Source organism: Pseudomonas sp. SWRI81 (genome assembly GCF_014268545.1).
In the GTDB taxonomy this organism is placed as follows: Bacteria; Pseudomonadota; Gammaproteobacteria; order Pseudomonadales; family Pseudomonadaceae; genus Aquipseudomonas; species Aquipseudomonas hamedanensis.
The window spans coordinates 1-111897 of the sequence record NZ_JABWQS010000004.1 but is presented as its reverse complement, the minus strand read 5'-3'; the positions used below and the strand labels follow the sequence as shown (position 1 = coordinate 111897).

General features: G+C 59.8%; 113 protein-coding genes and 2 pseudogenes (1 of these 115 only partly in view). 58 read left to right on the top strand and 57 right to left on the bottom strand.

Annotated features, from left to right (window positions below; genetic code table 11):
• On the bottom strand, positions 1–1249 hold the 5' portion of the coding sequence (locus HU765_RS04290; protein ID WP_186547102.1) for a DEAD/DEAH box helicase. Its footprint begins 425 nt before the window's first position; 1249 of the gene's 1674 nt are visible here — the first part of the coding sequence; the start codon lies at positions 1247–1249; its stop codon lies beyond the left edge, outside the window.
• A 420-nt stretch (positions 1250–1669) separates the two neighbouring features.
• Here HU765_RS04290 and HU765_RS04285 point away from each other — a divergent pair, with 420 nt between their 5' ends.
• On the top strand, positions 1670–2461 hold the full coding sequence (locus HU765_RS04285; RefSeq protein ID WP_186619161.1) for a crotonase/enoyl-CoA hydratase family protein: 792 nt from the start codon (positions 1670–1672) through the stop codon (positions 2459–2461).
• Between the two features lie 111 nt (positions 2462–2572).
• Here HU765_RS04285 and HU765_RS04280 read toward each other — a convergent pair whose 3' ends face one another.
• Positions 2573–3328 carry a spermidine synthase gene (locus HU765_RS04280; protein WP_186619160.1) on the bottom strand — a complete coding sequence of 252 codons (756 nt, stop codon included), beginning with the start codon at positions 3326–3328 and terminating at the stop codon, positions 2573–2575.
• Between the two features lie 151 nt (positions 3329–3479).
• Here HU765_RS04280 and HU765_RS04275 point away from each other — a divergent pair, with 151 nt between their 5' ends.
• Complete coding sequence (locus tag HU765_RS04275) at positions 3480–4826, top strand: 3-deoxy-7-phosphoheptulonate synthase class II (protein ID WP_038861070.1); 1347 nt, start codon at positions 3480–3482, stop codon at positions 4824–4826.
• 89 nt (positions 4827–4915) lie between these two features.
• Here HU765_RS04275 and HU765_RS04270 read toward each other — a convergent pair whose 3' ends face one another.
• Together HU765_RS04270 and HU765_RS04265 are read right to left on the bottom strand one after the other, a co-directional pair.
• Positions 4916–6142: a winged helix-turn-helix domain-containing protein gene (locus HU765_RS04270; protein ID WP_186619159.1), complete on the bottom strand. Its 1227-nt coding sequence runs from the start codon at positions 6140–6142 to the stop codon at positions 4916–4918.
• Between the two features lie 64 nt (positions 6143–6206).
• Positions 6207–6428 carry a DUF1127 domain-containing protein gene (locus HU765_RS04265; RefSeq protein WP_186547098.1) on the bottom strand — a complete coding sequence of 74 codons (222 nt, stop codon included), beginning with the start codon at positions 6426–6428 and terminating at the stop codon, positions 6207–6209.
• A gap of 97 nt (positions 6429–6525) precedes the next feature.
• On the opposite strand from HU765_RS04265, the gene HU765_RS04260 reads away from it, so the two are divergent.
• Positions 6526–7380 (top strand): LysR substrate-binding domain-containing protein, encoded by an 855-nt coding sequence (locus HU765_RS04260; protein WP_186547174.1) that lies wholly within the window; start codon positions 6526–6528, stop codon positions 7378–7380.
• Here HU765_RS04260 and HU765_RS04255 read toward each other — a convergent pair.
• Entirely contained in the window at positions 7370–8119 is a 750-nt protein-coding gene (locus HU765_RS04255) for a TSUP family transporter (RefSeq protein ID WP_186619158.1), read from the bottom strand. The genes HU765_RS04260 and HU765_RS04255 overlap by 11 nt on opposite strands.
• 110 nt (positions 8120–8229) lie before the next feature.
• Here HU765_RS04255 and HU765_RS04250 point away from each other — a divergent pair, with 110 nt between their 5' ends.
• From HU765_RS04250 to HU765_RS04235, 4 genes are all read left to right on the top strand, one after another.
• Positions 8230–9186, top strand: a complete 957-nt coding sequence (locus tag HU765_RS04250; protein ID WP_186619157.1) for a LysR family transcriptional regulator — start codon at positions 8230–8232, stop codon at positions 9184–9186.
• Positions 9187–9259: 73 nt separating this feature from the next.
• Positions 9260–9715 carry a MarR family transcriptional regulator gene (locus HU765_RS04245; RefSeq protein WP_186619156.1) on the top strand — a complete coding sequence of 152 codons (456 nt, stop codon included), beginning with the start codon at positions 9260–9262 and terminating at the stop codon, positions 9713–9715.
• Between the two features lie 324 nt (positions 9716–10039).
• On the top strand, positions 10040–10459 hold the full coding sequence (locus tag HU765_RS04240) for an organic hydroperoxide resistance protein (protein WP_186619155.1): 420 nt from the start codon (positions 10040–10042) through the stop codon (positions 10457–10459).
• A 38-nt stretch (positions 10460–10497) separates the two neighbouring features.
• Positions 10498–11508 carry an alpha/beta hydrolase gene (locus HU765_RS04235; protein WP_186619154.1) on the top strand — a complete coding sequence of 337 codons (1011 nt, stop codon included), beginning with the start codon at positions 10498–10500 and terminating at the stop codon, positions 11506–11508.
• Between the two features lie 185 nt (positions 11509–11693).
• Here HU765_RS04235 and HU765_RS04230 read toward each other — a convergent pair whose 3' ends face one another.
• Positions 11694–12263: an elongation factor P gene (locus HU765_RS04230; RefSeq protein WP_003226785.1), complete on the bottom strand. Its 570-nt coding sequence runs from the start codon at positions 12261–12263 to the stop codon at positions 11694–11696.
• A gap of 48 nt (positions 12264–12311) precedes the next feature.
• Positions 12312–13454, bottom strand: a complete 1143-nt coding sequence (earP, locus tag HU765_RS04225; protein WP_186619153.1) for an elongation factor P maturation arginine rhamnosyltransferase EarP — start codon at positions 13452–13454, stop codon at positions 12312–12314.
• Between the two features lie 126 nt (positions 13455–13580).
• On the opposite strand from earP, the gene HU765_RS04220 reads away from it, so the two are divergent.
• Both HU765_RS04220 and HU765_RS04215 read left to right on the top strand, forming a co-directional pair.
• On the top strand, positions 13581–14003 hold the full coding sequence (locus HU765_RS04220; RefSeq protein WP_186619152.1) for a hypothetical protein: 423 nt from the start codon (positions 13581–13583) through the stop codon (positions 14001–14003).
• A gap of 2 nt (positions 14004–14005) precedes the next feature.
• Positions 14006–14488, top strand: coding sequence for a GreA/GreB family elongation factor (locus tag HU765_RS04215; RefSeq protein ID WP_186547092.1), 483 nt, complete (start codon positions 14006–14008; stop codon positions 14486–14488).
• Between the two features lie 9 nt (positions 14489–14497).
• Here HU765_RS04215 and cysB read toward each other — a convergent pair whose 3' ends face one another.
• From cysB to HU765_RS04190, 5 genes are all read right to left on the bottom strand, one after another.
• Complete coding sequence (gene cysB, locus HU765_RS04210; protein ID WP_003183769.1) at positions 14498–15472, bottom strand: HTH-type transcriptional regulator CysB; 975 nt, start codon at positions 15470–15472, stop codon at positions 14498–14500.
• Between the two features lie 112 nt (positions 15473–15584).
• Entirely contained in the window at positions 15585–16088 is a 504-nt protein-coding gene (locus HU765_RS04205; RefSeq protein ID WP_186547091.1) for a universal stress protein, read from the bottom strand.
• Positions 16089–16185: 97 nt separating this feature from the next.
• Positions 16186–17091 (bottom strand): 5'-nucleotidase, encoded by a 906-nt coding sequence (locus HU765_RS04200; RefSeq protein ID WP_186547090.1) that lies wholly within the window; start codon positions 17089–17091, stop codon positions 16186–16188.
• Between the two features lie 27 nt (positions 17092–17118).
• Entirely contained in the window at positions 17119–18075 is a 957-nt protein-coding gene (locus HU765_RS04195) for a putative 2-dehydropantoate 2-reductase (RefSeq protein ID WP_186619151.1), read from the bottom strand.
• The gene (locus HU765_RS04190; RefSeq protein ID WP_186619150.1) at positions 18072–18458 is read right to left on the bottom strand and encodes a thioredoxin family protein; all 387 of its coding nucleotides are present in this window, start codon (positions 18456–18458) and stop codon (positions 18072–18074) included. Before HU765_RS04190 ends, HU765_RS04195 begins: the two co-directional genes overlap by 4 nt.
• On the opposite strand from HU765_RS04190, the gene HU765_RS04185 reads away from it, so the two are divergent.
• Positions 18457–18900, top strand: coding sequence for a PilZ domain-containing protein (locus tag HU765_RS04185; RefSeq protein WP_186547087.1), 444 nt, complete (start codon positions 18457–18459; stop codon positions 18898–18900). The two genes, HU765_RS04190 and HU765_RS04185, sit on opposite strands and share 2 nt — an antisense overlap.
• A gap of 129 nt (positions 18901–19029) precedes the next feature.
• The gene (locus tag HU765_RS04180) at positions 19030–20106 is read left to right on the top strand and encodes a 3-deoxy-7-phosphoheptulonate synthase (RefSeq protein WP_186547086.1); all 1077 of its coding nucleotides are present in this window, start codon (positions 19030–19032) and stop codon (positions 20104–20106) included.
• A 61-nt stretch (positions 20107–20167) separates the two neighbouring features.
• Here the strand turns inward: HU765_RS04180 and HU765_RS04175 are convergent, their stop codons facing one another.
• Positions 20168–20449, bottom strand: coding sequence for a GNAT family N-acetyltransferase (locus tag HU765_RS04175; RefSeq protein WP_186547085.1), 282 nt, complete (start codon positions 20447–20449; stop codon positions 20168–20170).
• Positions 20450–21086: 637 nt separating this feature from the next.
• Between HU765_RS04175 and oprI the strand changes: the two genes are divergently transcribed.
• Positions 21087–21338, top strand: a complete 252-nt coding sequence (gene oprI / locus HU765_RS04170; RefSeq protein WP_003199355.1) for an outer membrane lipoprotei OprI — start codon at positions 21087–21089, stop codon at positions 21336–21338.
• Between the two features lie 127 nt (positions 21339–21465).
• Here the strand turns inward: oprI and HU765_RS04165 are convergent, their stop codons facing one another.
• The 3 genes from HU765_RS04165 to HU765_RS04155 all read right to left on the bottom strand — a co-directional run bounded on the left by HU765_RS04165 (position 21466) and on the right by HU765_RS04155 (position 23585).
• Positions 21466–22434 carry a L,D-transpeptidase family protein gene (locus HU765_RS04165; protein ID WP_186547084.1) on the bottom strand — a complete coding sequence of 323 codons (969 nt, stop codon included), beginning with the start codon at positions 22432–22434 and terminating at the stop codon, positions 21466–21468.
• A 194-nt stretch (positions 22435–22628) separates the two neighbouring features.
• The gene (locus HU765_RS04160; RefSeq protein WP_003226812.1) at positions 22629–22922 is read right to left on the bottom strand and encodes a hypothetical protein; all 294 of its coding nucleotides are present in this window, start codon (positions 22920–22922) and stop codon (positions 22629–22631) included.
• Positions 22923–22979: 57 nt separating this feature from the next.
• Positions 22980–23585: an arylesterase gene (locus HU765_RS04155; RefSeq protein ID WP_186619149.1), complete on the bottom strand. Its 606-nt coding sequence runs from the start codon at positions 23583–23585 to the stop codon at positions 22980–22982.
• A gap of 10 nt (positions 23586–23595) precedes the next feature.
• On the opposite strand from HU765_RS04155, the gene HU765_RS04150 reads away from it, so the two are divergent.
• From HU765_RS04150 to greB, 3 genes are read left to right on the top strand one after another with little or no spacing between them, the layout of a single operon-like run.
• Positions 23596–24279 carry an ABC transporter ATP-binding protein gene (locus tag HU765_RS04150; protein WP_016770883.1) on the top strand — a complete coding sequence of 228 codons (684 nt, stop codon included), beginning with the start codon at positions 23596–23598 and terminating at the stop codon, positions 24277–24279.
• Complete coding sequence (locus HU765_RS04145) at positions 24279–26783, top strand: ABC transporter permease (protein WP_186619148.1); 2505 nt, start codon at positions 24279–24281, stop codon at positions 26781–26783. The genes HU765_RS04150 and HU765_RS04145 overlap by 1 nt, the downstream gene beginning before the upstream one ends.
• Before the next feature lie 35 nt (positions 26784–26818).
• Positions 26819–27316 carry a transcription elongation factor GreB gene (greB, locus tag HU765_RS04140; RefSeq protein ID WP_071173132.1) on the top strand — a complete coding sequence of 166 codons (498 nt, stop codon included), beginning with the start codon at positions 26819–26821 and terminating at the stop codon, positions 27314–27316.
• A gap of 6 nt (positions 27317–27322) precedes the next feature.
• Here greB and HU765_RS04135 read toward each other — a convergent pair whose 3' ends face one another.
• From HU765_RS04135 to HU765_RS04125, 3 genes are all read right to left on the bottom strand, one after another.
• Positions 27323–27631, bottom strand: a complete 309-nt coding sequence (locus HU765_RS04135) for a class I SAM-dependent methyltransferase (protein ID WP_186619147.1) — start codon at positions 27629–27631, stop codon at positions 27323–27325.
• A gap of 248 nt (positions 27632–27879) precedes the next feature.
• Entirely contained in the window at positions 27880–28314 is a 435-nt protein-coding gene (locus tag HU765_RS04130) for a DoxX family protein (RefSeq protein ID WP_186619146.1), read from the bottom strand.
• A gap of 107 nt (positions 28315–28421) precedes the next feature.
• Positions 28422–29843 (bottom strand): transglycosylase SLT domain-containing protein, encoded by a 1422-nt coding sequence (locus tag HU765_RS04125; RefSeq protein WP_186619145.1) that lies wholly within the window; start codon positions 29841–29843, stop codon positions 28422–28424.
• Positions 29844–30078: 235 nt separating this feature from the next.
• Between HU765_RS04125 and HU765_RS04120 the strand changes: the two genes are divergently transcribed.
• Complete coding sequence (locus HU765_RS04120; protein WP_186619144.1) at positions 30079–30885, top strand: TatD family hydrolase; 807 nt, start codon at positions 30079–30081, stop codon at positions 30883–30885.
• 49 nt (positions 30886–30934) lie between these two features.
• Here the strand turns inward: HU765_RS04120 and HU765_RS04115 are convergent, their stop codons facing one another.
• Both HU765_RS04115 and HU765_RS04110 read right to left on the bottom strand, forming a co-directional pair.
• The gene (locus tag HU765_RS04115) at positions 30935–31099 is read right to left on the bottom strand and encodes a hypothetical protein (protein ID WP_186546450.1); all 165 of its coding nucleotides are present in this window, start codon (positions 31097–31099) and stop codon (positions 30935–30937) included.
• A 98-nt stretch (positions 31100–31197) separates the two neighbouring features.
• The gene (locus HU765_RS04110) at positions 31198–31446 is read right to left on the bottom strand and encodes a hypothetical protein (RefSeq protein WP_186619143.1); all 249 of its coding nucleotides are present in this window, start codon (positions 31444–31446) and stop codon (positions 31198–31200) included.
• 203 nt (positions 31447–31649) lie between these two features.
• Between HU765_RS04110 and HU765_RS04105 the strand changes: the two genes are divergently transcribed.
• A complete protein-coding gene (locus HU765_RS04105; protein ID WP_186546452.1) occupies positions 31650–32171 on the top strand; it encodes a DUF4142 domain-containing protein in 522 nt (173 codons plus the stop codon).
• Positions 32172–32229: 58 nt separating this feature from the next.
• On the opposite strand, the gene HU765_RS04100 is transcribed toward HU765_RS04105, so the two are convergent.
• A complete protein-coding gene (locus HU765_RS04100) occupies positions 32230–32493 on the bottom strand; it encodes a hypothetical protein (protein WP_186619218.1) in 264 nt (87 codons plus the stop codon).
• A gap of 188 nt (positions 32494–32681) precedes the next feature.
• Between HU765_RS04100 and HU765_RS04095 the strand changes: the two genes are divergently transcribed.
• The gene (locus HU765_RS04095; RefSeq protein ID WP_186546453.1) at positions 32682–33137 is read left to right on the top strand and encodes a VOC family protein; all 456 of its coding nucleotides are present in this window, start codon (positions 32682–32684) and stop codon (positions 33135–33137) included.
• A gap of 47 nt (positions 33138–33184) precedes the next feature.
• Here the strand turns inward: HU765_RS04095 and HU765_RS04090 are convergent, their stop codons facing one another.
• A complete protein-coding gene (locus tag HU765_RS04090; RefSeq protein WP_186619142.1) occupies positions 33185–35077 on the bottom strand; it encodes a sigma-54-dependent Fis family transcriptional regulator in 1893 nt (630 codons plus the stop codon).
• Positions 35078–35323: 246 nt separating this feature from the next.
• Here HU765_RS04090 and HU765_RS04085 point away from each other — a divergent pair, with 246 nt between their 5' ends.
• Both HU765_RS04085 and HU765_RS04080 read left to right on the top strand, forming a co-directional pair.
• A complete protein-coding gene (locus tag HU765_RS04085) occupies positions 35324–37147 on the top strand; it encodes an NAD(P)/FAD-dependent oxidoreductase (RefSeq protein WP_186619141.1) in 1824 nt (607 codons plus the stop codon).
• A gap of 242 nt (positions 37148–37389) precedes the next feature.
• Positions 37390–37599 carry a hypothetical protein gene (locus HU765_RS04080; protein WP_186619222.1) on the top strand — a complete coding sequence of 70 codons (210 nt, stop codon included), beginning with the start codon at positions 37390–37392 and terminating at the stop codon, positions 37597–37599.
• Between the two features lie 497 nt (positions 37600–38096).
• Here HU765_RS04080 and HU765_RS04075 read toward each other — a convergent pair whose 3' ends face one another.
• Both HU765_RS04075 and HU765_RS04070 read right to left on the bottom strand, forming a co-directional pair.
• Positions 38097–41186 carry an efflux RND transporter permease subunit gene (locus HU765_RS04075; protein WP_186619140.1) on the bottom strand — a complete coding sequence of 1030 codons (3090 nt, stop codon included), beginning with the start codon at positions 41184–41186 and terminating at the stop codon, positions 38097–38099.
• Positions 41183–42292, bottom strand: coding sequence for an efflux RND transporter periplasmic adaptor subunit (locus tag HU765_RS04070; RefSeq protein WP_186619139.1), 1110 nt, complete (start codon positions 42290–42292; stop codon positions 41183–41185). Before HU765_RS04070 ends, HU765_RS04075 begins: the two co-directional genes overlap by 4 nt.
• Before the next feature lie 127 nt (positions 42293–42419).
• On the opposite strand from HU765_RS04070, the pseudogene HU765_RS04065 reads away from it, so the two are divergent.
• Positions 42420–43876 (top strand): annotated as a pseudogene (locus tag HU765_RS04065) (efflux transporter outer membrane subunit).
• A 65-nt stretch (positions 43877–43941) separates the two neighbouring features.
• Here the strand turns inward: HU765_RS04065 and HU765_RS04060 are convergent.
• From HU765_RS04060 to HU765_RS04050, 3 genes are all read right to left on the bottom strand, one after another.
• Positions 43942–45213 (bottom strand): outer membrane protein transport protein, encoded by a 1272-nt coding sequence (locus HU765_RS04060; RefSeq protein ID WP_186619138.1) that lies wholly within the window; start codon positions 45211–45213, stop codon positions 43942–43944.
• Between the two features lie 181 nt (positions 45214–45394).
• On the bottom strand, positions 45395–46021 hold the full coding sequence (locus tag HU765_RS04055; RefSeq protein ID WP_186619137.1) for a TetR/AcrR family transcriptional regulator: 627 nt from the start codon (positions 46019–46021) through the stop codon (positions 45395–45397).
• A gap of 143 nt (positions 46022–46164) precedes the next feature.
• The gene (locus HU765_RS04050) at positions 46165–47487 is read right to left on the bottom strand and encodes an APC family permease (protein WP_186619136.1); all 1323 of its coding nucleotides are present in this window, start codon (positions 47485–47487) and stop codon (positions 46165–46167) included.
• Between the two features lie 175 nt (positions 47488–47662).
• Between HU765_RS04050 and HU765_RS04045 the strand changes: the two genes are divergently transcribed.
• A complete protein-coding gene (locus HU765_RS04045) occupies positions 47663–48607 on the top strand; it encodes a chromate resistance protein ChrB domain-containing protein (RefSeq protein WP_186619135.1) in 945 nt (314 codons plus the stop codon).
• A complete protein-coding gene (chrA, locus tag HU765_RS04040) occupies positions 48600–49958 on the top strand; it encodes a chromate efflux transporter (RefSeq protein WP_186619134.1) in 1359 nt (452 codons plus the stop codon). Before HU765_RS04045 ends, chrA begins: the two co-directional genes overlap by 8 nt.
• A 161-nt stretch (positions 49959–50119) precedes the next feature.
• On the opposite strand, the gene HU765_RS04035 is transcribed toward chrA, so the two are convergent.
• From HU765_RS04035 to HU765_RS04025, 3 genes are all read right to left on the bottom strand, one after another.
• Positions 50120–51253, bottom strand: coding sequence for a nickel/cobalt efflux protein RcnA (locus HU765_RS04035; RefSeq protein ID WP_186619133.1), 1134 nt, complete (start codon positions 51251–51253; stop codon positions 50120–50122).
• Positions 51254–51260: 7 nt separating this feature from the next.
• Positions 51261–51566, bottom strand: a complete 306-nt coding sequence (locus tag HU765_RS04030) for a metal-sensing transcriptional repressor (protein ID WP_186546469.1) — start codon at positions 51564–51566, stop codon at positions 51261–51263.
• 194 nt (positions 51567–51760) lie between these two features.
• Positions 51761–52711, bottom strand: a complete 951-nt coding sequence (locus tag HU765_RS04025; protein WP_238344644.1) for an AraC family transcriptional regulator — start codon at positions 52709–52711, stop codon at positions 51761–51763.
• A 223-nt stretch (positions 52712–52934) separates the two neighbouring features.
• Here HU765_RS04025 and HU765_RS04020 point away from each other — a divergent pair, with 223 nt between their 5' ends.
• Positions 52935–53450, top strand: coding sequence for a nuclear transport factor 2 family protein (locus HU765_RS04020; RefSeq protein WP_186546471.1), 516 nt, complete (start codon positions 52935–52937; stop codon positions 53448–53450).
• Here the strand turns inward: HU765_RS04020 and HU765_RS04015 are convergent.
• The 7 genes and pseudogenes from HU765_RS04015 to HU765_RS03990 form a co-directional block, all read right to left on the bottom strand.
• The gene (locus HU765_RS04015; RefSeq protein WP_186619132.1) at positions 53420–54178 is read right to left on the bottom strand and encodes an NAD(P)-dependent oxidoreductase; all 759 of its coding nucleotides are present in this window, start codon (positions 54176–54178) and stop codon (positions 53420–53422) included. The genes HU765_RS04020 and HU765_RS04015 overlap by 31 nt on opposite strands.
• A gap of 84 nt (positions 54179–54262) precedes the next feature.
• Positions 54263–54496: pseudogene (locus HU765_RS26760) on the bottom strand (LysR family transcriptional regulator); the annotation flags it as partial.
• Positions 54497–54711: 215 nt separating this feature from the next.
• On the bottom strand, positions 54712–55074 hold the full coding sequence (locus HU765_RS04010; RefSeq protein ID WP_186546473.1) for a metal-binding protein: 363 nt from the start codon (positions 55072–55074) through the stop codon (positions 54712–54714).
• 261 nt (positions 55075–55335) lie between these two features.
• A complete protein-coding gene (locus HU765_RS04005; RefSeq protein WP_186619131.1) occupies positions 55336–55803 on the bottom strand; it encodes a metallophosphoesterase family protein in 468 nt (155 codons plus the stop codon).
• A gap of 58 nt (positions 55804–55861) precedes the next feature.
• On the bottom strand, positions 55862–56299 hold the full coding sequence (locus HU765_RS04000) for a hypothetical protein (protein ID WP_346727509.1): 438 nt from the start codon (positions 56297–56299) through the stop codon (positions 55862–55864).
• A gap of 201 nt (positions 56300–56500) precedes the next feature.
• Entirely contained in the window at positions 56501–57418 is a 918-nt protein-coding gene (locus HU765_RS03995; RefSeq protein WP_186619129.1) for a DMT family transporter, read from the bottom strand.
• Positions 57419–57670: 252 nt separating this feature from the next.
• Positions 57671–58603 (bottom strand): LysR family transcriptional regulator, encoded by a 933-nt coding sequence (locus HU765_RS03990; RefSeq protein WP_186619128.1) that lies wholly within the window; start codon positions 58601–58603, stop codon positions 57671–57673.
• Between the two features lie 145 nt (positions 58604–58748).
• Between HU765_RS03990 and HU765_RS03985 the strand changes: the two genes are divergently transcribed.
• From HU765_RS03985 to HU765_RS03950, 8 genes are all read left to right on the top strand, one after another.
• Positions 58749–59795 carry an oxidoreductase gene (locus HU765_RS03985; RefSeq protein ID WP_186619127.1) on the top strand — a complete coding sequence of 349 codons (1047 nt, stop codon included), beginning with the start codon at positions 58749–58751 and terminating at the stop codon, positions 59793–59795.
• Positions 59796–59853: 58 nt separating this feature from the next.
• Entirely contained in the window at positions 59854–61197 is a 1344-nt protein-coding gene (locus tag HU765_RS03980) for an MFS transporter (protein ID WP_186619126.1), read from the top strand.
• A 109-nt stretch (positions 61198–61306) separates the two neighbouring features.
• Positions 61307–62209: a bestrophin family ion channel gene (locus tag HU765_RS03975; protein ID WP_186619125.1), complete on the top strand. Its 903-nt coding sequence runs from the start codon at positions 61307–61309 to the stop codon at positions 62207–62209.
• A gap of 32 nt (positions 62210–62241) precedes the next feature.
• Complete coding sequence (locus tag HU765_RS03970) at positions 62242–62853, top strand: transferase (protein ID WP_186619124.1); 612 nt, start codon at positions 62242–62244, stop codon at positions 62851–62853.
• A gap of 205 nt (positions 62854–63058) precedes the next feature.
• The gene (locus HU765_RS03965) at positions 63059–64186 is read left to right on the top strand and encodes a mechanosensitive ion channel family protein (protein WP_186619123.1); all 1128 of its coding nucleotides are present in this window, start codon (positions 63059–63061) and stop codon (positions 64184–64186) included.
• 96 nt (positions 64187–64282) lie between these two features.
• Positions 64283–65824, top strand: coding sequence for a class I SAM-dependent methyltransferase (locus HU765_RS03960; protein ID WP_186619122.1), 1542 nt, complete (start codon positions 64283–64285; stop codon positions 65822–65824).
• A gap of 291 nt (positions 65825–66115) precedes the next feature.
• Entirely contained in the window at positions 66116–66997 is an 882-nt protein-coding gene (locus HU765_RS03955; RefSeq protein WP_186619121.1) for a manganese catalase family protein, read from the top strand.
• A 53-nt stretch (positions 66998–67050) separates the two neighbouring features.
• Positions 67051–67266: a hypothetical protein gene (locus tag HU765_RS03950; RefSeq protein ID WP_186619120.1), complete on the top strand. Its 216-nt coding sequence runs from the start codon at positions 67051–67053 to the stop codon at positions 67264–67266.
• Between the two features lie 43 nt (positions 67267–67309).
• Here the strand turns inward: HU765_RS03950 and HU765_RS03945 are convergent, their stop codons facing one another.
• The gene (locus tag HU765_RS03945) at positions 67310–67741 is read right to left on the bottom strand and encodes a DNA methylase (RefSeq protein WP_186619119.1); all 432 of its coding nucleotides are present in this window, start codon (positions 67739–67741) and stop codon (positions 67310–67312) included.
• A gap of 162 nt (positions 67742–67903) precedes the next feature.
• Here HU765_RS03945 and HU765_RS03940 point away from each other — a divergent pair, with 162 nt between their 5' ends.
• Positions 67904–69499: a sensor domain-containing diguanylate cyclase gene (locus HU765_RS03940; protein WP_186619118.1), complete on the top strand. Its 1596-nt coding sequence runs from the start codon at positions 67904–67906 to the stop codon at positions 69497–69499.
• Positions 69500–69508: 9 nt separating this feature from the next.
• Here the strand turns inward: HU765_RS03940 and HU765_RS03935 are convergent, their stop codons facing one another.
• Positions 69509–69745: a hypothetical protein gene (locus HU765_RS03935; protein WP_186619117.1), complete on the bottom strand. Its 237-nt coding sequence runs from the start codon at positions 69743–69745 to the stop codon at positions 69509–69511.
• Positions 69746–69909: 164 nt separating this feature from the next.
• On the opposite strand from HU765_RS03935, the gene HU765_RS03930 reads away from it, so the two are divergent.
• The 3 genes from HU765_RS03930 to HU765_RS03920 all read left to right on the top strand — a co-directional run bounded on the left by HU765_RS03930 (position 69910) and on the right by HU765_RS03920 (position 72867).
• Positions 69910–70353 carry a TspO/MBR family protein gene (locus HU765_RS03930; protein WP_186619116.1) on the top strand — a complete coding sequence of 148 codons (444 nt, stop codon included), beginning with the start codon at positions 69910–69912 and terminating at the stop codon, positions 70351–70353.
• Positions 70350–71342 (top strand): alpha/beta hydrolase fold domain-containing protein, encoded by a 993-nt coding sequence (locus HU765_RS03925; protein WP_186619115.1) that lies wholly within the window; start codon positions 70350–70352, stop codon positions 71340–71342. The genes HU765_RS03930 and HU765_RS03925 overlap by 4 nt, the downstream gene beginning before the upstream one ends.
• A 91-nt stretch (positions 71343–71433) precedes the next feature.
• On the top strand, positions 71434–72867 hold the full coding sequence (locus tag HU765_RS03920) for a catalase (protein ID WP_186619114.1): 1434 nt from the start codon (positions 71434–71436) through the stop codon (positions 72865–72867).
• Positions 72868–72969: 102 nt separating this feature from the next.
• On the opposite strand, the gene HU765_RS03915 is transcribed toward HU765_RS03920, so the two are convergent.
• A complete protein-coding gene (locus HU765_RS03915) occupies positions 72970–73545 on the bottom strand; it encodes a TetR/AcrR family transcriptional regulator (protein ID WP_186619113.1) in 576 nt (191 codons plus the stop codon).
• 140 nt (positions 73546–73685) lie between these two features.
• On the opposite strand from HU765_RS03915, the gene HU765_RS03910 reads away from it, so the two are divergent.
• Positions 73686–74387, top strand: a complete 702-nt coding sequence (locus HU765_RS03910) for a glutathione S-transferase (RefSeq protein WP_186619112.1) — start codon at positions 73686–73688, stop codon at positions 74385–74387.
• 39 nt (positions 74388–74426) lie between these two features.
• On the opposite strand, the gene HU765_RS03905 is transcribed toward HU765_RS03910, so the two are convergent.
• The gene (locus HU765_RS03905) at positions 74427–75437 is read right to left on the bottom strand and encodes an NAD(P)-dependent alcohol dehydrogenase (protein ID WP_186619111.1); all 1011 of its coding nucleotides are present in this window, start codon (positions 75435–75437) and stop codon (positions 74427–74429) included.
• Positions 75438–75587: 150 nt separating this feature from the next.
• Between HU765_RS03905 and HU765_RS03900 the strand changes: the two genes are divergently transcribed.
• A complete protein-coding gene (locus HU765_RS03900) occupies positions 75588–76502 on the top strand; it encodes a LysR family transcriptional regulator (RefSeq protein ID WP_186619110.1) in 915 nt (304 codons plus the stop codon).
• 28 nt (positions 76503–76530) lie between these two features.
• Here HU765_RS03900 and HU765_RS03895 read toward each other — a convergent pair whose 3' ends face one another.
• Together HU765_RS03895 and HU765_RS03890 are read right to left on the bottom strand one after the other, a co-directional pair.
• Positions 76531–76881, bottom strand: coding sequence for a carboxymuconolactone decarboxylase family protein (locus tag HU765_RS03895; RefSeq protein ID WP_225922835.1), 351 nt, complete (start codon positions 76879–76881; stop codon positions 76531–76533).
• A gap of 112 nt (positions 76882–76993) precedes the next feature.
• A complete protein-coding gene (locus tag HU765_RS03890; RefSeq protein WP_186546508.1) occupies positions 76994–77380 on the bottom strand; it encodes a MerR family transcriptional regulator in 387 nt (128 codons plus the stop codon).
• Between the two features lie 285 nt (positions 77381–77665).
• On the opposite strand from HU765_RS03890, the gene HU765_RS03885 reads away from it, so the two are divergent.
• Together HU765_RS03885 and HU765_RS03880 are read left to right on the top strand one after the other, a co-directional pair.
• Positions 77666–77998, top strand: coding sequence for a carboxymuconolactone decarboxylase family protein (locus tag HU765_RS03885; protein ID WP_186619108.1), 333 nt, complete (start codon positions 77666–77668; stop codon positions 77996–77998).
• Positions 77999–78031: 33 nt separating this feature from the next.
• On the top strand, positions 78032–79138 hold the full coding sequence (locus HU765_RS03880) for an alkene reductase (protein ID WP_186619107.1): 1107 nt from the start codon (positions 78032–78034) through the stop codon (positions 79136–79138).
• A gap of 126 nt (positions 79139–79264) precedes the next feature.
• On the opposite strand, the gene HU765_RS03875 is transcribed toward HU765_RS03880, so the two are convergent.
• Positions 79265–79819 (bottom strand): OsmC family protein, encoded by a 555-nt coding sequence (locus HU765_RS03875; RefSeq protein WP_186619106.1) that lies wholly within the window; start codon positions 79817–79819, stop codon positions 79265–79267.
• A gap of 181 nt (positions 79820–80000) precedes the next feature.
• The gene (locus tag HU765_RS03870; protein WP_186619105.1) at positions 80001–80576 is read right to left on the bottom strand and encodes a TetR/AcrR family transcriptional regulator; all 576 of its coding nucleotides are present in this window, start codon (positions 80574–80576) and stop codon (positions 80001–80003) included.
• A gap of 350 nt (positions 80577–80926) precedes the next feature.
• Between HU765_RS03870 and HU765_RS03865 the strand changes: the two genes are divergently transcribed.
• Positions 80927–81895: a DMT family transporter gene (locus HU765_RS03865; RefSeq protein ID WP_186619104.1), complete on the top strand. Its 969-nt coding sequence runs from the start codon at positions 80927–80929 to the stop codon at positions 81893–81895.
• 9 nt (positions 81896–81904) lie between these two features.
• Here the strand turns inward: HU765_RS03865 and HU765_RS03860 are convergent, their stop codons facing one another.
• Positions 81905–82879, bottom strand: coding sequence for a LysR family transcriptional regulator (locus HU765_RS03860; protein ID WP_186619103.1), 975 nt, complete (start codon positions 82877–82879; stop codon positions 81905–81907).
• 495 nt (positions 82880–83374) lie between these two features.
• Here HU765_RS03860 and HU765_RS03855 point away from each other — a divergent pair, with 495 nt between their 5' ends.
• From HU765_RS03855 to HU765_RS03835, 5 genes are all read left to right on the top strand, one after another.
• Entirely contained in the window at positions 83375–84025 is a 651-nt protein-coding gene (locus HU765_RS03855) for a response regulator transcription factor (protein WP_186546519.1), read from the top strand.
• Between the two features lie 316 nt (positions 84026–84341).
• On the top strand, positions 84342–85802 hold the full coding sequence (locus tag HU765_RS03850) for a PAS domain-containing sensor histidine kinase (protein ID WP_186546521.1): 1461 nt from the start codon (positions 84342–84344) through the stop codon (positions 85800–85802).
• A 40-nt stretch (positions 85803–85842) separates the two neighbouring features.
• Positions 85843–86535 carry an AraC family transcriptional regulator gene (locus tag HU765_RS03845; RefSeq protein WP_346656518.1) on the top strand — a complete coding sequence of 231 codons (693 nt, stop codon included), beginning with the start codon at positions 85843–85845 and terminating at the stop codon, positions 86533–86535.
• A 151-nt stretch (positions 86536–86686) separates the two neighbouring features.
• Positions 86687–87208 (top strand): hypothetical protein, encoded by a 522-nt coding sequence (locus HU765_RS03840; protein ID WP_186546524.1) that lies wholly within the window; start codon positions 86687–86689, stop codon positions 87206–87208.
• A 25-nt stretch (positions 87209–87233) separates the two neighbouring features.
• On the top strand, positions 87234–87608 hold the full coding sequence (locus tag HU765_RS03835; RefSeq protein WP_186619102.1) for a response regulator: 375 nt from the start codon (positions 87234–87236) through the stop codon (positions 87606–87608).
• 118 nt (positions 87609–87726) lie between these two features.
• On the opposite strand, the gene HU765_RS03830 is transcribed toward HU765_RS03835, so the two are convergent.
• Positions 87727–88695: an MBL fold metallo-hydrolase gene (locus tag HU765_RS03830; protein WP_186546528.1), complete on the bottom strand. Its 969-nt coding sequence runs from the start codon at positions 88693–88695 to the stop codon at positions 87727–87729.
• Positions 88696–89083: 388 nt separating this feature from the next.
• Here HU765_RS03830 and HU765_RS03825 point away from each other — a divergent pair, with 388 nt between their 5' ends.
• The 5 genes from HU765_RS03825 (at position 89084) to HU765_RS03805 (ending at position 92889) form a co-directional block, all read left to right on the top strand.
• Positions 89084–89473, top strand: a complete 390-nt coding sequence (locus HU765_RS03825; protein WP_186546530.1) for a hypothetical protein — start codon at positions 89084–89086, stop codon at positions 89471–89473.
• A gap of 179 nt (positions 89474–89652) precedes the next feature.
• The gene (locus tag HU765_RS03820; RefSeq protein WP_186546532.1) at positions 89653–90672 is read left to right on the top strand and encodes a DJ-1/PfpI family protein; all 1020 of its coding nucleotides are present in this window, start codon (positions 89653–89655) and stop codon (positions 90670–90672) included.
• Positions 90673–90817: 145 nt separating this feature from the next.
• Positions 90818–91192 carry a response regulator gene (locus tag HU765_RS03815; protein WP_186546533.1) on the top strand — a complete coding sequence of 125 codons (375 nt, stop codon included), beginning with the start codon at positions 90818–90820 and terminating at the stop codon, positions 91190–91192.
• 229 nt (positions 91193–91421) lie between these two features.
• Positions 91422–92624, top strand: a complete 1203-nt coding sequence (locus tag HU765_RS03810) for an NAD(P)/FAD-dependent oxidoreductase (protein ID WP_186619101.1) — start codon at positions 91422–91424, stop codon at positions 92622–92624.
• A gap of 19 nt (positions 92625–92643) precedes the next feature.
• Positions 92644–92889, top strand: a complete 246-nt coding sequence (locus tag HU765_RS03805) for a transmembrane sensor/regulator PpyR (RefSeq protein ID WP_186546700.1) — start codon at positions 92644–92646, stop codon at positions 92887–92889.
• Between the two features lie 100 nt (positions 92890–92989).
• On the opposite strand, the gene HU765_RS03800 is transcribed toward HU765_RS03805, so the two are convergent.
• Both HU765_RS03800 and HU765_RS03795 read right to left on the bottom strand, forming a co-directional pair.
• Positions 92990–98473 (bottom strand): AAA family ATPase, encoded by a 5484-nt coding sequence (locus HU765_RS03800; RefSeq protein ID WP_186619215.1) that lies wholly within the window; start codon positions 98471–98473, stop codon positions 92990–92992.
• Between the two features lie 262 nt (positions 98474–98735).
• The gene (locus tag HU765_RS03795; RefSeq protein WP_186619100.1) at positions 98736–99290 is read right to left on the bottom strand and encodes a TetR/AcrR family transcriptional regulator; all 555 of its coding nucleotides are present in this window, start codon (positions 99288–99290) and stop codon (positions 98736–98738) included.
• A 126-nt stretch (positions 99291–99416) separates the two neighbouring features.
• Between HU765_RS03795 and HU765_RS03790 the strand changes: the two genes are divergently transcribed.
• Positions 99417–100037, top strand: a complete 621-nt coding sequence (locus tag HU765_RS03790) for a DJ-1/PfpI family protein (RefSeq protein WP_238344642.1) — start codon at positions 99417–99419, stop codon at positions 100035–100037.
• A 115-nt stretch (positions 100038–100152) separates the two neighbouring features.
• Positions 100153–100683: a DUF2867 domain-containing protein gene (locus tag HU765_RS03785; protein ID WP_186619098.1), complete on the top strand. Its 531-nt coding sequence runs from the start codon at positions 100153–100155 to the stop codon at positions 100681–100683.
• 33 nt (positions 100684–100716) lie between these two features.
• Here HU765_RS03785 and HU765_RS03780 read toward each other — a convergent pair whose 3' ends face one another.
• The 4 genes from HU765_RS03780 to HU765_RS03765 form a co-directional block, all read right to left on the bottom strand.
• Positions 100717–101451, bottom strand: a complete 735-nt coding sequence (locus HU765_RS03780; protein WP_186619097.1) for an NAD(P)-binding domain-containing protein — start codon at positions 101449–101451, stop codon at positions 100717–100719.
• A 17-nt stretch (positions 101452–101468) separates the two neighbouring features.
• Positions 101469–102341: an isocitrate lyase/phosphoenolpyruvate mutase family protein gene (locus tag HU765_RS03775; RefSeq protein WP_186619214.1), complete on the bottom strand. Its 873-nt coding sequence runs from the start codon at positions 102339–102341 to the stop codon at positions 101469–101471.
• Between the two features lie 25 nt (positions 102342–102366).
• Positions 102367–103674, bottom strand: a complete 1308-nt coding sequence (dctA, locus tag HU765_RS03770) for a C4-dicarboxylate transporter DctA (protein ID WP_186619096.1) — start codon at positions 103672–103674, stop codon at positions 102367–102369.
• Positions 103675–103783: 109 nt separating this feature from the next.
• Positions 103784–104953 carry a mandelate racemase/muconate lactonizing enzyme family protein gene (locus HU765_RS03765; protein WP_186546547.1) on the bottom strand — a complete coding sequence of 390 codons (1170 nt, stop codon included), beginning with the start codon at positions 104951–104953 and terminating at the stop codon, positions 103784–103786.
• Positions 104954–105051: 98 nt separating this feature from the next.
• Between HU765_RS03765 and HU765_RS03760 the strand changes: the two genes are divergently transcribed.
• Complete coding sequence (locus HU765_RS03760; RefSeq protein WP_186619095.1) at positions 105052–105927, top strand: LysR family transcriptional regulator; 876 nt, start codon at positions 105052–105054, stop codon at positions 105925–105927.
• A gap of 62 nt (positions 105928–105989) precedes the next feature.
• On the opposite strand, the gene HU765_RS03755 is transcribed toward HU765_RS03760, so the two are convergent.
• A complete protein-coding gene (locus tag HU765_RS03755; RefSeq protein ID WP_186619094.1) occupies positions 105990–106880 on the bottom strand; it encodes an MBL fold metallo-hydrolase in 891 nt (296 codons plus the stop codon).
• Positions 106881–107006: 126 nt separating this feature from the next.
• Between HU765_RS03755 and HU765_RS03750 the strand changes: the two genes are divergently transcribed.
• Complete coding sequence (locus tag HU765_RS03750) at positions 107007–107990, top strand: helix-turn-helix domain-containing protein (protein WP_186619093.1); 984 nt, start codon at positions 107007–107009, stop codon at positions 107988–107990.
• Between the two features lie 126 nt (positions 107991–108116).
• Positions 108117–108569 (top strand): thiol-disulfide oxidoreductase DCC family protein, encoded by a 453-nt coding sequence (locus tag HU765_RS03745; protein ID WP_186619092.1) that lies wholly within the window; start codon positions 108117–108119, stop codon positions 108567–108569.
• Here HU765_RS03745 and HU765_RS03740 read toward each other — a convergent pair.
• Complete coding sequence (locus tag HU765_RS03740) at positions 108552–109049, bottom strand: DUF2269 domain-containing protein (RefSeq protein ID WP_186619091.1); 498 nt, start codon at positions 109047–109049, stop codon at positions 108552–108554. The two genes, HU765_RS03745 and HU765_RS03740, sit on opposite strands and share 18 nt — an antisense overlap.
• A 1-nt stretch (position 109050) precedes the next feature.
• Positions 109051–110178: a saccharopine dehydrogenase gene (locus HU765_RS03735; protein WP_186619090.1), complete on the bottom strand. Its 1128-nt coding sequence runs from the start codon at positions 110176–110178 to the stop codon at positions 109051–109053.
• A 163-nt stretch (positions 110179–110341) separates the two neighbouring features.
• Between HU765_RS03735 and HU765_RS03730 the strand changes: the two genes are divergently transcribed.
• Both HU765_RS03730 and HU765_RS03725 read left to right on the top strand, forming a co-directional pair.
• Positions 110342–110557, top strand: coding sequence for a PLD nuclease N-terminal domain-containing protein (locus tag HU765_RS03730; protein WP_186546560.1), 216 nt, complete (start codon positions 110342–110344; stop codon positions 110555–110557).
• Between the two features lie 257 nt (positions 110558–110814).
• Complete coding sequence (locus tag HU765_RS03725; protein WP_186619213.1) at positions 110815–111291, top strand: hemerythrin domain-containing protein; 477 nt, start codon at positions 110815–110817, stop codon at positions 111289–111291.
• The last annotated feature ends 606 nt before the right edge of the window (positions 111292–111897 follow it).

Genomic DNA, 111897 nt, shown 5'->3' with positions numbered 1-111897 from the left:
GGGTGCAACCGATGTCGGCGGTCAGGCGATCGAGCAGATCACCGTGGGTCGATTCTGCATCGGCAACCAGCGGCGACAGGCTGTTGGTCAGTTTCTTGATGCGCGCATCGAGCACTGCCTGAGCATCCGGCAGACGCACTTCGGCAACCTTCTGACCGGTCACACGCTCGATCACTTGCAGCATGCGGCGCTCACGTGGCGTGACCAGCAGCAGTGCGCGACCTTCGCGACCGGCACGGCCGGTACGGCCGATACGGTGCACGTAGGATTCCGGATCGTACGGCATGTCAACGTTGAATACGTGAGTGATGCGCGGAACGTCCAGACCGCGAGCAGCAACGTCGGTCGCCACAACGATGTCCAGACGGCCATCTTTCAGCGAATCGATAACGCGCTCACGCTGGTTCTGGGCGATGTCACCGTTCAACGCGGCGGCTTTGTAGCCTTTGGCGTCGAGGGCGCTGGCCAGATCCAGGGTCGCTTGCTTGGTGCGCACGAACATGATCAGTGCATCGAAGTCTTCGACTTCCAGCAGGCTGAGCACGGCCGAGGTTTTCTGGTCAGCGTGAACCAACAGGTGAGCCTGTTCGATCGCGGTAACGGTCTGGGTCTTGGTCTGGATCTTGACGTGTTGCGGATCGCGCAAGTGGCGTTCGGCAATGGCGCGGATCGACTGCGGCAGGGTCGCCGAGAACAAAACGGTCTGACGGGTCGCTGGCAGAGCCTTGAAGATGACTTCCAGGTCATCCATGAAGCCCAGCTTCAACATTTCGTCAGCTTCGTCGAGAACCAGATGGTTCACGGTCGACAGGACTTTCTCGTCGCGACGCAGGTGGTCACACAGACGACCCGGGGTGGCGACAACGATCTGTGCGCCATTACGGATTGCCTTGAGTTGCGGGCCCATCGGCGCGCCGCCGTAAACGGCCACGACAGTAACGCCTGGCATTTGCTTGGCGTAGGTTTCAAAAGCGGTTGCTACTTGCAGCGCCAACTCTCGGGTTGGCGCCAGGATCAGGGCTTGCGGTTCGCGCTTGGCAGGATCGATGCAGTGCAGAATAGGCAGTGCGAACGCGGCGGTTTTACCGGTACCGGTTTGCGCCTGGCCAATCATGTCCTGGCCGGCCATGATGATCGGGATCGATTGCTGCTGAATCGCCGAAGGCTCTTCGTAGCCGGTCGCTGCGACGGCTGCAAGAATATTCGGATTAAGATTAAAAGCGGCGAATCCGCCGGTTTCCTGGGTCATGGGTCTGCCTCTAAGTGCATCCGCAAAGACCCATGCTCCAAAGCTGCGCATGCCGTGTTGAGACTCAAGAGTCGCCCTGGCAGCTTTGTCGGCGGGGATTTGCGAAAACGAATGAATGAAGATGGATCGTCAAGGAAGAGCCCGCAATGCGGACGTGCAGCCGAAGCTGACTTCGGGAAATTGCGCTACCTAAACGCGGCCCGGTTAAAGGCCGGCGCGCACTATACCGGATTTCGCCCAACAAGGGAGCTTTTTTTATCGCCGCAATCCGTGTGTCACCGCTGTGTAACGGGGTTTTGCGGATAATCGCGCAACGGTCTATTTTGCAAAGGCCCGTCCCTGCGGGCGATCACGCTTAAACGGTTCACCGACCTGCGGCAAAGCGCCGCGCACCTGCCCTTCGCGTTCGAGGATTTCGCCATGAATCAGCCCTGCGCCGGCCGCGTCAGCCGAGAACGTCGTGGTCACGTGCACCTGATCGGCCTCGATCGGGCGGCCAAGCGCAACGCCTTCGACCTTGATCTGCTCAATGACCTGAGCCTGGCTTACGGCGAGTTCGAAGCCGACCGCGAAGCGCGGGTGGCCGTGGTGTTTGGCCACGGCGAGCACTTTACCGCCGGCCTCGATCTGGTCAACGCCAGTGCCGCTCTGGCCGAAGGCTGGCAGGTTCCGACCGGCGGTTGCGATCCGTGGGGCGTTTTCGTCGGGCCACGGGTGAGCAAACCGGTGATCATCGCGGCGCAGGGCTATTGCCTGACCATCGGCATCGAGTTGATGCTGGCCGCTGATATCAACCTGTGTGCGAGCAACACCCGCTTCGCGCAAATGGAAGTGCAGCGTGGGATCTTTCCGTTTGGTGGCGCGACGTTACGTTTCCAGCAGATCGCCGGCTGGGGCAATGCGATGCGCTGGCTGCTCACCGGTGATGAGTTTGATGCGCATGACGCGTTGCACCTGGGCCTGGTGCAGGAAGTGATGGCCAGTGAAGACCTGATGCCGCGAGCCATTGAACTGGCTGAGCGGATCGCCCGACAGGCGCCGTTGGGGGTGCAGGCGACGTTGCTGTCGGCACGGCAGGCGCGGTATGAGGGTGAGACGGCGGCAGCGCAGGGGTTGCCGGTGTTGGTGAAGAGGTTGTTGGCGACCGAAGATGCCCGGGAGGGGGTGCGGTCGTTGGTGGAGCGGCGGCCTGGGGTTTTCAAAGGCGTTTGAGAAGTTTGGCGCCTACCAAGGCGCCATCGCGAGCAGGCTCACTCCTACATTTGGAACGCAATCCCCTGTAGGAGTGAGCCTGCTCGCGATAGGGCCGGCACGGCCCTCGTTTCAGGTCGCCGGGCGAATCGCCTTGATCAACGACTGCAACGAATACCCCAACCGCGGCGCCAGCGCCCCGGCCCGTTGGGTCAGCGCCTGCATGTCCAGGTCCTGATCGAGATCCGCCGGTACGATCAGAATCACGTTGCCCTCCTTCACCGGCAGCTCCCAGTAATGCCGGTGGTAGAGCCCGCGCAACAACGCCGCGCCCAGCGGCTTGCCGTCGTCGGTGGCCCACTGATTGATCACCAGCCAGCCGCCCGGATTCAGGCGTTTCTGGCAGTCGCCGAGGAAACTCCACGCCAGATGCCCGACACCCGGGCCGACATCGGTATACAGGTCGACGAAAATCAGGTCCGCCGGCTCGGCGCTCGGCAGCAACTCGAGGGCATCGCCGACGCGGATGTACAGCCGCGGATCGTCATCCAGCCCCAGGTATTCGATCGCCAGGCGCGGTACGTCGGGCCGCAGTTCGATGGCTTCGACGTCTTCCAGCGGGAGAAACTTCAGGCACGCCTGGGTCAGCGTGCCGGCGCCCAGGCCAAGAAACAGCGCACTCTCCGGCTGCTCATGGCACAGCGCGCCAATCAGCATCGCGCGGGTGTAGTCGTACTCCAGCCAGCTCGGATCAGCGGTAAACACGCAGCTCTGCTCGATCGCATCGCCAAATTCAAGAAACCGGTAATCGGCCACTTCCAGCACACGAATCACGCCGAACTCGTCCTGTACTTCGGCGAGCAGATGCTCGACGCGCTCCTCAGTCATTTCGTCTCCTGATGGTCACCGGGCGCGGTGACGCGATGGCACCGCTATGGCGCCGTGGCAAAGCGCCGATTGTCGGCGAAGGGGTGGCAGCAGGTCACGCACTAATTGCTGCTAACATGGCGTTCCCCTGCGTATGAACTTCGAGACCGTGATGAGCCAACCGTGGAGCCCTGACAGCTGGCGCGCTTTGCCGATCCAGCAACAACCGCAATACCCCGACGCCGCGCACCTGCGCCAGGTCGAGCAGACCCTGGCCAGCTATCCGCCGCTGGTGTTCGCTGGCGAGGCGCGCGAGCTGCGCCGTCAGTTCGCCGAAGTGACTCAGGGCCGGGCGTTCCTGCTGCAGGGCGGCGATTGCGCAGAAAGCTTTGCCGAATTCTCTGCGGCGAAAATTCGTGACACGTTCAAAGTGCTGCTGCAAATGGCGATTGTCATGACCTTCGCCGCCGGCTGCCCGGTGGTCAAGGTCGGACGCATGGCCGGTCAGTTCGCCAAGCCGCGCTCGGCCAATGACGAGACCATCGGCGGCGTGACGCTGCCGGCCTACCGTGGCGACATCGTCAATGGCATCGGCTTCGACGAGAAAAGCCGCGTGCCGGACCCGGAACGGCTGTTGCAGTCCTATCACCAGTCCACCGCAACCCTGAACCTGCTGCGCGCCTTCGCCCAGGGCGGCTTTGCCGATCTGCATCAGGTGCACAAGTGGAACCTGGACTTCATCGCCAACTCGGCGCTTGCCGAGAAATACAGCCACCTCGCCGACCGCATCGATGAAACCCTGGCGTTCATGCGCGCCTGCGGCATGGACAGTTCGCCGCAACTGCGCGAAACCAGTTTTTTCACCGCTCACGAGGCGCTGCTGCTGAACTACGAAGAAGCCTTCGTGCGCCGCGACAGCCTGACCAACGATTACTACGATTGCTCGGCGCACATGTTGTGGATCGGCGACCGCACCCGTCAGCTCGACGGCGCCCACGTTGAGTTCCTGCGCGGGGTGAACAACCCGATCGGCGTCAAGGTCGGCCCGAGCATGAACCCTGACGACCTGATTCGTCTGATCGACGTGCTCAACCCGGACAACGACCCGGGCCGACTTAACCTGATCGCGCGGATGGGCGCGAACAAGGTCGGCGACCACCTGCCGGCGCTGATCCGCGCAGTGCAGCGCGAAGGCAAACAAGTGCTGTGGAGTTCCGACCCGATGCACGGCAATACGATCAAGGCCAGCAGCGGCTACAAGACCCGCGACTTTGCGCAGATCCTCGGTGAGGTAAAACAGTTCTTCCAGGTGCACGAAGCGGAAGGCAGTTACGCTGGCGGCATTCATATCGAGATGACCGGGCAGAACGTCACCGAGTGCATCGGCGGCGCGCGGCCGATTACCGAAGATGGCTTGTCGGACCGTTATCACACCCACTGTGATCCACGGATGAATGCCGATCAGTCGCTGGAGCTGGCGTTTTTGATTGCCGAGACCTTGAAGCAGGTTCGGCGCTAGACCGAGTCGCCCCCTTCGCGAGCAGGCTCACTCCTACACTTGGAATGCGTTTCCCCTGTAGGAGTGAGCCTGCTCGCGATGAGGCCGTTTCAGCTTCCATCAACCTGCGCCAATGCCACCCGCAACCGAGCCGCACTCTCGCGCTGACAATTCAACTGCACGCGCGCCAACCCCAACCAATCGGCCATTCGCCGTAAATTCAAGGCCAGCGCCAGCATCCCCGCCTCGTCCAGTCCCGGCGCCTCTTCGTGCACCGCATGCACCGCCAACTGCCCCGCCGCTCGCTCGGCACGCAGGTCAACGCGCGCGGCAATTCGCTCGTTGTGCAAAAACGGCAACACGTAATAGCCATAAACCCGTTTGTGCTGCGGCGTATAAATCTCCAGCCGATAGCGAAAATCGAACAGACGCTCGGTTCGGCTGCGCTCCCAGATCAACGAATCGAACGGCGACAGCAGCGCGCTCGCCGAAACTTTACGCGGTATCTTCGGCGCCGGCAGGCAATAGGCGATCTGCCGCCAACCGGCAACTTCGCAGGTGTGCAACTGACCAGCCTCCACCAGTTCCGCCAGGCGCGGGCGCGCATCCGCAGGATTCAGGCGGAAATAATCACGCAGGTCTTTCTCCGTAGCGACGCCCAACGCTTGCGCCGCGTGCAGCAGCAAACCACGCTGGGCCTGGGCCTCGTCAGGCATCGGCTGTTGAAGCATTGCTGCGGGAAACACTCGCTCGGGTAAGTCGTACAAACGCTCAAAACCACGCCGCCCCGCCACCGTCACTTCGCCGGTTGCGAACAACCATTCCAGCGCAAGTTTTTCCACACTCCAGTCCCACCATGGCCCCGCCTTGTCCTGGCGGGTCGACAGACTGCCGGCGCCCAACGCGCCCTGCTCTTGAACCGCGCCCAGCACCCGGCGAATGACGTCCTGGCGCTCGCGACCGAACGTTGCCAACTGCCGATAGATGTCCTCGCCACGCCTGGCGCGCTGCATGCGCCAGCGCATCAGCGGATACATCGACAACGGCAGCAACGAGGCTTCATGTCCCCAATATTCGAAAATCGTACGCCGACGGCCCGAGCTCCAGGCAGCCTGGTCGAGCAGATCCGAAGAATACGTACCGAGACGAGAGAACAGCGGCAGGTAGTGCGAGCGCACCACGGCGTTGACGGAGTCGATTTGCAGCAGGCCCAGCCGTTCGATCAGCCGGTTGAGGTGCGCAGCGTTGACGGTTGGCGGCTGGCGCCCGTTGAATCCTTGGGCGGCCAGCGCCAGACGTCGCGCCTGTTTGAGGGATAAGGCCAGTGTCGCGGGCATGAGCATCTCCTTGTCTGCTCGCAACCTACCTCAGCCGAAAGTGGTTTGTGTAGCGTTCGCTTGATCATTTATGCATCGGGTCGTCCCAGAACGGCCGCACCGACTCGTGCTCGACATCGGCACGACTGACGCCGATGTCCTTCAGCGCTTCGTCGCTGAGACTGGCCAGCAATTCACGTTCGCGGTGCAATTCGTACCAGCGGCTAAACTTGTGCAGCAGGTCGGAAACAATATGGCCGTGGCCGGCATGTTCTACATCGCCTGGATACTCTCTTTGACCTTTCATCGTGTTGCCTCCTTTTGTGGATGGCTCAAGTCTCGCGCTGGCGCTAAGATCAATCCAACGAATGTTTCTGATGGCATGCATCACGGAGATTCATCAATTGTCGGCCTACCCCAGTATCGATACCGATGTCCTGCGCACCTTTGTCGCCATTGCCGATCAAGGCGGGTTCACCCGCGCCGGCGAGATGGTCAACCGCACGCAATCGGCGGTGAGCATGCAAATGAAGCGGCTGGAAGAAGACGTATTGCAGCGCCAGCTGTTTGAGCGCGACGGCCGCCAGGTGCGGCTGACTGCCGAGGGCCAGGTGTTGCTCGGCTATGCGCGGCGCATCCTCAAGTTGCACAGCGAGGTGTTCAACACTTTGCGCGAGCCGCACATGGTCGGCACCGTCCGGATCGGCACGCCGGACGATTACGTGATGCGCTTTCTGCCGGGGATCCTGTCGCGGTTCGCGCAGTTCTATCCGCTGATCCAGATCGAGGTGCATTGCGAGTCGAGCAAGCAGTTGTTGCAACGCACCGATCTGGATTTGTCGATCGTCACCCGCGAGCCGGGCAACGAGCTTGGACAGCTATTGCGCAAGGAGCGGTTTGTCTGGGCCGAAGCACAAAATTTCAGCGCGCACGAGCAGACGCCGCTGCCGCTGGCGATGTTCAACAGTGATTGCTTTTGCCGCTTGTGGGCGTGTAACGCACTGGATGCGATGGGCCGCGATTACCGCATCGCCTACAATAGCAGCAGTTTGTCGGCGCTGATGGCCGTGGTCAGCGCGGGTCTGGCGATCACCGCGCAACTGGAGAGCCTGATCACCCCGGACATGCGCATTCTCGGTGCCGACGAAGGCCTGCCGTTGTTGCCGGAAGCCAGCATCATGCTGATCCGCAACCTCAACAATCCGTCGCCGATCACCGAATGCCTGGCCGAGCACATCGTCGAAGGCTTCAAACTTTAAACGCGAGCATCACCGCACACAGCACCAGAAAACCGCAGAACAGCCCCCGCAGCAGTTTTTCCGGCAAGGCGTGGGCGACTTTCACGCCCCAACTGATGCTGGCCAGACCGCCGATGGCCAAAGGCAAGCCGATCATCCAGTCGACTTCGTGGTGCACCGCGTACGTGACCAGGGTCACGCCGGTGCTTGGCAATGCCAGCGCCAGCGACAGACCTTGCGCCACCACTTGCGTGGTGCCGAACAGGCTGGTCAACACAGGCGTGGCCACCACAGCGCCGCCGACGCCGAACAACCCGCCCATGGTCCCGGACGCTGCGCCAAGCACGCCGAGCCACGGCCAGGAATAGCGCATCTCGGCGCTCGGCGCGGGTCGCCGGCCGAACATTTTCAGCAGGTTGTAAGCCGACAGCGCCACCAGAAACGCGACAAAGCCGATGCGCATGGTTTGCGCATCGATGCCCACCGCCCAGATCGAACCGAGCCAGGCAAAGCAAAAGCCCATCGCCGCCAACGGCAGCGCATGACGCAGTTCGATGCGATTGCGTTGGTGATAGCGCCACAGCGCCAGCATCACGTTCGGCACCACCATCACCAGCGCGGTGCCTTGGGCGATCTGTTGATCCAGTCCGAACCACACGCCGAGCAAGGGAATGGCGATCAAGCCACCGCCGATGCCGAAGATGCCGCCCAAGGTGCCCAGGGCGGCGCCAAACAACAGGTACAACAAAAGCTCCATCACAACCGTCATCCTCAAGCGTCAAGTGAGCAATGCTACGCAGTCGCGCCTAGCGGGGAAACGCACAGCAACGCACAATGGCTATGCCGATTTTGCACAAGCGTGTTTTTCTGATGAATCCCAACCAATTGACCGACCAGCTCGGCTTGTTCCTTGATGTATTGGAGAGCGGCAGCTTTTCGGCCGCTTCGCGTCGCCATCCGCTGACGCCTTCCGCCGTGGCGCGGCGCATCGACAGCCTGGAAAGTGCGGTGGGTAGCCAGTTGTTCGTGCGCAGCACTCATGCCGTACTCCCGACCTCGGCCGGCATGGCGTTTGCCGAACGAGCGCGACGGATCATCGCCGAGCTGCAACTGGCACGCGCCGAAGCCGTGTCCCTGAGCAGCGCACCTGAAGGGCTGATCCGCATCGACGCACCCGCGGCCTTCGGACGTCGGCACCTGGCGCCAGTGATTGCCGATTTTCTTTTGCTCTACCCCGGACTCGACGTGCAGATGCACCTGATCGACAGCTTCATCGACATGGCCGGCGCCAATCTGGGCAAGGTCGACCTGGTGCTGCGTGCCGGCCAACTGGCCGACACCCGATTGGTCGCGACACCGCTGGCGAGCATGGTCCGTGTCGCCTGCGCCAGTCCCGACTATCTGAAGCGCCGTGGCGTGCCCAATCACCCTGCGCAGTTGAGCGAACACGACGGTCTGGACTGGGAAGGCCTTGCGCCGCCCTTCGCCTGGAAGTTCGAGGTGGACGGGCAGATGCAGTTGCATCGTCCGTCGCGCATACGCCTGAGCGCCAACAATGCCGAGGCCCTGGCGTGTGGCGCGGCGGCGGGACTGGGCGTCGCACACCTGCCAACCTGGCTGGCCAGCGAATACCTGCTGCGCGGCGAGTTGCTGCCGCTGTTTTGTGAACACGGCCTGCCGCCGCCGGAGTCCACCGGCATTTATGCGCTGCGGATGGAACAGCAGATTCATTCGCGCAGTCGGTTGTTGCTGGAGTACCTGAAAACCCGCTTCAGCCCGGTGCCGCCTTGGGACCTGGCTTTGCAACGGCAATTCGCTCGACACTGACCCGGGTATATTTATCTGGCGCATTAAAGATTCGAGCGCTAGATTTAAAACGATCAACGATCAAGGCTTTGACATGACTTCCGAACGCGACAACTGCGACGACTTGCTGCTCGACAATCAGGCGTGCTTCGCCCTGCACTCGACGTCGCTGATGATGACCAAGGTCTACAAACCGCTGTTGCAGGCGCTGGGGCTGACCTATCCGCAGTATCTGGCGATGATGGTGCTGTGGGAGCAAGACGGTTTGACCGTGGGAGAAATCAGCGCGCGTCTGCTTACCGATCCGGGATCGCTGACCCCGCTGCTCAAACGCCTGGAAGCGGAAGGCCTGCTTAGCCGCACCCGCAGCAAAGTGGATGAACGGGTGGTGATTGTCGAGCTGACCGAAGCGGGCCGGGCCTTGCGCGACAAGGCGCAGACCGTGCCGCAGTGCATTTTGGGCGCCAGCGGCTTCACCCTTGAGCGCTTGCAGAAATTGCAGGCCGAACTGCAGGCGCTGCGGGGGCATCTGCAAGACAGCCTCAACTGAACGCCACAGCCCCCTGTAGGAGTGAGCCTGCTCGCGATAGCGGTATTCCAGTCACCGCATATGTTGCCTGACAAAACGCTATCGCGAGCAGGCTCACTCCTACAGTAGAGCGCCTTCGCCTGAAAAATATCTTTCGCCTTCAAAACCCCTCCGAGCCTTCTATCTCAACCCTTTCCAGCTGATTGATCTCTCGACAGTCACGTTATTTCAAATTTTTTCAAAATTTTATCTTGCGCACTAAACATTAGCGCTATACATTCTCTTCACACCTACTTAGCGCGCAAACAATTAGCGCACAACATCACAACCTACGAGGCTCACACCATGCAAACTCTCTACACCGCAATCGCAACTTCCACTGGCGGCCGTGACGGTCGTGCGATCTCCAGCGACAACGTGCTTGACGTCAAACTCGCCACCCCCAAAGAACTCGGCGGTGCCGGTGGCGCGGCGACCAACCCTGAGCAACTGTTCGCTGCCGGTTACTCGGCCTGCTTCATCGGCGCGTTGAAATTCGTCGCCAGCCAGACCAAACGCAAAATTGCGGACGACGCGTCGATCACCGCCCACGTCGGCATCGGCCAGATCCCTGGCGGTTTCGGTCTGGACATCGATTTGCACATCAGCCTGCCGGGCCTTGAACAAGCCGACGCACAAGCGCTGGTCGACGCGGCCCACCAGGTCTGCCCGTACTCCAACGCCACCCGTGGCAACGTCGATGTCCGTCTGCACGTCACTGTGTAATCACTGAAGCCCCCCCGGCCCGAACAAGGAAATTGAACATGAACACTTTCAGCAAAGTCTTGACCGGTACCCTTCTCGCCCTGTCTGTGCATAGCGCCTTTGCCGGTGATGTCGAACACAACACCCAGGCCTTTCTCGATGCGCTGAATTCAGGCAGCGGCAAGCCGATCGAGCAGCTGTCGCCCAAGGATGCCCGCGCCGTGCTGGTCGGCGCGCAGTCCGGGGTCAAGTTGACGCTGCCCAAAGCCGACGTCAGCGAAAAGACCGTGCAGGTCGATGGTCAATCGTTGAGCCTTACCATCGTCCGGCCGGCCGGGGTCAAGGGTGAGCTGCCGGTGTTCATGTTCTTCCACGGCGGCGGCTGGGTGCTGGGGGATTTCCCGACGCACGAACGCCTGGTGCGCGATCTGGTGGTCGGTTCGGGCGCGGCGGCGGTGTTCGTCAACTACACACCTTCCCCGGAAGCGCATTACCCGGTAGCGATCAACCAGGCCTACGCCGCGACCAAGTGGGTGGCGGAACACGGCAAAGAGATCAACGTCGATGGCAAGCGTCTGGCCGTGGCCGGCAACAGCGTCGGCGGCAATATGGCGGCGGTTGTAGCGCTGATGGCGAAAGACAAAGGCACGCCGGCGATCAAATTCCAGGTGCTGCTGTGGCCAGTGACCGATGCCAACTTCGACACCGGTTCGTATAACCAGTACGCAGAAGGTCACTTCCTCACCCGCAACATGATGAAGTGGTTCTGGGACAACTACACCACCGACGCCAGGCAGCGTAACGAGATCTACGCCTCGCCGCTGCGCGCCACCACCGCACAACTCAAAGGCTTGCCGCCTGCGCTGGTACAGACCGCCAGCGCCGACGTGCTACGTGATGAGGGCGAGGCTTACGCACGCAAACTCGACGAAGCGGGTGTGCCGGTGACGGCGGTGCGGTACAACGGCATGATCCACGATTACGGTTTGCTCAACGTGGTCAGCCAGGTGCCGGCGGTGCGGTCGGCGATGTTGCAGGCTTCGCAGGAGCTGAAGGAACATCTGAAGTAACCACATCCCCCTGTAGGAGTGAGCCTGCTCGCGATAGCGTCATTTCAGTCGACCTCTTCTGTGACTGAATCACCGCCATCGCGAGCAGGCTCACTCCTACAGGGGATTTGCGTTGTTGCACAAACCGCAGGCACAAAAAAACCCGACTCAATGGTCGGGTTTTTTCTTTCCGTAAAAAGCAGTGCTTATTTGGCACGGCCTTTGTAGGAACCGCCTTCGCGGGTATCGATCTCGATCATGTCGCCGATTTCGATGAAGTCAGCTACCGACAGCTCGGTACCGTTCTTCAGTTTGGCAGGCTTCATCACCTTGCCGGAAGTGTCACCGCGAGCGGAGCCTTCGGTGTAGTCAACCTGACGCACGATGGTGGTCGGCAATTCTACGGAAACCAGACGCTCTTCGAAGAACACGGCTTCGCAAACGTCGGTCATGCCTTCTTCAACGAAAGGCAGAACGCTTTCGATGTCTTCGGCGTTCAGTTCGTACATGGTGTAGTCAGTGGTGTCCATGAACGTGTAAGTGTCACCGCTGATGAACGACAGGGTGGCTTCTTTACGATCAAGGATCACGTCGTCCAGTTTGTCGTCCGCACCGTAAACGGTTTCGGTCTTGTAACCGGTCAGCAGGTTCTTCAGCTTGGTCTTCATGATCGCGCTGTTACGGCCCGACTTGGTGAATTCAGCTTTCTGAACCAGCCAAGGATCGTTGTCGATACGGATCACGGTACCGGGTTTGAGTTCTTTACCAGTTTTCATTGCGAATATCCGAATTTGGATGGGATTTACAAAAATCTAGGCCGCGTATCATATCCAATTTACATAAAACTGTACCAGCGCCGTGGCAAGATCGGCCTGCAAGGCCTGTTCCAGACACCAAGCTTCGGCGTTTTCCTGCAGCGGTGGCCAGTGTTTGCGGGCTGCCAGCCAGTGCCCGCCGATCGGTTGACCGGCGTTCCAGGCGCGCCAGAGACCGTTCATCGCCTGGGCGGCTTCCGGTGGCAGGCCTTTGGTATAGAGCGCGAGGAAGGCGTCGAGCTTGTCCAGGTGGATATCGTCATCCTGCTGATAGATGTGCCAGAGCATCGGCCGCCCCGCCCATTGCGCCCGGACGAAGGAATCTTCGCCGCGCACCGCATTGAAATCGCAGCACCAGAGCAAGTGATCGTATTGGTCTTGCCGGACGAACGGCAGCACCTGCACGGTCAGCGTCTGGCGTACATGAATCGCGCCGACAGTGAGGGTTTCCACGCCCAGCCAGCGCGCCACATCGCCGAGAATCCGCCCTTCCGGTACCAGCAGGTGGGTCGGCGTCGCGTCCCCGGCCAGCACGTCCAGCCAACTGGCCAATCCGGTATTTTCGTAAGCAAACAGCGAGATCAACTGCGCACCGGGCGCGGGATCAATGCCCAACCCTTGCAGGAATTGTCGCTGCGCCGACCGATCCTGCTGAAACTGCCGACGCCGTTCGAGCAATCCGCGTTCACGCAGCAGCCCCCCCGTCCCCGATTTGAAGCCCGGAAAGAAGAAGAACTTTTGCACCGTTTTGTATTTCACCGATGGCAAGCCGTGACAGCCGGTCACCCAGTCTTCGGCGCTGAGATAATCGAGGTTGAGCCACAGCGGCGGTGTTTCCCGCGCGGCCATGCTGTCCATGTAATCAGCGGGCAACTGGCAGGCGAAGGCAGCGATCACCACATCGGCGGCCTCGGCGTGGGCCCACTCGCTCGGCCAGTGACGCACCTCGACACCCTGCTGCCATTGCTGCGCAAGATCGACGTCGATCTCTGGGCAAATGCGCTCGAACGCACGCAAATCATCGACCCACAAGCGCACCGGCAAGGCATGTTCGGCCACCAGTTGCCGGGCCAGACGCCAGGTGACGCCGATGTCGCCGAAGTTGTCGACCACGGTGCAGAAAATATCCCAGCGGGTTTTCGGTTGCGGCATTCAAGACTCCCCGTTGGCAAAAACGCTGATTGTCCGCATAAATGACCTCGTGCAGAAGAGCCGACGGCGATTAATCTTCGTGCGACAATCGCGGCACTTGCCCGCAATCATCGCCAGGAGGCAGCCATGCCCTACCGCCCCAATCCGCGTCGCCCCTTACCTGTTCAGCTTAGCGCGCTGCATTTGATCGGCAGCATAGCTTTGGGCCTGTGGCTGGGCTTCGTCGCCATCGCACTGACCTGCTGGCTGCTGTCGCGTTTTATCTTCCCCGAGCAACTGGCGCCTGTCGCCCAAGCGGTGCAGCAGAGAGTCAATCCACCCGCGACGGCGCCAGTTCCCGTGCAAGTTCAGCCGGACATCCCGGCGCAAAGTCCACTGTTCCAACAGTACGAAGAAAACCTGCGCAAGAACGAACAACAGGCCCGGCTGGATCAGGCGCGCGCCAATTCACGTAATGCTTCCAACCCCAAATGCCAGTTCTGGCTGCAACAGGACCAGACCGCGCCGACTGAAAAGAGCCGCGCCAACGTTTTACAATTCTGCGATTGACCATGAACAAACAGACCGTCCACCAATTGATTCTCGATAAGCTGCGCATCGACCTCGACATCGCCGAGCGTGCTGCGCAGACCGCTTACGAAACCGCGACCCACGAAGAGAACATCGCTGAAAACAAATACGACACCCTGGGGCTGGAGGCATCCTATCTGGCGGCGGGCCAGGCGAAACGGGTCGAGGAAATCCGCCAGTCACTGGCGTTGTGCCAAAACCTGACGTTGCGCGCCTACGATGAAAATCGCGGGATCGAAGTCGGCGCCCTGCTCGGTCTGGAGGACGAAAAGGGGCGCGAGCAATGGCTGTTTCTGGCGCCGGATGCGGCAGGCCTGAAAGTCGACGTGGTCGGTCAGCCGATTACCGTCATCACCCCGCGCTCGCCGCTGGGCAAAAGCCTGCTGGGCAAGTTCGAGGGCGATGAGGTGGAGATTCTGGTGGCGGGCACCCGGCAACAGTTTGCTGTCACCGAGGTGCTTTGAAGCAGCGGATCAGTGAACCGGCAGTTCGACGCCGTCGAACAGTTCTTCCAGTTCCTGCTTGTTGTGGCATTGAATGGCCTTGGCCATGACTTCCCGGGTCAGGTGCGGGGCAAACTTCTCGATGAAGTCGCACATGAAACCACGCAGGAAAGTGCCGCGACGGAAACCGATCTTGGTCACGCTCGACTCGAACAGTTCACTGGCATCCAGCACCACCAGGTCGTTATCGAGCTTGGTGTCGACGGCCATTTTCGCCACGATGCCCACGCCCAGGCCCAGACGCACGTAGGTTTTGATCACGTCGGCGTCAGCGGCAGTGAACACCACTTTCGGCGTCAGGCCGCGATGACTGAAAGCTTCGTCGAGTTTCGAACGGCCGGTGAAGCCGAACACATAGGTCACGATCGGGTATTCGGCCAGGGCTTCAAGTGTCAGCTTCGGCAGTTTGGTCAGCGGATGGCCCTGGGGCACGACCACGCAGCGGTTCCAGCGGTAGCACGGCATCATCACCAGATCGCCGAACAGTTCCAGCGCTTCGGTGGCGATGGCGAAATCGACGGTGCCATCAGCGGCCATTTCAGCGATCTGCATCGGCGAGCCCTGATGCATGTGCAGCGCCACGTCCGGGTATTGCTTGATGAAATTGCTGATCACCGGCGGCAGGGCGTAACGCGCCTGGGTGTGAGTGGTAGCAATCGACAGCGTGCCTTTCTTCTCGTTGGAGAATTCCTGGGCAATCTGTTTGATGCTTTCGACCTTGCGCAGAATCTCGCCGGCGGTGGTGATGATGCGCTCACCGGCCGGGGTGACGCGGGTCAGGTGCTTGCCGCTGCGGGCAAACACTTCGACGCCCAGTTCGTCTTCCAGCAGGCGAATCTGTTTACTGATGCCCGGTTGCGAGGTGTAGAGGCTTTGGGCGGTAGCGGAAACGTTGAGGTCGTGGTGCGCCACTTCCCAGATGTAGCGCAGTTGTTGAAGCTTCATATGAATCCCTCAAAGCAGAAAGACGCCACGGGCATCAGCGACGGTATATAACTATATTAATGGTTTGGATAATAAATCTAGAACTTTTTTATCAAAGCGCCATTATTCTGCCTCAGCGATCCTCCCGGCGCCGACGCTCCACCAACGGCACCAGATACACCGGCACCTTGGCCAATTGCAGGACCCGCGCCGCCGTGCGCCCCAACGGTGTTTCCGCACCGACCCCGTGGCTGTGACTCCCTACGATCAGTAAATCGACGGAGAGTTTCTGCACCTGGTCGAGAATCACCTGCGACGGATCGCCCTGCAGCACGCGCACCGCGCGAATGCGCTGCAAGTCCTGCTCGCCCTCGTCCCCCAGCTCTTCGCGAAAGCTGTCCAGCACCCGCTGCTCGATGTTGGCGATGACAGTTTTCAGACCCTGACTATGGAATTCGTTCAATGCCTGTTCGTCGAGGTAGCTCTGCAGCACCGACTCGGCAAACAGGCCCATGGGCTCCACCGCATGCACCACATACAGATCGGCATTGAATGTTCGCGCCAGCGCCAGGGCATGCTGCATCACGAACGGTGCGTAAAGACCGAGGTCGGTGGCATACAGCATTGAGCGAATCATGGGACCTCCTCGCGAGCCAACGATGGCGGAGATTGATTCAGCTTAGCAGTGCCTCGGCGAGTACGACGTGTGACGCAATGTCCTGAACCAGAAGGCTCTAGATCGAAGGTTCGTTGCTGATGCCGTGCGGCACATGGCCGGTGGCGACCACCTCTCGGGCCAGTTCGCAGTGGCCGGTCTGGTCGTCGAAGAACACGTCAGCGGCAAAGGCTTCAAGGAATGCGGATTTGGTCAGACCGCCGAGAAACAGCGATTCATCGAGGCGGATGTCCCATTCGCGCAACGTGCGAATCACCCGCTCATGGGCCGGCGCCGAACGCGCGGTGACCAGCGCCGTGCGAATCGGGCAGGCATCGTCGGGGAACTCGCGCTGCAACAGATTGAGCGCCGCCAGGAAACCTTTGAACGGCCCGCCCCGCAACGGCTCGCGGGCCGATTCGCGCTCTTTGGCCTGAAACGCTTCGAGCCCGCCGGACTGATAAATGCGTTCCGATTCGTCGGAGAAGATCACTGCGTCGCCGTCGAAGGCAATGCGCAATTCATCGCTGGCCGCGCGGCTCGCGCCACCGGACAGGATCGTCGCTGCGGCGAAACCGGCGTCGAGGGCGGCGCGTACGTCCTCGGCATGAGTCGACAGAAACAAATCACAACCAAATGCTTTCAGGTAGGGATACGGACTGCGCCCGCCCACGAACGCCGCCCGGGAAATCGCCAGGCCGTAATGGTGAATCGAGTTGAACACGCGCAGCCCGGTGTCGGCGCTGTTGCGCGACACCAGAATCACCTCGACCCGCGCACGGCCGAGGCGGCTGTTGAGGCTCAGCAGTTTTTCCACCAGCGGGAAGGCATCGCCCGGCGCGAGAATCTCGTCTTCATGTTCGATCTGGTATTGCCGATAGGCTTCGACGCCGCTCGACAGATAGACCTTGTGACTTTCGCTCAGGTCGAACAGCGCACGCGACGAAATCGCCAGCACCAGTTTGTCATCGATATTGTTGGCCATGCCTTCCCCCGCCTTGCCCAGAAAAACTCAAAGATTGCCACGATCGATAAAACACAGACTGCGATACAACGCATCTATGCGCGGCAATTCACAGCCTGCCGCTTTTGCCGCCGCCAGTGGCCGAGCGTAAATCGCCTCCAGCTCCAGTGGTCGTTTATGTCGGAAATCGTGGTACATGCTCGGCCAATAGTCGGGCATTTTTTCGGTCATGGTGAACAGGTAGTCAGCGTATCCCGGCGCAATGTCGTGACCGCAGGCCTTGGCGCCCTGCACCACTTCGGCCATCAACGCCTGAATCAGCACGCGGCTGTCGGCATCGGCCATCAGCGGCGTGGTGCCGGCGCCCAGCAGAACCGAAAGACCGTTGTAGGGAATATTCCAGACCAGCTTCTGCCAGCGCGCCTGATGCAGGTTAGCCATCGCCTGGGAATCGATGCCGGCAGCGCGGAACAGCCCGGCGCCCTCCTCGACAATCGCCTGACGCGCCGCGTCAGCGATGGCCGGGCCGCTGTGATAACCGACGTTCACCGCGCCGAGGGCCTGATGGGTGATCTGCCCCGGGGCGTCGCGGTGCACGCAGATCAGGCACAGACCGCCAAGCAGATGCAGCGAATCCGCTAACAACGGCCGCAGGCTGTCTTCGACATCAAGGCCGTTTTGCAGCAACAGCACTTTTGCGTCTGGCTTGGCCGCTTGAATGATCGCCGGTGCCAGACCGACGTTGCTGGTGGTTTTCGTGCCGACCAGCAACCAGTCGCAGGGCGGCATGTCTTCGGCGGCCGAGTAGGTATTGGCCGGATGCAGCGTCAACGGGCCGTGCACCGCACTGTTGATCTGCAAACCGCGCTCAGCCACTGCGCAAAATTCGCTGCGCAACAGAAAGTGCACATCGAAACCGGCACGCGCCAGCATCACCCCGTAAAACCCGCCGATCGCACCGGTGCCGATAATGCCCACCACCGGTTTGTTCACTGTCTCGCTCATGGCAACTCCTCTGCAGTTCGACCCAGCGCCTGAGCCACGGCCTGGTCCAAGTCATCGACCGTCAGGCGCGTGTGCAAGGCACCAAAGAATTCGCCGTCGCGCACCACAAACAGCGCCGGCAAATGAAACACCTGGTAGCGCTGCACCAATCCGCCGTTCTCGCCCGCATCGATCCAGCACAGGCGATCAACCGCCAGCGCCATCCCCGGCAGAACTTCGCGGGCATAGCGACAACTGGCGCAGCCGACGCTGGTAAAAATCACCAGCGAAACACCGCTCATCGCCAACAGCTGCTGGTCGGCGTCGAAATCGGTCAGCTCGGATTCGACCACTATACTGGGGGAAACAATGTCAGATGGCCGACACAGGGAGTCTGTGCTCATGGGACGTTTCATACCTCATCCGGAGGAAGTGCCGGTTGAATTAACCTTGCTCAAGCCTGAGTGCATTTCCCGACAACAGCTGCACACTATCAGCCTCGGCGGCATCGCTTGCAATTACCACCGTGCCTGGCGCCATGGCACCGCCTTGCAGGTACGCCTGCCGACGCTGCACGCCGACATCTGCTTTGCAGGCTTCGTCGCCTGGTGCCTGCGGCGCAAAAAGGGCTATCTGGTGGGGATCGCCTTTACCGATGAACAGACGCTGTTCAGCGCAAGAATGGGTGAGCAGGTGTGTCAGATCGAGCGCTTCTGTCGCCAGAACGACCCCCACGATGATCTCCAGGCCATTCAGCAACTGGCCCTGCAATGGGTCGAGCAACACGCCGACGAGTTCTCCGATGATCGCCTGCGCGAGGCTTTTACGCAGCCAGCGCTGGACTAAAGCACCGTTTGCCCATTGTCGAGCCGCGTCTGACGCGCTAAGGTTCGGCTCCCCCGACGCGCTAAATCTGCTGTGCTCCGCCGCGCGGGGATCGCTGGCGGCCGGCACCCGTGACCTGACGAGTAAACGATGGCTGATTTACCGATCAACGACCTAAACGTCGCCTCTAACGAGACCCTGATCACTCCCGATCAGCTCAAGCGTGATATCCCCCTGAGCGACGCCGCCTTGCGCACCGTCACCAAGGGCCGCGAAGTCATTCGCAACATTCTCGATGGCACCGACCACCGTCTGTTCGTCGTGATCGGCCCGTGCTCGATCCACGACATCAAGGCCGCCCACGAATACGCCGATCGTCTCAAGGTACTGGCCGAGGAAGTTGCCGATACCCTGTATCTGGTCATGCGCGTGTATTTCGAGAAGCCACGTACCACCGTCGGCTGGAAAGGCCTGATCAACGATCCGTACCTGGATGACTCGTTCAAGATTCAGGATGGTCTGCACATCGGTCGCCAGTTGCTGCTGGATCTGGCCGAAAAAGGTCTGCCGACCGCCACCGAAGCCCTCGACCCGATCTCCCCGCAGTATCTGCAGGACCTGATCAGTTGGTCGGCCATCGGCGCGCGTACCACCGAATCGCAGACTCACCGCGAGATGGCCTCCGGCCTGTCCTCGGCCGTCGGCTTCAAGAACGGCACCGACGGCGGCCTGACCGTGGCGATCAACGCCTTGCAGTCGGTGTCCAGCCCGCACCGTTTCCTCGGCATCAACCAGGAAGGTGGCGTGTCGATCGTCACCACCAAGGGCAATGCCTACGGTCACGTCGTGCTGCGTGGCGGTAACGGCAAGCCGAACTACGATTCGGTCAGCGTCGCCCTGTGCGAGCAAGCGTTGAACAAGGCGAAGATCAAGCCGAACATCATGGTCGACTGCAGCCACGCCAACTCCAACAAGGACCCGGCCCTGCAGCCGCTGGTAATGGAAAACGTCGCCAACCAGATCCTCGAAGGCAATCAGTCGATCATCGGCCTGATGGTCGAGAGCCATCTGAATTGGGGCTGCCAGGCGATCCCCAAAGACCTCGCCGACCTGCAATACGGCGTGTCGATCACCGATGCCTGCATCGACTGGTCCGCCACCGAAAACACCTTGCGCAGCATGCATGCCAAGCTCAAGGACGTATTGCCGAAGCGCCAGCGCACGTAAGCAGGGTTTCGCGGGCATAAAAAACGCCGGGCATTGCCCGGCGTTTTTGTGTGTACGCGCTTCAGATCTTTGCGGCGCGACGCTGATGGCGTTCCATGTAGCGCTCGACGTAGGAGCACGACGGGATCACCGTGTAGCCCATTTCCTCGGCGTATTGCAGCGCCCTTTCGGTCAGCGCGGCGGCAATGCCACGGCCACGCAAGGCATTGGGCACAAACGTGCGATAGATATCCAGGGTCTGTTTCCCCAGATCCATGTACGTCAGGTAGGCACGATGACCGTCCACACTGGTCTCGAACTGATGACCAGCCTGGTCATGGTGGATGGACAACGCCTCGCTCATCACTACTCCTCGCGGGTCTTGAATTCTGACCCTACCTTACCGATGTTTTTCCGGCGAAGGAACATCTACGCCACCCCGTGCCTGTTGGGCACCGAGAAGAGCCACACCGATCCCGCGCAACCGGGCACCTGATAAATAGTAGGCACCATTGGCAAAAATGCTCAAGGTGCACTCGTCATCGAGGGGCTGGCGGGGGTGGCTCCGATGGACGCAGGGTGGGCCGGGTAACGCTCTTCCCGGGCCGCTCACCTGAACATTGCCGGATGTTGAGACTTAAGACGTGCGCGCTTTTTTAAAGTCACCTCAACATTGGCAAAGATAAGCGAAGCCGTGCACAAAATCGGAATAAAAGTGTGGACGTATTCATCTACGCAGACTTTTACCCAAAGCAACAAAAACACTGCACAGCGGCGGGAACTTTTTCTGATCGAGTCACTCAGGGCGGGGCTTGCAGCTGGATACTTTTTATACAGCAACGTTAAAAGTTGCTCGAAAAAGAATCAACGCCTACAATTTTTTTTGCTTCTTGCGCTACGTCAGTTTACTTACTACAAGTAATGGGTAGTATGTACGCCGGCTATTTCCTCAATCGTGAGGAGACAGCTACTTAATTTGAAAGTCCTTGAAGGGGAACACGATGAACAACGTTCTGAAATTCTCTGCTCTGGCTCTGGCCGCAGTTCTGGCTACCGGTTGCAGCAGCGCATCGAAAGAAACCGAAGCACGTCTGACCGCTACTGAAGACGCAGCTGCTCGCTCCCAGGCTCGTGCAGACGAAGCTTACCGTAAAGCTGATGAAGCTCTGGCTGCTGCTCAAAAAGCACAACAGACTGCTGACGAAGCTAACGAGCGTGCTCTGCGCATGCTGGACAAAGCTAGCCGCAAGTAATAATCCTTCGGGGTTGTTATCGAGCCGACCCGATTCTTCGGGTCGGCTTTTTTGTGCCCGACGCTTTTGCCCGGGCACAAAAAAACCCGCCGACGCTTAACGCATCGACGGGTTCGCGACTGGCGACTTACTGCAAGTCGATTGGCGCACTCGAGACCATCGGCGCGGAAGTACCCGGCGTACCGATTTCGGTTGGCAGACCATCTTCGGCCGCGACCACATCGCGCACCACGTCCCAATTCACCCGCAAGTTACTGGTGACGTCTTCACGCTTGAGCATCGCATTGATGACCGCGGTGTGTTTGTCGACCACCGACGGGTTGCCCTTGTCGTCGATCGGCGTGTGCGCTTCCAGATAGACCTTACCGCCACTGCTGCCGAGCTTGTACGCATCGTTGATGATGCGCACCGAAGTCCCGACCGGGACCATGCTGGCCATCTCCAGCACGTTGTTGTTGAACATGCGGAAGCAGCCGTGGCTGGTGCGCATGCCGATGCCGAATTTCTTGTTCGAACCGTGAATCAGGTAACCCGGTGTGCCAAGCGTGAACTTGAACGGCCCCAGCGGATTGTCAGGTCCCGCCGGCACCACATTCGGCAGCGGATCACCATCGGCGGCGTGTTCGGCCTTGATCGAGGCCGGAGGCGTCCAGGTCGGGTTCGGCGTCTTGGCAATGATCGAGGTATGAGCGATCGGCGACCCCCAACCCTCACGACCGATACCCAGCGGGAAGGTGTACACCACGTTCCGGCCTTTCGGGTAGTAGTAGAGGCGGTATTCAGCCAGGTTGATGACGATGCCCTCGCGCGGTCCCGGCGGCAGGATGAAACGCGTCGGCAAAACGATTTCGGTACCGGCACCGGGCAACCAGGCATCGACGCCCGGGTTGGCCGCGACCATTTCCGAATAGCCCAGGTCGTAGGTCGTGCCGAGATCGGCGAATGTGTCTTCGTACTTGGCTTTGATTACCTGCACCTGACCGACGATGTCTTCGCCAGGCGGTGGCAGGGGAAGCTCCAATGCAGCAACGGGACCGGCCACACACAGGGCGGCAAGTGACAGGCAGCGGGTGACGGCAGGAAAGCGCGGCAACATCCGGAAAATCCTTCGCATGATCATCAAGGGTATAAGGGCGCGATTGTACACCGCGGCCAGGGGATTCGGGAGGTCACGCAACTACAGGCGACAGAGTGCTTACAAGGTGGGAGCGAGCCTGCTCGCGAAAGCGGTGTATCAGCCAACGCAATGTCGGTAGATAAGGCCCCTTCGCGAGCAGGCTCGCTCCAGGGTCAGAGTTCGAAGCGCAGCTCCGGCCAGATCGGCGACGTGCCGCGCTTCTGCGATTCGAGAATCGCCCGGCACAGCGAACACAGGCGCTGATCCTGAAACACCCGACGGTCCACGCTGGACCAGCGCGGCTGCGCTGGCAGCAGGCTGCCGCACAGGGTGCGATCGGCCGAGCCGCCGAGTTCCAGCTGACGCGTCACCAGATGCACCCGCACTTCCTGGCAGGCGAACAGGTCCAGCTGCTCGTCAGGCTCGATCAGTTGGTAGGCAAACAGGGACCAGGCAGGACGCGGCATCGGGGGCTCCAAATTAGGGGGCGCCACATTAGCCGAAAGCCTGCCACTAGAAAAGCCTCATAGCAGCGGTTTTAGCGTCGGCCAGACATTTTCCAGCAACTTGGCCTGAGCCCCGGCGGCCGGGTGCAGACCGTCGGCCTGCATCAAGTCTGGATGACCACCGACGCCCTCGAGGAAAAACGGCACCAGCGGGATGTTTTTCACGTCGGCGAGCTTGCCGTAAACCTCGGCAAAGGAATCGGTGTAACGCTTGCCGTAATTGGGAGGCAACTGCATGCCGAGCAAGAGCACTTTTGCACCGCTCTGGCGGGAACGATCGATCATCGAGGCAAGATTTTGTTGCAATTGTGTTGGCGGCATTCCGCGCAGGCCATCGTTACCTCCAAGTTCGAGGATCACCAACTCTGGCTTATGCTCTGCAAGCAGCGCCGGCAGCCGCGCCAGGCCTCCGGCACTGGTGTCGCCACTGATGGAGGCGTTGACCACTTTATCGTCGAAACCCTCCTGTTTGAGCCGTTGCTCAAGCAACGACACCCACCCCAGGCGGGTATCCAGTCCGAAACCGGCGCTGATACTATCGCCAACGATCAGGACAGTACCCGCCGCTGCGTTCTGGGCCATGCACATCAAGGCCAGACCAGCACTCAAAAACCATACACGCATCGGATTCTCCATGGGCGCAAGCATTCTCACCGCGAAGAACCTCAGCAAAGTGGTCCCTAGCGCGGAAGGTGAACTGACTATCCTGCACGAACTCAGCCTGGAACTGAACAAGGGCGACAGCCTGGCCATCGTTGGCGCGTCCGGTTCCGGTAAATCCACCCTCCTCGGCCTGCTCGCCGGGCTCGACCTGCCCAGCAGCGGCGAAGTCACCCTCGCCGGCCAGGGCCTGAGCAATCTCGATGAAGACCAGCGCGCGCGTATTCGTGCCGAGCACGTCGGTTTTGTCTTCCAGTCCTTCCAGTTGCTCGACAGCCTCAACGCGCTGGAAAACGTCATGCTGCCGCTCGAACTCGATGGCCGTAAAGACGCCCGCGAACGCGCCACGCAATTGCTCCAGCGCGTCGGCCTCGGCCAGCGCCTGACCCACTCGCCGCGTCAGCTCTCCGGTGGTGAACAGCAACGCGTGGCCATTGCCCGGGCTTTCGCTGCCGAACCTGACGTGCTGTTTGCCGATGAACCGACCGGCAACCTCGACAGCCACACCGGTGAGCGCATCAGCGACTTGCTGTTCGAATTGAACAAGGAACGCGGCACCACTCTGGTGCTGGTGACCCACGACGAACGCCTGGCCCATCGCTGCCGGCGCCTGATCCGTCTTGAAGCCGGGCTGCTGGTCGCCCCTCTGGAGCCTTGATGGCACGTTTGCCGCTGTTACGCCTGCTCAGTCTTGCCCTTCGTCAACTCATGCGCGATGCCCGCGCAGGAGAGTTGCGCGTATTGTTCTTTGCGCTGGTAGTCGCCGTTGCGGCAAGTACCGCGATTGGCTACTTCGGTGCCCGCCTCAACGGCGCGATGATGCTGCGCGCTACTGAATTTCTGGGTGCCGACCTGGTGCTGGAAGGCAGCTCACCGGCTCGCGAGGAGCAGGTCCGCAGCGGCAGCGAACTGCGCCTGAATCATGCGCAAGTAGTGGAGTTTTCCAGCGTCATCGCCACCGACAACGGCATTCAACTGTCGAGCATCAAAGCTGTCGACCGCGCCTATCCATTACGCGGCGAGCTGAAAAGTGCGCCCGCCCCTTTTGCCCCTGAAGAAGTCGGCGGCGAGCCGCAGCCCGGCGAAGCGTGGGTCGAGGCGCGTCTGCTGACGGCGCTGGATCTGAAGATCGGCGACAGCATCGATGTCGGCATGAAGCCCCTGAAGATGACGCGCGTGCTGACCTATGAGCCGGACCGCGCCGGCAATTTCTACAGCCTGACGCCACGGGTGCTGATCAACCTTGAAGACCTCGCCGCCACCGGCGTGGTGCAGCCGGGCAGCCGCGTGAGCTATCGCGAACTGTGGCGCGGCGAACCGCAGGCGCTGGAAACCTATCGGGAACTGATCAAACCGGGCCTGGCCGCCAACCAGAGAATTCAGGATGCCCGTGACGGCAATCGACAGATTGGCGGTGCCTTGGGCAAGGCCGAGCGCTATCTGAACATGGCCAGCCTGGTGGCGGTGTTGCTGGCCGGTGTGGCGGTAGCGCTGTCGGCCAATCGGTTTGCCAGTCGGCGTTTCGATGCCAGTGCCCTGCTGCGCTGCCTCGGTCTTTCACGCCGGGAAACGATGGTGCTGTTCAGCCTGCAACTCACCGCGCTCGGGCTGGTTGCCGCAATCAGCGGCGCGCTGCTCGGCTGGCTTGCGCAACTGGGCCTGTTCGCCTTGCTGCATGACCTGCTGCCCAGTGATGTGCCACCGGGAGGCCTGTTCCCGGCCATCGCCGGGATCGGTACCGGGCTGGTGGCGCTGGCCGGTTTTGCCTTGCCGCCACTTGCGGCGCTGGGCCGCGTACCACCGCTGCGGGTGTTGCGCCGCGACATGCTGCCGATTCCGTCGAGCACCTGGATGGTGTACGGCGCGGCGCTGGGTGCGCTGGGCCTGATCATGTGGCGCCTGAGCCTGGATCTGCTGCTGACGTTCGCTCTGCTCGGCGGTGGCGTGGTCGCTGCGCTGGTACTTGGCGGTTTGCTGCTGTTGCTGTTGCAAAGCCTGCGCCGGATGCTCGCCCGCGCCTCGCTGCCCTGGCGTCTGGGCCTTGGGCAATTGCTGCGTCATCCGTTGGCAGCGGCCGGACAATCGCTGGCCTTCGGACTGATCCTGCTGTCGATGGCATTGATCGCCCTGCTGCGCGGCGAACTGCTCGATACCTGGCAGAACCAGTTGCCGAAAAATGCGCCCAACTATTTTGCGCTGAACATCCTGCCGGGGGATAAACAGGCTTTCGCCGATCACCTGATCAAGGTGTCCGCGCAAGCGGCGCCGCTGTATCCGGTGGTGCCGGGGCGACTGATCAGCATCAATGGCGAAGCGGTACAGCAAATCGTCAGCAAGGATTCAGCGGGCGATCGCGCCATTCAACGCGACCTGAGCCTGACCTGGGCCGCGGACCTGCCGGCCGGCAACAAGCTCACCGCCGGTTCCTGGTGGAGCGGCCAGCCGTCCGACGATGTACCGGGCGTCTCGGTGGAAGGCAAAGTCGCCGAAAGCCTGAAACTCAAGCTCGGCGATCACATGGTCTTCAATGTCGGTGGGGTCAACCGTGAAGCGAAGGTCACCAGCCTGCGCGAGATCAACTGGGATAACTTCCAGCCGAACTTTTTCATGATCTTCCAGCCCGGCACCTTGAAGGATCTGCCAGCGACCTACCTGACCAGTTTCTATCTGGCCCCCGGTCACGATCAACAGATCGTCGAGCTGTCGCGGACGTTCCCGGCGGTGACCATCCTGCAGGTCGAGGCCTTGCTCGAACAGCTGCGCAGTATCCTCGCCCAGGTCACTTTGGCGGTGGAATATGTGTTGTTGTTTGTTCTGGCTGCGGGGATGGCGGTGCTGTTCTCCGGCCTGCAAGCGACGCTGGATGAACGCATTCGCCAGGGTGCGCTGTTACGCGCACTGGGTGCCGAGCGGCAGTTGCTGATCAAGGCGCGGCGTATCGAGTTCGGTTTGCTCGGCGCGGTCAGCGGTCTGCTCGCGGCGATCGGTTCGGAGGTGGTGAGTCTGGTGCTGTATCGCTACGCCTTCGACCTGCCGTGGCACCCGCATCCGTGGTTGCTGGTGTTGCCGTTGATTGGCGCAGCGCTGATTGGTGGCGCCGGTGTGTTCGGTACGCGTCGGGCATTGAACGCGAGCCCGCTGACAGTGTTGCGCGAGGGTTGATAGACTCAAAGCCGTCTTAATCACAAGAAGTTGCCATGAGCCGCTATCGCCCTCCCCGCACCGCTGGCACCGCGCTGATCACCCCCGAGGGTGAAGCGCGGATGCGCGCTGAATTTCATGAGTTGTGGCATGTGCGTCGCCCGCAAGTCACGCAAGCCGTCAGTGAGGCGGCGGCACAGGGTGACCGTTCGGAAAACGCCGAGTACACCTACGGCAAGAAAATGCTGCGCGAAATCGACAGTCGTGTGCGCTTTCTCACCAAACGCCTGGAAGCACTCAAGGTAGTCAGCGAAAAACCCAGCGATCCGAACAAGGTCTACTTCGGCGCCTGGGTGACCATCGAGGACGAGGACGGCAAGCAATCGCGCTACCGCATCGTCGGCCCGGATGAACTGGATCTGAAACAAGGCCTGATCAGCATCGACTCGCCGCTGGCTCGCGCGTTGATCGGCAAAGCGCTTGACGCCGAAGTCCGGGTACAGACGCCGACCGGCGAGCAGTTCGTCTATATCGTCGCGATCGAATACCCGTAAGCCGAATCAGCGGCGAGTGATCAAACCCTGCCGCGCAACGCGGGTCAGTTGCTTGATCATGTCAGGCGCCTCTTCTGCGCCGGGCGCCTGAATCACCGCCAGATCGAAACTGTCGCTGGCAAAACGCGCCAGCGATTCACCGTCATCAACAAACTGGATCAGGAAGGCGGCAGGACCGCCGCTGCGACGTGGCCAGCCATCGAGATAACGCAACAGCGTCGGCTGGTGTTTGCCGCCAAGGAGAATTTTCGGGTTGCGCTGGGTGATATGAGCCGTGATCGGCGCGGGACGTGCTGGAGGGCGTAGTGCATTCATCGTGTCGTGTCTCTGCCTCAAAAGTCTGCATGGCAGGTGAGAGGCAACACCGAACCAGCGCTTTAGCGGTATTTCGAAGCCCTGCTCCGGCTTCTGACGGTAACTGATCGAGTTACCTGGCGCCCCGCAAGTAGCTGTTTAAATCGGCGCATGAGCAACATCCTAGATAACGTGACCGACCAGTGTCAAGAATCAGCCGCAACAAAAAAGGCCCGCACAATGCGGGCCTCAGGCTTGAGCCAGAGCGCTTAACCGGCGATGGCGCGATCCACCGAGAGCTTGCCGGCGCCTTCGATCAGTACTGCAATGCTGCCGGCCAGCAGGGCCAGGGCGAACTCATAACCGTTGTTGGCCATGAACAGGCCGTTGCCGATGTGTACCGAGAAGATCGCCACCAGCGAAAGGAACGCCAGACCCAGTGCCGCCGGGCGCACCAGCAGACCGATGATCAGCGCCAGACCGGCAAAGAACTCGGTACCGCCGGCCAGCGACGCCATCAGGTAGCCCGGGGTCAGGCCGATGCTCTCCATCCATTGCGCAGTGCCGGCCAGGCCGTAGCCGCCGAACAGACCAAAGAGCTTTTGTGCACCGTGCGCGGCGAAGATGACGCCGACAGCGATACGCAGAACAGTCAGGCCGTAACCGGCACGGGTGAACAGAACCTTGTTGATCAGAGAACTCATGGGGCATTCCTTGTTGTGCAGTAGTGTGTTTGGGTTGGTCGCTATATTAATCAGTTTATTCTATGTTTAAAGCGCAAAAATTTCGCCATAACAATCGAATTGTTAGATTATTTCCGTGAGACCACTTTTTGCCCGCGCGGCTCCAGCGACTCCCGCTCCCGGTCGAATGCCAAGTAATACTTGTTGACGCTATTAACATAGCTGACGGCGCCCATTCCCACCTGCTCCATGGCAATGCGCTCGACCTGGAAGAACCACTGGTTCGGATTCAGGCCGCGTCGCCGCGCTTCGGCACGCATGCCCTGCACGCGCTCCGGGCCGATGTTGTAGGCGGCGAGCGTGAAGGCCATGCGTTCACGCTCATTGAGTTTCGGGCTGTTGAAGAACTTGCGACGGATCATCGCCAGGTATTTGGCCCCGGCCTGCACATTGGCATCGAGATTCTGAATATTGCTGACGCCGACCCGTTGCGCCGCGGACGGCGTGATTTGCATCAGCCCGGTCGGGCCGCTGCCACTGCGGGCGTTGGGTTGCAGACGCGATTCCTTGAACGCCAGCGCCGCCAGATTCAGCCAGTCCATGTTCTGTGCGTCGGCGTGCTTCTGCAGGGTCGGACGCAGTTTTTCCAGACGCTGTCGATCTGCTTTGGCCAAGGGGTAATGGACTTGATACAGGCGGCGATAAATACGCAGAAACGCGGCATCTTCGTTTGACGGTTTCTTGTAACCGGTGAGGAAGCGGTCGATGCTCGCACGCAACATCGACGCGTCGCGCCGCACGAACCAATGCTCCTCGCCCGGTTCGCCGAGGTTCAGCTGCCGGTCGAGGCGCAATTTGGGCAAGATCTTGCCCCAGCGCTCGGCAATCGGTTGCTCGACGATGGTCAGGTGGAAAATGCCGCCCTGGACCATCTCCAGCACGTCCTCTACCGCCAGTGTCGGATCGACCCATTCGATATTGATCGGCGCCAGCTTGTGCAGCGCCAGTTTCTGATTCAACTGGCTGACCGCCTCCCCCGCCGCGCTGCCGGTGGGCAACGCCAGGGTTTTCCCGGAGAGCTGCTCGACCTTGGTGTAACGCCGCTCGCCTTTGATGCCGACCAGCACCAACGGCACATTGCTGGCGATCGGTTCACTGCTGGACACCGCATAGCCCGACGGCAAATCGAGCAACTCGCCGGGCGCGACCATGTCGCCTTCGCCACGCTGCAAGGCGCCGAGCAATTGATCCTTGGCTTTGGGGATAATCTTGAGGGTGACGTCCTGACCGTCGCGGGCGTGGCCATTGAGGTATTGCTCGAACGCACGCAAGCGATGGTATTCGACACCGATGGCCTGGCCCTGGACTTCGCCAGAGCTGTTGCGGCTCTGATTGACCAGCACCCGCAACACCCGGCTGCTGCGAATCTCGGACAGGTCGCGGACCTTGGTCGCCGGCACGGCTTGCAGCGGCCCGGGCAAGCGGGCGAGCACCGGCATCGGCAGCAGCAACGCGCCACACAACAGCAGCAAAACCGAGGGACGATGCATCCACTCTCCGAAAAGAATACGGGCGATTTGCGCCTACAACCGTGGCGAAATCACCGAGGAAAACAGAGCGCTCGGAGCGCTGGTAAAGTGCGAAAGACTGGCACAGTGATGGCGTCACCGCCACCCCCGGTCTCTCGCGGCCTCAACAGACAGCCATAAGCCGTTGTAGTTCTTGGCTTTTCTTATAAATCTACAGCTCTGATATGCTTTCCGGCCTTCGGCCCGAGGTAGCACCATGCAACTCATCGATATCGGCGTCAACCTGACCAACCCCAGTTTCGCCGACAAACACCAGGCCGTGCTCGACCGCGCGTATGCCGCCGGGGTCTGCCAGCTGGTGCTGACCGGCACCAGCGTCGAGGGCAGCGAACAGGCGCTTGAACTGTGCCGGCAACTCGATGACAGCGGTCAGCGACTGTTTGCTACCGCCGGCATTCACCCGCATTCGGCCAGCGACTGGAATGCCGACAGTGCACGGCGCCTGCGCAGCCTGTTGCAGGAAGGCAATGTCGTTGCAGTGGGCGAATGCGGGCTGGACTTCAATCGCGACTTCTCGCCGCGCCCGCAACAGGAGAAAGTCCTCGAAGAACACCTGGCGTTGGCGGTCGAGTTGCAATTGCCAGTGTTCCTGCATGAGCGTGATGCCAGCCAGCGATTGCTGGAGATCCTCAGGGATTACCGCGATCAGTTGCCCGCGGCCGTGGTGCATTGCTTCACCGGCGAGCAAAAAGCCTTGTTCAGCTACCTTGATCTGGACTTGCACATCGGCATCACCGGCTGGATCTGCGACGAGCGCCGCGGCACGCATCTGCATCCGCTGGTCAAAGAGATCAAACCGGGACGGCTGATGCTGGAAAGCGATGCGCCGTATCTGCTGCCGCGCACGCTGCGGCCGAAACCGAAAAACGGTCGCAATGAGCCGGCGTATCTGACTGAGGTGTTGCGCGAGGTGGCGTTGCATCGCGGCGAGACCGAAGAAGCGCTGGCGGCGCATACCACCGCCTGTGCCCGGGCATTCTACGGTTTGCCAATCGTTTCCTGACACCACCGAATCCCATTGTAGGAGTGAGCCTGCTCGCGATAGCGGTCTGTCAGTTACTGGACCTATCAAACTTGTCGGGATCGTCGTCCGGCGGGAGTTCCTCGACAGGCTCTTCGGGTTGGGTGGTGGTATGCGCCGGGCTGTTCGGTTCGGGCCGGGTGGGAATCGGGTCGAAACCGCCCTGCTCTTCGCTGGGAAACCTGGGATCATTCATGAGGCACCTCGCAACGAGTCCATGATGTACAGACTCTGCACATTGGAGGTGCCGTTCGCTGTCGCCGTTCCCTCAGATGGCCGCCACGGGGCGGGCGTTTACTGGCCGCTCAGAGGCTGACCGGCCAACCGGGCGACGATCTGTTCCTTGACGATCACGCGCTTCTCTTTGAGTTTTTTCAACGCGTCATCGCCGAGCGACTCTGCATCCTCGGCCTCGACCACTTCTTTATCTGCCTCAAAGTACTTGTTGAGCAACGAATCCAGTTTCGGATCCTTGGAGCGTTTCTGCTCGATCTCTTCCTTTTTGCAGCCCAGGTCCTGATACAGATCATGTGAAACCGGCATGAAACACCTCCATCAGTTGATCGATAACCAACGCGACCGATGCGCTGGTTCCTTACCAGCATGGCCTTGGTCGGACGCATCTGTCGACTCCCTGTCAGACCAGCGGTGTCCGTTCGTCGCCCTGTCGCAAATGCGATAAAACCTTTGCCGCCTGCGCTCGCTCCATTGGATACCGCTCACAAAAACCTGCGTGGAGATACCCAATGGACGGATTCAATTTGCGTCATCTCGCTCTGGCTGTTGCACTGAGTGCTGGCATGGGCTCGGCCTTTGCTGCCACTTCCAACGACTTTGTCGACAACGCTGCCGCCAGCGGCATCGCCGAAATCGAGACCAGTCGCCTGGCTCTGGAAAAAAGCCAGTCGGCCGACATCAAGGCATTCGCCAACCAGATGATCACCGATCACGGCAAGGCCAACGATGAGCTGGCGGCGATTGCCAAGGCCAACGACATCGAAGTGCCGGACACCACCACCTTGACCAAGCAGGCCAAGGCCAAGATTCTCGACATGCGCGACGAATCGTTCGATGCGGCCTACGCCAACAACCAGGTCATGGCCCACGAAGAAACCATCAAGCTGTTCAAGGAACAAGCCAATACCGTGACCGATGACAAGGCCAAAGGCGCCACGGAACTGAAAGCGTTTGCGCAGAAAATGCTGCCGGCGCTGGAAAAACACCTCAGTCACGCCAAAGAACTGCAAGCTAAACACCCGAGCAAGTAACCGCCGGGCACTAAAAAGGCCGCATCCTTCGATGCGGCCTTTTTGCGTTGCGTGTCGATCAACCGCCGTCGGTATCGATATCGGCATCCGTATCCTCACCCGGTGCGGGCCGCTCCGGTTCGGGCTTGAAGCCGGGGCTGAATTCGTTGCTGTTATCGCTGTGGTGCTGCTTCTGATCCACCTCGCTGGACGCACTGTCCGCCTGGCCTTTTTCAGCGGGCGCAGGGGTATTTTGCCCGGGTGCGTGCGGGTCGATGGCCGGATCGTTGCGGTTGATCGATTCAGGGGACTGATTTTGCGTTTGCAGCACTGGCTCGTTCATATCCACCTCATTGATAGTCCTGCGTCCTTCTCTTGTGGCCAGCTGGAACACACCGGCCATGCAGATTCGAAGCCCGACGCCACGGATTCGTTCAAAATAATCCGCACCCGGGCCATCGCCTCAGGGAACCCACCTATTTCTGCGCGTGGCGGGTATAACATGGCGATCGCTCAACAGGGAAAGCTGCAATGGATCTGAAGTTCAGTCACGTGGACGTACTGGTTAATGACTTGGAAGAAGCCTGTGCTTACTACGCACAGATACTGAATGCCAGGATCTCGAAAACCCTCGTTTGGGAGCGAGGCGGTCTGCACGTGCGCTACGCCATTGCGCTGATCGGTGAGGAGCGTTTCATGTTGGTACAGCCGTTGGCGGGCAATCTGAAGACCCTGTTGGACGCCTCGGGCGAAGGGATGATTTATCGCCATTGCTACTCGACGCCGGACATCGAGAAAGCCTACGACGAACTGATCGCCGCCGGTGTTCAGCCAGAAGACGAAAACGGCAAGCCACTGGCCCGCGCAGATCTGCAATCTCCGTCCGGCACACGCATTATCTGGTTGCCCAAGCGCTTCGGGCACTTCTCGATCGAAATCCTTGAACACAAGACGCTGGAGGCGTTTGTGGCAGCGGCATTTTCCTGAAGGGGGCGGCGCGGGTCTTGGGTCGATGCGCGTTCACCCAGCGCCCCTCATCCCGGTCGCGAAATCCCGTGCTGTCGCAGTTTGCGATAGAGCGTATTGCGACTGATGCCCAGGCGCGCGGCAACGCGGGCGACATGCCAGTGTTGCGCCTCCATCAAGCGCAACAATGTCTGCCGTTCGCTGATGCCCAGCGGGTCTTCGGCCGGCTCGGCGGGCGCGGACGCCGGTAACAGCTCTTCCAGGTCGTGCAGCGTGACGCGCCCCTCCACCGCCAGCGCCACCAGGGTGCGCAAACACGTGCGCAACTGCCGGACGTTGCCCGGCCAAGGCTGGGCCAGCAAACGCGCCCTGACACCCGCCTCCAGTCGCACCTTGGCGCCTGCCGCTTCCTCACGCAGCAGCAGGTCGAGCAGACGGCCCTTGTCGGAGCGCTCACGCAATGGCGGCAGCTCAACGGTGAAACCGGCGATGCGATAAAACAGGTCTTCGCGCAAGCGCCCCTCGGCCACGCAGACCTGCAGATTCTGGTGACTGGCACTGATCAGACGGACGTCGAGCGCACGTGCAGTGGCACTGCCGAGCGGCACCACCTGACGCTCCTCGAGCACGCGCAGCAGGCGCGTCTGCAGCGCGAGTGGCATATCACCGATTTCATCGAGGAACAGAATGCCGCCGTGGGCCTGCTCCAGTTTGCCGACCATGCCGTCCTTGCGTGCACCGGTGAAACTGCCACCGCGGTAGCCGAACAGCTCGCTTTCGATCAGCGTCTCGGGAATGGCCGCGCAATTGATCGCAACAAACGGCTGGCCAGCTCTGGAACTGGCGCGGTGCAGCGCCGCCGCGAACGCCTCTTTGCCGGCGCCGGTTTCGCCCTGCAGAAACACCGGCACATCGCGCTCCAGCACACGCAGCGCCCGAGCGAATCCGCGTTGCAGACGCGGGTCTTCGAGACAGACGCGCTCGTCGTGGTAATTGGGGGCAGGCGCCAGGGTCAGCGGCGCCGGGCGAATCGGCTCGCGCAACTGGCCGTAGAACAGGCGCCCGTCGACCAGGCGCATCGGCCAGCAGACGTTCGGCTGCAAGCTGGCCTGACTCATGAGCTGCTCCATCGGGGTTTCCAGGAGCATCGTCAGTGACTGCCCGACCATTTGCTCCCGGGCCAGGCCCAACAGCTCCAGCGCCGCCTCGTTGACCGAACAGATGCGCGCGCTTTCGTCGAAACTGAGCAGGCCTTCACCCAACAGCCCGACAAACCCGGCGTCCGGATGAAAACGCAGCAGATAGCGCTGCGGCTCGTGCCCGAGGAAATAGCAGCTCTCGATCAGCTTCGCCGACAGGTTGGTCAGTGCCATGGCTTTGAAGCGTTGCTCAAGGCTGTTTTCCTCGCGCACGGAAGACAGGTTGAGGACCGCGAGCAACTCACCGCTTGCGTCGAATATCGGGCTGGCTGAACAGGTCAGGCCAACGTGCTTGCCGCGAAAATGCTCATCACGGCGAATGGTCACATGCTGGCGCTCGACCAGGCAGGTGCCGACACCGTTGGTGCCCTCATGCTCCTCACTCCAGACTGAGCCCAGCCACAGCCCGGAGCGCTGGAATTCGGCGCGCTCGGACTCGTTGAACACACTGTCGATCGCCACACCTCGGGCATCGGTGAGCAGCACGACATGGCCGTCGCGCCCCAGTTGCTGGTGCAGGCTGTTCATCTGCCAATGCGCCACGGCAATGATGTGTTCCAGCGGCGCGCGGTGTTCGCGCAAGCGCGCCTGTTCCAGCACATCCGGTGCGCGGGGGCTGGCGGGATCGAGCTGATATTGATCGAGGCAACGCCGCCATGAGCGGGTGATCGCCCTGTCTGCCGCCGCACTGTGACTGGCAACGCTGCCCTGCACGGCTTGCATCACCTGGCGCGCATGGGCGTTGATCGAGGCCGGTTTCATTATTGTTGTACTCCGCTTCGGTGAAGACACGGGTGTGACCGCAGCTTAGATGAAAAGCCTGCCGCGAGGGAACTTTGCGCCGCGTGACACAGTGTCATGCACCATTACCGAATTCGTGACATGGCGCCCTTTGCGACCCCGCCAAATATCGCATCAGCCTGTCTGCATCGTGGCTTTCAGCGAGATGGCCCAAGCCTTGCTCTGGTGTCAGGGCTTACCCACAAAAACAAGATCGGGAGTGGCCCCATGAACATCGCTATCGATACACCTTTGCAATCGCCAACGGCGCAACTCGCCGCCTGGGTCGAACGCCTCGGCGAGCGGCTCGCGCAACGAGATGTGGACGGCACGCTGGAGTTGTTCGCCGAGGAATGTCACTGGCGTGACTTGCTGCTGTTCAGCTGGAACCTCGTCACCCTGGAAGGCAAATCCGCAATCCGCGACCTGCTCGAAACACGCCTGGAGCAGACCCGGCCCGAGCGCTGGAAACTCGAAGGTGAAGCCACGCTCACCGACGGTGTGCTCGAAGGCTGGATGAGCCTGGAAACCGACGCGGCCCGCGGCAAAGGCTACGTGCGCCTGAAGGACGGTTTGTGCTGGACGCTGCTGACGACCATGCGCGAACTCAAGGGCTTCGAAGAGCCCAGCGGTCGCCGCCGGCCGATGGGCGCCAGCCACGGCCAGGCCCACGCCGACAAACGCAACTGGCTGGAACGCCGTCGCGATGAAGAGGCAGCGCTGGGCCTCACCACGCAGCCGTACTGCCTGATCGTCGGTGGCGGCCAGGGCGGCCTCGGCCTCGGTGCACGGCTCAAGCGCCTGGGCGTGCCGACGCTGATCATCGACAAAGCCGAGCGTCCCGGCGATCAGTGGCGTGGCCGCTACAAATCGCTGTGCCTGCACGATCCGGTCTGGTACGACCACATGCCTTACCTGCCCTTTCCCGACCACTGGCCGGTGTTCACACCGAAAGACCAGATCGGCGACTGGCTGGAGATGTACTGCAAAGTCATGGAACTCAATTACTGGCCGCGCACTGAATGCCTCGGTGCCCGGTTCGATGAACAAAGCGCTCGCTGGAGGGTCGACGTGCTGCGCAATGGCGAGCGGATCACCCTGCAACCGACGCAACTGATCCTCGCCACCGGCATGTCGGGCGTACCCAACGTGCCCGTGTATCCGGGCGCCGAAGGCTTCAAGGGCCAGCAGCACCACTCCAGCCGCCACCCCGGCGGCGACGCCTGGAAAGGCAAGCGCGCGGTCGTCATCGGCGCGAACAATTCGGCCCATGACATCTGCGCCGACCTGGTGGAAAACGGCACCGAAGTCACCATGGTGCAACGCTCCAGCACGCACATCGTACGCTCGGACAGCTTGATGGAGCTGGTCTTCGGCGGACTCTATTCCGAAGACGCGCTGGAGTCAGGCTTGACCACGGACAAGGCCGACCTGCTGTTCGCCTCGATTCCGTACAAGGTCATGCCGCAGTTTCATCGGCCGATCTTTGACGCTATCAAAGAGCGCGACAAGGAACTCTACGAACGCCTGAGCCGGGCTGGTTTCATGCTCGACTTTGGCGACGACGAATCGGGCCTGTTTATGAAGTACGTGCGCCGTGGCTCGGGTTATTACATCGACGTCGGCGCCTCGGAACTGATCGCCAATGGCACGATCAAGCTCAAAAGCGCCCCCGGCCTGGGCGTCGAGCGTATTGAGGCAGACGCCGTGTTACTGACCGACGGCAGTCGGTTGCCGGCTGACCTGATCGTCTATGCCACTGGTTACGGCTCAATGAACGGCTGGGCGGCGAAACTGATCTCCCAGGAAGTCGCCGACAAGGTCGGTCGCTGCTGGGGCCTGGGTTCCGGCACCACCAACGACCCGGGTCCTTACGAGGGCGAACTGCGCAATATGTGGAAGCCGACCCAGCAGCAAAACCTGTGGTTCCACGGCGGCAATCTGCATCAGTCACGGCACTATTCGCTTTATTTGGCGTTGCAATTGAAAGCCCGTTTCGAAGGGCTCGATACTGACGTTTATCGCCTCGCAGAGCGGCATCATCTGGGCTGAGCCTACAGGCGCCTGACCTCGGTTGGGCGCCTTTTTTGTGCATGACATCCATATCCATGCACTGTTCGACGAACAGGACGGACAGTTTGCAGAATCAGGCAAATCGAGGACAGTATTGGCCTAACCTCGCCACCGTCCTCACCCCTAATCTGAACCCATGCAGAACACACCACTGCAACGGGTTAACCAGATGCTGATCTGAACGACCCGGACCTCAATCAACTTTGACCGGAGTCACCGCCATGAAAACTGTAAGCCAACTGATCGCCGTCGCCACTTTCGCTCTGAGCGCCAGCGCCTTTGCCGTACCGACCAATCAGGAAGATCGCTTTTTTACCCAAGTCAGCGAACCACGGCAGGCACTGGCTGCCGACGGTTCAGATCGTACCCCGCTGGGTCAGGCGCTCGCCGCGGATGGAGCGGATCGCACACTGGGTCAACGCGCGGTATAGATTCGTGATACTGAAAGAAAAAGAGCCCTGCAGAGTTTGAATCTGCAGGGCTCTTCTGTTTGCGCACGCGGTGGTTCAGACACCACAAGGGACTTTGTGGGGCTGCCCCGAATCTGAGTCTCACCCGAAATCCTGTGGGAGCGGGCTTGCTCGCGAAGGCGTCAGGTCAGGCAATTCACCTGTGGCTGACACACCGCTTTCGCGAGCAGGCTCGCTCCCACACGGGGTTTTGTGGGCTGCCCCGAACCTGAGTCTCACCCGAAAACCTGTGGGAGCGGGCTTGCTCGCGAAGGCGTCAGGTCAGGCGATTCATCTGTGGCTGACACACCGCTTTCGCGAGCAGGCTCACTCCTACAAGGGGCTCTATGGGCTGCCGCGAATCTGAGTCTCACCCACAATGGGTTCTGTGGGCTGCCCCGAACCTGAGTCTCACCGGAAAACCTGTGGGAGCGAGCCTGCTCGCGAAGGCGCCCGCCCAGACACCACAACCCACCTGTTTAAAGCGTTTTTACTGTTTCACTAGATCCTTCGCTCTGAGGACGGATCTTGAACCAGATCGCATACATCGCCGGCAGAAACACCAGGGTAATAATGGTGCCAACAAACGTCCCGCCGATCAGCGTATAGGCCAACGTCCCCCAGAACACCGAATGCGTCAGCGGGATGAACGCCAGAATCGCCGCCAGTGCAGTCAACAACACCGGGCGCGCCCGTTGCACGGTCGCTTCGACCACGGCATGAAACGGCTCCAGCCCTTCTTGCTCGTTGTGGTGAATCTGTCCGATCAGGATCAGCGTGTTGCGCATCAAAATCCCCGACAGCGCAATCAACCCGACCAGCGCATTGATGCCAAACGGCTGGTTGAAGATCAGCAGAGTCGGCACCACACCAATCAAGCCCAACGGCGAGGTCAGGAAGACCATGATCATGGCCGAGATCGAACGGACCTGCACGATGATGATGAGCAGCGTCATGGCGATCATGATCGGCAGCAACGGCAAAATCGCTTTGCCCGCCTTGCCGGATTCTTCAATGGCGCCCGCCTGTTCAATCCGGTAACCGGAAGGCAGTGCCTCGATGATCGGCTGCAACTGCTGGATGATCACACCCGAGACGTCCGGCGGTTGCAAGCCTTCGGCGATGTCGCCACGCACGGTGATGGTGGGCGTACGATCACGGCGGCGCAGGATCGGATCTTCCATGCGCACCTCGACCTGCCCGATCTGCGATAACGGGATTCGCTGGCCCGCCGCACCGACTAATGTGAAGCCCTCGATCTGCGCCGGGTCCAAGCGGATGTTACCCGCTGCACGGCCAACAACCTGCACTGAGCGAATATCCTCACGAACCGCCGTGACAGGGACGCCAGTCAGCAAGAACTGCAACTGCTGGGCTACCGCATTCGAAGTCAGCCCCACCGCCTGCAAACGGTCCTGATCCAGATTGAAATGCAACGTCGGCGTGAGCGGTCCCCAATCGGTATTGACGGTTCTCATCATTGGGCTGTCCTGCATCACGCCCCTGACCTGCTCGGCGATGTTACGTAATTTCGCCGGATCAGGCCCCATCACCCGATACGCCACCGGGAAGGGTGAATACGGGCCGAAGACAATTTGCGTGGCCCGAACTCGCGCCTCCGGGGCAAGCCCTTCGGCCACCGCTTCGCGCAAACGAAACTTGAGGGTTTCGCGGGCCTCCTGGCTGTCCGTCAGCACAACGATTTTTGCGAACGATGGATCCGGCAGCTCGGGCGCCATCGCCAGGAAAAAACGCGGCGCGCCCTGCCCGATATAGGCAGTGACGATCTTGGCCTCGTCCTGCTTTTGCAGCCAGGCCTCGACCTTGGCCGAAGTGGCACTGGTCTGCTCAATCGAGGTCCCATAGGGCATCTGTACTTCGATCATCACTTCAGGACGGTCGGAGGTGGGAAAGAACTGCTTCTTCACCAGCCCCATGCCCGGAATCGCCACGACGAACAGCGCGACAACCGTGCCGGCCACCAGCCATTTGCGCGTAATCACCCACGCCAGAATCCGGCGAAAACGGTTGTAGCGCGGCGTGTCATAGATCGCCGCATGCCCGCCTTCGACTTTTTTGATGTCTGGCAAAAGTTTCACGCCCAAATAAGGCGTGAAAGCCACCGCGACGACCCACGAAGCGATTAGCGCGATGCCGACGATCCAGAACATGTTGCTGGTGTATTCGCCGGCGGTTGACTGGGCGAAACCGTTCGGCAAAAAGCCTATCGCCGTCACCAGCGTGCCGGCCAGCATCGGCGCCGCCGTGTGGCTCCAGGCATAGGCCGACGCCTTGATACGGTCGTAGCCCTCCTCCATTTTCACCACCATCATTTCAATAGCGATGATGGCGTCATCGACCAGCAGCCCGAGCGCCAGAATCAGCGAGCCCAACGTAATCCGGTCGAAGTTCTTGCCGGTGGCCGCCATCACCACAAACACGATCGCCAGCGTCAACGGCACTGCCGCGGCGACCACCACGCCGACACGCCAGCCCATGCTCAGGAAACACACGAGCATCACAACCAGCAGCGCGACAAAAAACTTGACCATGAACTCGCCGACAGCCGAGTCGATATTCACCGCCTGATCGGTGACTTTCGCCAGGGTCATGCCCAGCGGCATTTCCTCATTGATCCTGGCAGTCTCGGCATCCAGCGCCTTGCCCAGATCCAGACCGTTCCAGCCCTCGCGCATCACCACACCGAGCAATAAGGCTTCCTCGCCGTTGTTGCGCACCAGAAAGGTCGCCGGGTCTTCGTAGCCACGCTCGACCGTGGCCACGTCAGAGAGCTTGAGTGTCCGCCCTTGCGCAACGACCGGCGTGTCACGGATTTTCTGCAACGTGTCGAATGCACCGTCGACCCGCAGAAAAACTTCCGGTCCCTTGGTTTCGACCGATCCGGCCGGCGTCAGCACGTTCTGACTGTTCAATGCAGCGAAGATGTCCTGCGGCGACAAGCCCAGCGTCGCCAATCGGTCATGGGAAAACGAGACGAATATCCGTTCGGCTTGCTCGCCAATGATGTTGACCTTTTTCACCCCTGGCACATGCAACAGGCGCTGGCGTAACGTCTCCGCATCCCTTACCAGCCTTCGCTGCGGCTCGCCCTTGGCTTTCAAGGCGAACAGCGCGAACGTCACGTCGGAAAACTCATCGTTGACCATCGGCCCGACGACACCCGCTGGCAGCTTGATCGCTTCATCGTCGAGCTTTTTACGCGCCTGATAAAACTCTTCCTGCACTTGCGCAGGCGGTGTGCTGTCGAGCAACGAGAGCATGGTGAACGCCAGTCCCGGACGGGTGTAGGTTTCCGAGCGGTCGTACCACTTGAGTTCCTGCAGACGTTTTTCAAGGGGTTCGGCGACCTGGTCCTGCATCTCCTGCGCAGTCGCTCCGGGCCACGCGGTGATGACGGTAAGTTGCTTGACCGTAAACGGTGGATCCTCCGCGCGCCCCAGTTTGAAGAACGCCAAAACACCTGCAACGGCAATCAGAAAAATCAGGAACACCGTAATCGCCCGTTGGCGAACAGCAATGGCAGAGAGGTTGAACCGGCCCTCGCTCATGGACGACCCCCGGCCATCTGAGCGTCATCACGCGTAAGCACGCGCACTTCCTCGCCTTCGCGTAGCAGATGGGCACCCAGCGCGACAATGTGTTCGCCAACGTTGAGCTCGCCAGCGACGCGGGCCGCATCGTCGCTCAAGCCCAACACCTCGACTGGGCGCCAGGTGACTTTCGCGGGTGTCCCGGCGATGGTCCACACGCCGGGGCCTTTGCCGGGGTTGTAGACGGCAGCGATGGGCACCTGCAATGCCTGTTTTGGTGCAGAGTCTTGGGCGATATCAACGGTGACCGTCGAGCCAATCGGTGCATTGGCCAATTTGCCTTCGAGCACATAGCGCGCCTCGAAAGTGCGTGTCGTGCGGTCGGCCGAGTCGGAAAGCAGGCGCAGTTTTGCGGTCACGGCACCCGATGTGTCGCCATACAGTTTTGCCTGGGCGATGGAGCCTGGCGCAGGACGTAGCGTCTCCGGCAGATGGACGACGGCTTCACGCTGGCCCGCGCGCGCCAGTCGAACCACCGGTTGCCCCGGGCTGACGACTTGCCCAGGCTCGGCGAGGGTTTCCACCACCACGCCGTCAGCGTCCGCCACCAGAACCGCATAACCGGAAGCGTTACGCGCCACATCGGCTTGCGCGACGGCGGCGCTGAGTTGTGCCCTGGCGGTGTCGGCAGCGGCCTTGATCTGGTCGTAGGCCGATGCCGAGATCGCGCCGGCGGCGACGAGGTCACGATTGCGCGCCTCGTCATCGGCTGTCTGTTTGGCCCGGGCGCGAGCGGCGGTGACCGCCTCTTGCTGTGCTCGCGCCTGAAGCCCGAGGTCGATCGGGTCAAGACGCATCAGCGGCTGACCGCGCTTGACCGTCTGACCGGTGTCAACCAAACGTTCAAGCACCTTGCCCGAGACGCGAAAACCCAAGTCGCCCTGAACGCGCGCGGCCACGACACCGGTGAAGGAGCGTGAAGCCTCATTGGCGAGCTGCACGGCAGCCGACCTGACAACGGGCGCCTGGGTACGCGGATCTTGTGCGGTGGAAGAATCCCCACATGCCGTCAGGGCCAGGGGCAACAAACATACCGCGAGGGGGAAAGGTCGGAGCCGGCGCATGGATTTCCTTTACTAAAATAGGATGATCATCATATTCTCAGTCTTGTGACCAATATCGTCAACAGTCACTAACAGCGTAATTTTCCTTCGCACGCTTGAGAGTCACGTAACCCACACAGGAATTTCCATGCACCTCCTCCGCCCCATCACCCTTTTGCTCAGCGTCGGCTTGATGGCGGGCTGCACGGTTGGCCCGGACTACCAGCGCCCGCCCGCCCCGCTGCCGGATTACTTCCAGCGGCAATCGTCCATGGCGGGGTCTGAAGCCACGCCGAGCAGCCTTGTCGCTTGGTGGGAAAGCTTCAATGACCCGGTGTTGACCCACCTCATCACCCAGGCCCTGGCGCAGAATCTCGACCTGGCGCAGGCTTCGGCGCGAGTCACCCAGGCTCACGCCGGACTGGGCACTGCCAATGCCGCGCTACTGCCCTCGGCGACTGTCAGCGGCCAGGCTGCGCGCGCCTACCAATCCGTCGAAACGCCACTGGGCCAAGTGTTGAATTCGACACCTGGCTACGACCGATATGGCAATACCTACGAGGCCAATCTTGAGGCTGGCTGGGAGCTGGACGTATTTGGCGGATTGCGCCGAGAGCGCGAGGCGGCCTTGGCCGAGTACCAGGCATCCGCAGCGGGATTCATCGCCACACGCTTGGCGATCGCCGCGCAAACCGCGGATATCTACGTCACCCTTCGCGGATTACAGACGCGATTGGAGATTGCCAACCAACAAGTCAAAACCCAGCGCGCACTGCTGGAAAAGGTCCAGTTGCTTTACAGCAAGGGCCTGGCGGCGAGCTATCAGGTTCGGCAGATTGAAGGTGAACTGTCTCAGGTCGAGGCGACTGTGCCGGTGCTGCAAACCGGTGTGGATGCGGCCATGAATGCAATGGATGTGCTGCTCGGCACGCCGCCCGGCACTCATCGAACACAACTGGCAGGCGCGGGACGCATTCCGGTTGCGCCGCAGTTGCAAGCGCTGGGAACGCCGGCCGACTTGCTGCGGCGCCGGCCGGACCTGATCGTCGCCGAGCGCCGACTGGCGGCCTCCAACGCGCGCATCGGCTCAGCGGTCGCCGAGTACTATCCGAAATTTTCGCTCGGTGCCTTGGTCGGCAGCGCAACTTCCGTCTCCAGCGGCAACCTGTTCTCCAATGGCGCCAGCCAAGCGGCGGGTGTTTTCGGCTTACGCTGGCGGCTCTTCGATTTTGCGCGGATCAACGCGCAGATCGATCAGGCCAAAGGTCAGGAAGCCGAAGCCTTGGCGGCGTACCGCCAGTCCGTATTGCGCGCAACGGAAGACGTAGAGAACGCGTTGTCCGCACAGGTCAATCGGCAAGCCCAGGCCATCACGCTTGGCAACGGTGAAGTGGCGCTGACACAGGCTCGGCAGTCAGCGTTCAGCGCCTATGAGAAAGGCTCGGCCAGCTTGATTGATGTGCTGCGCGCGGATCAGACGTTGCTGCAAACCTCGGATGCCAGAGCGCAAGCGCAAACCGAAACGAGCCGCGCGGCGGTGGCGTTATTCAAGTCGCTCGGGGTGGCTGGCAACCCGGCGAGGCGCAGTCTGTAGCGGCGCGGTAAATCGCTGCGACGACTGGAGAGCGTGAGCGGGCCGGAAATCACCCGGCCCGCTTTTTAACGCTGAATCAAAAGCGGTAACTGACAGAGGTGCCGAGCCCGCTGGCGCTGTTTTTGTATTGGGCGCTGTACGAACCTTTGCCTGCCGAGGTGTGGTTGATGTCGACGCTCTCCTCCCAGAGATAGGAATACGCGACGTCGATGGTGACGTTCTGCGCGGGCGTCCAGCCGGCGCCCAGGCTGAACACCTTGCGATCGCCTGTGGGAATACGCGGCCCACGATTGCTGTTGTTGGCAGGCGATTGATCAACCGAGAACCCGGCACGCAGGACCCATTGGTTGTTCAATTGATACGCCGCGCCGATGGCGTGAGCCCAGGTGTCATGCCAGTTCTGCTCTTCGCTGATCGTGCCCAACTGGCCGCTGAGCAATGGCGGCAAGCCGCTGTTTTCAATCGTCAGCTCTTTGAAGCGACTCCAGCGCGTCCAGGTGCTGCCGGCATACAGCGTCCAGTCGTTATTGAGTTGATGGGTGACCGAGAAGTCCACCGACTCAGGCGTGTCCACGTCCAGCGATGCGTCATAGCTGCGGCCACTGACGCCCAGCACGTTGAAGATGCCATCGGTGAGTTTGGTTTTCGCATCGAGGTGGTAACTGACCTTGGAGTGATAGGTCAGGCCCAAGCGCGTCTGCTCGCTGGCCTGCAGCATGATCCCGGCGTTAAAGCCCAGCGCAGTATCGTCTCCGGTACTTTTGACTTTGCCGTCATTGCGCCCGGGACTCAGCGGATTGGCAACCATCCCCGACAGCTCCCCGCTGATGCGGTTGATGGTGGGGCCGAAGCCGATCGACACTTTATCGTTGAAGGCATAGCTGATGGTCGGCTGGAACGTCAGCGTGGTGACTTCGCTTTTATTGGCGTAGTAACGGCCGGCGAAACCGCTGCCGTAGTCAGTGATCAAACCAAACGGCACATAAAAGCCGACACCGAAAGCCCAATGCTCATCGATGGGTTTGACGTAGTAGCCCATCGGTACGGTGGTCGTCGGCACCATGTCACCGTCTTCTTTCCCGCCGAACGTACTGCGGGTGTGGCTGATGTCGGACTTTGCGAACAGCGTTGCCTGCCCCACGCTCACCTGCTCTGTTTTAAGCCGTGCCATGCCCGCCGGGTTGCCGAAAACGGTACTGGCGTCTTCGGCCGAAGAAGACCGACCGGCAAAACCTGATCCCATCCCGCTGACGCTTTGCTCATTGAGTGCAAAACCGCCCGCCAGGACATTCGACGAAGCAAGCACGACAGCCAGCCCAACGGGGCGCTTGAGCATTGTTTTTTTCATTGTGTGGACTCTATGGGTGTCTCTGAAAGGGAACATCGAGCACTGCAGCCGCTCATGTTATCCGAGTGACCATATCAGTCAACAGTCACATTACCTGCAGTCGAATGCTTCCACGGTGCGGGTGCGTCGAGAACAGAAAATGGCGGGGGACGGCTGATCCGGGATCCGGATCAGCGGAGGATCAAGGCATCAAGCTGCGCAAGATGAGATTTGAGGTCAGCGTCGGCGCCACCTCGATGAAGTCCAGGTTGTGTTGCAGCAGCAGCGGGTTGACGAAGGGGCGCAGCGCCAGGTGGATCGACTCAACGGTTTCGTCCAGCGGCGTCTTGCGCTCGAACTCACCGGCCTCACGCCCTTCTCGCAGGATGTCAGTGATAAAGCGCTTGATCTGGGCATCGTAACGTTGAGCGCTGGGCCAATTCTCTCTGGCGGCAAACGCCGCGATGTCGTAGAGCTTGCGGTCGTTGAAGAACAGGTCCACACCCGTGGCGATCACGGTCTTCACCAGTCGGCGGAAACGCTCGGTGGGCGTCAGGTTTTCCTCGTTGATCGCCTGCTCGACCGCCGCGACGATTTGCGCCAGACAGTTCGCGCAGATGGCTTCGCCGATCGCCTGTTTGGAATCGAAGAATTTGTAGATGTACGCCTTGGAAAAACCGATGGCCTTGGCCAGGTCGGAAACCGTGGTTTTGGCGTAGCCGTACTGGCTGAAATGCTCGTTGGCCGCCGCGACAATCTGATCACGAATGTCGTGATCGACGGGGCCACGCGGACCGGGAAAGGATGAGGAAGCGGAGGTCTGATTCATCTGGGCAGCTTACTCACCCGACCGCAGACTGACAACGTGTGACGCCTTTGAATATCACTAACCGCCCACTGTGGGAGCGAGCCTGCTCGCGAATACGCCCGCCCAATCAACACAAGTCCTCCAGCTCGCCGAAAACCGCTGCGCTAACCGGGCTTACCAATCGCAGACAAACTGATACGAGAGCAGCCGTGCAGCAACATCCCCACGACGATCAACGCCCCTGCCCGCAACCAGGTCTCCCAACCCTGCTGGCTGAGCAGCACCAGACACGACACGATCGCGAGCACTGGAACAAAGGTCGGAACGCGAAAGTGATCCTCCTCAACCCTGTCGCGGCGAAGGACGAGCACCGCCACATTCGTACTCAGAAAAACGAACAGCAACAGCAACACTACGGTTTGCGCCAACGTTGCCAGGGTACCTGTAAGCGTCAGGGCAATAGCCACCACGGTGGTTGCGACGATTGCAGCCCATGGGGTTTTTCGTTTAGGCAGAACCGCGCCCAAACCGCCTGGCAACAGCCCCAGGTTCGCCATCCCGTAAGTCAATCGACTGGCCATGATCATGGTTAACAGCGCACCGTTGGCGACAGCTATCAGGGCAATGAAGGAGAACAGCGCTGGCGGGATTTCGAGCGTCGATGCCCGGACAACTTCGAGCAAAGGCGCCGACGTGGACACCAGTTTTTCGGTAGACAACACCGAAGAAGCTGCCACGCCCACTGCCATGTAAACCACGCCAGCGGTCAGCAGAGCCGCGAACAAGGCACGAGGGTATACCTTGCGAACGTCCTTGATTTCCTCCGCCAGATTTGCAGAAGTTTCGAAGCCTACGAAGGAATAGAAGGCAAGCAAAGCCGCACCCAGCACGGCCAGCATCGGGCTCACGCCAGGCTTGAACGTGAGTGTTCGTCCCAGATCCGCCTCGCCTGTGCGGAAATACCAGACAGCGGCCACGATAACCAGAATCAACCCTGACAGTTCAATCACGGTCATCACCAGGTTTGCCCCGAGCGACTCCTTGATGCCTCGCGTGTTGAGCAGGCCAATAGCCAAAAGGAAAACCAGCACTGCGATCTGCGGCGATACGTCAACGAAGGCGTTGAGGTAATCACCGGCAAACGCAAGCGATAAACCCGCCGCACTAGTGACCGCAGCAGACAGCATGCAAAAACCGACGAGGAAAGAAATGAGCGGTGACCTGAAAGCCTTTTCAGCGAAGACCGAAGCAGCGCCGGCGTGGGGATATTTGGTCACCAGCTCTGCGTAGGAGCCCGCCGTCAACATGGCGAAAACAAGTGCAATCAGCAGCGGCACCCATATGGCGCCTCCCACCTCCCCGGCAATCGTTCCGGCAAGTGCATACACGCCCGCGCCCAGAACATCGCCGAGAATAAACAGAAACAGCATCGGGAAAGTGATTGCCCGGCGCAGAGCGGTCTTATGGGTGGAAGCAGCCACGGTCATTCCTTGATTAAGGTGTAGTCGTCAGCTTCGGGGGGCGGAGCTGGAAGGTTGTCACCTCAAACAATGGAAATGGCGTGTAACGCAAAGTTCAAAATCTGTTTCGAGGCGCGACCTTCCCAATCGACGAGCCCCCATGTAATGTAATTCACACTACAAATAATTTATCTGTCTCTACATGACCAATTGGCTAGCTCTGATCCTCGGCTTACCCACCGCCAATGCCACCGAACGCATGCGAGCCTGGCGCGCGTTGAAAGCTTCCGGGGCCGCGGTGCTGCGCGATGGCGCGTATTTGCTGCCGGACAATCGCCCCTGCCATGAAGCCCTGACGTCGGTGGAGCGCGATATCCTCGCCATCAATGGCACGGCGTACATTCTGCCGGTCGTCGACCCCGCCGGTGAGCGCTTCGTCAAGTTGTTCGACCGCAGCGATGACTACGCAAAGCTCAGTGCGCAGATCGAAGAATGCCGCGGACAACTGAATGCTGAAAATGCGCTGGCAACCAGCAAACACATTCGCAAGCTGCGCAAAGCCTACGATCAACTGGTCAGCATCGATTACTTCCCAGGCAAGCCCAGACAGCAGATAGACTCGGCATTGCAGGCGCTGGAGACGGCGCTCAGTAGAGCCCTGTCGCCGGATGAGCCACACAGCAGCGACCAGCCAATAACCGCACTTGATCTCGACGATTATCAAGGCCGTATCTGGGCGACCCGTAAACGTCCTTGGGTCGACCGGTTGGCCTGTGCCTGGTTAATTCAGCGCTTTATCGATGCCCACGCTCGGATCCTCTGGCTGAACACGCCACAGGAGTGTCCGGTCGATGCGCTGGGTTTTGACTTCGATGATGCGGCCTTCAGTCATGTCGGTAACCGTGTCACCTTCGAAACCCTTCAAGCCAGTTTTGCACTTCAACAACCAGGCTTAAGCCGAATTGCCGCATTGGTGCATTACCTTGATGTCGGGGGTATTCAGCCGATGGAAGCTGCCGGTATCGAACGGGTACTGTCCGGGCTGCGAGAAACCATTACCGACGATGATCAACTACTGGCTGCCGCGAGCGCCCTCTTCGATGGGCTGCTCGCCGGGTTTGCGAAAGAGGAGCAACACAATGGATAAGGTCTCGCCACCGGCGGAGGAAGCAGATCTGTCGAGGCCTGAGCAGATCAGCCTGCGGGAGGCATTCTGGTTCTGGCTGAAGCTCGGCTTTATCAGTTTTGGCGGGCCAGCGGGCCAGATCTCGATCATGCACCAGGAGCTGGTTGAGCGGCGGCGCTGGATTTCAGAGCGCCGATTTCTGCATGCCCTCAATTACTGCATGCTGTTGCCTGGACCTGAGGCTCAGCAGTTGGCGACGTACATTGGTTGGCTGATGAATCGAACCTGGGGAGGCGTAATCGCCGGAGCGCTGTTTGTGCTGCCATCCCTGTTCATCTTGATCGCCCTTTCATGGATGTACATCGCGTTCGGCGACGTGCCCGTGGTGGCCGGGCTGTTTTATGGAATCAAGCCTGCCGTAACGGCCATTGTTGTGCAGGCCGCGCACAGGATCGGCTCGCGGGCACTAAAGAATAATTGGTTGTGGGCGATCGCAGCGGCCTCATTTACGGCGATATTTGCCTTCAATGTCCCGTTCCCTCTGATTGTTTTGGGGGCCGCGCTGATTGGCTATGTCGGCGGGCGGCTGGCGCCTGAAAAATTCACGGCCGGTGGCCATGGCGCTGCCAAAAAGTCCTTCGGCCCCGCCTTGATCGATGACGACACCCCTACCCCGGAACATGCACGCTTCAGCGGGTTGAGACTGGCATCACTGGCCGTGATCGGCGCTGTCTTGTGGGCGCTGCCGATGGGCGTTCTGACCGCACTCTTTGGCTGGGAAGGCACCTTGACCCAGATGAGCTGGTTTTTCACCAAGGCGGCACTGCTGACTTTCGGCGGGGCTTACGCCGTGCTGCCCTATGTCTACCAAGGCGCCGTCGGTCACTATGGCTGGCTCACCCCTACGCAGATGATCGACGGGCTTGCACTGGGTGAAACCACGCCCGGGCCGCTGATCATGGTGGTGGCTTTCGTTGGTTTCGTCGGTGCGTATGTCTTGCAAGTGTTCGGTGCCGATCACGTATTTCTTGCGGGCGCTGTGGCCGCGGCCCTCGTGACCTGGTTCACCTTCTTGCCTTCGTTTCTGTTCATCCTGGCAGGCGGCCCGCTGGTGGAGTCAACTCACAATGAACTCAAGTTCACCGCACCGCTTACCGCGATCACAGCCGCTGTCGTTGGGGTGATTCTCAATCTGGCGTGCTTCTTCGGCTATCACGTGCTTTGGCCGACAGGCTTTAGCGGTAACCTCGACTGGCCCTCTGCACTGATTGCCATTGCAGCGGCGATAGCTTTGTTCCGCTTCAAGCGCGGCGTCATTCAAGTGCTGTTTGCCTGCGCGCTTGCCGGTTTGGCAGTGCATCTGCTGCGCTAGCTTTGACGCGCAGATTAAAGAACCTCCGTCGGGCATCCGGCCCGTCGGAACACTGCACTGGATCCCTTAAGACTAAAGGGACCCGCTCGCACAAAAGCCCAGCCTGACGCTGGGCTTTTGCCGTTTAGTGGCAGTGGTAGTCGTTGGTTCTGAAATCCTGGCTATGCATTCAGGCCGACCCAGCCATGAAAGCCGACATACAGCCCAACGCCAATAATCAGCACGCTGGACAGGTACGGAGCGCGGCGCGCCATGGTGCCCAGCCAGGGCCAGCGACTGGAAGCCTGTTTGGCACCAATGGCGGCGGCAGCGCCGACAGTGACCAAAGTAAGCGCCAGGCCGATGCTGAAACACAAGACGAGCATGCCGCCGAGCGCGACCTCTTTGACTTGCAGACACAGCAACAGAACGGTGATGGCCGCCGGACAAGGAATCAGGCCGCCCGTCAGCCCGAACATGACGATCTGGCCTGTGGTGACTTCGCGGTTGGTGAACCGTTTACGGATATCGTTGGCATGAGCACGCTCGTGCGCATCCTGATAGCCATTACTCGACAGCTCCAGACCTTCCAGTCCGGAATGCGCATGCCCGTGATCGTGCTCCTGGAACGTCAGGTCGTAATCATGGGAATGCCCAGCGTGCCCGAGGCTCAATCGAGCGCTGAACTCATGCGGCTCTGGAATATCGAGCGTCGACTGCAGAAAACCTTCACGCTCGACGAAAGCGAATGACTGGCTGCTGCCGTCCGGACGCGTCGTGGTCAGGCGAACATCCGAGGCTGCCCAGGCCTGCCCGCTCAACGTCCTCATGCGCCAGCGCGGTGGCATGCCTTCTTCGAAGATCGAGAGTTCAACACGGCCGTGGCCTGTATCGACCCGGTGAGTCTCTTCGTGATGACCATGATCATGCTCACCGTGGTGGTGATCACCCTGCTCGAACCTGAACATCTGTTCACCGCGCCAGGTACGCCACAGCATCCACAGTGCAATGATGACGATCAAGGCGGCAGACGCGAGCTGGAAGTAAGGCTCGGTGGTTTGCGCATCCAGCCCTTGGCCCAAGTACATACCGCCAATGGCGACCAACCACACTACCGCAGTGTGCGACAGTGTCGCGGCCAGCCCCAACAAAACAGCCTGTTTGACCGAGCCACGGATGGCCACGATGAACGCCGCCATCATGGTTTTCGAATGTCCCGGTTCCAGGCCATGCAAAGCACCCAGCAAGATAGCGCTGGGGAAATACAGCCAGGCGTTAGCCCCGCCTTGTTGCAGCAGTTGGGCGAAATCGGGCATGTCGGACCTAGAGGTACTTGGTGATTTGTTTGAACGCTTCCAGCGGTGCGCGCTCGCCATTGCCTAGCGCCGAAACGGTGTCTTCGAGGCAGTGATCGATGTGGTCCTGGATAAGCGTGCGCTTGGCTTGGCAGATCGCCTTCTCAACGGCATGCAGCTGTTGCGCGATGTCCACGCACTCGCGACCCTCTTCGATCATGGTTATGATGCCGCGCAAATGCCCGTCCGCTCGTTTGAGGCGCTTGATGATCGCCTCGTGGCTTTGGTGGGTGTGGGGATGGGCGTGGCTGTGTTCGTGGTCGTGCTCACTCATGACTTGAGCCCCAGGCGTCAATGGATTACGCTGGCATCCTATCCCCCCAGGGGGGATCCGGTCAAATCACTTGAAGCCCTTTAAAAACGAGTTGAAACCCTAACGCCATGTTCAGCAAAACACTGACAACGACAGTGGTAATCGCGCTGGCACTCGCCCTGTTTGTGGCCTGGGCCGGGCATACCTATTCGTTGTCAGTGCCAAATCCCGCAAATGTCCGTGCGCAGCCGCCAGGCGTCCTTTGCCGGTGGCATTCCGAACAGGCCGGCGTAGTCTCGACTGAACTGCGAAGGACTTTCGTAACCGACCCGATAGCCAGCCTCTGCGGCATCGACCGCTTCGGTGACCATCAGCCGACGTGCTTCCTGAAGTCTCAACTGGTTACGAAACTTCAGCGGGCTCATCGAAGTGATCGCCTTGAAATGGGTGTGAAACGAGGAACGGCTCATCCCGGCGATATCGACGAGGTCCTCTATCCGGCACGCTTCGTTGTAATGGCTGCGTAGCCAGGCAATGGCCTTGGCGATCTGGTTCAAGCGGCTGTCTGTCTGCGCCAACTGCCTGATAATGCCGTTGCCGTTCTCGGTAAGAAGGCGATAAAGAATTTCGCGAATCACCAGCGGAGCGAGCGCTTCGATATCGCATGGCCTGTCGAGCAGACCGGCGAGGCGAACCGCTGCATCCAGCAGTTCTGGAGTCGTATCGTTGAGCACAATGCCTGCCGGCGGCGCACTGACGCTCTCTTCTCTTAGCGGATGACGCAGCGCAAGTTCACTCAACGAAGTCGTATCAAGATCGAGCGCCAGGCACAGATAAGGAGCGGTTTCACTCGCCTCGATGACCGAGCCCATCACCGGAAGGTCTACCGATGCAATCAGGTATTTGGCTGGATCGTAAACATAAGCGGTAGTACCCAGCATCGCCTGTTTTCGTCCCTGAGCGACCAGGCAGAGTGTTGGCTCGTACACCACCGGCATAGGCATCGTGGGCGTAGCCGAGCGAATCAGGCTGACACCCGCAATCGTGGTGCTGTGAATGCCGTCACTTTGGGCGTGACGTCCGATGATATCGACAAGTTCTACCAGTGAATTCAAGAACAACTCCAAATCGTTGAAATGAAGATATTGCCTCGGATAATCAAGCAAGAAATCAGGACGATCCTGTAACAGCCCTCCTCCGCTCACAGGTCACACTTCAGATGAAGTCGGCAGGTACTTGCCGGCCACTTCATGTCCCGGCAGACGTTTCTTCGCCAATGCCCCATATAGAACAACGGCGTGAGGGAACGCAACTACCGGCTCGTTCAGGTTAGCCACAACGGCCCATAAAAATGGGCCAGTTCTTCCGACAGATACAGGAGCATAGGAAATGACTTTTGTTCGACGCATCTTCACAGCGCTAACACTGGTACTCACGACATTAATTGGCGGACTGGCACCCGCCGTGGCCAGCGAACCGACTACGGAACGCAACCGCCAATTCATTGCGCAAGCGTTCAACCAGTGGGCTCAGGGCGGCCGGACGTTCTTCACAGATGTGCTGGCGCCCGAGGTGATCTGGACCATCAAGGGGACGAGTCCTTCGGCGGGTACATATCGGGGCCGAGACGACTTCCTGAAACGGGCAGTCCAGCCCTTCGCAAAACGTCTTGCTTCACCCGTGCGCCCGACGGTGGCGGATATCTGGGCTGAAGGCGATGACGTGGTTGTGCACTGGGACGGCATCGCCACCGCAGCCGATGGCGCGCCTTATCGCAACAGCTACGTATGGATTATGCGCATGCACAATTTGCGGGCAGTGGAGGTCATTGCTTTTCTTGACCTGGTGCCTTACGACGATGTTCTCAGGCGAATTCAGCTTGAAGCAGGCGATGGTGAAAATTGAGCGCCTCCTTCCAAAATCTCAAACCCGTCATCTATGGGAGCATACCCGACAACTTTTCTGCTCTGATCAATAGAGAGACGCTTATATCGATTATCCGAGACCCCATGGATAACGTGAAAACCCTTCAGCTCGGCGTCAACGCAATTATTGAGAAGTGCGACAACATCTCTAAAACTGATGAAGGCGGCGACGTCTCTGGGACTGTGGGTTTCCCCTTGTTGAAATTTGGCTACGTTGGCAATACGGACTGCGATGGTCGTCATCTGACCATCGTTTGCATACATCGAAGCCAAGGCTTCTCCAAACGCCTTGCTGACGCCGTAAAGATTGCCTGGTTTGGGTGCCATGCATTCCTGTATCTGAACATCCGCTGGATAGCCTTCGATCACTTGGGCGCTGCTCGCAAATATGAAGCGCTTGCAGCCTTGTGCCTTCGCGGCGAAAAGCATGTTGTAAGTGCCCACGATGTTCACTGGAAGCAGTGAGGACATGAAATCCGCGTCTGGGTCAGGGTCAGCAGCAAGATGGATGACGGTATGTATATCCTCGCAAGCTCGAAGGCAACTGGCTTGATCCCTGACGTCGAGAGCGAAATGCTGCGCGGAGTCCGGAAATTGTGTTACGTCTAAATCGGCTAAACGCAAATCGGATTTATCGTCGCGCGCTTCCCAAAAAGCCTTGCCGATCTTTCCTGCTGCGCCTGTGACGAGGATTTTTCCTGAGCCCATTTCAGCATTTCCTTATAGTAAGCGTCGCGCTAGCCTCCCAGCCTTGTAATTGGTTTACAACCTCCGATAAGAGTCATCGGGAATTCAGAGAGCGCTGCTGACGACGGCTGAGCTCTCTGCAACCTGCCCTTCGGCCCGCAAAAAATCCACAAACGCCCTGAGCGGCGAAGGCTGGTGACGGCGCCCGTGATAGTAAAGAAACGGACCGTCGAAGGCCTGCCACCAGTCCTCGAGAATCGGCACCAGTCGACCCTCGGACAGCGGCTCGCGCAGAAAATCCTCGAAGGTATAGACGATGCCCAGCCCGTTGATGGCCGCGGGATTTCAGGGACAGACCATATTTGTCGGTCTGGATGCAGTGCTTTTTAAATATGGTCTGTACCTGAAATCCCGCATACACACCACGACCAATTCGCTCGTTGGTTTCCTGGTCACAACTCCCTTGTTCCGATCAAGCATCATCTCAGAAACAGACCACATTCAGAAAGCGTGATCTGTTCTTTAACCCCGCTCTGCTGGCCAGTTTCAGCGGTTCAGGCTCTTGTTCCGGTTTCATAAAAATGGTCAACGCAATAGGCTCTTCCCTTGAGTACACGTTGCTTGCAGTCCTTCGCCAAACAAGCAGAAGTATCCAGGCCGCCATGATTCTCGACCATGCGCAGCTTTATCAAAGTTTCCATTTCGGCTGATTCCCAGCCCTCGGGCGAGTCCAGTTTGCGGGCGTACAGGGTTAGATATTTATCCCACTCATCCGTTCGCCAAAGCTGCCCACACCCGGCACATTGCAATAGTTTGACCCAGTCCGCCGTTGCAAGGCAGCGCATTCCTGCGACAAACGCCGTGTACCTCTGACCAATCTCTACCAGGTCGCCCTTAGCGTTGCAGGTACATTGCATTTTCCTACTCCGAATCTTCTTGCTTCTACTCGTTTCAAGGTGAGGGTCTGCTTCTGGCCGATAGCTGCCAGTCATCCAGCAGCTTCGGCCAACGCTCATTTCCTCTGTGAAATAAATGACTTCCCTTTTGTGCCCTGACCGCTTCGAAACCGGGTGGCGGCAGGTGGTTGAACACCGCCTCCTACAAAACGCTGCGGCAACTGTTGGCGCTGCAGATCATGGGTGGGTTCCCTGTTTTGGATCGCGGTAACCGTAGCGATTTCAGGCGGGGGGATCCAGCAGGGAAATCAGGCGCGGCTCGATGCTGTCGGGTTGTATCTCGAGAATTGCCAGCGTGACCGGCAATTTGAAACGCCGAGGGCCGGCGCTACCAGGGTTCACGTATAGACGATCGCCGCGCCATTCTATGCGCGGTTTGTGGGAATGGCCGGTGATGATGAGCTTTATGTCTGGATCTAGATCGGCGGGGACGTCGGCGATGTCGTGGATAAGGAGAGTGTGCCAGCCGTTGAGAGTGCAGGTCAGAAGGTCGGGGAGGTCTTTGGCCCATGGGCTGCTGAGATCATTGTTGCCGCGCACGGCGTGGACGGGAGCAATCTTGGACAATTGGGCGAGGATGTCCGGGTTGCCGATGTCGCCGGCGTGGATGATCAAGTCACAGCCTTGGAGCGCGCCGATGGCTTCGGAGCGGAGGAGATTGTGAGTGTCGGATATTACGGCGGTTTTCATGGGCCAATTCTCCGTGGACGTTTCGGGTAGGAGTGACTATTTCGACCCATAGCTTTCATTAAATTGAGGTAACGAAGCAGGTTTCGAGGCCTACACTTACTGGCGGTAGCGCATTAATCAATACGACGGCATCGTCACCCTGGTTAAGGTAGATCAATGAGTCACCGGTCTCGAACGTAACTCTGAATCCGGCCAGCCAAGGCTCTTGCCCGTTGAAAGAGTCAAGAATTCCCTCAACTGCGCAAATTTTTGTGTTCTCGAGGTGGATTGCTGATAGATCCGCAAGCAGGTTTTCCCTCTTCCAGGAGCAGGTCACGTTTGGCTCTATCTCGAAGGAAGCCGGCGTATCAGAAGGCAACAAGTCCGCACCTACTCTCTCGCCATCACTCAAGAGATACATGGATAGAACCTCTCCTTCGCCAAAACGCCACTCTAGACAACCTATGTCTCCCAGATCTTTCTCGTCGTTGAAATAGTACTGGTCGTGCAGCAACACGCTCAGCCGCTTTCCCAAGAGCGAACGTGCGCTTTGCAGGTCTAGGACAGCCCTTGTAGGGGATGGGGAGTGTCGGCTAGACATCGGCATCTCATACTGGTGGGAAGAGAGGCAGATACTACACAAACGCCATTACGTCCGCTTCTGGCCGACAGGTGCCGCTCACGAACGACGTCTCTGGGCCAGGAACCGCTTATTGATTCATTTTTGGGCACGCAGAATCAGGAAACCGGCAATGACAATCAAAAAAATTCCAGCCCATGTAAAGATGTCCGGCGTTTCCTGGAACAGTACATAACCCCAAAGGCAGGCGAAAACCAAGTAGGCATAATCGAAAGTCCCGATAAGTGCTGGAGGCGCAACTTGGTAGGCCTTGGCGGTAGCCGTATTTATGAAAATCAGGGCGCAGGCGTAACAGAAGATAAAAAGCATCTCCTGCCAACCAGGCGTCTGCCAAGGCGAGAGTAGAAATGCAGCACCAGCGACGGTGGACTCACTGACCATTAGCGATGCGATGCCTCCGATGACGGCGGCGAAAAGAAAAGCGATATTCAAGCCCAGAGCCAATACAAGTGGATGATCATTGCGACAATATCGGCGTGTCACAACCATCGCGATCGCATAGAAAACAGCCGCAATTACAGGTAGCAGGGTTGCAAGGACGAAAATGTCTGATCCCGGGCGTAACACCGTGGCGACACCCGTGAAGCCTATTCCTATCGCTACCCAACCCCGCAGTGATAACGGCTCACCTCCGTAAAAGGTGGAGAAAAGCGCTATGAAAAGGGGAGTTGTGTAGATCGCCACGGCAGCCACTGATAATGGGATCAACGGTAACGCTGAGTAGTACGTTACCCACATTAACAACAGCAGAATGCTCCTGATTGTCACCCAAAACATCGAGGCGGCTGAGTGTCGACCCGATCTGATGCCCCTGGCAAGCCAGACTCCAAGGGTGGGCACCGACAGGCAGGAGACGATGAGGAACAACTGCAAGAGTGGAAGTCTGGCGCTGAAATATTTGACCGCTGCATCGGCCAGAGAAAGGAGAAAGGCAGCAGCGCTTATTAGCCATATGCCCTTGGGAACGCTGTCGGCGCTTGCACTGTACTTGCTCACGAACCGCACTCCTGTTCCGTCAGTGAACTGAGATCCTAACAGACGGTGGCGCATTCCTAGGGCAAATAACCAACACGTCAGACGGCAATGTTCAGTGCTGGCCGTTGTGACTATCGTCCCCACAAGCTCTGGGCCTTAACGGCCAACTGCGAACGGCTGCTTCTGGCCGTAAGCAGCCGCTCAGGAACGTCCGCTACTGACCGATAGCTTCCCGTCGCCATGGGCGCCCTGCTGGCAGACCATGTATTGCCCTTACGAAACGGCGCCGAAGACACCTGAGCTCTCCGCAAGCCGCCGTTCGGCCCGAAGAAAATCGACAAACGCCCTGAGCGGCGAAGGCATGTGACGGCGCCCGTGATAGTAAAGAAACGGACCGTCGAAGGCCTGCCACCAGTCCTCGAGAATCGGCACCAGTCGGCCATCGGACAGCGGCTCGCGCAGAAAATCCTCGAAGGTATAGACGATGCCCAGCCCGTTGATGGCCGAGCGAATTTTCAAATCGTGCGACGATGTCAGCAGTTGCCCCTGAGGCGGGATACGCACAACGCGGCCGTCTCGATGGAACTCGAACACGCCCACTTTGCCACTCTCGAATCGATGGCCAAGCAGGTCATGGCCCAGCAGTTCTTCGGGCTGGGTGGGCGTACCGCGTTCAGCCAGATAGCGCGGGGCGGCCGCCGCAACGAAGCGCTGGCGACGCGGGCCGATGGGCACGGCGATCATGTCCTTGGCCAGGCTCTCTTCATAGCGCACGCCGGCGTCATACCCGCCAGCGTTGACGTCGACAAAGGTGTTATCCATGACGACTTCGACACTGATCCCTGGATAAAGGCGGAGAAAACGCGCCAGCAGGTCGGGCAACAGAAAACGTGCCACCGGCACTGGCACATTGAGCTTGAGCGTGCCGACCGGGCGCTGAGCGTCGTCGTCAAGATCGTTGAAAGCGGCGTCGATTTCTTGCAAGGCCGGGCGCAGGCGCTCGAGCAATCGCTCGCCGGCCGCCGTCGGCGTGACGCTGCGCGTGGTTCGATTGAGCAGGCGCACGCCCAGGTCGCTTTCCAGCCGACGCATGCAGTCGCTTAGCGACGAGGCGGACAAACCCCGCTTTTGCGCGGCCGCACGAAATCCCCCCGCCTCGACCACCGCAGCAAATATCGACACATCGGTAAGGTTTGGTTTACGCATGGATGCTTCCTCCGCAGGCGGCTGACTGTACGCCATAGCGTACGGGCCATCCACCAATGCCCGACTTATCCTCGCGCATCCGTACACCGATACTGCTCGCTCGCCCCGCCAACCGGGAACCTATAACGCGAATGAGAATTCCCCGATGAGCCATTCACCCGCTACGCCCGGCAATACCGCAACCCAACGTATCCTCAAGGCTGCCCGAACGCTGTTCGCCATTACCGCGATGGCCGGCACACTGGCTGCGGAGGCTACTACTCGAACGGAGCCGAAGCCGGACTGGTCAACCAACGATATGCCCAGCCAGAAAGGCCGCATCGTGCTGGTGACCGGGGGGACCAGCGGCATGGGCTATGAAGACGCGCTGGCGCTGACGCGAGCCGGTGCCGAGGTGATCATCGCCGCACGCAACGCCGAGCGCGGCCGCGAAGCGATCGCAAACATCAAGCAAGCCGTGCCCGAGGCGCGCGTGCAATTCGAAACGCTGGATCTTGCCAATCTGCAATCGGTGCGTGACCTCGCCAACCGTCTGCAAGGGCGCCTGCCGAGGCTCGACGTGCTGATCAACAACGCCGCGATCATGTCGCCGCCTATTCGAGGCGTTTCGGCCGACGGCTACGAGATGCAGCTGGCGACCAATTACCTGGGGCATTTCGCCTTGACCGGCCTGCTGATGCCGCTGCTACGCAAAAGCGATGATGGTCGGGTGGTCAGCCTGTCGAGCATCGCCGCAGGGCGCGCAGTGCTGAACTTCGATGACCTGCAGGCTGAGCGCAATTACGACCCTTTTGCCACCTACAGCCAATCGAAACTGGCGATACTCAAGTGGAGTATCGAGCTGCAGCAGCGCAGCGATGCCGCCGGTTGGGGGATACGCAGCATCGCCGCTCACCCCGGCGTTGCCGTGACCGAGCTGATCGCCCGTGGGCCTGGCCTGGACAGTAAATTCGGCAAACAATGGGCTGTAGAGCGGGACATATATCATTCCGCAGCGCAGGGCGCGCTGCCTACGCTGTATGCAGCGACGGCGCTGGAGGCTGTTGGCGGTGCCTACTATGGGCCCACCGGAGATGACGAGAAGCGCGGGCCGCTGGGCTTCGCCAAGATGCCTCCGGCCGCTGCCGATCGCTCGAACTCCGACGCGCTGTGGCAACTTTCCGAGCGACTGACCGGCGTCACCTACCGCTGACCCCGCTGGAACGGGCAGGCTCCGTTCCATTGCCTCGCCACTCCCACAGGAGCGCACCATGGATATTTCTCTTCTCGCCCACCGCACGAGCGCCATCATCAATGCCGAGGCTCACGAGCTGCGCCCCGCGCTCAATGGCTTTCTGCTGTTCGTTTGCCTGTTCGCCGGCTACTTCATGCTCCGTCCGATCCGCGAATCGATGGGCATCACTGCCGGCGTCGAGAACCTGCAGTGGCTGTTCACCGCGACCTTCTTCGTCATGCTGGCGGCCGTTCCGCTGTTCGCCTGGCTCAGCGCACGCGTGCCGCGCCTGCATTTCGTGGACTGGGTGTACGGATTTTTCTGCGCCAACCTGCTGTTGTTCGCCGCCTTGTTCCTGGGCGAGGAAAGCCCGTGGCTGGCGCGAGTGTTTTATGTGTGGATATCGGTCTACAACCTGTTTGTCGTATCGGTCGCCTGGAGCCTGATGGCCGATGTATTCGACAGTGCCCAGGCCAAACGCCTGTTCGCTTTCATCGCGGCGGGCGCCAGCGTCGGCGGCCTGAGTGGCCCTGCGCTGAGCGCCTTGCTGATCGGTCCGCTGGGCGAGTCCGGCCTGATGCTGCTGGCCGCTGTTCTGCTCGGCGCTGCGATGTTGTTCAAGCGCCAGTTGATGCACTGGCGTGAACGGGGTGGCGCAGGACGCCCCGATGCCGCGCCGAGCGAGAGCCCCCGCAGGCCATTGCCGGGCAATCCCTTCAGCGGTATGACGGCCGTTTTGAAATCACCCTATCTGCTCGGCATTTGCGGCTTTGTAGTGCTGTTAGCGACAGTCTCCACCTTCCTTTACTTCGAGCAGGCACGTGTCGTCGCCGAACACTTCCCGGACCGCGAGGCGCAGGTGCGTGTGTTCGGCATCATCGACTTTGTCGTCCAGGCGGGCGCCCTGCTCTGCCAGCTGTTGATCACTGGACGCGTCGCCCAAAAGCTCGGCGTCGGCGTGCTGTTGGCCATGGTGCCGCTGGTCATGTGCGCGGGGTTTATCGGGCTGATCTTCGCCCCCAGCTTTGGCCTTATCGCCGCGCTGATGATCGTGCGCCGCATCGGTGAGTACGCCTTCGTGCGCCCAGGCCGGGAGATGCTGTTCGCCCCGCTCGATGCCGAAAGCAAGTACAAGGCAAAGAACGTCATCGACACCGTGGTCTACCGCGCCGGCGACGCCATCAGCGCCTGGGCGAAAAGCGCGCTGGACGCCCTCGGCCAGGGTGCAGGCATGGCCGCATTGGTCGGCGCGTTGTGTGCACTGCTATGGGGTCTGCTGGGATGGCGGCTCGGCGAACGGGCGGACCGACGATCCAGTGTGTCGGCAGCGCGGCAAACCCCCGCCTGGCGCTCAAGGGGCATTGAGAGAGCGGACGAATAACTTTTGGCTCAGTCGTTCTGACGGTTGACTGCCTCACTACGGAACTGCCGGTCGCAAGCATCGTCCGAGCTTAAGCGTTTAAGCAAACTGCTCGCCACGAGGTTTCCGTTTGAAAGCTGCCATCGTCAAAAAATACCGTCTGATCATCAAAACCTTGGGCTATGTGGGCTGGGCCTTGTTCTGGCTGCTGCTCTGGGACATTGCCGTCACCGTGGACTTCATGCTGTTTCTCAACACCAAGCTGAACCTGCCGCTGATGCCGCTGACCTTGCTCGGCTCGGCGTTGATCGTGCTGATCAGCTTTCGCAACAGCAGCGCCTATAACCGCTGGTGGGAAGCGCGGACGCTGTGGGGGTCGATGATCAACAATTCGCGCAGCTTCGCCCGTCAAGTGCTGACGCTGCTGGACGATGCCGGTAGCGAGGTGAATCCGGTCAAGTCGACCCTGTTGCGCCGCCACGTCGCCTATGTGAATTGCCTTGCCGCGCATCTGCAAGGCCAGCCTTGTCCCGAAGAGGTGCGCGCGTTTATCCCCGCCGACGAGTTCGCCCGCAGTGGCACGACCAATAATTTTGCCAACGATATTCTCACCGGCTCGGCGACTTTGCTCGCTCGGGAATACAAGGCCGGACGCCTGGACAGTATTCGCCTGGCGCGGCTTGAGTCGACGCTGGTGGATCTGTCCAACAGTCAGGGCGGCATGGAGCGGATCGCGAACACGCCGCTGCCCTACCCTTACGTGTATTTTCCACGGCTGTTCATTTCGCTGTTCTGCCTGATTGTGCCGGTGGGGCTGGTGGAATCCCTGGGCTGGTTCACGCCGCTGGCTTCGACCGTGGTGGGGTTTATGCTGCTGGCCATCGAGCGCATCGGCACCGATCTGCAGAGCCCGTTTCGCCACAGCGAACACCAGATTCAGATGGAAGCGCTGTGCGAAACCATCGAGAAGAACCTGCAGTCGATGCAGCGTGATTCCATGGGCGATGTGCGCAGGCTCGAAGAGCACGCTTGAGGCACCCACTCTACTCATTCGGACGGCTTTTTATGACATTACCCAAAATCGATGACTACATCGCTGGATGGCCACTACTGGGCCTGGATTCGACTGCCCCTTGGGCGGTGGTCCAGGATTGCGAGAGCCGGGTCCTGGCATTGCTTGAAACGCTCGGCGCCGGATACCGGCGTCAAGGCAATTGTGCGGTTCACGAAACCGCCATCATCGAGCAAGGCGCTGTGCTCAAGGGCGCGATGATCATCGGCGCGGGCTGTTTCGTCGCGGCGGGCGCTTACCTTCGTGGCGGTGTGTATCTTGGGAAAAACTGCATTGTCGGCCCCAGCTGTGAACTGAAAAGTACCTTCATGCTGGATGGCAGCAAGCTGGCTCACTTCAATTTCGTCGGCGACTCATTGATTGGCGAAGCGGTCAATATTGAAGCCGGCGCGATCATCGCGAACTATCGTAACGAACTGGACGGGGCTGATATAAAAATCCGCCACGAAGGCCATGTGATAGAAACAGGCGTTAATAAATTCGGCGCGCTGGTGGGTGACGGCTGCAAGATCGGCGCTAACGCAGTGATCGCTCCGGGCGCTTTATTGCAGCGAAACACGCGTGTTCCTCGTCTCGGACTGATCGACCAGTTCGCCTACGATTAAGCGTCGGCATCTTCTGTCATTCGTTGTGCCAGGCGTGACCATTCGATCCGGCGAATCTGCATTTGATTGAACAGCCCGAATCTCAGGGTAACTAACCCCAGACAGGCCACTTGGCGGCACCGCCCGCGCAAGCGGCGCTTACCTGGCTGCTGCCGGCGGTGCGCTTCGGCGCTGGCGTCGTCGCAGGCTTCGCAAGGGGGTTTCAATGACTGAGGATTTCATAGGCTTTTTCACGGCACACATGATTTTAGGGATCTCGTTGGCTAACTGGCTTGTGGCGTTTTTCGCCGCGACGATCAGTTACCTGCTGACCACGACGGCCATTCGTTTCGCTTTTCGCAAGGTCCAGGCCCGGGCCAGCGCCGGCAACGGTCATCTGACGTACATGGCCAGCGAAGTGTTGTCGGCGACCAGTACCACGTTGCTGTTGTTGGCGTCGATTCTGGTCGGGATCAGTTTGCTGGATTTGCCGGAGCGCTGGCTCGGGCGCGTTAGCAGTCTGTGGTTCGTGGTCGCGGCGTTGCAGGTCGGCCTTTGGACCAACCGCGCGCTGGCGCTCGGGCTGCATCGTTATTTCTCGCGACATAGCGCGACCGGCACGTTTCAGGCGAGCGCCCTGGCGACCTTGAGCCTGTGGGGTGTCAGGGTGCTGTTGTGGGCGGTGGTGCTGCTGGCGATGCTGTCGAACCTGGGCGTCAATATCACCGCGTTTGTCGCCAGCCTCGGTGTCGGCGGTATCGCGGTAGCGCTGGCGGTGCAGAATATTTTGGGCGATGTGTTTGCCTCGCTGTCGATTGCCGTCGACAAGCCGTTTGAGGTGGGCGATTTCATCGTGGTCGGCACGCTGGCCGGTACGGTCGAGCACGTTGGCCTGAAGACCACGCGCATCCGCAGTCTGGGCGGCGAGCAGATCGTCATGGCCAACGCCGACATGATCGGCAGCACCATCCAGAACTACAAGCGCTTGCAGGAGCGCCGGATTGTGTTCGAATTTCGTCTGACGTACGAATGCACCAGCGAACAGATTCGGCAGCTCACGCAGCGGGTTGAAGCGATCATCAAGCAGGAAAAACAGGCTCGATTCGACCGCTGCCATTTCCGCAGTTTTGGTGAAAGCGCGCTGGAATTCGAAACCGTCTATATCGTTCTGGACGCCAGCTACAACGTTTACATGGACGTACAGCAACGAATCAATCTGGCAATCATGGAAGCGGTGGCCGAGCTCGATGCGGCATTTGCCTTCCCGGCGCGCACGGTGCATGTCGCCTCGTTGCCCGAGTCCGCCGAGCTGCCGGCACGAACACAGCAATCTTCGCGTGCGCAACATGCTTGAGCTGAAGAGTCCGCGAAACCGGTTTTTCTACTTGTCGCGCACAATCACAACCCCTTATAAGACTGCCATTACTTCCGATAACAAGAGGCTGTACCCATGAGCAACGCCTGGAACGAAGGTTATTTCACCGACGAAGGCTACACCTACAGCTATAGCCGGGAGATCAATCCGGTGTTCCTGCGTTACTGCCTGTTGTTGCGCGGTTTTGCCACGTTGGAAAACACCGATGGCGTTCACTGCGAGCTGGGCTTTGGTCAGGGCGTGTCGATCAATATCCACGCCACGGCCAATCCGGGTGGGTTTGTCGGCACGGATTTCCACCCGGGCATGGCCGCCCATGCCATCGACCTCGCGGCCGCTGCGAATAATGGCGCCCGTCTCTATGACGACAGCTTCGAGCAGCTATTGGCGCGTACCGATTTGCCACAGTTCGACAGCATCAGCCTGCACGGCATCTGGACCTGGGTCAGCCGCGACAACCAGAAACTGATTGTCGAATTCGCCCGCCGCCACCTCAAGCCGGGCGGCATGCTCTACGTCAGCTATAACTGTTTCCCGGGCTGGTCGCCCTCGGCGCCGCTGCGCAATCTGTTCAGCCTGCACGACCGGTTCGCCAACGCCTCGTCGCGCTCCGATCAGCGCATCGACGCCGCGCTGCAATTTTCCGAAGCGCTGCTCGCGGCCAATCCCAAATACGCCGCCGCGGCGCCGAGTCTCGGCGCGCGCTTGCAGAGCATCAAAGGCCAGGACCGTCACTACGTCGCCCACGAATATTTCAATCGCGACTGGAACTGCATGTATTTCGCCGACATGGTCGACGCGCTGGCTCCGGCCAAGCTCGATTACGCCACCACGGCCGTGCCGCTGGACTCAGTCGACCCGCTGAACCTGAGCGCCGAAGGCATGGATTTCCTGGAAACCATTGAACACCCGATCATGCGCGAACAGGCGCGTGACTATTTCGTCAATCAGCACTTCCGCCGCGATCTGTACGTGCGTGGCGCGACCCGGCTGTCCGCTGCCGAACGCCGCGCGAAGATGCTCCACACGCGTTTCGTGCTGCTGCAACCCTGGGAGACCGTAGCGGGCTCGGTCACCGGCCCTGCCGGCGAAGCGACGCTGCAACCAGAGATCTACGGCCCGGTACTCGATGCTCTGGCGGCACAGGCTTATGCCGCCAAATCGATGCGCCAATTGCTGACCGAAGCGGCTCCGCTGACTTACGACGACCTCGAACAAGCACTCGCCGTACTGATCGGCATGGGTGCTGTGGCGCCGTGTCAGAGCGAGGCCGCCGAGTCGCAGGTCAGCGGACGCTGCGCCGCGCTCAATCTGCAACTGTGCAAACGCTCACTCTACGCCGCCAACATCCAGACGCTGGCCAGCCCGGTCACGGGCGGCGGCGTGACCGTGAGCCGCTTCCAGCAACTGTTTCTGATCTCGATCAAGCAAGGCAAACAGCAGCCGGCCGATTGGGCACAACTGGCGTGGAGTGTGATCAGCGAACAGGGTGAAGTACTCGTCAGCAACGGCCAGCCGTTACTCACTGCGCAAGAAAATATCGCCGAACTGACCGCACAGGCGCAGGCGTTTGCCGATCAATCGCTGGTGGTGCTCAAGGCGTTGAAAATCGCGTGATCGCCAAGTAGCCGGCAACTTGATGTGGGAGCGAGCCTGCTCGCGAAAGCGCTGGATCAGCTGCTGAATCCGCTGACTGACGAAGTGCATTCGCGAGCAAGCTCGCTCCCACAGCGGCTCTTGATCAGAGCTGCGCCAATAGTCTTTTTTCTTGAACTTACAGCCCTCTGCCGTCCGTCCAGACCCACCCGCAATAAAGGAAATTTCTGCTTCGCCCGCACCTCACAAACTATGCATGCGTTGACACCCGCAAGGGTCAATGCGCGATAGCCTGGTCTGAGGAAAATCTGCATGTTCATACATAACAAGCGACTTCAGTACACCGTACGCGTGGCCGAGCCCAATCCGGGCCTGGCGAACTTGCTGCTTGAACAATTCGGCGGTGCCAATGGCGAATTGGCGGCGGCGGCCCGTTACTTCACACAAGCCTTGGCTGAGGAAGACCCGGGACGAAAAGATCTTCTGCTGGACATAGCCACCGAGGAGTTGAGTCACCTGGAAGTGGTCGGCTCAATCATCGTGATGCTCAACAAGGGTGCCAAAGGTCAGATCGCCGAGGGCGTTCAGGAAGAAGGCGAGCTCTATCGTGCACTCAACGGAGCCGGTAACGACTCGCACATCACCAGTCTGCTTTACGGTGCCGGCGCACCGCTGGTCAATTCTGCAGGCGTGCCGTGGACAGCGGCGTACGTTGATTCAATCACTGAACCTACCGCCGACTTCCGTTCAAACATCGCAGCGGAAGCACGGGCAAAAATTCTCTATGAGCGTTTGATCAACATCACCGATGACCCGGGCGTGAAAGAGGCGCTGGGCTTTTTGATGACGCGCGAAATTGCGCATCAACAGTCGTTCGAGAAAGCGCTGCATGCGATCCAGCCCAACTTCCCGCAGGGCAAACTCGCCGGGATGCCTGAGTTCACTCACAAGTATTTCAACATGTCGGGCGAGCCAAACGTACGCGGGCCATGGAACGAGGGTGGCGCTTGGGAGTATGTGGAAAGTCCGGAGCCAGCGGTCGATGGCGGCGATGGGCTGGCGACTGTCAGCCTTCCTGCTCCGGACATAGAAGTCCTGGAAGCCATGAAGCTTCGCACCGCCTCTGATCCGCTCAGCGAACCCGTAACCGGCGCTGACCTTGGGTCAGGTTATGTGCAAGGCAAAGATGTCTGAATCCCGTAAGGCGGCCCCGCTTTCGGGGTCGCCACCTGCTCGAGGTGATCAATATGAAAAACAGCAAAGTCTCGGCGCTGACTTCAGATTATTTTCAACACCTGATGGAGCAAGCGTCCGCCGGTTTTGAGCTTGACTGCAAACAGGCCTGTCGCGGACTACGGGTCAGCATGGCGGTAAACGTGTTCGGAATGGGCACCCTGCTGCCGAATAATTTTGCCGATGAGGACACCGCCAGCGAACCAACGGGAAGATTTGCTTTGATGTGAGGCTTGCGTCTGCGCCTGAAAGAGATGAACCCTCACCGGACATTCAGAACAGCACGGAGGCTGCTTCTCTCATGAATATTTCAATGGTCTTGGGCCCTACCCCCTCAAACTCGGCCAGACGTTTTTCCAGCGTCCGACGGTCAGCGCTCGCTGCCACGATGTTGCTCACTTTGCCGGCATACTCGGTGTTGAGCTTGTTTGCCAACGCGAGCAATCGCGACGCCGTGCTCTCGTCGTAACGCACGTAATGCGCCTGACCCAGCATCGAGACCAAATGACGGTGCGTACAGTGCGCAAGCTTTTGCGGCGTATCTTTCTGATGCTGCTCTACTATGACCTGATACGCCCTGGCAGCAATCGCGCCCTGAATTCTTTTACCCATCAGAAAACTGGCGAGCAGCCATTTGAAGAGGCCGGTTTCGCTGGCCTCCAGAAGGTCAATGTTCAAGTCACGTGCAGTGATGATTTCGCTCACAAGGTTCCCTCCAAGCAGACCCGATTACCCATGTTGACACGGCAAGGCTACGAACGATCCGACGGCGGATCCCGCGCATGCCTCGAGCGATAAATTGAATCCCCAGTGGAAAACCGCGGTCATCATCTCAGGATGAAAGCGGACACGCATAAGGACCCTCATATGCTCGGTCGCACATCGCCCGAAAATAAGGGGCATGACGCCGCAGAAACGGCCCCGATCAAAGCGGCAAGCGATATAGCCGCCTTTCGCCTCACGGTCATCTTCATGCTGACGGTCATTTTGGCCTTTCTGGGTGTGGAGGGATGGCGGACGTGGCGTGACTATCATGCGGCCTTCTCGTCGGCGCGCGATTCGGTCACGAACCTCGCGCGGGCCACAGCGCAGCATGCCGAGGACGCCATTCGCCAGGTGGACGTATTGACCGCCGCTTTAGGCGAGCGCGTAGAAGGCGATGGATTGCAAAACATCAATGCGCCCCGCATCCACAAGCTGCTGGTCCAGCAGGCCAAATTGATGCCGCAGTTGCATGGACTGTTTATTTACGGCCCGGACGGGCAATGGATAGTCACCGACAAGGAAATCATCCCGGATCCGGCAAACAACGCCGACCGCGATTACTTCCAGTATCACCGTACCCACACCGACCGAAATGTGCGTATTGGCGAGGTCGTCAAAAGCAAGTCCACCGACGACCTGATCATCCCGATCTCGCGCCGCTTGAATAACCCGGATGGCTCCTTTGCCGGCGTGTTGCTGGGGACCATCAAAGTCAGTTATTTCGTCGACTACTACGGCGATTTCAAGATCGACGACAAGGGCGCACTGGTCCTGGCGCTGCGCAGTGGAACAATCCTGGTACGCCGTCCCTTTATCGCCTCGGTCATCGGCCAGAGCCTCGCCGACAGTGAAGTTTTCAAGAATTACCTGCCCGTTGCCAATGAAGGCATCGCCGAGGTCAGGGCCATCGTCGACGGCACGGAGCGTTTGTATGGTTACAGAGCATTGACCACATACCCGTTGGTGGTTGAAACAGGGCTGTCGCGCGAATCCATCATCGCGCCCTGGCGCTGGGATCTGATCAAAACCGGGTTTGTGTTGTTGTCGGTGATTGCTGCGTTCAGCGTATTCGGACTGATCGTCCTGCGGCAGTTGCGCCAAAGAATGGTGATGGAAAAGGATTTGCGTCGTGCACACCAGGCCATGAAAGACATGGCATTGACCGACAGCCTCACTGGGCTGGCCAACCGGCGGCGTCTGGACACTGCTCTGGTTGATGAGATTCGTTTGGCCAGACGGCAAGGTTCGTCCATTTCGCTGATCATGATCGACGTTGATCACTTCAAGCTTTACAACGATACCTATGGGCATGCGGCGGGTGACGACTGTCTGAGCGCTGTGGGGATGGCGATTTCACAAGCGTTAAAGCGGCCGGGTGATCTGGCGGTCAGGTATGGCGGGGAGGAGTTTTCCGTGTTGCTGCCCAATACCGATATCCGAGGCGCGGCGCTCGTTGCTCAGGAAATACTGGAGGCCATTCGCTCATTGCGAATCGAACACACTGCCCATCCGCAAGGTCACGTCACGGCCAGCGCAGGTATCGCTGTTGGCAGGCCTGCCGAACATGACGTCACCCCCGCCAGCCTGATCGATTCCGCTGACAAGATGCTCTATGCCGCGAAGCAGAAAGGCAGGGATCGCTATTGCAGTGGCGGGGAGCGCAGCGGCCAATCCGTGACTGGCCAGCAATGCGATTGACAGTGAGAGTCAGTCCGTCCGAACAGCCACCTTAATATCCGTCAAACCGACCCGCTGAGCCTGCTCAAGAACCTGCTCCGGCGTCGAATCCGCCGTGGGCATGACCAGGCTGTTTTCCGCATCGCCCAGATGCAGTTCCAGCAGATGCATCGCTGCAGCGTGCGCGGGCAGTTGCGCATCGTTGAGTTCGAGCAGATAAGTACGGGGTTCGCCGTTGAATCGGTATTCGATGTGGTAGGTGTGCATGCTGGTATCCGCGTCAGTGAAAGTGGGCAGCTGATTATCCTGATGAGCCGGTCAGGTTTTAGTTCAAACAAACGGCGATTTTGCTTTTCCAGGCAAACTTTTTGCGCAGCGGGGCGTCCTCTTCTTAACTCTCCATAACAGCTGATCACAGCTAAGGACTGGCAATGACGTTTTTCATATTTCTTCTGGCCTGCGCAGCAGCAGCGGCCACCGGTGTGATGTTCAAACCCGGCGCGTGGTACGAATCGCTGAACAAACCCTCCTTCACCCCACCCAACTGGGCATTTCCCGTGGCCTGGACGATCATCTACCTGTTGCTGGCCTGGGCCGGTTATCGCTTGAGCTTGATCCCCGGCAGTCAAACCGTGCTGGCCTTGTGGGCAGCGCAGATTGCGCTGAACACGTTGTGGACGCCGGTGTTTTTCGGCGCGCATCAAGTGCTGGCGGCGTTGGTGATTCTGCTGGTGCTGTGGCTGGTAGTCGCGGCGATGGTGGTGTTGGCGCTGCAACTGGACGTGGTCACCGGGCTGATTTTGTTCCCGTACCTGGCGTGGCTGTGCGTCGCTGCGGCGCTGAACTTCTCGATCCTGATGAAGAATCGCACATGAGCGATTTCCCCTGGCCACACGGCGAGCGCGAATTGGCGCAGGTGCGCGCCTTCAATAAAAAACTCGCCTGGCTGCCGCGCTTCAAGATCCGCAATCGCCTCACGCCACGGTTGATTCAGGCGTTGCTGCGGGTGAGTCAGGTCGGCCGCGCAGGCCAGTTGCGTCAGCATGGACTGACGGCTGAACGCAGGACGTTTGATTCAGTGCCCGTGCGGATTATTCGCCCCAAGGGCCAGGCCAAAGGCGTGGTCGTGGATTTTCATGGCGGCGGCTGGGTGATCGGCAATGCGCAGATGAATGACAACTTCAACATCGCCATCGTCAATGCCTGTGACGTCGTGGTGGTGTCAGTAGACTATCGGCTGGCCGTGTCGACGCCGATCGAAAGATTGCTGGAAGACTGTCTGCGCGCCACTCGCGGGATTTTGAGCGACGACGAATTGAGCGGATTGCCCGTCGTTGTCGTCGGCGAATCGGCGGGCGCACACCTGGCCGCAGCCACCCTGCTCGCCCTGAAAGCATCGCCGCCGCTGCTGCGACGAATCAGCGGCGCGCTGTTGTATTACGGCGTCTACGACCTGACCGGAACGCCCAGCGTGCGCACGGCGTCAGCGGACACGCTGGTGCTCGACGGCCCCGGGATGGTCGCGGCGTTGCGCCTGCTCACCCCGGACATGACGGACGAGCAGCGACGCCAGCCACCATTATCGCCGCTGTATGGCGACTTCAGCGGTTTGCCGCCAGCGCTGCTGTTTGCCGGCGAACTCGATCCGCTGCGCGATGACACCGTGCTGATTGCCGAGCGCTGGCGTCAGTCGGCGCCGGTCGAATTGCAGATGCTGCCGGAGTGTCCGCACGGGTTTATCCATTTCCCGACCGCCACTGCACAGCACGTGCTGGCTTATAGCCGGGAGTGGATTTCGGCTCGCCTCACGACTGCCTCACAGCCTGCCTATACCTTCGCATTGCCCAGTGACACCATCGTGTAATAGCTCGCCGGCGTGGCATTTGCTCTGATTGCGCGTCCTTCTCAGACACAGACGCATCAGTCATAACACCGAAAAATGCCGGGAGTCGCCCATGAACAAGTTAACGACCGCCGCTGGCGCGCCAGTGGTCGACAACAACAATACGCAAACTGCCGGCCCAGGCGGCCCGGCACTGCTGCAAGATGTCTGGCTGCTGGAAAAGCTTGCGCATTTCGATCGGGAGGTTATTCCAGAGCGGCGCATGCATGCCAAGGGCTCAGGCGCTTTTGGCACGTTTACCGTCACCCACGATATCAGCCGTTACACCAAGGCCAAGGTGTTTTCCGGCGTGGGTAAACGCACCGACATTTTTGTACGCTTCTCGACCGTCGCCGGCGAGCGTGGCGCCGCTGATGCCGAGCGCGACATTCGCGGCTTTGCCATCAAGTTCTATACCGAGCAAGGCAATTGGGATCTGGTGGGCAACAACACTCCGGTATTCTTCTTGCGCGACCCGTTGAAGTTTCCTGACCTCAATCACGCTGTCAAACGCGACCCTCGCACCAACCTGCGCAGCGCCAGGAACAACTGGGATTTCTGGACGCTACTGCCCGAGGCGCTGCATCAAGTCACGATCGTCATGAGTGATCGTGGCCTGCCGCAGTCCTACCGCCACATGCACGGGTTCGGCAGCCACACCTACAGCTTCATTTCCCCGGTCAACGAACGCTTCTGGGTCAAGTTCACCTGGAAGACTCAGCAGGGAATCGCGAACCTGACCGATCAACAAGCCGCGACCCTCGTGGGCACTGATCGCGAAAGCGCCCAGCGGGACTTGTACACCAGCATCGAGCAAGGCCAGTTTCCACAATGGAAGCTATTTATACAGGTCATGCCGGAGGCCGATGCTGCCACCTATCCAATCAATCCATTCGATTTGACCAAAGTCTGGCCGCACCAGGATTACCCGTTGCTCGAAGTCGGCCTGCTTGAACTCAACCGCAACCCGGACAATTACTTTGCCGATGTTGAACAGGCGGCGTTCAACCCGGCCAACGTCGTGCCCGGCATCAGTTTTTCGCCGGATAAAATGCTCCAGGCGCGTTTGTTTTCCTACGGTGATGCACAGCGCTATCGCGTCGGCGTCAATCACCACCAGATTGCGGTGAATGCGCCCCGCTGCCCGGTCAACAGTTTTCACCGCGACGGCCAGATGCGCACCGACGCCAACGCTGCCAGTACCCTCGGCTATGAGCCCAACAGCTATGGCGAATGGGTCGAGCAACCTGACTTTCGCGAGCCACCGCTGGCCCTGCACGGCAGCGCCGGGCATTGGAACCATCGCGAAGACACCGACTACTTTTCGCAACCGGGGGCACTGTTCCGCCTGATGAGTTCCGAGCAGCAAAACGCGCTATTCGACAACACCGCACGTGCGATCAAGGGCGCGTCGGCGCAGTCGATACAGCGCCATATCGAACACTGTACGCAGGCCGATCCGGCGTATGGCGCCGGTGTTGCCCTGGCAATTGAACGCTTGAGTTGAGCCCCCGCATTAAGCGCAAGCAAAGCGAGAGGCGCGGCGCGGGGCCAGATTCCGAGGCCGCGGCTTTGATGGCTGACAGCGCTGATCAGGCTTGCGGGTCTGTCATGCAGACAGGTCCATTGAAATCAGCCCCGCCGCCGCATAGCTGCCGATCAATTCATCGAACAGCGCAATATCGCCTCGGCTCCGGGCGACCAACTGCGCGCCGGCCACCGCGGCGTAAATCGCCCGGGCGCGCGCCTTGCAGCGTTCTTCACTGGCCGACCCGGCCGCGGCCAGCACCTGCGTCAGCCATTCGATGTTGATTTCTGCGAACTTTTTCACCTGGTCTTTGACAGGCTCCGGCAGATCTTCGTACTCGGCGGCCATGAAGCTGACGAGGCACAGCCGATTACCGTTCTCCAGCGAGGTGCGAAAGATTGACGGGTACATCGCCAGGCAGCGTTGCGGCTCGGGATTGGCCTCTCGAATGTCGTGCAAAACCTTGGCCGCGTCCTGCCAGTAACGTTCGGCAACCGCCGCGCCGAGGTCGGCTTTGCTGCGAAAATGGTAGTAGATGCTGGCGTTCTTGATACCGACCACTGCGCCGATACTGCGAAAGTTGATGCCGTTGTAACCGTGAGTCTGCGCCGCTGTTTTCGCGGCATCGAGAATCGCTTCCCGAGCGTTCTGGCTCATGTCTATGTCCTTGGTGATCCTCAATCAATGGGCGAAGTGTACCTTGCAAACGCAAACCTGCCAATTGACAGGCAGGGGCTTGACACGATGCGAATCCGGCCGCAATATTCGCCTACCAAATGACAGGCAGGTGAACCGAAATGACCGCTACTGCTTCGCAAAACAGTGTTCAATCCACTTCGATGTTGAAAATCTACGATTGGTACAACGGCCCCTACCCGGCCCGCGTGCGGATCGCTCTGGCAGAAAAATCGCTGTTGCCGCGCACCGAATTCGTTTCGGTGAATCTGTGGCGGGGTGAGCACAAAAAGCCGGAATTCTTGCGCTTGAATTACTCCGGTACGCTGCCAGTGCTGGAGCTGCAGGACGGCACGCTGATTGCCGAATGCACCGCCATCACCCAATACCTGGACGCACTCGATGGCAGCCCGACCCTCACTGGCCGCACGCCCGTGGAGAAGGGTCTGATCCAGATGATGACCAAGCGTGCGGAAATCGAGTTTCTTGATGCAGTGAGTGTGTACTTCCATCACGCAACGCCAGGGCTCGGCCCAGAGGTCGAGCTGTACCAGAACGCCGAATGGGGCAATCGCATGCGCGACAAGGCTGTGCGGGGCATGCGTTATTTCGACGAGGTGTTGCGACGCCAGCCCTTCGTGGCCGGCGACAGCTTCTCGATGGCGGACATTGCCGCGTTGGGCGGGATGATTTTTTCGGCGTTGGTGGAATTACCCGTGCCTGAAGAATGCTCGGCCCTGCGCGAGTGGCATGCGCGCATGCAAGAGCGGCCGAGTGTGCAGCAATGGCGGGCGATGGTAGAGCGCGGCGAGCCGCAAAACTGAGAAACAAGAAAGGCGCCTTCATCGGCGCCTTTTTCGTGGTTAGCCCACCTTGATCACAATCTTGCCAAATGCGCCTTTGGCCAGATGCTCATAAGCTTGCCGAGCCTGCTCGAACGGATAGACCCGATCAATAACAGGACTGATGTTGTGTTCGGCAAGGAAGCGGTTCATCCGGTCGAACGAGGAGCGCGGCGCGACGGCGATGCCGCGTATCGTGGTCTGACGGAAGATCAGCGGCATCAGGTTCAGCTCAACCGTCTGCCCGGTCAGAAAACCGATCTGCGCGATGCGTCCGGACGCTTTGGTCGCCGCCACCGACTGATTGATGCCGTTGCCCCCGGCCACATCGAGCAGCAGATCCACCCCTTTGCCCTCAGTGAGTTTCAGCACCTCGTCCGCCCAGTTTGGCGTGGTTCTGTAATTGATTCCGGCGACCGCCCCCAGCTGTTTTACGGCGCGCAGATTGTCATCGCTGCTCGACGTTGCGATGACTTTTGCACCCAGCGCGGTAGCGATCTGCACGGCAAAAATCGATACGCCGCCGGTGCCCTGAACCAGCACGGTCTGGCCCGGTTGCACCGCGCCGAAATCGACCAGCGAGTACCACGCGGTGAGCGCGGCGATCGGCAGCGTGGCCGCCTCTTCATCGCTCATGTTGGCCGGCGCGCCGACGGCGCTGTCCTCATGAATGATCATGTACTCGGCCAGGCCGCCGGGCAGTGGCGAGCCGAAGCAGTAATCCGGCTCGTTCGGCCCCGGCTCGCCATCCAGCCAGCGCGAGTACAGATGCGAATTGACGCGATCGCCGATCTTGAAACGGCTGACGCCCTCGCCGATCGCCACCACCGTGCCGGCAGCATCGCTCACCGGAATCAGCGGTTTGGGAACCATGTGCGGTTCATAAATGCCGTCGACGATCGCCTTGTCGCGAAAATTCAGCGAGACAGCGCCCACCTTCACCAGCAACTCGCCAGCCTTGGGCTGCGGGGTCGCTGCTTCTCCCAGTTGCAGATTGTCGAGTCCGAAATCTTTCAGTAACCACGCTTTCATGGCGAATCTCCAAATGCACGTCAATGGCCGCAAACCACAGCGGGTTTGCCTTGAGGCACATGGTTCGCTTTTGCAGACTGGCAATAAATGCCGAGAAAAAGACAGGATTGTTCTATCCTGAGGCAACAAACCTGCACACCGGATTACCTCATGGAATTACTCCAGTCAATGCGCCTGTTCGCCAGGCTGGCTGAGCTGGGCAGCTTTACCAAAGCCGCCGAGTCGCTGGACATCGGCCGCCCGCAAGTCACCCGCTACATCAAGGAGCTGGAAACGTCCCTGGGCGTGCGGCTGTTTCAGCGCACCACGAGAAAAGTCGCCCTCACCGCTGAAGGCGAACAGTTCTACCAACGGGTACAAGAGATTCTCGCGGACATCACGGCGGCGACGTCCATGTTCGATCGCACCGGGGCAACGCTGACGGGGCGTCTTCGCATCGATATCCCCACGGCGTTCGCCCAGATGGATTTCATCAGCAGCCTGCGAACATTTACCGACACTTACCCGGGCGTCAGCCTGGTGTTGGGCGTGACAGACCGGACGGTTGATCTGGTCGGCGAAGGCGTCGACTGTGCGCTGCGCATCGGTGAGCTGCCGGACTCGACCCTGATCGCCCGCCCGATCGCCATGGCCACCATGGTGACCTGCGCAGCGCCCGAATATCTGCGCGAGCACGGCACGCCAGAGACCCTCGATGATCTCGCCAGCCATCGCGGTGTTAACTTTCTGTCTGGCCAAAGCAACCGCACATTGCCCTGGCAGTTCTCGGTTGAGGGCCAGCAACGAACATTCGTCAGTCACACTGCAATCACTGTCACCGAGTCGAACGCCTACGTTCAGTGCGGCGTGTCGGGCTTTGGCATTATCCAGGCTCCGGGTATCGCAGTTGCCGAGCATCTGGCCAGCGGCGCCCTTGTGGAAATTCTCCAGGCCTTGCGACCGGCACCGCGCCCGGTATCGCTGCTGTACCCCAGCCGCGCTCACTTGCCTGCGCAGGTGCAAGTGTTTATCGAATGGCTGCAGGTGCGATTTGCGCAGTTATACGCCGCGTGGGTGGTGGTTTAGATCAGGCTTTGCACCATGACCTGCACGCTTACGGCTTGACGCTGATCCCTCGAGCCGCGAAGACCTCACGGGCAGCGGCGATGCCGTTCAAGGCGCTGGGAAATCCCGCATAGACCGTCATTTGCAAGATCACATCAATCACTGCCTCGGGTTTGCACCCGACATTGAGCGCGCCGCCAATATGCACTTTCAGTTGTGGCTGTGCATTGCCCAGCGCGGTCAATGCCGCGACGGTCGCCAGCTCGCGAGTGCAGTAGTCGAGTCCGGGACGGGCGAACACATCGCCATAGGCAAAGCTCAGTATCCAGTCAGCCAGCTCTGGCGCTGTGTCCTTCAACGAGTCCACAACGGCCTGACCGGGTCCGCCGGTAATCTGCATCAGCGCGGCCTCTCCGCGCGCTCGACGATCAGTTATCTCTACGGGCGCCGCGACGCTGGTAACGCTTGCGCCAATCAGGGTGGCGGACAGAAATTGAAGGAAACGCGGAAGCTTACGGATCATGGTGGTGCCCCTTTTGCTCGAGTTGGTGGTAGATCTGAATCTTGTTATCCAAAACGTCGAGGGACTGGCTCAACTCGCGGATCTGCGCTTCGACGTCCTGGCGATGCCGTTCCAGCAGCGCTCGTCTTTGTGCCAGGGTCGCGTCACCCAACCGGCGCAGCTCGGCGTAACAGAGCATTTGCTGGATCGGCATTCCCGTGGCTTTCAGCCGCAGCAGAAACTCGGCCCAAAGCACGTCCTTCTCGGCATAGACCCTATGGCCATTCCCTGCGCGAACAACCGCGTCGAACAGCCCGATCCGTTCGTAGTACCTGATCGTGTGCGGGCTTAAATCAAGGCGCCTGGACAATTGTGAAATGGTCAGATTTGGATTCATGGGGATCACCGTAAATGTTTGAGTGCACTCTAAGTCAAGCGAATGTGTAGAGGCGGATAAGCCTTTTTTTCGGGTCCCCTCTCTCGGTAGCCACGGTCACCAGTATGCGCCTCTAGCCTGGCGTTAACGCTCCAAAGCAACTCGTCCAGCACAATTCGGATCGCCATCAGACAGCTTTGAAAAATCTCACTGATAGTTAATATCAACAAAACAACATTGAACGCCTACCAACTGGATGGTAGCGTTGTCTCCTGTTTTGACCCTAACCGCTACAGTGAGAACCTTATGCAAGACTGGAAACAAACCCGCAAAGATATCAATGCTCGCCTCATGGAACTTAACGGCTTGTCCCCTGACACCCTGAAAGGCATGGCCGCTCTGGGTGCCGCCGGCGTCAAGACCAACCACTTGGACGCTAAGACGCGCGAACTGATTTCCCTGGCGGTCGCAGTCACCACCCGCTGCGATGGCTGCATCGCCTTTCATGCCGCCGAAGCCAAGAAGATCGGCGTCACCAGCGAGGAAGTGGCTGAAGCCTTGGGCGTGGCGATCAACATGAATGCGGGAGCCGCACTGGTGTACAGCACCCATGTGCTGGACGCGTTCGATAAATCGTAAATCTGCTCCCCCTCCTCCAGTTCGAGATCAACCATGAACAATTTGTTTACCCCTTATGATCTGGCCGGCATCAGGTTGAAAAACCGTGTGGTCATGGCGCCCATGACACGCACCCGCACACTGAACAACGTCGCAAACGAGTTCACCGCCGAGTACTACGCACAACGGGCTAGCGCCGGCCTTCTGATCACCGAAGGCTTGCCGATTTCCGACGAGGCCCGTGGCTACCTTTACACCCCAGGCATTTACGCTGATGAACACGTCAATGGCTGGCGTCAGGTCACCGACGCGGTGCATGCCAAAGGCGGAAAGATCTTTGCGCAGTTGTGGCACGTTGGCCGTATGTCACATGTGTCGGTGCATGGTTTGGTGCCGGTTTCTTCCGGCACGCAACCGGCCGTCGACACCACCGTTTACGCCTGGGTTTCGCCGAACGAGGCCGGCCCCGTGCAACCCAGCGTCCCTCGAGCATTGCGCACGGAAGAGATCAAACGCGTTATCGCTGACTTCGTGAAGTCCGCACGCATGGCGATGAATGCCGGATTTGACGGTATCGAGATCATGGCGGCCAACGGTTTTCTGTTTGATCAGTTCCTCAGTAGCGCTTTGAACACTCGCACCGATCAGTACGGAGGCTCTATCGCCAATCGCCAGCGTTTTCTGCTTGAAACCATTGACGCCATTGCCGATGAAATCGGTGGTGCCCGCATTGGCGTGCGGTTCTCGCCATTTGGCCGCCTCTATGACTTTGGTGTGTATGAGGGCGAGGCAGAAACCTGGATGAGCATGGCGACGGCGCTCAACGAGCGTGAACTGGCCTATGTTCACCTCAACTACCAACCGACCCTTCTCGCCGCTCAGACCCCGCCCGGTTTTGGCGCGGCTTTGCGTGCAGCCTACAAAGGCACCCTGATGGCCGCCGGCGGTTTTACCCAGGCGCTCGCCGAAGCGGAACTGGCCAAGGGCGAACTTGACCTGATTGCCTTCGGCACGACCTATATCGCCAACCCTGATCTGGTCGAGCGTATGCAGAACGGCTGGCCGTTGGCAGAAAGCGATCGCGCGACCTATTACGGCGTGGGCGACCGTATCGCCAAGGGCTACACCGACTACCCGACATTCCTCGCGACTAACACCTGACGGCCCAGTAGCTCAGCTAAAAAAACGCCCTGTTCGATAGGCATTTCAATACCGATCGAACAGGGCGTTTCGCGTTTCCAGCGAATCAATGGCGACTGATGCACGCGGAATTTGCAAACAGGCAAATCAGCTTTCACGCACCTCCAGGGTCGGCACCATACGGATTGCCCGGGAGAAGTTGGCGTAATTGACCGACGTTTTGAGCACGGCGCTGTGCAGTTCTTCAACGCGCGCGCGCGGGGCGTCAGTGTGTAAGCGAATCGCCACGCTCACTTCGTCGTAACCCGGGTTGACGTTCTCGTCGAGGCCCAGAAAGCCGCGCAGATCGAGAGTGCCGTTGGTCTCGATTTCCAGGCTGTGAATCGTAATCCCCATCATCGCGGCATTGGCGGCGTAACCGACGGACATGCACGCATTAAGCGCAGCCATCAGCAGTTCTTGAGGGTTTGGCGCGGAGTTCTCGCCCAGCAATTCATTTGGCTCATCGGCGGCAATTTCAAAATCACGCGAGTACGTTTCACCGGCCAGGCTGTACCGATTGACTTTCGCCACTGTGCGAGTCTGACCTTGCCACTCGGTTCTGACATTAAAACTGGCGTGGCGCTTGGTCGAATCCTCGGCAATACCTTGCGCGAACTGCTGGAGTGCGGCGACGTCGATACCGTTCAGGTTGTTGTTCATTTGCGGGTTCCTCTTAGGATGGACCGGACGCTTCCGGAAAGAAAAACAACTCTACCAAGTAGTAGGTAGCTATTCAACGAATAAGATTTCCTTTCAATCAAGAGGTTTCTGACGCAAAAAAAAAACGCCTCGTCAATACGAGGCGTTCAATGAAGTAGAGTGCGTTGTAGCGTGGCAAGTCCTAGTGACGCTGGGGCACCACACGCAGTCCATCCAGAAGGAGATCGAACCCGGACGACTGCGCATAAGCATCGCTCAGCGCCCAGGAAACGAAGCTGTTGCCTTCCAGCGAGTTGAGAATCAGCCGGGCGATAAGTGACGCGCTGTGTTCGGCCTTGAGTTCGCCGAGGGATTGACCCAAGGCAATATTGGCCTGCAGCCACTCGAGGTGAATCTGGAAAAAGTCTCGCGTCAGTGCCTGCAGACTCTCGGGTAATGCCAGCAACTCGGCGGCCAAGGCTCCGCACAACGGCAGCATGCCGCTGGTACTGCTCTGGGCGAACATGTGCGCAAACGCCTTCAGACGTTCAATTACCCCGGCATTGTCGGTATTGATCTGCTCCAATTGATTCCTGAAACGGAACAAATAGCTCTCGACGATGGCAATTGCCATTCCTTCCTTGGTAGGAAAGTGGTGATGAATACTCGCCTTCTTGATGCCGATTTCCGTCGCGAGGTCAGCATAGCTGAACGCTGCATAACCTTTGGTACGCAACAGGATTTCCGCGCTGGAGAGAAGGTCGGAACGTGTACTCATGAAACAGCATCCAGAGGTTGGCAGGCCGCAATCATAAAGGAGTCATACCGCAGAAGACAGTCTGCGCCAGACGGCTCCACTCTCGCGCACTCGATTTGTTGTCCCAGGCAGACAACGTTTGCGTACGCATACGCCATCCGGCCAATTTTGACCTCCCGGAGGCAGTCATACGATCTCTAGTCTTTAAACCCAAGTATGAATAACTGCTCCTGAAGCCCAGCTAACGCATGCGCCTCTGCGAGCGCTCTTGCCCGATGTAACCGTATACGGTACAAAACGACCAAGTTGTACGATGACATAATAAAAATTCCTGCGCCGCCAGAACGGCGTAGCACTGTTCGAGACCTGCCATGTCCAGCCCTGCCCCTGCTCACACCGTAGCACCGCCCTTCCCCCGCCATCTCGCCGTGATCATTCTGTTGTGCATGGGCTGTGCGTTCGCCGGCAACCATGTGGCGGCACGGGTCGCTTTCGATGATGGTGCCGGCGTGTTGCTGGCGATTCTGATGCGCTCTGGCGGAACGTTGCTGGTGCTCGCCGGCCTGGTGCTGTGGCAAAGACAAAGTCTGCGTCTGCCTGCCGGCGCCTGGCGCTGGCAGCTCCTGCTGGGCCTGTTGATTACCGCGCAGAGCCTGTGCCTGTACTCAGCCGTCGCACGGGTCCCCGTGGCGCTGGCGCTACTGGTTGCCAATGTGTTTCCTATCCTGCTGGCGCTGCTGACCTGGGCGCTGGGTGGACCGCGGCCGACCGCACGCACCGCCATGTTGATGGGGCTGATTTTGGTCGGGTTGGTGTTTGTGCTCGATGTCCCCGGGCGCCTTGCGACCACAACCCACGTCGGCCCGCAGTGGTGGCTGGGCGTCGCGCTCGCCTTCTGCGCCGCCAGCGTGTTCGCTTGCGCGCTGTGGATCACCGATCACAAGTTGTCTCAGGTGCGCGGCTCGGCGCGCAGTCTGCTGACAATTTTTATCGTCTTCACCAGCGTCAATCTGGCGGGACTGACCGGCGCCCTCCCCGGCGGACTGAACCTGCCCGCCACCTCAAACGGATGGCTGGCCCTCGCCACGCTGGTGGTGCTGTACGGCACCGGTTTTATCGTGCTGTTCATTTCAGTGCCGCGACTGGACATGCCTCGCAACGCACCGGTCATGAACATCGAGCCGCTGGCGACGTTGGTGATGGGCTGGATCGTGCTGGATCAAATGCTTGGCACGGTGCAGATTCTCGGCGGGCTGATTGTGGTTACCGGGATTGTTTTGCTGACGTATCGCAAATCGGCGATCAAGGCTGATGATCTCGCTCAGCAACGAAAAAACTAGTCCGGCAACCTACCGCGCTGCCCACAACGATTGAGTGCCGTGCAGTGCCGGTGACGATTTCGGCACCACCTGTAGCTCGATCGGCGTACCGAGAAACGCCTGACAACGCGAACGCAACCAGCGCTGGCCGGCATCGTTGTGTGCCGTCCCGCGCCAGGCCATGGACAGGTTCTGCGTCGGCAGCGGCAAGGGGACGGCCTCGGCCCGGATGCCCTGGGCCAACGCCATCGCTCTGGCAACATAGTCGGGAACGATGGCGAGCATTTCGCTCTGCGCCAAGAGCCTCGGCAGCGCGCTGAACTGCGGTACCGCCAACACCACTTTGCGCCGCCGCCCCAACAGACTTAACGCCTGATCGGTATCGTCAGCGGCATTGCCCATCGGGGACACAACGATATGCGGACGTGTACAGAACTCCTCCAACGTTACCGAGCCGGCGCAATTATCGGCACGCAAAAGCATCGGCCGGACGACACGCAGACTCTTGCGCCGCGCACTCGCCGGCAGGTCGAGCATATGACTGATTCCGAGGGAAATTTCCCCATTGAACAGGCGTTGCGACATTTGCTGCTGATTGACGCGCAGCACCACCAGTGAGATGTTCGGCGCCTCTTCCCGCAGGTGCCGGAGCAAGTGCGGCAACAACGCGTATTCGACATCATCAGACAGCCCCACCTGAAACGTCGCCTCGCTGGCGCCCGGTTCAAATGATTGGCAACGGCTCACTGCCGCGGCAATGCCGTCCAGCGCCGGGGTCAGATTGATGAATATTTCCTCCGCCCGCGCCGTCGGCTCCATGACTCTGCCGGCACGAATGAACAACGGATCATCGAACAACTGGCGCAAGCGTCCCAGCGCGGCGCTGATCGCCGGTTGGCCAAGGAACAGCTTTTCGCCGACGCGGCCAACATGACGCTCGTGCATCATCGTTTCAAATACCACCAGCAGATGAATGTCGACGCGACGCAGATCATTTCTGTTCATGGACTTCACCACCCGGCACGCAGCCTTTGAGTTCAACAGACAGCAGCACCTAGATTACGGCCCCGGTTGCCAAGCGTCTTTGGTACATCGGGACAGGGCGATCATGCGTTAGGTGAAGGCTTCTATACGTGAGTATGAAGTCGAAAAAAACGCGTGTGGACCCGCTAGCGAACTCGTTCATGCGTTGTATCGGCATGCGTCAATGGCGGTTTTTCCGGGTTTTTTGTCCTAGCCGATGACCTCGTCGGGCAACTAGGATGCTGAACCGATTATTGGCTCCCGAACGAACAACACCCATCCGCCCGCATGATTGCACCCCGACGATCGCTTGCTCTGCCCTGCCCGTTCGCTGGCGGTCGACAGGGCGCGCGCCAGCGCCTTTGGTCAGGGGCCAACTGGCCCGTTGCGGGATCAGCGCTAGAATCGAGCTGGCGATTTTTGCTGTCGATTCGGTATTGCCAGGCCCGGTCAGTCAAAACCTTGGGAACAACAGCAATGAACAATCATCCCGTGCATAACAGCAATCCAGGCGAGCCCGTGGTTTTCATTGTCGACGATGATGCCGGGCTGCGCGAATCCCTTGGCAGCCTGTTGCGCTCGATCGGCCTGCGGGTCGAGCTCTTCGCTTCAGTCGCTGAATTCATGAATCACCCGCGCCCCGATACCGTCAGTTGCCTGGTGCTCGATGTGCGCCTGCAAGGCAGCAGTGGCCTGGATTTCCAGAGTGAGCTGGCGGCCGCCGGCATCAATGTACCGATTGTGTTCATCACCGGACATGGCGATATAGCCATGACGGTGCGCGCGATGAAGGCCGGTGCCGTGGACTTTCTGACCAAACCGTTTCGCGAGCAAGATCTGATCGACGCCGTGTGCGCCGCGCATACCCGGGACAAGCAACGGCGCGAGTCCGGGCGACATGCCGAGGAGCTACGTGCGCGCCATGCCACGTTGACGCCCCGCGAGCAGACGGTCATGGCGCTGGCGGCTTCGGGCTTGATGAACAAGCAGATCGCCGGGGAGATCGGCCTCAGTGAGATCACGGTGAAAATCCACCGCGGCCAGGCCATGCGCAAGATGGGCGCGCGCTCCTTTGCCGATCTGGTGCGCATGGCGGAGGCCATCGCCGCGCAGTCGGCCAATCGCTGACCGCGCCGGCCCGGGCGGTGTGGCGAGGTCGCACCGCCCGCGGCTAATACCTGGGTATAGCCCCGTTATACCTAGTCATACGCGCGTTGACCCAATGTAGCGGTGCCCGACTTCAAGGCGTTGCCCTACCATCATTACCCATAACAAAAGCGGCCCAGGTGGGGCTTATGCATCATTACGCAAGTGGCAATACAGCCGCCTCCCGAGAGCAGCGCTACACATTTACTTCTGCGTCATTCTGCCCGTCACCCAAGTTTGCCCGGCATCCGCCACAGGTTGCGCGATGCCGTCCGATAGCAAAAAACCGGAATAACAAATGTCTATCTTCAAACGTCGCGCACAGTTTTTTTGTTCAGACGCCGTTGCCTGGCTGGCGGCCATTGCCGTGGGCAGCATGATTTTCACCACCAACTCATACCTCGACCTCGATGTCGCGCCGACGCTGTTCTACATCACCCTGGTCTTCATGTCGGCGAATTTCTTTCCGGTGCCGTTGTTTATCGCTGTGGCCGTAGGGTGCGTCATCATTCTGACCGCCAGTTTCATTGCTGACGCAGGCTACCGCGACCACCGCTTGATCGCCGCTTTTGTCCGGTGCCTGATCGCCCTGACCACCATTAGTCTGCTGGCGCTGCGCAGCAAACGGGCCACTGAAACGCTACGCCGCAAAGAGGCATTTTTCATGGGTGCACAGAAGCTCAGTCATACCGGCAGCGTGGTTTTCACCGTCGGCGCCGAGCGCAAATTCAACGTGTCGTGGTCGGACGAATCGTCTCGCATCTTCGAATACCCGCCCCTGCTTACGCCCACGCTTGCGTTGATCAAGGCCAGGACTCACCCCGATGACCTGGCGCTCATCGACGGTGTCCTGCGGCAGGCGGCGGAACATCGGGAGCTGATCGAGCTCGAGCATCGACTGGTGATGCCCGACGGCCGGATCAAGCACGTACAAATGATTGCCAGTCCGTTGATCAAACAGGGTGGCCGTAGCGAATACGTCGGCGCCTTGATGGATGTCACGGCCGCCAGGCAAGCCGAAGAAGCGCTGTTCCATTCCCAGGCAACCCTGGCCCATGTCACACGGTTGAGTTCCATGGGCGAGTTGGCCGCCTCGATCGCTCATGAAATCAATCAGCCGCTGGCCGCCGTGATCACCAGCGGCGAGTCGTGCAAACGCTGGATCAACCGGCCCGAGCCTAACCTGGAAGAAGCGCGGCGCTCGCTGGACCGGGTCATCCAGAACTCTGCGCGCGTGTCCGACGTGATCACTTGCATCCGCGCCTTGTCGCGGCACAGCGAAGTACAACGCAATGTCGAACGCTTCGACGACATCGTCAAAGACTCGTTGACGCTCATGCAGCATGACATCGCCCTGCACGAGGTGCGCCCACACGCACAACTCGAAGCACCCGGCGCATTGATAAAAGGCGATCGGGTACAGCTGCAACAAGTGATCATCAATCTGATCATCAATGCCTGCCAGGCCATGGCCAATGTGCACGACCGACCGCGTATGTTGCGCATCAGCACCTCGCTGCAACACAACGAAACCGTGCTGGAAATCGCCGACTCCGGCAGCGGCATCGCCGAAGATATTCTTCCTTCGTTGTTCGACCCCTTCTTCACCACCAAACCCAAGGGCCTGGGCATGGGCTTGTCGATCTGTCGTTCAATCATCGAGTTCCACGGTGGGCGTATCTGGGTGGAGAGCACCGAAGGGGTCGGCACGCAGTTTCGCTTCGCGATACCCACGCATGGCCTGCGACACGAGCAATGAATATTTCTACTTCGCCAGGCGAATACGAGGGCTTCGAGCTGTGACTACCTCATACAACCCATCACAGGCAGTACCGGGCAAACCGCGCAGCGTCATTTTTGTCGCCTATGCGCAGATGGGCCTGCTTGACCTGACCGGCGCCCAGACCGTTTTCTGGGCCGCAACCCGCAGCCTGGCTGACCTCGGCCTGCCCGGTTACACCTTGCATACCGCCAGCCTGCAAGGGGGGCCGGTACGCACCGCGGAAGGTCTGGTGGTGCAAACGGTGCGCCTGGATGATCTGGCGCGGGGGCCGATGCATACGCTGATCGTTCCTGGCTCGCCGCACATTCGCCAGGCATTGGTCGACAGTTCGCCGCTGGTGGAATGGCTGCGCAAGGCTTCTTCTCTCGCCAGTCGCACCACCTCCGTCTGCAGCGGTGCGTTTTTCCTTGCCCGGGCCGGTTTGCTGGACGGCCTGCGCGCAGCGACTCACTGGGCCATGGCAGATCAGTTCGAGCGCCTGTTCCCGCGCGTCGAGCTGGATCGCGAAGCCATCTTCGTCGAGCAGGACCCGCTATGGACTTCGGCTGGCGTCAGCGCGGGAATCGATCTGTCCCTGGCCTTGGTCGAGGCGGACAACGGCCGCGAGGTGGCCATGCAGGTGGCGCGGCGCATGGTGGTGTACTACCGACGCCCGGACAATCAGGAGCAATGGAGCCCGTTGTTGCAATCGCAGTATTGGACACAATAACTGCGCGCCCATACTCGGGTATGACGGGCCTGACCCCATGTGCTACCCCACCGTCTTCAGGTACGAATGTCATCGACGGTGCCTCGACTTAAGCTGGTCATCTCTTACGAAGCCACGTATCGCGCCTGCGCGCCAGCCTGAGACGGTTGCCATGAACGCTACTCAAACGCTCTATAAAGTCAGTCATCCGTTACGCATCAGCCGCTACGGTGCGCATACCTCCTTATCCACTGTCGAGCGCATTGAGGCCATTGATGCGCTCATGCAAATGCTCGGTACGACGCTGAGCATCCAGGCGCAGCTCGATTACCTGGAGCAAACACTTCGCAACGTCAGTTTCCTGCCAATACGGCAGCTGTTTCGCCGGCTGGCCCGCACCACGGCTGACTACGCGGGGTTCCTCGCCACCGGCATCGCTGACTTGGGCGGCTACGCTGAACCCGCAAGCCTCTACCGCCTCAACGATGTCGCACAGAGCCTGGGGTTTGCCGATTGCCTGATTGGCATTCATGACGGCATGCGTCGGCTACGGACAGCCGATGCCGTTTTACGTGAATATCAAGAAAGTGCGGACGCCAACAAAGACTCTGCCAGTAAACGGTTCTTTGAAGAGTGCTTGCGGCGCAATGCGCAACTGCTCTGGCAGATCAACAATAACTTGCCCCATGAATAATCAGGGTAAAAACGCCAGGTTTCCCATGTTTGATTCGGCCATTATTTCTGTCGTTGATGACGACGAGCTTATTCTTGTATCACTGAAAAGCTTATTGCGTTCTTGTGGTTATACGGTGAAAACCTATAACAGCGCGCTGGCGTTTTTGCGGTCCGATGATCCGCAGAACAGCGATTTCCTGGTATCGGATATTCAAATGCCCGGCATGTGCGGAGTGGAGTTATACGAGGCACTGGCGGCCAGGAATATCCATATCCCTACGCTGTTCATCACGGGCAAACCCGGGCTGCCACCACAGTTCAGTGTCAAGGTCAGAAAGCCGGAAGGGTATTTTTCCAAACCGTTCGATACCCAGGCACTTCTGACGTGTATCGAACGAGCGTTGCAGCGTCGGCGCTGACCGCGCAGACCCGTTCTTTGCCCGACAGCTGCGACACACTGCATGCATTTGACTTGCCTTGAGCAACGATCAAAATTTTGCAGTGTGCCGCAGCCGCTACAGCATGTGCAGGGGCAAATCAGTAATCCCAGAACGCCGCGATCCAGCGGAACGCCTCGCCATCGACGGCCACGCGGCCCACCGAGGGGAACGGCAGGTGGGTGGCGACAAACCATTCGCCGCTGGCGGCCGCCTCGCGCATCAGGCGCATGCGGACACGGACCGATTCCTCAGGATCATGCTCAAAGCCGTTGTGCCAGTCGGGATGTTCGAAGGCCACTGGAAACAGCGCATCGCCGGCGAAGGTCAAACGCTCGCCACCAGAGTTCACGTAGACCACACTATGCCCGGGTGTATGGCCACCGGTGAGTTTCACCACCACGCCCGGTGCCACCTGATACTCGTCGTCAAATGTGCGCACCTTGCTGCGGTAGGTATCGATGAACTGCCTGGCGGTGGCGCGCAATACGTCAGGCACGGGCGATGGCATGACTGTCTGGGTGAAATCCGGCGTCTCCCAAAACGCCACTTCAGTGGCTGAAACGTGAATGCGCACGTCTGCACGCAGGCGGTTTTTTACTTCATCGACGAGCAATCCGCCGACATGATCCATGTGCATGTGAGTGACCACCACGTCCGTCACCGATCCAAGATCAATGCCGGCCGCTTCCAGGCGCTTGGGCAATTGCCCGGCCCGGGGAAAGCCTGGGAACTGCCCGCCCAGCCCGGCGTCGACGAGGATGATCTGCTCGCCACTGCGCACCACCAGGACATTCAGGGCCCAGTCGAATGCGTCGGGGCCCAGGTACATATCCTTGAACCAGGCGGCGCGGGCCGCCGGGTCGGCGTTGGTGGACATGGTCGACGTGGGCAGCGGCAGCACGCCGTCGCTGATCACCACCACGTCGATGTCGCCCACCCGCAGTGCATAGCGTGAAGGCACCAGTTCCTGCACACCGCCGAAGGTAGATGCCGTTGGCTGGCGAGACGCGGCCTGTTGCTCACTGCCTTGCTGATAGGCAACGGAATGGTTCAGATACGTTGACATGGTCGCACTCCTTTGTACTGATACGGAAAACCATCGGGCCAATGCCTGTCTGGAGAGAGCGTTTATCAACGCTCCTTGCCGAAGAGTGTGCGCCGCGACCACACCCGCAAAAATCATACGCGGGTATAAGAATAAAGCCTGTTTAGTGGATTGAACCGATATCGAGGCGGCGGCGAACCATACCAATGTATAAGTGCCACCCCCTGCACTCACCGCAGTGAGAAACCTGGCCGCTACATCGGACCGTTACTGTGACTTTATACTTGAGCATAGGTCCTTAACACCTATGAACGCCCTGCCCACCCCATTGCATAAGCGCCAGAAGTTGTCAGCACTATAAAATTGCAAGTGCTGTTGAACATCACCATTTCACAGGATGGGTAAATCAATGAAACTTGCAAACTTACTGTTCAGTTGCGCCTTAATGACCGCCATCGGTGCTCAGCCATCGTTCACCTACGCCGCCGAAGTGCGCAGCGGCGGTCGCGCAGAAGGCGACCGAGACGCGTCGGCGCCATTGCTTCAAAACACGCTTCACAAGGCCCGAGAACAGAGCATCGCCGCCGACGGGTCTGATCGAACCCCGCAGAACCGGGTCGCCGAAGGGGGTGCCGATCGCCTGCACGAACGCCAACTGGCCGCCGACGGTGCGGATCATCTCAAGCAGAACCGGATTGCTGAAGGGGGCTCGGATCGCTTGCTGGAAAGACGTGTAGCGGACAACGGCAACAGCACTGCCTATCGGGCCGTGCCTGGTTTCTGCATGGCCTGTCGTTGAAGGCCCGCCCTCTCCCTGACGCTCGTTGCGTATTTGCACCGTCAGGATGAGGGCGCTCTTACCGCCGCGGCTGCGGCTGGCGCACAGGGAACTTATGACTTATAACCGTCAATCCGGCAAACCCACGCACCCGTGCCCCTGTTCGCCAGCCGTGACGACAACAGAGCCCTGACGCCGCCATGAATTCGATGCTGCCCGACACTCCCTCGCTCAACGCTCTGCGCACGCAACCGCGCACCTTGTTGTTTCTGGCGTATCCGCGAATGGGTCTGCTGGACCTGACCGGTGCACAGACTGTGTTCTGGTCTGCCTCCAAAGCCCTGGCGCTGCGCGGTCTGCCGGGATACAGCATGCACACGGCCAGTGTGCAGGGCGGATTGATCGCCACCGCCGAAGGCCTGTCGGTCCAGACCACCTCATTGAGCCAGCTCAACGATGTGAGCATTGATACGTTGCTCGTGCCCGGCGCGCCGGATATTCGTCAGGCGTTGATAGACAATCGCGCGCTGGTTGGCTGGTTGCGTCAGGCAGCGCCCAAGGCCAAGCGCGTCGCCTCGGTTTGCAGCGGTACGTTTCTGCTGGCTGAGGCCGGCTTGCTCAACGGTTTGCGGGCGACCACACACTGGGCAATGTGCGACACGCTCAAGAGCGGTTTCCCGACGGTCAATGTCGACCTCGACGCGATCTTCATCCAGCAAGGCACGCTGTGGACATCGGCAGGCGTAACCACCGGCATCGACATGGCCTTGGCGCTGGTCGAAGCCGATTGCGGCCGCGACATTGCCCTGGAAGTTGCGCGTGAGCTGGTGGTATTTCTCAAACGGCCCGGCGGTCAGGCGCAATTCAGCCAGTTGCTGCAATCGCAGACCGACGACCGTGGCGGCTTCGACGACTTGCACCTGTGGCTGAGCGACAACCTCGGCGACAGCCGCCTGACAGTCGAAGCGATGGCCCGCCAGGCGCAAATGAGCACCCGCAACTTCGCCCGCGTCTACAAGCACAAGGTCGGTCGGACACCCGCGAAAGCCCTGGAACTGTTTCGCCTTGAAGCGGCGCGACGCTTGCTCGAAGACTCGCAGCGCAACATCGATCAGATCGCGCAGCTGTGCGGCTTCGGGGATGAAGACCGCATGCGCTATGCCTTCCAGCGTCACCTCTCGATCACGCCGCGCGAATACCGCAGTCGATTCTCACGCTGACGACTTGCCGCCCGCCACGGGTACTTGGTTAAAGCTCAAACGAATTTCTATACACACGTATAAGTACGCCGCCCGCGTGAGCGGCGTATCTTGCCGACATGGCGGGCGTCCTTGCTGGGCTACCCGCAAGAGCCCAGGGAAAGAAATGGCCCACACTGCTGTTGTTTCGGTTGTCGATGACGACGAGTCCGTGCGCCTGGCACTAGACAGTCTGCTGCGGTCCAACGGCTACACCGTGCAACTGTTCGCCACAGCCGAAGCGTTTCTGGCGTGCCCCGCCGCGCACAACACCCGCTGCCTGATCTCGGACATCCAGATGCCGGGTCTGTCCGGGATAGAAATGCATGACCTGCTCTGCGCTCAAGGAGCGCGCATTCCGATCATATTCATTACCGGCTACCAAGGATCTCCTCCCCAGGTCAGCGCGCAATCAACTGCACCGGTGGCCTACTTTCCCAAGCCCTTCCCCTGCGGCGAACTGCTGAAGTGCATCGACGCCATCGTCAACCGGCCCGACTGACTCGCGCCAAGGGTTGCGCCTATACCCACGTATACCCGCCTCACACTTAGGCATGTCGCCGCTGACCCTATGTAGAAGTGTCGCTCGCGTCCTTCCCCGATAGCATCATCTGCAGCGAATCGAACCGCCATGGTTGATTGCAGCCAGGACATCACACGGGGCCGCACGACGGTCCGGCGCGAACCGACAGCCCCCATAAACGATTCATTTTTTGTTCAGGAGTCATCCGATGAAACAGCACATTCTGGTTATTGGCGCAGGGTTTGGTGGCGTCTGGAGCGCCCTGGGCGCCGCCCGTCTGTTGGACCAGCATGACCGTAACGACGTGCAGATCAGCGTCCTCGCCCCCCAGGCAGAACTGCGCATCCGTCCGCGTTTCTACGAGCCGGATGTGCACACCATGACGGCGCCGCTGGGTGATCTGTTCGAGGCAGTCGGGGTGAAATTCGTCAAAGGCGTTGCGGACAGCATCGACACCGAGAACAAGCGCGTCACCTACAGCGACACCTTCGGTTCGCAGGGTACGCTGAATTACGACCGTCTGGTGCTGGCTGCCGGCAGCCGCGTTATCCGGCCAGCGCTGGAAGGCGTGATCGAACACGCTTTCGATGTCGATCAGATTGAAGAAGCCGCGCGACTGGAAGCCCATATCAAGTCGTTGAAGAATGTGCCACCGAGTGCAGCGCGCAACACCGTCGTGGTCGCCGGCGGCGGGTTTACCGGGATCGAAACCGCGACCGAAATGCCGGCCCGCTTGCGCGCTGCATTGGGCGCCGACGCCGATATTCGGGTGATCGTGGTGGATCGCGCACCGCAGATCGCTGCATCCCTGGGCGATGGCATCCGCCCTGCTATTGTCGAAGCGTCGAAAGCACTGGGCGTGGAATGGATCGTCAACGCATCGGTCGCGTCGGTCGATGCCGGTGGCGTGACCCTCGCCGATGGTCAGCGCATCGAGGCCAGCACAGTGATCTGGACCGTCGGTTTCCGTGCCAGCCCGCTCACTGAACAAGTGGCCGGAACGCGCGACCTGCAAGGCCGGCTGCATGTTGACGGCAACCTGAGAGTGCTGGGACATGACCATGTCTTCGCAGCGGGCGATACCGCCTACGCCGCGACCGACACCCTCGGCAATTACGCGGCGATGTCCTGTCAGCACGCGATCAGCCTGGGCCGTTATGCCGGCAACAACGTCGCGGCCGACTTGCTGGGTGTCGAACCGATGACCTACAGCCAGCCCAAGTACGTGACCTGCCTTGACTTGGGGGCATGGGGCGCTGTGTACACCGAGGGTTGGGATCGCCAGTTGAAACTGATCGGGCCAGAAGCGAAGGAGCTCAAGACCCAGATCAATACGGTGTGGATCTACCCGCCCGCCGCTGATCGCGCTGCCGCGCTGGCTGCCGCCGACCCATCGATTCCCGTGGCATGAGCCGTTGGCAATGATCGACGTGTACGGCTTTTTCGACAATGCGCAGCGGGTGTTGAAGCTGTCGCATGTGTTGTTGATCGGCGGGCTGGTCATGCTGATCGTCGGGATTGTCTTCGCCTATTGGCTCGACGCGCATCTGCGCCTTGCGCAATTGGTGGGCGCGCATGCACTGACGATCCTCGGGCCGACGGCAATCAAAATCGGCTACGTCATGCGCTTGTTGAGCTGTAATCGGCTGCGCCTGGCAACCGGCTCCGCTGCCTGATCCGAAAGTTTCGTCCCTGACCGGTACAGCGCTCTCCTTGTTGTGCCGGCACTTCCCAGACGCCCGCCATTGATGTTTTTGGCGGGCGTTTTTTTGCCTGTCAGAGTGGCTCTTCAGCGGGCAGCACGAACTGCACCACGGCGCCGCAAGGCCGGTTAGCGCAAGCCCAGAGCTGGCCGCCATGCACCTCGATGGTCGAACGGCAAATCGCCAGGCCCATGCCCAGCCCACTGGGTTTGGTGGTGTAGAACGGCGTAAACAGGTGCTCGCTGGACTGTGAGCCGAAACCCGGTCCGGAGTCGCTGACACTCACCCACACCTGCCCCGCCTCGTCGCGTTGCGTGCGGATGAGTAACTCGCGAGGGCCGCCCACCGTAGCGCTCATGGCTTCCAGTGCGTTCATTATGAGGTTGAGCACGACTTGCTGCAGTTCGACCCGGTCGCCATTGACCGCCGGCAGTTCGGCCAACATGTCGACGCGGATCGCGACCGCGGCCTTTTCGGCCTGACCGCGAATGATTTCGATGACTTCACCAATCACTTCATTGAGGTTCACCGACTCCCTGGGCTGTGGCGCCTTGCGAATGAGTCCGCGGATGCGCGCCAGCACTTCGCTGCCTCGATTGGCATCTTTGACGATGCGCTCCAGACACAGGCGTACCTCCTCGACATTCGCCGGCTGCGCCGTCAACCAGCGCACGGCCGCCTGTGCACTGGCCAACGTCGAGGCCAGCGGCTGGCTGACTTCATGGGCGATCGACGCGGCGAGCTGACCCATTGTGGCTACGCGACAGGCATGCGCCAGTTCTGCCTGAATCTCGCGATAACGCTGCTCGCTGTCGTGGTGTTGTGCTTCAGCCTGCTTGCGCTCGGTCAGGTCGAGGACGAACGCCACGCCTTTTAGTTGATCGCTTTCAAGCAAAGCAAGGCCGACAAGCACCGGCAAGCGACTGCCATCCTTACGCAAATATTGCTTTTCGAACGGCGCCGCGCGGCCCGTGGCAAACGCTTGCGCGAGCGCGCGCTCACTGACAGGCAAAAATTCCGGCGGGGTCATATCCCGCCAGCGCACCCGACCGCACAGCAAATCCTCGCGCTCGTAGCCAACCATGCGCAGAAACGCATCATTGGCTTCCACCACCTCACCCTGAGCCGACCAGAACAGAATACCGATGATATCGGCGTCGACGAGCCGACGGATCTTGGCCTCACGCAGCTGGACATCGCGGTACAGACGCGCGTTGACCAACGAAATCGCAGCCTGGGAAGCGACCAGCTTGAGCGCGGCGATTCGCGAGGTGCTGAACACCCGCGTGCTCAGGTTGTTTTCCAGGTACAGCGCCCCCATCAACTGCGCCTGATGCAGCAACGGCAGGCACAGCACCGACCGTGCGCGATGTTCGCGAACGTAAGGGTCGTCGGCGAACGGCGGTTCGCTCAAAGCATCATCGAGGAACAGGTTTTCCCGGGTCCGCAGCACATGAAAGAGGATTGACTGAGGCACCATGGCGGCGCTGACCGGCCCCTCGCGCAGGGACACTTGTGTAGTGTCATCATGGACCATTGCCTCGGCCGTGATACGTTGCTCGCCTGCCTCCAGCAGAATCAGTAAACCGCGCTCCGCGCCGGCCTGTTCGAGCGCGGTGCGCATGACCATTTCGATCAATTTCTCCAGCACGATTTCACTGGACGCCGCTTGCGATACCTTCAGCACCGTGGCCAGATCAAGACGTTCGACGGGTGTGGCAATCGTACTGGTAGGACCGGGCAACGTTTTTTCCGCACGCAGAAACGCATGGCTGGCCTCCAACTGCTCAACCTTGCCGTCGGCGCCCCAGCGCTGATAGGCATAACGAGCGTCTTGCAGGTACATCCGGGCGATCCTGGTCAGGCCACGCTCCGTATAAAAGCGTGACGCCAGTTCGTTGGCCAACGCTTCGATGTGCACAAAACCGCTGGCCTGCGCCAGATGGATGGCCTGTTCATAATGCTGTTCGGCCTCCAGCGCGCGCCCTTCGAGGCGAGCCATTTCTCCCTCCAGGAGTGTGGCGTGGCTGGCGTAGTTCTGCTCGCACAGATCGGCCCATGTTCGCAGTTGTCGATAATGAGCCGCCACCCGTTCAAGTTCGGCTCTCGGCTCGCCGGCAGGCGCGCTGTTGCACTGAGCGGCCAGGGTCAGGGCGCTGTAGAACGCGTATTCAGCCTCTTCGATAAACAGGTGCGAGGCATGCAACAGTTGCTGCGCGGCTTGCCCTGCCCGCGCCGCGGCTTCGTAGTCGCCAGCAAGATAACGCGCCTGCAACGTGCGAATCGAGCGCCAGCAGGCCGAGACCAGCGACGTCGCGGTGCGGCGATGCCGTTTGCTGGGCGCCGTCGATCGTCCAGGTTCCAGGCTGCCGAAAAGTCGCGTCTGGCCACGCAGCATCTGAATAAACGCCAACTGCGTTTCGATGAAGTCGACACCTACGGCGAAGCCGATTTTGCGGGCGTAAACCAAGGCCTTTTCGGCCTCTGCCTGCACATCGGCCAAGGGCTCGCCAGTGGCCAGCATATTGGATACCAGACTGTTGCCGGCAAAGGCGCCTACCGGTAGATCACCGGTCCGGGTGGCAACCTCGAACACCTGACGTAGCGGCTCGACACAGGTACGCACCGGCTGCATCCAGCGCTGGGCAAACAACAGGAAAGCCAGTTGAGTGCGCGCCTGATAGCGCTCGAGTCCGCGCCGCTCCACCAGTCGACAACCCAGCTCGGCAAATGCCTGCCCGGCCGGATAGTCGGCAAAACGTCGACCGGCAATTCGTGACACGTTGGCATAGGCCACACACGACGCATCACTATTACCGAACTCGATGCTCAGGTTGATCGCCCTGCACATCGCCAACCCCGGCAGGTTGCCGTCCATATGCAACGCCGCCACGATCAGTTTGGTCAAGGCTTCCAGCGCCGCCAGGGCAATGGCGTCCTGCATGGGTGGCAGGTCGATCAAAGATTCGATGCTGCGGCTACCCAGTTGTCGGCTTATTCGCAGGAATTCGTCGCGCACCTCCTCGTCCGAGGGATGGGGCGACCATTCGATGCCCAGATGGCGCAGAAACGCCAGACACACCGTCACCGCGTTCTGGCTCTGATCCATAATCAGGTAGAGATCGACTTGCAGGCATGCCACCTGTGTTCGTTCCTCCACTGTCACGACGCGTTCGCACAGACGCTGCAGACGGGCTTCGGCGGCCAGCAGTTGCCGGGTCAGGAATTCGCACCAGGCCCGACCAAACTCAAGGGCGAAGATCAGCCCCCGATGCCGGCCCCAACAGGTTTCGTCGAGCAGATCAGCACCCTGGGTAAAGTACCTGAGCGCCGAGGCATACGCCGTCGAGGCTCTGGCGCGCTGGCCCGCCAGCAGGTTCAATTGCGCCAGTTGCTCGCGCTCCGACTGGCGAGCCATCAGCGGCGCACCGCGATTGAGCTGCCCGACAATCTCGAAAATCGTGTCGATGCATTCGTCCTTTGGCGCCTGATCAAGGAGTAAACGGCCGATCCGCAAATGCTTTTGCGCTCGCGCGTCCGGCGCGATCAACAGATAAGCCGCCTCCTGGATACGGTCGTGGGCAAAACCGTAGGAGTGGTCCTGGCGCGTGATCAATTCGTCACGGATAGCGGGCCAAAGTACCAGGTGAACCTGCGGCGCAGGCATCGCAAGCACGCACGACAAGGTGTCGACGTCCGCAGCGTCGCCCAGACATGCCAATTGCTGCAACGCTTGCTGCGTGCGCAGTGGCAGTTGCACCAACTTGCCCACCATCAGGTCGACAATGTTGTCGGTGTAGCCTTGAGCGTGAATAAGATCGGCATCCCAGCGCCAGCGTCTGCTCTCCTGGTCGAACGTGAGCAGACTTTCATCAACGAGGGTCTTGAGAAAGCGGATGACGAAAAACGGATTGCCGGCGGTTCTGTCCAGAATCAGCTGTGCAAGTGCCGCGACATACGCCCGGTCCGCTTGCATCGCATCGACGAGCAACGTCTCGACGTGTGCAATGGCCAGCGGTGCCAGACAAATTTCATGCACTGTGCCGCCCGCGGATTTGATCGACTGCAGCCTGGATATCAAGGGGTGCGAGGCGTCGACTTCATTGCTGCGATAGGCACCGATCAGCAAAAGATGATTCATCTTCGAACGAATCAACATTTCCTCGAGCAGATTGAGCGTTGCGGCATCCAGCCACTGCAGATCGTCGAGAAACAGTGCCAGCGGATGTTCCGCTCGGGCAAACACACCGATAAATCTGCTGAACACTTTCAGGAACCGTCGTTGCGCCAGGGCGGGCTCCAGATCGGCCAGCGCCGGGGGCTCACCAATGATCAATTTCAACTCCGGAATCAGGTCCGACATCAGCCGCGCATCGGCACCGAGCGCCGCCCGCAAAGCATCGCGCCAACCCACCATTTGCGCATCGCTCTTGCTCAGCAAGGTGCGCACCAGGCTCTGGAAGGCTTGTACCAATGTTGCGTAAGGCACGTCGCGTTTGTACTGATCGAACTTGCCGCTGGCAAACAGCCCCCTTGCCGGCACCAGCGCGCGATGCAATTCGTTGACCACAGAGGATTTGCCGATCCCTGAATATCCGCAGACCAACGCCAGTTCGGGCCGTCCATTGCCGGCCATGCGTGCGAACGCATTGACGAGACTCTCGACCTCTGACTCGCGTCCGTAGAGTTTCTCGGGAATCAACAAACGGCCGAATGTGCCTCGTTCATCCAGGGGAAATGCTTCGATGTGCTGTTGCCGTTGCCAGTGCTTCAAGCAGCGGCGCAGATCCTGTTCGACCCCCATCGCGGACTGGTAACGTTCTTCCGCGGTCTTGGCCAGCAACTTCATCACGATCTGCGAAAGCACTTGCGGCACGGTGGCGACCCGCGCGCTCGGCGACAGGGGTGTCCGGGCGATATGGCAATGCACCCATTCCATGGGATCAGCGGCGCTGAACGGCAGGGATCCGGTGAGCATTTGGTAGAGCGTGACCCCAAAGGCATAGAGGTCACTGCGCGAATCGACCGAGCGATTCATCCGCCCCGTCTGCTCCGGCGCCATGTACGCCAGAGTCCCGGCCAGGGTTTCAGGCGATTGCGCGACCTGCCGTTCGCGTGGCAAGCGCGAGGCCAGGCCGAAGCCGGTCAGACGCGCGTGGCCATCGACGCAATCGACGAGAATATGCGCAGGTTTGATGTCTTTGTGGATCAGGCCGCAGCCGTGCATCCTGGCCAGCGCCTCGGCAATGCTGATCGAGGCGCGCAGAAACGTCTCGACATCCATCGGGGCGCTGAGCAATTCGGCGAGCAACACGCCGCCGGGATCTTCGAACACCAGATGCACCCGGCCATTGTCGTGCAGCAATTCCACAGGACGGATCGCCCATTGACTATCGAGTTCATCTTTCAATGAATACTCATGAGCCAGACGGTCCAGGCTTGAGCGACCAGGCTGTTCTGCCGCGGTTGACGCCACGAGAACCGCAACAGAACCATTCCCCGCCGCACGTCTGCCACGGCAGAGTACCCGCTCGGCGTCGTCCCATAGAATCTGCATGCCTTCGTTCATAGCGTTCGCAGCCATTGGTAAACGTTTGATCATCAGGCCCCGACACGTGCCTGCCACTCGCCGACATTGCTAAACGTAGTCGAGAGAAACACAAAGAAGAAAATCGACTGAGAATCCTTGCAGTAAAACCGATGCGCGGCAATCAACCATAGGTGTTAGCGCAGGCACGCAATGCAAAGCGTAGAGGCATTTTGATCAGTGAGCCGTTATCGCATGGAGTCGTGGCAATCTATGGAACGTGGGACATGATTCAAATCCGCCACCCTGAACGCGCCGCTTCGAACAGTGAAAAGGCTCGACTCAAAAAACCGTTGAAGCGCGCAGCATCACGCCGCAGCCCTGTCTGTTGACCCCCAATCAGGCACAGATGAGCCATCTGCCCGACCAATTCTGCTTCACCTGGCAGATGGACGAAGCGGCGGCACGTCTGAATGGCGAAGTCCAATCGCCTTGCGTCGACGCGCTGCTGAAACTCGCTGACCAACGGATCGTGCAGCGACCAGGCGCGGATGGAAATTTCCCGCCCGGGTTGTTTCTCGGCGGCGATACTCAAGTAGCGTTTCAGGGTCTCGCCCGCGCTACGGCCGTGGGCCGCATAAGTGAGCATGCGCTGCGTGTAGTCTTCTTCCCAGGCGGTCAGCAAACTGCGGACAAAGTCTTCGCGATTGCGGAAATGGTGATAGAACGACCCGCGGGTGACACTCAATCGGCGCGCCAGACTTTCGGCAGAAACGCCCATGTGCCCTGCGTGGTCGAGGGCCTCGAAACCCGCCGCGATCCAATGACTGCGCGTCAGTTTTTCCATCAGTCAGTGCGCTCCATGTTTAGCGCCATACAGGCTGTGTATGGCGGACAACCGATTGATACGCTGCGAACACCTACAGAAATGGCCGTTGCGTTGTGCACGCCAGCACGTTTCATGGAGTTCGCCTTGAAGAAAATCGTTCTGGTTGCTTTCGACCAATTCACCGATATCGACCTGTTCCTGATGTGGGACATCTTAGGCCGCAACACGCAAGACTGGCATGTGCGGATATTAGCGGCCAGCGCGACCGTGCGATCGGCGCACGGCCTGCCGGTTTCAGTGCACGGTCCGCTTTGCGAGGCCAACAGTGCCGATGCGGTGTTGTTCGTCAGCGGCAAGGAAGGCATACCCGCGGCCCTGGTCGCCGCAGATTTCCTCCCCGCCTTTGCGCTTGACCCCAGCCGCCAGCGCATCGGCGCCGTCTGCGCCGGAGCTTTCATTCTCGAACGGCTTGGGCTGCTCAGCGGACAAGCGACGACTCACCCGCAGGCACGATCGGGTTTGCAAGCGCTGGGACTTGAGTGTCTGGATCAGCCGCTGGTCTCTCAGGGGAACGTTGCGACCGCCGGCGGCTGTCTTGCGGCACTCTATCTGGTGGGATGGCTGGTGCAATCCTGGTTCGGTGTCGACAAGCGCCGCGCAACATTGCTTCCTGTTCTGCCAGCCGGGCAGCAAGAGCTCTATGATGCACTGATCGGGCTCAGTATCCGCCAGGCAGAAATTGGTGTTTCGGCAGCCTCCAGCTGATCCCTCCCCGCTCAGCGAGGCTATGGACCTCATCGATGCGTGGGCATTCATATGCGCACGACCGCCACATCGCATGCCTTTTAATTAGCCGGTAGAAACTCAGGAGAGATACCCGATGCCCCAGGAATTTGAGCCCGTTATGGCTGTGCCAGTCCCCTCGGGGTCCAGCGTCGCCCACTTTTACACGTCAATGAATCTGGCGGACGCTTTCGCGATTCGGCTCCCTGCGGGCACCTGCGACGATGCGGATTTACTGGCCCGATTCATTCTTTCCAACCAGCCATTCTGGGTCGGATGGCTCATGCAAGTGCGAGACACCCTCGTGGGCTGTTTCGGTCTCAAGACAGCCAGGCAATTGGCAGCGCTGGCTGATCGGGTGGCTATCTTCAAGGTATACAGCACCAACCAGACCGAGATCGTGTTGGGAGAGGATGACAAGCACCTCGATTTCCGGATATCCATCCTGTGTTCTGCAGAGGCAGAGCCTGACGGCAGTCGCCGACTGGTTTTTTCAACGGTGGTCCAGTGTCACAACCGTCTGGGCCGGACTTACATTTTCGTCATTGCCCCGTTTCACCGCTTGGTTGTCAGGGCCAGCCTGCGTCGTGCCGCGCGCCTCGGCTGGCCTCTGGCGACTTCTGCTTAAGTGCCCAGTCGCCGTCCCCGCCAGCCCTTGCGATCACGCTGTCATTTCGCGATTGGTGGCGACAATCTGCTCATGGGTAAACTCGCTGCCGGGCGCCATGAAACGAGTTATCAACGCATCGCGGTTCAGCGGCGATCGAGCCTTGTCCGCCGCATCGAGCGCCAGCTTCAGGGTCGGCAACGTCAGCTCGGTGCAGTACGCCGGGGTGCCGGGTTGCTGACGCCACGAGTCGTGGAGAGTGCCCGCAACCAACGCGGTAAAGCCCGTATCCGCCACCAGACTCTGCACGAGGGCCAGAGCGCCGGGATCATCCCCGGCGACCGGTAAGGCAATACGCGCCGCAGCGCCGTCAGGTTGGCCCTTTTCAGCCAGCGTGGCGGCGAGCGCGGCGTTCCAGGCTTTGATGACCGGGCGGCCGATCTGCTCGCTGACCCAGACGCTCTCGGGCTTGCCGTCATCGACATCCTTGATCGCCCCGTCACGCTGCGGATAGTAATTGGAGGTGTCGATGACAACGACCGATTCAGGCACCTGACTCAGTGTCTGCTTGAGGTCCGGGTATTTGGCAAAGGGGATCGAGAGAATGATGACCTCCACCCCGACCACCGCCTGCTCTTTGCCCACCGCGTGTGCGCCGATGCCGTCAGCAAGATCCTGAATACTGTGCGGGTCTTTCGAATTCGCCAGTTTGATGTGATGGCCGCACGCAGCCAGCTTGCGCGCCAGCGTCGCGCCGATGTTGCCGGCGCCGATAATGCCGATGTTCATTTCAATAGACTCCTGCATCAATTCGAAGCCTGTGCTGACTTCAACCAGTTCATTGCCCATTCGCGGTAATCGTCCGAGCGCGTATATCTCTCGAGCAGCTCGGGCAGGGAAAGTTCGCGCCCCTGCACACCACTTTGCTCGCGCAGCGTCGCATATGTCGCTTCGATCGCCGACAAATAAGGCGCATGGCCGTTTACCACGATCCGCACATTGGCGGCGCTGAGCCGCTCGATATCGAGCAGTGCAGGGTTGGCGTAGTTGATCAGCATGATGGGCACCGACAGATGCGCCGTCAGCGCGTGCAGGTGCTCGAAGTCCTCTACGCCGACAAGGCAAATCGCATCGGCGCCTGCCTGTTCATAAGCGCGGGTGCGCGCGATGCAATCTTCAGTGCTGGTCACGGCTGCGTTCGTGCGGGCAATGATGCTGAGCGCCTGATCCGAACGGGCGAAGCGCGCAGCGTAGACCTTGCTGGCGGCCTCTTGCGTCGCGATCAGACCCTGCGCCGGCGCGCCGTAACGAGCCGGCAGGTGGGTATCCTCCAACGTCAGCGCGGCGACTCCGGCTTTCTGCAACTCGGTCACGGTACGCATCACATTCAGTGCATTGCCATAGCCGTGATCGGCATCGGCAATCACCGGAATCTGGCTGACCCGCCCTACCCGGCCAACCTGTTCGACATACTTATCCAGAGTGAGCAAAGCAATGTCCGGCGCGCCGAGCACTTGCAGCGACGCAACGGAGCCGCCCTGTATGGCAACCTCAAACCCCAGGTCGGCGGCCATTCGCGCCGAAATGGGATCGAACACCGAAGCGGCAAACTTGCAGACGGAGCCGTGAAGCAACTCGGCGAACGCCTTGCGCAAGTCATGGTGGGATCGCTCAATCATTTTTCGTTCCCCCTGCATTCGCCGATTACTTCTGCGCCAACAGGGCTTTTCTCGCCGCCTTGTCGTGCTTCATCGCCGCAATCTCACGTTCGCACGCCTCGACGTCAAACGAGTTGTCCCACTTGGCAATGGCGATGGTGCCGATGCCGTTGCCGATCAGGTTGGTCACCGCTCGCGCCTCGTTGAGGAAGCGGTCGATGCCCAGCAACAACACCAGTCCGACCAGGGGAATCGAATGGATGGTGGTCAACGTTGCCGCCAGCGTCACAAATCCCGCCCCCGCTACACCGGCCGAGCCTTTGGATGTCAACAGGAACACGCCGAGCAGAATCATCTGATCCATGAACGTCAGAGGCGTGTTGGTCGCCTGGGCGATAAAGATCGCGGCCATGGTCAGATAGATGCAGGTACCGTCCGCATTGAACGTGTAGCCGGTGGGCAAGACCATGCCGACCACGGATTTCTTGCAGCCGAGCTTTTCCAGTTTGACCATCATTCGCGGCAGCACTGCTTCGGTCGAACAGGTGCCCAGGGTGATGAGGATTTCATCCTTGAAGTAACGCAAGAACTGCATCAGCGGCATACCTGACCATCGCGCTACCGCGCCCAGCACCACGACAATGAAAATCAGCGTCGTGATGTACAGCGCCACCAGCAACTGCCCCAGCGACAGCAAGGTACCGATGCCATATTTGCCAATGGTGAACGCCATGCCGGCACCGGCACCGAGCGGCGCCAGACGCATGACCATCGCGACGATCTTGAACAGGCCTTGCAGGAACAGATCGATGGTGTTGATCAGCGGCTTGCTGGTTTCGCCCATTTGCACCAGAGCAACCCCCATCAACACCGACAGCAGAATCACCTGCAGCATGACGCCATTGGAGAACGCACCGAGAAAGGTATGCGGAATGATGTTGAGGAAGAACTCGACGAGACCGCCCTGCTCGCTCGCCGCCTGACTGTATTTGTTGACAGCGCTGCCATCGAGGGTGCCGGCGTTGATGTTCATGCCGGCGCCAGGCTTGACCACGTTGACCACAATCAGGCCGACCACCAGAGCGATGGTGGAAAGAATCTCGAAGTAGATCAGCGCTTTCACACCGATCCGTCCGACCTCCTTGATGCTGCCCATCTTGGCGATACCGACTACCACCGTGCCGAAAATAATCGGCGCCAGGAGCATTTTGATCAGCTTGATGAAACCGTCGGCAAACGGCTGCAGTTTGGCGCCGATATCCGGCACGAAGTAACCGATGGCGGCACCGATCACGATGCCGATCAGCACCTGCACATAGAGCTGGCTGTACCAGCGCGATTTTGAAGTTTCCACGAGAGCACCTCATTTTATTGTTGTGATGGGCGTGTGGCGTTGGCGTCGAGAATGACACCTGAAACCTGAAGTGGCGGCCTCATTCACCGAGGCCGCAGATGAAACGGAATCAGCCCTCGCCCAGTTCACGCATGACGGCGTACAGCGCGGACTTGGCTTCGAAGCCGACCCCCGGGATATCCGGCAGGCCGACATAGCCGTTTTCGACACGGATGCCGTCGGCGAAGCCGCCGAAAGGCTGGAACACGTCCGGGTACGATTCGTTGCCGCCCAGGTGCAGGCCGGCGGCGATGTTCAGCGACATCTGGTGGCCGCCATGGGGCACGACGCGGCGCGAGGACCAGCCCATTTCTTCCATCACTTTCAGGGTGCGCATGTATTCAACGAGGCCGTAGGACAGCGCGCAATCGAACTGCAAATAGTCGCGATCAGGGCGCATGCCGCCATGGCGCAACAGGTTGCGCGCGTCCTGATGGGAGAACAGGTTTTCGCCGGTGGCCATCGGCAGTTCGTAGTGATTGGCCAGTTCGGCCTGAAGCGCATAATCCAGCGGATCGCCGACTTCTTCGTACCAGAACAGGTTGTACTTTTTGATCGCTTCGGCGTAAGCGATACCAGTCTGCAGATCGAAGCGCCCGTTGGCGTCGACCGCCAGGCGCTGGCCGTCGCCGACCACTTCCAGCACCGCTTCGATGCGACGGATGTCTTCGTCCAGCGGCACCGCGCCAATCTTCATCTTGACCACGTCGTAGCCACGATCCAGGTAGCTTTGCATTTCCGCCTTGAGCTTGGTCTGATCCTTGCCCGGGTAGTAATAACCACCCGCCGCGTAGACCCAGACTTTGTCATCGGCCACGCCGTTGCGGTAACGGTCGGCGAGCAGGCGGTACAGCGGTTTGCCTTCGATTTTCGCGACCGCATCCCACACCGCCATATCGAGGGTGCCGACCGCCACCGAGCGTTCGCCGTGGCCACCCGGCTTTTCGTTAGTCATCAGGGCTTTCCAGATGGCGAACGGATCGAGGTTATTGTTCTCGTGATCGATCAGCGTTTCCGGATCGGCTTCTGTGACCCGCGCCAGAAAGCGATCGCGCATCAACGCGCCCTGCCCGTAGCGACCGTTGGAGTTGAAGCCGTAACCGATGACCGGTTTACCGTCGCGAATCACGTCCGTGACAACCGCGACGACCGAGCAGGTCATCTTCGAAAAATCGATGTAGGCATTGGCGATGGGCGACGCAATAGAGACGGTTTTTTCACGGATATCGACGATACGCATGACGGGTTCCTCTTGTTGTGGTGGCCCCACGTTATGCTTTGCGATGACACCCGCCCAATGCTATTAATGCCGCGCCCTATGCACAGGAGGCATTGCCCTTGGAACTGGTTTGGCTTGAGGATTTTTCCGCGCTGGCCGAGTACGGCAGCTTTGTCCGGGCCGCTGAAGCGCGGCACGTTACGCAGCCGGCGTTCAGTCGCCGCGTGCGTTCGCTGGAGAACTGGATGGGCGTCGACCTGTTTGTACGCACCCCGCAGGGCGCGACGTTGACCGAGGCCGGTAGACAGATTTTGCCCAGCGCCCAGGAAGCGGCCCGGCGTCTATATCGACTGCGCTCCGAGGCGCAGGAAGTCGCCGGCATGGCGGCCAAGCAGCTGCAATTTGCGGCCACTCACTCGCTGTCGTTCACGTTCTTTCCGCGCTGGTTGCGAAGTGCAGAGAATGGCGCGCCGATCGATGCGGTACAGCTGCATTCCGACAGCATGGCCGTGTGCGAGCAGATGCTGATTCATGGCCAGGTGCAGTTTCTGTTGTGCCATCGTCACCCCGACGTTCCGCCGTTGCTGGCACCCGATCAGTTCATTGGAAAAAAGGTCGGCGAAGATGTACTCGTGCCGCTGGCAAGTCCTTCCGCGCAGTGCGGAACCGCCCCTGAAACCCTGCCCTATCTGGCCTATACCCACGAATCCGGTCTGGGCCGAATCGTAGCGCACAGGCTTCACGGCAAGGCCGATTATCTACACCTCAAGCCGTTGTTCAGCAGCCACCTGGCCGCGGTGCTGATGTCCATGGCACTGGAAAGCAAGGGTGTGGCGTGGCTACCGAAAAGCCTGACGGAACAGGAAATGGCTGACGGTCGTCTGGTCAGGGCACTTGATGAAAGCTGGGACATTCGCCTGGAAATTCACCTGACGCGCCCGACCGCGCCGATCAGTCCTTCAGCCGAAGAGTTCTGGGCGAAACTGGGCGAGTGATGTGCCAATCGTCCGCGTAAGCCCGGGCGCATCGGCGACACGCCCGGGCAGAGGTGAATCAATCAGAACTGCTGCGACGTACCGTCCGCCGGGATGTCCACGCGGCTCTCAATGCCGTGCTTTTGCACATAGCTGCGCAATTCGTCGCGGGTCAGGGACATGTGGTTGATCGCGTCCATGTGCACGGCAACGATTTTCGCGTCTTTCGCTACCTGCGTCGCTCGCAGAACGTCTTCCTCGCCCATGATGATCGAGCCTTCGTAACCGCTCATTTTCGCTTTGCCAGCGTTGAGAACGATCACTTGCGGGTGAAACTTCTCGATGGCCTGATCGACTTCCTTGCGCCAGACGGTATCGCCGGCGAGGTAAAGCGTTTTATAACCCGGGGCCTGGAACACCACGCCCATGGCCTCCCCCAACGGTTTGGCCAAGGCCGGCACGGCGTACATTTCGTCGGTGCCGTGCTGTCCGCCGGTCTTGGTGATTTTAACGCCACCGAACTCGGCCTCATTGGTCAGCACATGTACATTCTTGAAGCCTTGCGAACGAATCAACTGCGCATCTTCTTCATGCTGGGCGAACAGAGGGATGTCTTTTGGCAGCGCTTTTTGCGCGGCGTCATCCCAATGATCAAGGTGCGTGTGCGTAACGATGACGGCATCGACGCCGGCAATCACTTGCTCCGGGGACTCGGTCAGGTCAACCAGCGGGTTACGCAGGTTGCTGCGGTAGGTGTTTTCGAACCCTGGATACGTGCCCTTTTTGGCGAGCATGGGATCGATCAGAAAAGTCGTGTCGCCGTAGGTGATTTTCACCGTGGCGTTACGTACTTGTTGCAGATTCAGCTTGTGTGCGGCTTCAGGCTTCGACCGCGTTTCGGTCTCTGCGAACGCTGGTGCAGTCACCGTGGCGCAAGCAATGCTCAGGGCAAATGGAAGCGTTTTGAGTGTCATGGAAATCATCCTGTTCGTTAATGAATGCGTCCATTTTTGCTGAAATCTGCCGTAGCCAACAGCGGCCTGAATGACATTTATCGATATAATCGGGCCAACTTGACACAGTCAAACCGAGACTTCTATATGCCCCCCATCCGTGTTGCCGTACTGGCGTTCGACGGCGTCAGCCTTTTCCACTTGTCGGTGCCGGGCATTGTCCTGGCGACGGCCAATCCGGCGTCCACCGAGCCCCGTTACGAGATCAGCTACTGCGCGCAAGCGCCGGGCATGATCAGCAGTGACCAAGGCATTGGCCTGGCGATCAGTCATGGGCTGGAATTGATGGCGGTGTCCGACGTCATCATCATTCCGGCATGGGGCGGTCGGTCGATCAGCGCTTCTGCAGCGCTTGTGCAGGCGCTGCAAAATGCCCATGCCGAAGGCAAGCTGATCGTCGGTTTATGCCTGGGTGCGTTTGTGCTGGGCGATGCTGGCTTGCTCGATGGCAAGGAGGCGACAACGCACTGGGCGGCACGCGACGAGTTCGCGCAACGTTTCCCCAAGGTTCGTTTTCGCCCCGAGGTGCTGTACGTCACCGACGACAACCTGATGACCTCGGCGGGTACCGTGGCGGCCATCGACTGCTGTTTGCACCTGATACGCCAGCGCTTCGGTGCGGATGTAGCCAATCACACGGCGAAAATGCTGGTCACGCCACCGCACCGCCAAGGCGGCCAGGCGCAATATGTCGAGCACCCGGTGCCACAGCTGTCGAGCGAAACGCATTTTTCTGAAGTTCTGGCCTGGGCCCGCATGAACTTGGGGGAGAACCTGTCGCTGGACCTGTTGGCGGAAAAAGCCAGGATGAGTCGACGCACCTTCACCCGCCGATTCAAGGAAGCCACCGGCACGACGGTGTCCAAATGGCTCAACGCTGAGCGCGTGATCAGAGCGCAGGCGTTACTGGAAACCACGGATTTGCCGGTTGAATGCATTGCCGGGGAGGCCGGTTTTGGCACGCCGCTCTCGTTGCGGCAACAGTTTGCGGCTCATTTGGGGACGTCGCCGTCGGACTATCGAAAGATGTTTTGTCTGGGGGTGAAGCGGGACAGCGGTGCACAAACGTGATGAGCCGGGCGGCTTGTTTTGTCCGGGTTCGAATTGATTACAGCGGCGCGGCAGCCTCTCACTGTCGAACCTGCGCCTGTTGATCGAGGTTATCATCGCGACAACTGCTGCCAAGGACATCCGCCCATGCCGTCCACGAAAACCCGCCCCATCCCCGCACCGCTGCTGCAGCCCGGCGAAACCGTGGTGCTGTTTGATGGCGTGTGCAAACTGTGCAACGGCTGGGCACGGTTGCTGATTCGGCATGATCGCCAGCGCCGTGTGCGCCTGGCAGCAGTGCAGTCGCCCGAGGGCCAAGCGTTGCTGGCGTGGGCCGGTTTGCCGTTGGATGAGTTCGACACGATGGCAGTGATTCGTGACCGACAGTACTGGGAGCGTTCGGATGCGTTTCTGGAAGTGGTCGGGCAACTGCCTGGACGCTGGCAGCCGCTAAAGCTGCTGCGCGTTTTTCCGCGTCGCCTGCGCGACTGGGCGTACGACCGCATTGCGCTGAATCGCTATCGGCTGTTCGGCAAATACGACACTTGCCTGCTGCCAACAGCAGATCATGAAAAGCGTTTTCTAAAAGCCCAGGGTTAGGCCGATCAGTTGCAGCGGCGTCATCTTCGTCACCATCATCAACACGATGACAAACATCCCGGCGAACCCGCAAACGCCCATCCAGAACCACCATCGATACACGCTGGCGTAGCGACTCTCCAAGGGCTGGCCGCTCGCCTCGGCGCCCACAGCCATTGCATGCAGGCGTTTTTGCAACAACAGCACCGGCAGCCACAGTGCGCCCACGCAAACGAAGATGACCAGCGAGGTCAGCAGCCAACCGGTACTCATGGGCAATCCTGAAAGGCGCATCAGCAGATAGCCAGTGATGATCTGCACGAAGCCTGCAGGCGTGGTGATCCATGCATCAAAGCGCACGACCATCCGCGCCACATGCGCAATCACTTGCGGGTTGCCCGTGCGGCTGGCGGCGATCAGGTAAAGATACGAGCCCATGCCGAATCCGAACAGGAAAACTGCGGCAATCACATGCAGATATTTGATGCACAGATACAGCATCTCAACGCTGCCCTTGCGAGAACTGCACCGACAGGCTCAGATTGGCCGGATCGTTGATTGCCGCCAGGTATTCGGCGACGCTGATTTCACCCACGCAAGGCCGTGCGCCGGATTGCGGCACATAGCCCGAGGCCATTTTCACGGCCAGGGCCACGGCGGCGCAGCTGGGAATTTCCGGGCCTTTGTCATTCAACGCGGTGAGCTGAGCGGTCATGGTCAGCGGCTTGCCATCAATGCCAATGCCACGGACATCGATGTACATCGCGCTCTTGCCATCGCCGAAACGTTCGAACCGCGTGCCCAGACGATGCAGCCTCGCTGCCCAGCGGGCATGATCACGCACCAGGCCGAACCGCAGGGCTTGCGCCAGCAACGCGTTGGCCACGCCGCCGAGCTTCAGGCCGGCGCCTGCCTTGAAACTCAGGGTCTGCGCGCCGTAGCGACGGGCGAAAATATCCATATCCGGCACATCGACATTGGCGAGTAGTCGCGTGCCCAACTGCGGCATCTTGCGCAGGGAAAGGTCGAGCCAGCCCAGCACTTCATGCACCTGGCCATGCCTGAGTTGCCTGATCGGTTTGCCGGCGTAGGCCAGCACGCCTTCCACCGTGGACAGCCCCGGCATCTTCGCCGAGGAAGAAATGCCATGCTCGATCGAATCAATGCATGAGAAACGATGGCGCTGCTCGTCGATGATGGCTGAGGACAGCGTCGGCACCGAACTGCAACCGCTGAGGATCGCCACGCCCGCCTGTCTGGCGCTGGCATCGAGCGCACCGATGCCGTTGACGAAGGTGCGGCAATCGGACAGGTCGCAGTAGTTCACGCCGGCACCGATGCAACTTTCGGCGACCGCGTAGGACTGCCCTTGAAACGGCCCGCCGGTATGCACCACCAGTTGAATGTTCAGTGTACTCAACGCGGCTTGAAATCCAGCGCCCATCGCGTCACCGCACCAGCCTTCGCAGGCACGGCCCGACTGCGCTTGCAGCTCATCAATCTTGACTTGCAACTTGCCCGCATCGCGCCCCGACAGCACCAATTCAACCTGCGGCATCACCGTCAGATGCTGACACACGATGCTGCCAAAATTGCCGTAACCACCGACGACCATGACCCTGAACGCCATCTCACTGTCCCTGTTCTATCTATCGTGGTTTGGAGGATATAGGGCGCAGCGGCGATCAGAAATGAAATTTGAAACCGGATATGGCAACAGCCGCTGCCGTCTAAAAAGAATGAACCCGGCGCCGCTTGCACCACCTAACCCATAGACCATCAGGAGGTAGCCTATGCAAATCGAAACCGTGTGGATCGTATTGGCGGTCATTCTCGTGCTGATCGAGCTTTGGGCCATCAACCGGGTGCGTAAAAGCGAGGGGAAATCGAGTAACAAGGGCGTGTGGATTGTGCTGATTGTATTTGTGCCGCTGTTCGGCCTCATCGCCTGGGCATTGGCGGGGCCCAAGCATGTCGGTCACGTTTCGTCTTCCCAAGCGAACCGATGAGGCAGCGGGTGCGTGCCCGGTCCATTCATTGCAACAAAACCAGCCCGGCACTCGCCGGGCTTGTTATCTGCAATGCCTGATCGAGGGCATTCATGCAGGCTGCACGAAAGCGCAAGAGCTTAACCGCGCCAAAGCCTTGTAATACCGGGGCTGGCGTCAAACGAAACGTTGGCACGACTCCTGCGAAAGCTTCAAGGAATACACAGCAGCGCCAACAGACGCTGTGTTCTATCCGTGAAAAGCAGAGGCCTAAAATAATGAATGCCATCGACCTTCTCAAAGCCGACCATGAAAAAGTAAAAGCCATTCTCAGCCAGTTGAGCGAATCAACCGACCGGGCGCTGAAAAAGCGCGTCGAGTTGCTGGGCAAACTGGAAATGGAAATCACCATCCACACCCGCCTTGAAGAAGAAATTCTTTATCCCGCCTTCAAAGAGGCCGGCAGCAAGGAAGAGGACGTCATGTACTACGAAGCCAAGGAAGAACACCGCACCGTGGATTCGCTGGTGCTGCCTGACCTGAAATTGACCGATCCGGGCACGCCGGAATTTGCCGGTCGCGTGAAAGTGGTCAAGGAGCTGTTGGAACATCACATCGAGGAGGAAGAAAAGGAAATGTTTCCTCAGGCGAAAAAGCTGTTGGGCAAGGCGAAGCTCGACGAACTGGGTGCGCAGATGGAGGCCATGAAGGCGAGCTACAAGAAGGAAATGGCGGCAGGCAACATGGCCGCTTAAAGTAATGGAACACCGAGGCCCGGCAGCGTTGCCGGGCTTTTTTTGTGTGGATTTTGTGGGTTGCCTTGAATCCCGAGTACACCTTGTAACCCTGTGGGAGTGGGCTTGCCCACGAAGGCGTCGGGTCAGGCGATTCATTTGTATCTGGAGGACCGCTTTCGCGAGCAAGCCCGCTCCCACAGGAGTTTTTGGGTGTCAGCAGACTTTGCGGCACTGCCAACATCCATGTGGGAGCGAGCTTGCTCGCGAAGGCAATCTGTCCGCCAGAGCAGCGTTGACTGACCCGGCGCTTTCGCGAGCAAGCTCGCTCCCACAGGTTTCTTTGGGTGTCAGCAGACTTTGCGGCACCTACAAATATCCATGTGGGAGCGGGCTTGCTCGCGAAGGCAATCTGTCAGCCAGAACAGTGTTGGCTGATCCGGCGCTTTCGCGAGCAGGCTCGCTCCCACAGGTGGCTTTGGGTGTCAGCAAACTTTGCGGCACTGCAAATATCCATGTGGGAGCGAGCTTGCTCGCGAAGGCAATCTGTCGGCGTTTTTCAAGGTAGTTGTCGCGTCAGCGATGTTGCTATGCCACTTTCACGGTCACGCTGAGTTCCCTTTCAGG

What these genes read in the sequence shown, in the direction of transcription:
- HU765_RS04285 (WP_186619161.1), top strand. Translation starts at nt 1,670, where the DNA reads ATGAATCAGCCCTGCGCCGGCCGCGTCAGCCGAGAACGTCGTGGTCAC.
- HU765_RS04280 (WP_186619160.1), bottom strand. Translation starts at nt 3,328, where the DNA reads ATGACTGAGGAGCGCGTCGAGCATCTGCTCGCCGAAGTACAGGACGAG.
- HU765_RS04275 (WP_038861070.1), top strand. Translation starts at nt 3,480, where the DNA reads ATGAGCCAACCGTGGAGCCCTGACAGCTGGCGCGCTTTGCCGATCCAG.
- HU765_RS04270 (WP_186619159.1), bottom strand. Translation starts at nt 6,142, where the DNA reads ATGCCCGCGACACTGGCCTTATCCCTCAAACAGGCGCGACGTCTGGCG.
- HU765_RS04265 (WP_186547098.1), bottom strand. Translation starts at nt 6,428, where the DNA reads ATGAAAGGTCAAAGAGAGTATCCAGGCGATGTAGAACATGCCGGCCAC.
- HU765_RS04250 (WP_186619157.1), top strand. Translation starts at nt 8,230, where the DNA reads ATGAATCCCAACCAATTGACCGACCAGCTCGGCTTGTTCCTTGATGTA.
- HU765_RS04245 (WP_186619156.1), top strand. Translation starts at nt 9,260, where the DNA reads ATGACTTCCGAACGCGACAACTGCGACGACTTGCTGCTCGACAATCAG.
- HU765_RS04240 (WP_186619155.1), top strand. Translation starts at nt 10,040, where the DNA reads ATGCAAACTCTCTACACCGCAATCGCAACTTCCACTGGCGGCCGTGAC.
- HU765_RS04235 (WP_186619154.1), top strand. Translation starts at nt 10,498, where the DNA reads ATGAACACTTTCAGCAAAGTCTTGACCGGTACCCTTCTCGCCCTGTCT.
- HU765_RS04230 (WP_003226785.1), bottom strand. Translation starts at nt 12,263, where the DNA reads ATGAAAACTGGTAAAGAACTCAAACCCGGTACCGTGATCCGTATCGAC.
- earP (WP_186619153.1), bottom strand. Translation starts at nt 13,454, where the DNA reads ATGCCGCAACCGAAAACCCGCTGGGATATTTTCTGCACCGTGGTCGAC.
- HU765_RS04220 (WP_186619152.1), top strand. Translation starts at nt 13,581, where the DNA reads ATGCCCTACCGCCCCAATCCGCGTCGCCCCTTACCTGTTCAGCTTAGC.
- HU765_RS04215 (WP_186547092.1), top strand. Translation starts at nt 14,006, where the DNA reads ATGAACAAACAGACCGTCCACCAATTGATTCTCGATAAGCTGCGCATC.
- cysB (WP_003183769.1), bottom strand. Translation starts at nt 15,472, where the DNA reads ATGAAGCTTCAACAACTGCGCTACATCTGGGAAGTGGCGCACCACGAC.
- HU765_RS04205 (WP_186547091.1), bottom strand. Translation starts at nt 16,088, where the DNA reads ATGATTCGCTCAATGCTGTATGCCACCGACCTCGGTCTTTACGCACCG.
- HU765_RS04200 (WP_186547090.1), bottom strand. Translation starts at nt 17,091, where the DNA reads ATGGCCAACAATATCGATGACAAACTGGTGCTGGCGATTTCGTCGCGT.
- HU765_RS04195 (WP_186619151.1), bottom strand. Translation starts at nt 18,075, where the DNA reads ATGAGCGAGACAGTGAACAAACCGGTGGTGGGCATTATCGGCACCGGT.
- HU765_RS04185 (WP_186547087.1), top strand. Translation starts at nt 18,457, where the DNA reads ATGGGACGTTTCATACCTCATCCGGAGGAAGTGCCGGTTGAATTAACC.
- HU765_RS04190 (WP_186619150.1), bottom strand. Translation starts at nt 18,458, where the DNA reads ATGAGCACAGACTCCCTGTGTCGGCCATCTGACATTGTTTCCCCCAGT.
- HU765_RS04180 (WP_186547086.1), top strand. Translation starts at nt 19,030, where the DNA reads ATGGCTGATTTACCGATCAACGACCTAAACGTCGCCTCTAACGAGACC.
- HU765_RS04175 (WP_186547085.1), bottom strand. Translation starts at nt 20,449, where the DNA reads ATGAGCGAGGCGTTGTCCATCCACCATGACCAGGCTGGTCATCAGTTC.
- oprI (WP_003199355.1), top strand. Translation starts at nt 21,087, where the DNA reads ATGAACAACGTTCTGAAATTCTCTGCTCTGGCTCTGGCCGCAGTTCTG.
- HU765_RS04165 (WP_186547084.1), bottom strand. Translation starts at nt 22,434, where the DNA reads ATGTTGCCGCGCTTTCCTGCCGTCACCCGCTGCCTGTCACTTGCCGCC.
- HU765_RS04160 (WP_003226812.1), bottom strand. Translation starts at nt 22,922, where the DNA reads ATGCCGCGTCCTGCCTGGTCCCTGTTTGCCTACCAACTGATCGAGCCT.
- HU765_RS04155 (WP_186619149.1), bottom strand. Translation starts at nt 23,585, where the DNA reads ATGCGTGTATGGTTTTTGAGTGCTGGTCTGGCCTTGATGTGCATGGCC.
- HU765_RS04150 (WP_016770883.1), top strand. Translation starts at nt 23,596, where the DNA reads ATGGGCGCAAGCATTCTCACCGCGAAGAACCTCAGCAAAGTGGTCCCT.
- HU765_RS04145 (WP_186619148.1), top strand. Translation starts at nt 24,279, where the DNA reads ATGGCACGTTTGCCGCTGTTACGCCTGCTCAGTCTTGCCCTTCGTCAA.
- greB (WP_071173132.1), top strand. Translation starts at nt 26,819, where the DNA reads ATGAGCCGCTATCGCCCTCCCCGCACCGCTGGCACCGCGCTGATCACC.
- HU765_RS04135 (WP_186619147.1), bottom strand. Translation starts at nt 27,631, where the DNA reads ATGAATGCACTACGCCCTCCAGCACGTCCCGCGCCGATCACGGCTCAT.
- HU765_RS04130 (WP_186619146.1), bottom strand. Translation starts at nt 28,314, where the DNA reads ATGAGTTCTCTGATCAACAAGGTTCTGTTCACCCGTGCCGGTTACGGC.
- HU765_RS04125 (WP_186619145.1), bottom strand. Translation starts at nt 29,843, where the DNA reads ATGCATCGTCCCTCGGTTTTGCTGCTGTTGTGTGGCGCGTTGCTGCTG.
- HU765_RS04120 (WP_186619144.1), top strand. Translation starts at nt 30,079, where the DNA reads ATGCAACTCATCGATATCGGCGTCAACCTGACCAACCCCAGTTTCGCC.
- HU765_RS04115 (WP_186546450.1), bottom strand. Translation starts at nt 31,099, where the DNA reads ATGAATGATCCCAGGTTTCCCAGCGAAGAGCAGGGCGGTTTCGACCCG.
- HU765_RS04110 (WP_186619143.1), bottom strand. Translation starts at nt 31,446, where the DNA reads ATGCCGGTTTCACATGATCTGTATCAGGACCTGGGCTGCAAAAAGGAA.
- HU765_RS04105 (WP_186546452.1), top strand. Translation starts at nt 31,650, where the DNA reads ATGGACGGATTCAATTTGCGTCATCTCGCTCTGGCTGTTGCACTGAGT.
- HU765_RS04100 (WP_186619218.1), bottom strand. Translation starts at nt 32,493, where the DNA reads ATGAACGAGCCAGTGCTGCAAACGCAAAATCAGTCCCCTGAATCGATC.
- HU765_RS04095 (WP_186546453.1), top strand. Translation starts at nt 32,682, where the DNA reads ATGGATCTGAAGTTCAGTCACGTGGACGTACTGGTTAATGACTTGGAA.
- HU765_RS04090 (WP_186619142.1), bottom strand. Translation starts at nt 35,077, where the DNA reads ATGAAACCGGCCTCGATCAACGCCCATGCGCGCCAGGTGATGCAAGCC.
- HU765_RS04085 (WP_186619141.1), top strand. Translation starts at nt 35,324, where the DNA reads ATGAACATCGCTATCGATACACCTTTGCAATCGCCAACGGCGCAACTC.
- HU765_RS04080 (WP_186619222.1), top strand. Translation starts at nt 37,390, where the DNA reads ATGAAAACTGTAAGCCAACTGATCGCCGTCGCCACTTTCGCTCTGAGC.
- HU765_RS04075 (WP_186619140.1), bottom strand. Translation starts at nt 41,186, where the DNA reads ATGAGCGAGGGCCGGTTCAACCTCTCTGCCATTGCTGTTCGCCAACGG.
- HU765_RS04070 (WP_186619139.1), bottom strand. Translation starts at nt 42,292, where the DNA reads ATGCGCCGGCTCCGACCTTTCCCCCTCGCGGTATGTTTGTTGCCCCTG.
- HU765_RS04060 (WP_186619138.1), bottom strand. Translation starts at nt 45,213, where the DNA reads ATGAAAAAAACAATGCTCAAGCGCCCCGTTGGGCTGGCTGTCGTGCTT.
- HU765_RS04055 (WP_186619137.1), bottom strand. Translation starts at nt 46,021, where the DNA reads ATGAATCAGACCTCCGCTTCCTCATCCTTTCCCGGTCCGCGTGGCCCC.
- HU765_RS04050 (WP_186619136.1), bottom strand. Translation starts at nt 47,487, where the DNA reads ATGACCGTGGCTGCTTCCACCCATAAGACCGCTCTGCGCCGGGCAATC.
- HU765_RS04045 (WP_186619135.1), top strand. Translation starts at nt 47,663, where the DNA reads ATGACCAATTGGCTAGCTCTGATCCTCGGCTTACCCACCGCCAATGCC.
- chrA (WP_186619134.1), top strand. Translation starts at nt 48,600, where the DNA reads ATGGATAAGGTCTCGCCACCGGCGGAGGAAGCAGATCTGTCGAGGCCT.
- HU765_RS04035 (WP_186619133.1), bottom strand. Translation starts at nt 51,253, where the DNA reads ATGCCCGATTTCGCCCAACTGCTGCAACAAGGCGGGGCTAACGCCTGG.
- HU765_RS04030 (WP_186546469.1), bottom strand. Translation starts at nt 51,566, where the DNA reads ATGAGTGAGCACGACCACGAACACAGCCACGCCCATCCCCACACCCAC.
- HU765_RS04020 (WP_186546471.1), top strand. Translation starts at nt 52,935, where the DNA reads ATGACTTTTGTTCGACGCATCTTCACAGCGCTAACACTGGTACTCACG.
- HU765_RS04015 (WP_186619132.1), bottom strand. Translation starts at nt 54,178, where the DNA reads ATGGGCTCAGGAAAAATCCTCGTCACAGGCGCAGCAGGAAAGATCGGC.
- HU765_RS04010 (WP_186546473.1), bottom strand. Translation starts at nt 55,074, where the DNA reads ATGCAATGTACCTGCAACGCTAAGGGCGACCTGGTAGAGATTGGTCAG.
- HU765_RS04005 (WP_186619131.1), bottom strand. Translation starts at nt 55,803, where the DNA reads ATGAAAACCGCCGTAATATCCGACACTCACAATCTCCTCCGCTCCGAA.
- HU765_RS03990 (WP_186619128.1), bottom strand. Translation starts at nt 58,603, where the DNA reads ATGCGTAAACCAAACCTTACCGATGTGTCGATATTTGCTGCGGTGGTC.
- HU765_RS03985 (WP_186619127.1), top strand. Translation starts at nt 58,749, where the DNA reads ATGAGCCATTCACCCGCTACGCCCGGCAATACCGCAACCCAACGTATC.
- HU765_RS03980 (WP_186619126.1), top strand. Translation starts at nt 59,854, where the DNA reads ATGGATATTTCTCTTCTCGCCCACCGCACGAGCGCCATCATCAATGCC.
- HU765_RS03970 (WP_186619124.1), top strand. Translation starts at nt 62,242, where the DNA reads ATGACATTACCCAAAATCGATGACTACATCGCTGGATGGCCACTACTG.
- HU765_RS03965 (WP_186619123.1), top strand. Translation starts at nt 63,059, where the DNA reads ATGACTGAGGATTTCATAGGCTTTTTCACGGCACACATGATTTTAGGG.
- HU765_RS03960 (WP_186619122.1), top strand. Translation starts at nt 64,283, where the DNA reads ATGAGCAACGCCTGGAACGAAGGTTATTTCACCGACGAAGGCTACACC.
- HU765_RS03955 (WP_186619121.1), top strand. Translation starts at nt 66,116, where the DNA reads ATGTTCATACATAACAAGCGACTTCAGTACACCGTACGCGTGGCCGAG.
- HU765_RS03950 (WP_186619120.1), top strand. Translation starts at nt 67,051, where the DNA reads ATGAAAAACAGCAAAGTCTCGGCGCTGACTTCAGATTATTTTCAACAC.
- HU765_RS03940 (WP_186619118.1), top strand. Translation starts at nt 67,904, where the DNA reads ATGCTCGGTCGCACATCGCCCGAAAATAAGGGGCATGACGCCGCAGAA.
- HU765_RS03935 (WP_186619117.1), bottom strand. Translation starts at nt 69,745, where the DNA reads ATGCACACCTACCACATCGAATACCGATTCAACGGCGAACCCCGTACT.
- HU765_RS03930 (WP_186619116.1), top strand. Translation starts at nt 69,910, where the DNA reads ATGACGTTTTTCATATTTCTTCTGGCCTGCGCAGCAGCAGCGGCCACC.
- HU765_RS03925 (WP_186619115.1), top strand. Translation starts at nt 70,350, where the DNA reads ATGAGCGATTTCCCCTGGCCACACGGCGAGCGCGAATTGGCGCAGGTG.
- HU765_RS03920 (WP_186619114.1), top strand. Translation starts at nt 71,434, where the DNA reads ATGAACAAGTTAACGACCGCCGCTGGCGCGCCAGTGGTCGACAACAAC.
- HU765_RS03915 (WP_186619113.1), bottom strand. Translation starts at nt 73,545, where the DNA reads ATGAGCCAGAACGCTCGGGAAGCGATTCTCGATGCCGCGAAAACAGCG.
- HU765_RS03910 (WP_186619112.1), top strand. Translation starts at nt 73,686, where the DNA reads ATGACCGCTACTGCTTCGCAAAACAGTGTTCAATCCACTTCGATGTTG.
- HU765_RS03905 (WP_186619111.1), bottom strand. Translation starts at nt 75,437, where the DNA reads ATGAAAGCGTGGTTACTGAAAGATTTCGGACTCGACAATCTGCAACTG.
- HU765_RS03900 (WP_186619110.1), top strand. Translation starts at nt 75,588, where the DNA reads ATGGAATTACTCCAGTCAATGCGCCTGTTCGCCAGGCTGGCTGAGCTG.
- HU765_RS03895 (WP_225922835.1), bottom strand. Translation starts at nt 76,881, where the DNA reads ATGCAGATTACCGGCGGACCCGGTCAGGCCGTTGTGGACTCGTTGAAG.
- HU765_RS03890 (WP_186546508.1), bottom strand. Translation starts at nt 77,380, where the DNA reads ATGAATCCAAATCTGACCATTTCACAATTGTCCAGGCGCCTTGATTTA.
- HU765_RS03885 (WP_186619108.1), top strand. Translation starts at nt 77,666, where the DNA reads ATGCAAGACTGGAAACAAACCCGCAAAGATATCAATGCTCGCCTCATG.
- HU765_RS03880 (WP_186619107.1), top strand. Translation starts at nt 78,032, where the DNA reads ATGAACAATTTGTTTACCCCTTATGATCTGGCCGGCATCAGGTTGAAA.
- HU765_RS03875 (WP_186619106.1), bottom strand. Translation starts at nt 79,819, where the DNA reads ATGAACAACAACCTGAACGGTATCGACGTCGCCGCACTCCAGCAGTTC.
- HU765_RS03870 (WP_186619105.1), bottom strand. Translation starts at nt 80,576, where the DNA reads ATGAGTACACGTTCCGACCTTCTCTCCAGCGCGGAAATCCTGTTGCGT.
- HU765_RS03865 (WP_186619104.1), top strand. Translation starts at nt 80,927, where the DNA reads ATGTCCAGCCCTGCCCCTGCTCACACCGTAGCACCGCCCTTCCCCCGC.
- HU765_RS03860 (WP_186619103.1), bottom strand. Translation starts at nt 82,879, where the DNA reads ATGAACAGAAATGATCTGCGTCGCGTCGACATTCATCTGCTGGTGGTA.
- HU765_RS03855 (WP_186546519.1), top strand. Translation starts at nt 83,375, where the DNA reads ATGAACAATCATCCCGTGCATAACAGCAATCCAGGCGAGCCCGTGGTT.
- HU765_RS03850 (WP_186546521.1), top strand. Translation starts at nt 84,342, where the DNA reads ATGTCTATCTTCAAACGTCGCGCACAGTTTTTTTGTTCAGACGCCGTT.
- HU765_RS03840 (WP_186546524.1), top strand. Translation starts at nt 86,687, where the DNA reads ATGAACGCTACTCAAACGCTCTATAAAGTCAGTCATCCGTTACGCATC.
- HU765_RS03835 (WP_186619102.1), top strand. Translation starts at nt 87,234, where the DNA reads ATGTTTGATTCGGCCATTATTTCTGTCGTTGATGACGACGAGCTTATT.
- HU765_RS03830 (WP_186546528.1), bottom strand. Translation starts at nt 88,695, where the DNA reads ATGTCAACGTATCTGAACCATTCCGTTGCCTATCAGCAAGGCAGTGAG.
- HU765_RS03825 (WP_186546530.1), top strand. Translation starts at nt 89,084, where the DNA reads ATGAAACTTGCAAACTTACTGTTCAGTTGCGCCTTAATGACCGCCATC.
- HU765_RS03820 (WP_186546532.1), top strand. Translation starts at nt 89,653, where the DNA reads ATGAATTCGATGCTGCCCGACACTCCCTCGCTCAACGCTCTGCGCACG.
- HU765_RS03815 (WP_186546533.1), top strand. Translation starts at nt 90,818, where the DNA reads ATGGCCCACACTGCTGTTGTTTCGGTTGTCGATGACGACGAGTCCGTG.
- HU765_RS03810 (WP_186619101.1), top strand. Translation starts at nt 91,422, where the DNA reads ATGAAACAGCACATTCTGGTTATTGGCGCAGGGTTTGGTGGCGTCTGG.
- HU765_RS03800 (WP_186619215.1), bottom strand. Translation starts at nt 98,473, where the DNA reads ATGCAGATTCTATGGGACGACGCCGAGCGGGTACTCTGCCGTGGCAGA.
- HU765_RS03795 (WP_186619100.1), bottom strand. Translation starts at nt 99,290, where the DNA reads ATGGAAAAACTGACGCGCAGTCATTGGATCGCGGCGGGTTTCGAGGCC.
- HU765_RS03785 (WP_186619098.1), top strand. Translation starts at nt 100,153, where the DNA reads ATGCCCCAGGAATTTGAGCCCGTTATGGCTGTGCCAGTCCCCTCGGGG.
- HU765_RS03780 (WP_186619097.1), bottom strand. Translation starts at nt 101,451, where the DNA reads ATGAACATCGGCATTATCGGCGCCGGCAACATCGGCGCGACGCTGGCG.
- HU765_RS03775 (WP_186619214.1), bottom strand. Translation starts at nt 102,341, where the DNA reads ATGATTGAGCGATCCCACCATGACTTGCGCAAGGCGTTCGCCGAGTTG.
- HU765_RS03765 (WP_186546547.1), bottom strand. Translation starts at nt 104,953, where the DNA reads ATGCGTATCGTCGATATCCGTGAAAAAACCGTCTCTATTGCGTCGCCC.
- HU765_RS03755 (WP_186619094.1), bottom strand. Translation starts at nt 106,880, where the DNA reads ATGACACTCAAAACGCTTCCATTTGCCCTGAGCATTGCTTGCGCCACG.
- HU765_RS03750 (WP_186619093.1), top strand. Translation starts at nt 107,007, where the DNA reads ATGCCCCCCATCCGTGTTGCCGTACTGGCGTTCGACGGCGTCAGCCTT.
- HU765_RS03745 (WP_186619092.1), top strand. Translation starts at nt 108,117, where the DNA reads ATGCCGTCCACGAAAACCCGCCCCATCCCCGCACCGCTGCTGCAGCCC.
- HU765_RS03740 (WP_186619091.1), bottom strand. Translation starts at nt 109,049, where the DNA reads ATGCTGTATCTGTGCATCAAATATCTGCATGTGATTGCCGCAGTTTTC.
- HU765_RS03735 (WP_186619090.1), bottom strand. Translation starts at nt 110,178, where the DNA reads ATGGCGTTCAGGGTCATGGTCGTCGGTGGTTACGGCAATTTTGGCAGC.
- HU765_RS03730 (WP_186546560.1), top strand. Translation starts at nt 110,342, where the DNA reads ATGCAAATCGAAACCGTGTGGATCGTATTGGCGGTCATTCTCGTGCTG.
- HU765_RS03725 (WP_186619213.1), top strand. Translation starts at nt 110,815, where the DNA reads ATGAATGCCATCGACCTTCTCAAAGCCGACCATGAAAAAGTAAAAGCC.